This window comes from Rhodococcus sp. BP22, from assembly GCF_014281965.1.
In the GTDB taxonomy this organism is placed as follows: domain Bacteria; phylum Actinomycetota; class Actinomycetes; order Mycobacteriales; family Mycobacteriaceae; genus Rhodococcoides.
On the sequence record NZ_JACFTB010000004.1, the window covers coordinates 115,343 to 229,756 of the forward strand.

116 protein-coding genes, 3 tRNA genes and 1 other RNA gene (2 of these 120 only partly in view) are annotated in these 114,414 nt (G+C 62.5%); 71 read left to right on the forward strand and 49 right to left on the reverse strand.

Features of this window, described 5'->3' with window-relative positions; translation table 11 throughout:
• The 11 genes from H2510_RS10115 to holA all read left to right on the forward strand — a co-directional run.
• Positions 1-316, forward strand: the final stretch of a protein-coding gene (locus H2510_RS10115) for a glutamate-5-semialdehyde dehydrogenase (protein ID WP_088944759.1). Its footprint begins 968 nt before the window's first position; the window shows 316 of its 1,284 coding nt (coding positions 969-1,284); its start codon lies off the left edge, out of view; the stop codon is at positions 314-316.
• A 21-nt stretch (positions 317-337) separates the two neighbouring features.
• On the forward strand, positions 338-1,225 hold the full coding sequence (locus H2510_RS10120; RefSeq protein ID WP_088944760.1) for a MoxR family ATPase: 888 nt from the start codon (positions 338-340) through the stop codon (positions 1,223-1,225).
• A gap of 1 nt (position 1,226) precedes the next feature.
• The gene (locus H2510_RS10125; protein WP_186628223.1) at positions 1,227-2,645 is read left to right on the forward strand and encodes a VWA domain-containing protein; all 1,419 of its coding nucleotides are present in this window, start codon (positions 1,227-1,229) and stop codon (positions 2,643-2,645) included.
• 75 nt (positions 2,646-2,720) lie between these two features.
• Positions 2,721-3,494, forward strand: coding sequence for a nicotinate-nucleotide adenylyltransferase (gene nadD / locus H2510_RS10130; protein WP_315901318.1), 774 nt, complete (start codon positions 2,721-2,723; stop codon positions 3,492-3,494).
• Positions 3,491-3,880 carry a ribosome silencing factor gene (gene rsfS, locus H2510_RS10135; protein ID WP_084344710.1) on the forward strand — a complete coding sequence of 130 codons (390 nt, stop codon included), beginning with the start codon at positions 3,491-3,493 and terminating at the stop codon, positions 3,878-3,880. Before nadD ends, rsfS begins: the two co-directional genes overlap by 4 nt.
• Positions 3,877-4,542, forward strand: a complete 666-nt coding sequence (locus H2510_RS10140) for a histidine phosphatase family protein (RefSeq protein ID WP_186628224.1) — start codon at positions 3,877-3,879, stop codon at positions 4,540-4,542. Before rsfS ends, H2510_RS10140 begins: the two co-directional genes overlap by 4 nt.
• Positions 4,529-5,290 carry a diglucosylglycerate octanoyltransferase gene (gene octT, locus H2510_RS10145; RefSeq protein WP_397517348.1) on the forward strand — a complete coding sequence of 254 codons (762 nt, stop codon included), beginning with the start codon at positions 4,529-4,531 and terminating at the stop codon, positions 5,288-5,290. Before H2510_RS10140 ends, octT begins: the two co-directional genes overlap by 14 nt.
• The gene (locus H2510_RS10150; RefSeq protein ID WP_186628226.1) at positions 5,287-6,120 is read left to right on the forward strand and encodes a DegV family protein; all 834 of its coding nucleotides are present in this window, start codon (positions 5,287-5,289) and stop codon (positions 6,118-6,120) included. Before octT ends, H2510_RS10150 begins: the two co-directional genes overlap by 4 nt.
• Before the next feature lie 132 nt (positions 6,121-6,252).
• Positions 6,253-7,128, forward strand: coding sequence for a ComEA family DNA-binding protein (locus H2510_RS10155; RefSeq protein WP_186628227.1), 876 nt, complete (start codon positions 6,253-6,255; stop codon positions 7,126-7,128).
• A complete protein-coding gene (locus H2510_RS10160) occupies positions 7,125-8,690 on the forward strand; it encodes a ComEC/Rec2 family competence protein (RefSeq protein ID WP_315901320.1) in 1,566 nt (521 codons plus the stop codon). Before H2510_RS10155 ends, H2510_RS10160 begins: the two co-directional genes overlap by 4 nt.
• Positions 8,691-8,741: 51 nt before the next feature.
• Positions 8,742-9,716 (forward strand): DNA polymerase III subunit delta, encoded by a 975-nt coding sequence (holA, locus tag H2510_RS10165; RefSeq protein WP_186628228.1) that lies wholly within the window; start codon positions 8,742-8,744, stop codon positions 9,714-9,716.
• Positions 9,717-9,770: 54 nt separating this feature from the next.
• Here the strand turns inward: holA and rpsT are convergent, their stop codons facing one another.
• Positions 9,771-10,031, reverse strand: coding sequence for a 30S ribosomal protein S20 (gene rpsT, locus H2510_RS10170; RefSeq protein WP_084344722.1), 261 nt, complete (start codon positions 10,029-10,031; stop codon positions 9,771-9,773).
• Between the two features lie 314 nt (positions 10,032-10,345).
• On the opposite strand from rpsT, the gene H2510_RS10175 reads away from it, so the two are divergent.
• The gene (locus H2510_RS10175; RefSeq protein WP_186628229.1) at positions 10,346-11,116 is read left to right on the forward strand and encodes an aquaporin; all 771 of its coding nucleotides are present in this window, start codon (positions 10,346-10,348) and stop codon (positions 11,114-11,116) included.
• Position 11,117: 1 nt separating this feature from the next.
• Here H2510_RS10175 and H2510_RS10180 read toward each other — a convergent pair whose 3' ends face one another.
• Entirely contained in the window at positions 11,118-11,681 is a 564-nt protein-coding gene (locus H2510_RS10180) for a type II toxin-antitoxin system PemK/MazF family toxin (RefSeq protein ID WP_186628230.1), read from the reverse strand.
• A gap of 114 nt (positions 11,682-11,795) precedes the next feature.
• Here H2510_RS10180 and lepA point away from each other — a divergent pair, with 114 nt between their 5' ends.
• On the forward strand, positions 11,796-13,637 hold the full coding sequence (gene lepA, locus H2510_RS10185; RefSeq protein WP_186628231.1) for a translation elongation factor 4: 1,842 nt from the start codon (positions 11,796-11,798) through the stop codon (positions 13,635-13,637).
• Positions 13,634-14,647, forward strand: coding sequence for a nitronate monooxygenase (locus H2510_RS10190; RefSeq protein ID WP_315901321.1), 1,014 nt, complete (start codon positions 13,634-13,636; stop codon positions 14,645-14,647). Before lepA ends, H2510_RS10190 begins: the two co-directional genes overlap by 4 nt.
• A gap of 6 nt (positions 14,648-14,653) precedes the next feature.
• On the opposite strand, the gene H2510_RS10195 is transcribed toward H2510_RS10190, so the two are convergent.
• A complete protein-coding gene (locus H2510_RS10195) occupies positions 14,654-16,696 on the reverse strand; it encodes a glycoside hydrolase family 15 protein (protein ID WP_186628232.1) in 2,043 nt (680 codons plus the stop codon).
• Between the two features lie 79 nt (positions 16,697-16,775).
• Between H2510_RS10195 and H2510_RS10200 the strand changes: the two genes are divergently transcribed.
• The 6 genes from H2510_RS10200 (at position 16,776) to H2510_RS10220 (ending at position 21,232) form a co-directional block, all read left to right on the forward strand.
• Positions 16,776-17,006, forward strand: coding sequence for a hypothetical protein (locus tag H2510_RS10200; RefSeq protein ID WP_186628233.1), 231 nt, complete (start codon positions 16,776-16,778; stop codon positions 17,004-17,006).
• A gap of 146 nt (positions 17,007-17,152) precedes the next feature.
• Positions 17,153-17,245 carry an Ms4533A family Cys-rich leader peptide gene (locus tag H2510_RS21205; RefSeq protein ID WP_354561833.1) on the forward strand — a complete coding sequence of 31 codons (93 nt, stop codon included), beginning with the start codon at positions 17,153-17,155 and terminating at the stop codon, positions 17,243-17,245.
• Between the two features lie 240 nt (positions 17,246-17,485).
• Positions 17,486-18,508 (forward strand): sulfate ABC transporter substrate-binding protein, encoded by a 1,023-nt coding sequence (locus H2510_RS10205; RefSeq protein ID WP_186628234.1) that lies wholly within the window; start codon positions 17,486-17,488, stop codon positions 18,506-18,508.
• Between the two features lie 5 nt (positions 18,509-18,513).
• Positions 18,514-19,377, forward strand: coding sequence for a sulfate ABC transporter permease subunit CysT (gene cysT, locus H2510_RS10210; RefSeq protein WP_186628235.1), 864 nt, complete (start codon positions 18,514-18,516; stop codon positions 19,375-19,377).
• Entirely contained in the window at positions 19,374-20,174 is an 801-nt protein-coding gene (gene cysW, locus H2510_RS10215) for a sulfate ABC transporter permease subunit CysW (protein ID WP_186628236.1), read from the forward strand. The genes cysT and cysW overlap by 4 nt, the downstream gene beginning before the upstream one ends.
• Positions 20,174-21,232: a sulfate/molybdate ABC transporter ATP-binding protein gene (locus tag H2510_RS10220; protein WP_186628237.1), complete on the forward strand. Its 1,059-nt coding sequence runs from the start codon at positions 20,174-20,176 to the stop codon at positions 21,230-21,232. Before cysW ends, H2510_RS10220 begins: the two co-directional genes overlap by 1 nt.
• Here H2510_RS10220 and H2510_RS10225 read toward each other — a convergent pair.
• The 5 genes from H2510_RS10225 to H2510_RS10245 are packed head-to-tail and all read right to left on the reverse strand — an operon-like array spanning position 21,222 to position 26,671.
• Positions 21,222-21,983, reverse strand: coding sequence for a sirohydrochlorin chelatase (locus tag H2510_RS10225; RefSeq protein WP_186628238.1), 762 nt, complete (start codon positions 21,981-21,983; stop codon positions 21,222-21,224). The genes H2510_RS10220 and H2510_RS10225 overlap by 11 nt on opposite strands.
• Positions 21,980-23,290, reverse strand: a complete 1,311-nt coding sequence (locus tag H2510_RS10230; RefSeq protein WP_186628239.1) for a sulfate adenylyltransferase subunit 1 — start codon at positions 23,288-23,290, stop codon at positions 21,980-21,982. Before H2510_RS10230 ends, H2510_RS10225 begins: the two co-directional genes overlap by 4 nt.
• A complete protein-coding gene (gene cysD / locus H2510_RS10235) occupies positions 23,290-24,234 on the reverse strand; it encodes a sulfate adenylyltransferase subunit CysD (protein ID WP_186628240.1) in 945 nt (314 codons plus the stop codon). Before cysD ends, H2510_RS10230 begins: the two co-directional genes overlap by 1 nt.
• A complete protein-coding gene (locus tag H2510_RS10240) occupies positions 24,231-24,929 on the reverse strand; it encodes a phosphoadenylyl-sulfate reductase (protein ID WP_186628241.1) in 699 nt (232 codons plus the stop codon). Before H2510_RS10240 ends, cysD begins: the two co-directional genes overlap by 4 nt.
• An 8-nt stretch (positions 24,930-24,937) precedes the next feature.
• Positions 24,938-26,671: a nitrite/sulfite reductase gene (locus tag H2510_RS10245; RefSeq protein WP_186628242.1), complete on the reverse strand. Its 1,734-nt coding sequence runs from the start codon at positions 26,669-26,671 to the stop codon at positions 24,938-24,940.
• A gap of 406 nt (positions 26,672-27,077) precedes the next feature.
• Between H2510_RS10245 and hemW the strand changes: the two genes are divergently transcribed.
• Positions 27,078-28,286 carry a radical SAM family heme chaperone HemW gene (gene hemW, locus H2510_RS10250; protein ID WP_186628243.1) on the forward strand — a complete coding sequence of 403 codons (1,209 nt, stop codon included), beginning with the start codon at positions 27,078-27,080 and terminating at the stop codon, positions 28,284-28,286.
• A 37-nt stretch (positions 28,287-28,323) separates the two neighbouring features.
• Here the strand turns inward: hemW and H2510_RS10255 are convergent, their stop codons facing one another.
• Positions 28,324-28,629: a type II toxin-antitoxin system VapB family antitoxin gene (locus tag H2510_RS10255; RefSeq protein ID WP_084344746.1), complete on the reverse strand. Its 306-nt coding sequence runs from the start codon at positions 28,627-28,629 to the stop codon at positions 28,324-28,326.
• A gap of 211 nt (positions 28,630-28,840) precedes the next feature.
• On the opposite strand from H2510_RS10255, the gene hrcA reads away from it, so the two are divergent.
• The 8 genes from hrcA (at position 28,841) to era (ending at position 36,681) form a co-directional block, all read left to right on the forward strand.
• Positions 28,841-29,884, forward strand: coding sequence for a heat-inducible transcriptional repressor HrcA (gene hrcA / locus H2510_RS10260; protein WP_186628244.1), 1,044 nt, complete (start codon positions 28,841-28,843; stop codon positions 29,882-29,884).
• Between the two features lie 83 nt (positions 29,885-29,967).
• Positions 29,968-31,122 (forward strand): molecular chaperone DnaJ, encoded by a 1,155-nt coding sequence (dnaJ, locus tag H2510_RS10265; protein ID WP_186628245.1) that lies wholly within the window; start codon positions 29,968-29,970, stop codon positions 31,120-31,122.
• A gap of 2 nt (positions 31,123-31,124) precedes the next feature.
• A complete protein-coding gene (locus H2510_RS10270; protein WP_186628246.1) occupies positions 31,125-31,898 on the forward strand; it encodes a 16S rRNA (uracil(1498)-N(3))-methyltransferase in 774 nt (257 codons plus the stop codon).
• Positions 31,898-32,665 (forward strand): alpha/beta hydrolase, encoded by a 768-nt coding sequence (locus H2510_RS10275; protein ID WP_186628247.1) that lies wholly within the window; start codon positions 31,898-31,900, stop codon positions 32,663-32,665. Before H2510_RS10270 ends, H2510_RS10275 begins: the two co-directional genes overlap by 1 nt.
• 127 nt (positions 32,666-32,792) lie before the next feature.
• Positions 32,793-33,809: a PhoH family protein gene (locus H2510_RS10280; protein ID WP_186628477.1), complete on the forward strand. Its 1,017-nt coding sequence runs from the start codon at positions 32,793-32,795 to the stop codon at positions 33,807-33,809.
• A 39-nt stretch (positions 33,810-33,848) separates the two neighbouring features.
• Complete coding sequence (ybeY, locus tag H2510_RS10285) at positions 33,849-34,391, forward strand: rRNA maturation RNase YbeY (RefSeq protein WP_084344756.1); 543 nt, start codon at positions 33,849-33,851, stop codon at positions 34,389-34,391.
• Positions 34,388-35,698 (forward strand): hemolysin family protein, encoded by a 1,311-nt coding sequence (locus H2510_RS10290; protein ID WP_186628248.1) that lies wholly within the window; start codon positions 34,388-34,390, stop codon positions 35,696-35,698. Before ybeY ends, H2510_RS10290 begins: the two co-directional genes overlap by 4 nt.
• 68 nt (positions 35,699-35,766) lie before the next feature.
• Positions 35,767-36,681 carry a GTPase Era gene (era, locus tag H2510_RS10295; RefSeq protein WP_186628249.1) on the forward strand — a complete coding sequence of 305 codons (915 nt, stop codon included), beginning with the start codon at positions 35,767-35,769 and terminating at the stop codon, positions 36,679-36,681.
• A gap of 28 nt (positions 36,682-36,709) precedes the next feature.
• Here the strand turns inward: era and H2510_RS10300 are convergent, their stop codons facing one another.
• Positions 36,710-38,113 carry an amidase gene (locus tag H2510_RS10300; RefSeq protein ID WP_186628250.1) on the reverse strand — a complete coding sequence of 468 codons (1,404 nt, stop codon included), beginning with the start codon at positions 38,111-38,113 and terminating at the stop codon, positions 36,710-36,712.
• Between the two features lie 68 nt (positions 38,114-38,181).
• On the opposite strand from H2510_RS10300, the gene recO reads away from it, so the two are divergent.
• The 3 genes from recO to H2510_RS10315 are packed head-to-tail and all read left to right on the forward strand — an operon-like array spanning position 38,182 to position 40,169.
• Positions 38,182-39,006 (forward strand): DNA repair protein RecO, encoded by an 825-nt coding sequence (recO, locus tag H2510_RS10305; RefSeq protein WP_186628251.1) that lies wholly within the window; start codon positions 38,182-38,184, stop codon positions 39,004-39,006.
• Positions 38,963-39,781: an isoprenyl transferase gene (locus H2510_RS10310; protein WP_222438574.1), complete on the forward strand. Its 819-nt coding sequence runs from the start codon at positions 38,963-38,965 to the stop codon at positions 39,779-39,781. Before recO ends, H2510_RS10310 begins: the two co-directional genes overlap by 44 nt.
• Positions 39,774-40,169 (forward strand): hypothetical protein, encoded by a 396-nt coding sequence (locus H2510_RS10315; protein WP_186628252.1) that lies wholly within the window; start codon positions 39,774-39,776, stop codon positions 40,167-40,169. The genes H2510_RS10310 and H2510_RS10315 overlap by 8 nt, the downstream gene beginning before the upstream one ends.
• Before the next feature lie 22 nt (positions 40,170-40,191).
• Here the strand turns inward: H2510_RS10315 and H2510_RS10320 are convergent, their stop codons facing one another.
• Together H2510_RS10320 and H2510_RS10325 are read right to left on the reverse strand one after the other, a co-directional pair.
• Entirely contained in the window at positions 40,192-40,632 is a 441-nt protein-coding gene (locus H2510_RS10320) for a Fur family transcriptional regulator (RefSeq protein WP_186628253.1), read from the reverse strand.
• An 8-nt stretch (positions 40,633-40,640) separates the two neighbouring features.
• Positions 40,641-41,036 carry a helix-turn-helix transcriptional regulator gene (locus tag H2510_RS10325; RefSeq protein WP_222438575.1) on the reverse strand — a complete coding sequence of 132 codons (396 nt, stop codon included), beginning with the start codon at positions 41,034-41,036 and terminating at the stop codon, positions 40,641-40,643.
• 218 nt (positions 41,037-41,254) lie between these two features.
• Between H2510_RS10325 and H2510_RS10330 the strand changes: the two genes are divergently transcribed.
• Entirely contained in the window at positions 41,255-42,640 is a 1,386-nt protein-coding gene (locus H2510_RS10330) for a glycine--tRNA ligase (protein ID WP_186628254.1), read from the forward strand.
• A gap of 87 nt (positions 42,641-42,727) precedes the next feature.
• Here H2510_RS10330 and H2510_RS10335 read toward each other — a convergent pair whose 3' ends face one another.
• Positions 42,728-44,755 carry a TPM domain-containing protein gene (locus H2510_RS10335; RefSeq protein WP_186628255.1) on the reverse strand — a complete coding sequence of 676 codons (2,028 nt, stop codon included), beginning with the start codon at positions 44,753-44,755 and terminating at the stop codon, positions 42,728-42,730.
• 102 nt (positions 44,756-44,857) lie between these two features.
• On the opposite strand from H2510_RS10335, the gene H2510_RS10340 reads away from it, so the two are divergent.
• The 7 genes from H2510_RS10340 (at position 44,858) to dnaG (ending at position 52,369) form a co-directional block, all read left to right on the forward strand.
• On the forward strand, positions 44,858-45,769 hold the full coding sequence (locus H2510_RS10340; RefSeq protein WP_186628256.1) for an ABC transporter ATP-binding protein: 912 nt from the start codon (positions 44,858-44,860) through the stop codon (positions 45,767-45,769).
• A complete protein-coding gene (locus H2510_RS10345; protein WP_186628257.1) occupies positions 45,766-46,554 on the forward strand; it encodes an ABC transporter permease in 789 nt (262 codons plus the stop codon). Before H2510_RS10340 ends, H2510_RS10345 begins: the two co-directional genes overlap by 4 nt.
• Positions 46,555-46,597: 43 nt before the next feature.
• A complete protein-coding gene (locus tag H2510_RS10350) occupies positions 46,598-47,719 on the forward strand; it encodes a sensor histidine kinase (RefSeq protein ID WP_186628258.1) in 1,122 nt (373 codons plus the stop codon).
• Positions 47,716-48,324, forward strand: a complete 609-nt coding sequence (locus tag H2510_RS10355; RefSeq protein ID WP_186628259.1) for a response regulator transcription factor — start codon at positions 47,716-47,718, stop codon at positions 48,322-48,324. The genes H2510_RS10350 and H2510_RS10355 overlap by 4 nt, the downstream gene beginning before the upstream one ends.
• A 65-nt stretch (positions 48,325-48,389) precedes the next feature.
• On the forward strand, positions 48,390-49,121 hold the full coding sequence (locus H2510_RS10360) for a YdcF family protein (protein WP_186628260.1): 732 nt from the start codon (positions 48,390-48,392) through the stop codon (positions 49,119-49,121).
• On the forward strand, positions 49,118-50,395 hold the full coding sequence (locus H2510_RS10365; protein WP_186628479.1) for a deoxyguanosinetriphosphate triphosphohydrolase: 1,278 nt from the start codon (positions 49,118-49,120) through the stop codon (positions 50,393-50,395). Before H2510_RS10360 ends, H2510_RS10365 begins: the two co-directional genes overlap by 4 nt.
• 42 nt (positions 50,396-50,437) lie before the next feature.
• A complete protein-coding gene (gene dnaG / locus H2510_RS10370) occupies positions 50,438-52,369 on the forward strand; it encodes a DNA primase (RefSeq protein ID WP_186628261.1) in 1,932 nt (643 codons plus the stop codon).
• Here the strand turns inward: dnaG and H2510_RS10375 are convergent, their stop codons facing one another.
• Positions 52,370-52,618, reverse strand: coding sequence for a hypothetical protein (locus tag H2510_RS10375; RefSeq protein ID WP_084344795.1), 249 nt, complete (start codon positions 52,616-52,618; stop codon positions 52,370-52,372). It abuts the gene before it with no gap.
• Positions 52,619-52,807: 189 nt separating this feature from the next.
• On the opposite strand from H2510_RS10375, the gene H2510_RS10380 reads away from it, so the two are divergent.
• Positions 52,808-52,880, forward strand: a tRNA-Asn gene (locus H2510_RS10380).
• Positions 52,881-52,983: 103 nt separating this feature from the next.
• On the opposite strand, the gene H2510_RS10385 is transcribed toward H2510_RS10380, so the two are convergent.
• The 5 genes from H2510_RS10385 to H2510_RS10405 form a co-directional block, all read right to left on the reverse strand.
• Positions 52,984-54,270, reverse strand: coding sequence for a competence/damage-inducible protein A (locus tag H2510_RS10385; RefSeq protein WP_186628262.1), 1,287 nt, complete (start codon positions 54,268-54,270; stop codon positions 52,984-52,986).
• 423 nt (positions 54,271-54,693) lie between these two features.
• Positions 54,694-55,344 carry a DedA family protein gene (locus H2510_RS10390; RefSeq protein WP_222438576.1) on the reverse strand — a complete coding sequence of 217 codons (651 nt, stop codon included), beginning with the start codon at positions 55,342-55,344 and terminating at the stop codon, positions 54,694-54,696.
• Positions 55,341-56,162: a phosphatase PAP2 family protein gene (locus H2510_RS10395; RefSeq protein ID WP_186628263.1), complete on the reverse strand. Its 822-nt coding sequence runs from the start codon at positions 56,160-56,162 to the stop codon at positions 55,341-55,343. Before H2510_RS10395 ends, H2510_RS10390 begins: the two co-directional genes overlap by 4 nt.
• Positions 56,163-56,558: 396 nt before the next feature.
• Positions 56,559-56,906, reverse strand: a complete 348-nt coding sequence (locus H2510_RS10400) for a hypothetical protein (RefSeq protein ID WP_186628264.1) — start codon at positions 56,904-56,906, stop codon at positions 56,559-56,561.
• 401 nt (positions 56,907-57,307) lie between these two features.
• Entirely contained in the window at positions 57,308-58,105 is a 798-nt protein-coding gene (locus tag H2510_RS10405) for a hypothetical protein (protein WP_186628265.1), read from the reverse strand.
• A gap of 83 nt (positions 58,106-58,188) precedes the next feature.
• Between H2510_RS10405 and H2510_RS10410 the strand changes: the two genes are divergently transcribed.
• Positions 58,189-59,592: an ATP-binding protein gene (locus tag H2510_RS10410; protein ID WP_315901322.1), complete on the forward strand. Its 1,404-nt coding sequence runs from the start codon at positions 58,189-58,191 to the stop codon at positions 59,590-59,592.
• A gap of 203 nt (positions 59,593-59,795) precedes the next feature.
• Here the strand turns inward: H2510_RS10410 and H2510_RS10415 are convergent, their stop codons facing one another.
• The 4 genes from H2510_RS10415 to H2510_RS10430 form a co-directional block, all read right to left on the reverse strand.
• Complete coding sequence (locus H2510_RS10415; protein ID WP_261392848.1) at positions 59,796-60,980, reverse strand: MFS transporter; 1,185 nt, start codon at positions 60,978-60,980, stop codon at positions 59,796-59,798.
• Positions 60,977-61,555, reverse strand: a complete 579-nt coding sequence (locus tag H2510_RS10420; RefSeq protein ID WP_186628266.1) for a Chromate resistance protein ChrB — start codon at positions 61,553-61,555, stop codon at positions 60,977-60,979. Before H2510_RS10420 ends, H2510_RS10415 begins: the two co-directional genes overlap by 4 nt.
• Positions 61,556-61,824: 269 nt before the next feature.
• On the reverse strand, positions 61,825-62,076 hold the full coding sequence (locus H2510_RS10425) for an SHOCT domain-containing protein (RefSeq protein WP_186628267.1): 252 nt from the start codon (positions 62,074-62,076) through the stop codon (positions 61,825-61,827).
• Positions 62,077-62,429: 353 nt separating this feature from the next.
• The gene (locus tag H2510_RS10430) at positions 62,430-63,110 is read right to left on the reverse strand and encodes an SDR family oxidoreductase (protein WP_186628268.1); all 681 of its coding nucleotides are present in this window, start codon (positions 63,108-63,110) and stop codon (positions 62,430-62,432) included.
• Between the two features lie 135 nt (positions 63,111-63,245).
• On the opposite strand from H2510_RS10430, the gene H2510_RS10435 reads away from it, so the two are divergent.
• From H2510_RS10435 to H2510_RS10450, 4 genes are all read left to right on the forward strand, one after another.
• The gene (locus H2510_RS10435; protein ID WP_186628269.1) at positions 63,246-63,905 is read left to right on the forward strand and encodes a response regulator transcription factor; all 660 of its coding nucleotides are present in this window, start codon (positions 63,246-63,248) and stop codon (positions 63,903-63,905) included.
• Position 63,906: 1 nt separating this feature from the next.
• On the forward strand, positions 63,907-65,298 hold the full coding sequence (locus H2510_RS10440) for a HAMP domain-containing sensor histidine kinase (RefSeq protein WP_186628270.1): 1,392 nt from the start codon (positions 63,907-63,909) through the stop codon (positions 65,296-65,298).
• A gap of 114 nt (positions 65,299-65,412) precedes the next feature.
• Positions 65,413-66,777: an MFS transporter gene (locus H2510_RS10445; protein WP_222438577.1), complete on the forward strand. Its 1,365-nt coding sequence runs from the start codon at positions 65,413-65,415 to the stop codon at positions 66,775-66,777.
• 25 nt (positions 66,778-66,802) lie between these two features.
• Positions 66,803-67,744, forward strand: a complete 942-nt coding sequence (locus H2510_RS10450; RefSeq protein WP_186628271.1) for a TAXI family TRAP transporter solute-binding subunit — start codon at positions 66,803-66,805, stop codon at positions 67,742-67,744.
• A gap of 18 nt (positions 67,745-67,762) precedes the next feature.
• On the opposite strand, the gene H2510_RS10455 is transcribed toward H2510_RS10450, so the two are convergent.
• Positions 67,763-68,872 (reverse strand): class I SAM-dependent methyltransferase, encoded by a 1,110-nt coding sequence (locus tag H2510_RS10455; RefSeq protein ID WP_186628484.1) that lies wholly within the window; start codon positions 68,870-68,872, stop codon positions 67,763-67,765.
• Positions 68,873-69,147: 275 nt separating this feature from the next.
• Here H2510_RS10455 and dapA point away from each other — a divergent pair, with 275 nt between their 5' ends.
• Together dapA and H2510_RS10465 are read left to right on the forward strand one after the other, a co-directional pair.
• Entirely contained in the window at positions 69,148-70,026 is an 879-nt protein-coding gene (gene dapA, locus H2510_RS10460) for a 4-hydroxy-tetrahydrodipicolinate synthase (RefSeq protein WP_186628272.1), read from the forward strand.
• Positions 70,027-70,115: 89 nt separating this feature from the next.
• Positions 70,116-70,709 (forward strand): cysteine hydrolase family protein, encoded by a 594-nt coding sequence (locus tag H2510_RS10465; protein WP_186628273.1) that lies wholly within the window; start codon positions 70,116-70,118, stop codon positions 70,707-70,709.
• Positions 70,710-70,726: 17 nt separating this feature from the next.
• On the opposite strand, the gene H2510_RS10470 is transcribed toward H2510_RS10465, so the two are convergent.
• Together H2510_RS10470 and H2510_RS10475 are read right to left on the reverse strand one after the other, a co-directional pair.
• A complete protein-coding gene (locus H2510_RS10470) occupies positions 70,727-71,275 on the reverse strand; it encodes a cysteine hydrolase family protein (RefSeq protein WP_186628274.1) in 549 nt (182 codons plus the stop codon).
• Positions 71,276-71,289: 14 nt separating this feature from the next.
• Positions 71,290-75,423, reverse strand: a complete 4,134-nt coding sequence (locus tag H2510_RS10475; RefSeq protein WP_186628275.1) for a bifunctional nitrate reductase/sulfite reductase flavoprotein subunit alpha — start codon at positions 75,421-75,423, stop codon at positions 71,290-71,292.
• Positions 75,424-75,560: 137 nt separating this feature from the next.
• On the opposite strand from H2510_RS10475, the gene H2510_RS10480 reads away from it, so the two are divergent.
• Positions 75,561-76,160 (forward strand): PadR family transcriptional regulator, encoded by a 600-nt coding sequence (locus H2510_RS10480; RefSeq protein WP_315901323.1) that lies wholly within the window; start codon positions 75,561-75,563, stop codon positions 76,158-76,160.
• Positions 76,157-77,644 (forward strand): MFS transporter, encoded by a 1,488-nt coding sequence (locus H2510_RS10485; protein ID WP_186628276.1) that lies wholly within the window; start codon positions 76,157-76,159, stop codon positions 77,642-77,644. Before H2510_RS10480 ends, H2510_RS10485 begins: the two co-directional genes overlap by 4 nt.
• Positions 77,645-77,703: 59 nt before the next feature.
• Here the strand turns inward: H2510_RS10485 and H2510_RS10490 are convergent, their stop codons facing one another.
• Both H2510_RS10490 and H2510_RS10495 read right to left on the reverse strand, forming a co-directional pair.
• Positions 77,704-78,444, reverse strand: coding sequence for a GAF and ANTAR domain-containing protein (locus H2510_RS10490; RefSeq protein ID WP_186628277.1), 741 nt, complete (start codon positions 78,442-78,444; stop codon positions 77,704-77,706).
• A gap of 122 nt (positions 78,445-78,566) precedes the next feature.
• Complete coding sequence (locus tag H2510_RS10495; protein ID WP_186628278.1) at positions 78,567-79,019, reverse strand: cupin domain-containing protein; 453 nt, start codon at positions 79,017-79,019, stop codon at positions 78,567-78,569.
• 114 nt (positions 79,020-79,133) lie between these two features.
• On the opposite strand from H2510_RS10495, the gene H2510_RS10500 reads away from it, so the two are divergent.
• Complete coding sequence (locus tag H2510_RS10500) at positions 79,134-79,607, forward strand: universal stress protein (RefSeq protein WP_186628279.1); 474 nt, start codon at positions 79,134-79,136, stop codon at positions 79,605-79,607.
• A 31-nt stretch (positions 79,608-79,638) separates the two neighbouring features.
• Here the strand turns inward: H2510_RS10500 and H2510_RS10505 are convergent.
• A tRNA-Ile gene (locus tag H2510_RS10505) sits at positions 79,639-79,715 on the reverse strand.
• 68 nt (positions 79,716-79,783) lie between these two features.
• A complete protein-coding gene (locus H2510_RS10510; RefSeq protein WP_186628280.1) occupies positions 79,784-81,922 on the reverse strand; it encodes a molybdopterin-dependent oxidoreductase in 2,139 nt (712 codons plus the stop codon).
• A gap of 216 nt (positions 81,923-82,138) precedes the next feature.
• Here H2510_RS10510 and H2510_RS10515 point away from each other — a divergent pair, with 216 nt between their 5' ends.
• From H2510_RS10515 to H2510_RS10535, 5 genes are all read left to right on the forward strand, one after another.
• The gene (locus H2510_RS10515) at positions 82,139-82,480 is read left to right on the forward strand and encodes a hemophore-related protein (RefSeq protein ID WP_261392849.1); all 342 of its coding nucleotides are present in this window, start codon (positions 82,139-82,141) and stop codon (positions 82,478-82,480) included.
• Between the two features lie 107 nt (positions 82,481-82,587).
• Entirely contained in the window at positions 82,588-83,715 is a 1,128-nt protein-coding gene (locus H2510_RS10520) for an NDMA-dependent alcohol dehydrogenase (protein ID WP_186628282.1), read from the forward strand.
• Positions 83,716-83,851: 136 nt separating this feature from the next.
• The gene (locus H2510_RS10525; protein ID WP_186628283.1) at positions 83,852-84,664 is read left to right on the forward strand and encodes a serine hydrolase; all 813 of its coding nucleotides are present in this window, start codon (positions 83,852-83,854) and stop codon (positions 84,662-84,664) included.
• Positions 84,665-84,831: 167 nt separating this feature from the next.
• Entirely contained in the window at positions 84,832-85,344 is a 513-nt protein-coding gene (locus tag H2510_RS10530) for a DUF3145 domain-containing protein (protein WP_186628284.1), read from the forward strand.
• Positions 85,345-85,434: 90 nt separating this feature from the next.
• Entirely contained in the window at positions 85,435-85,872 is a 438-nt protein-coding gene (locus H2510_RS10535) for a cold shock domain-containing protein (protein WP_088945693.1), read from the forward strand.
• An 88-nt stretch (positions 85,873-85,960) separates the two neighbouring features.
• Here H2510_RS10535 and H2510_RS10540 read toward each other — a convergent pair whose 3' ends face one another.
• From H2510_RS10540 to aceE, 6 genes are all read right to left on the reverse strand, one after another.
• Positions 85,961-87,394 carry an acyl-CoA carboxylase subunit beta gene (locus tag H2510_RS10540; RefSeq protein ID WP_186628285.1) on the reverse strand — a complete coding sequence of 478 codons (1,434 nt, stop codon included), beginning with the start codon at positions 87,392-87,394 and terminating at the stop codon, positions 85,961-85,963.
• Positions 87,395-87,507: 113 nt separating this feature from the next.
• Positions 87,508-88,758, reverse strand: coding sequence for a KasA/KasB family beta-ketoacyl-ACP synthase (locus H2510_RS10545; RefSeq protein WP_136171953.1), 1,251 nt, complete (start codon positions 88,756-88,758; stop codon positions 87,508-87,510).
• Positions 88,759-88,766: 8 nt separating this feature from the next.
• Positions 88,767-89,069: a meromycolate extension acyl carrier protein AcpM gene (gene acpM / locus H2510_RS10550; RefSeq protein WP_084346702.1), complete on the reverse strand. Its 303-nt coding sequence runs from the start codon at positions 89,067-89,069 to the stop codon at positions 88,767-88,769.
• A 168-nt stretch (positions 89,070-89,237) separates the two neighbouring features.
• Positions 89,238-90,137: an ACP S-malonyltransferase gene (locus H2510_RS10555; protein ID WP_186628286.1), complete on the reverse strand. Its 900-nt coding sequence runs from the start codon at positions 90,135-90,137 to the stop codon at positions 89,238-89,240.
• 127 nt (positions 90,138-90,264) lie between these two features.
• A complete protein-coding gene (locus tag H2510_RS10560; protein WP_261392850.1) occupies positions 90,265-91,647 on the reverse strand; it encodes a CdaR family transcriptional regulator in 1,383 nt (460 codons plus the stop codon).
• A gap of 74 nt (positions 91,648-91,721) precedes the next feature.
• Positions 91,722-94,568, reverse strand: a complete 2,847-nt coding sequence (aceE, locus tag H2510_RS10565) for a pyruvate dehydrogenase (acetyl-transferring), homodimeric type (protein WP_186628287.1) — start codon at positions 94,566-94,568, stop codon at positions 91,722-91,724.
• 257 nt (positions 94,569-94,825) lie between these two features.
• Between aceE and H2510_RS10570 the strand changes: the two genes are divergently transcribed.
• From H2510_RS10570 to H2510_RS10580, 3 genes are all read left to right on the forward strand, one after another.
• Positions 94,826-95,248: a DUF3052 domain-containing protein gene (locus H2510_RS10570; RefSeq protein ID WP_084346699.1), complete on the forward strand. Its 423-nt coding sequence runs from the start codon at positions 94,826-94,828 to the stop codon at positions 95,246-95,248.
• A gap of 25 nt (positions 95,249-95,273) precedes the next feature.
• A complete protein-coding gene (locus tag H2510_RS10575; RefSeq protein ID WP_088945688.1) occupies positions 95,274-95,738 on the forward strand; it encodes a peroxiredoxin in 465 nt (154 codons plus the stop codon).
• A 148-nt stretch (positions 95,739-95,886) separates the two neighbouring features.
• Positions 95,887-95,961: transfer RNA gene (locus H2510_RS10580), tRNA-Val, on the forward strand.
• Between the two features lie 71 nt (positions 95,962-96,032).
• Here H2510_RS10580 and H2510_RS10585 read toward each other — a convergent pair.
• Positions 96,033-96,644, reverse strand: a complete 612-nt coding sequence (locus tag H2510_RS10585) for a TetR/AcrR family transcriptional regulator (protein ID WP_186628288.1) — start codon at positions 96,642-96,644, stop codon at positions 96,033-96,035.
• A 51-nt stretch (positions 96,645-96,695) separates the two neighbouring features.
• On the opposite strand from H2510_RS10585, the gene H2510_RS10590 reads away from it, so the two are divergent.
• Positions 96,696-97,352, forward strand: a complete 657-nt coding sequence (locus tag H2510_RS10590) for a TetR/AcrR family transcriptional regulator (protein ID WP_315901324.1) — start codon at positions 96,696-96,698, stop codon at positions 97,350-97,352.
• Positions 97,353-97,370: 18 nt separating this feature from the next.
• On the opposite strand, the gene H2510_RS10595 is transcribed toward H2510_RS10590, so the two are convergent.
• The 4 genes from H2510_RS10595 to H2510_RS10610 form a co-directional block, all read right to left on the reverse strand.
• Positions 97,371-97,790, reverse strand: coding sequence for a DUF5313 family protein (locus H2510_RS10595; RefSeq protein WP_186628289.1), 420 nt, complete (start codon positions 97,788-97,790; stop codon positions 97,371-97,373).
• Positions 97,787-98,242, reverse strand: a complete 456-nt coding sequence (locus H2510_RS10600) for a MarR family winged helix-turn-helix transcriptional regulator (protein ID WP_186628290.1) — start codon at positions 98,240-98,242, stop codon at positions 97,787-97,789. The genes H2510_RS10595 and H2510_RS10600 overlap by 4 nt, the downstream gene beginning before the upstream one ends.
• A gap of 59 nt (positions 98,243-98,301) precedes the next feature.
• Complete coding sequence (locus H2510_RS10605) at positions 98,302-99,222, reverse strand: NAD(P)-binding protein (protein WP_315901325.1); 921 nt, start codon at positions 99,220-99,222, stop codon at positions 98,302-98,304.
• Positions 99,223-99,327: 105 nt separating this feature from the next.
• The gene (locus H2510_RS10610; protein ID WP_186628291.1) at positions 99,328-100,485 is read right to left on the reverse strand and encodes an iron-containing alcohol dehydrogenase; all 1,158 of its coding nucleotides are present in this window, start codon (positions 100,483-100,485) and stop codon (positions 99,328-99,330) included.
• A gap of 130 nt (positions 100,486-100,615) precedes the next feature.
• Between H2510_RS10610 and H2510_RS10615 the strand changes: the two genes are divergently transcribed.
• Positions 100,616-101,038, forward strand: coding sequence for a hypothetical protein (locus H2510_RS10615; protein WP_315901326.1), 423 nt, complete (start codon positions 100,616-100,618; stop codon positions 101,036-101,038).
• A 31-nt stretch (positions 101,039-101,069) separates the two neighbouring features.
• Entirely contained in the window at positions 101,070-101,318 is a 249-nt protein-coding gene (locus H2510_RS10620) for a hypothetical protein (RefSeq protein ID WP_186628292.1), read from the forward strand.
• Here H2510_RS10620 and H2510_RS10625 read toward each other — a convergent pair.
• Positions 101,285-101,878 (reverse strand): permease, encoded by a 594-nt coding sequence (locus H2510_RS10625; RefSeq protein ID WP_261392852.1) that lies wholly within the window; start codon positions 101,876-101,878, stop codon positions 101,285-101,287. The two genes, H2510_RS10620 and H2510_RS10625, sit on opposite strands and share 34 nt — an antisense overlap.
• Before the next feature lie 14 nt (positions 101,879-101,892).
• On the opposite strand from H2510_RS10625, the gene H2510_RS10630 reads away from it, so the two are divergent.
• Together H2510_RS10630 and H2510_RS10635 are read left to right on the forward strand one after the other, a co-directional pair.
• Entirely contained in the window at positions 101,893-102,036 is a 144-nt protein-coding gene (locus H2510_RS10630; protein ID WP_186628293.1) for a hypothetical protein, read from the forward strand.
• Positions 102,033-103,031 carry a cobalamin biosynthesis protein gene (locus H2510_RS10635; RefSeq protein WP_186628294.1) on the forward strand — a complete coding sequence of 333 codons (999 nt, stop codon included), beginning with the start codon at positions 102,033-102,035 and terminating at the stop codon, positions 103,029-103,031. Before H2510_RS10630 ends, H2510_RS10635 begins: the two co-directional genes overlap by 4 nt.
• Here the strand turns inward: H2510_RS10635 and H2510_RS10640 are convergent.
• From H2510_RS10640 to H2510_RS10650, 3 genes are read right to left on the reverse strand one after another with little or no spacing between them, the layout of a single operon-like run.
• A complete protein-coding gene (locus H2510_RS10640) occupies positions 102,972-103,913 on the reverse strand; it encodes an SURF1 family protein (protein ID WP_186628295.1) in 942 nt (313 codons plus the stop codon). The genes H2510_RS10635 and H2510_RS10640 overlap by 60 nt on opposite strands.
• Before the next feature lie 45 nt (positions 103,914-103,958).
• Positions 103,959-104,450: a low molecular weight protein-tyrosine-phosphatase gene (locus tag H2510_RS10645; RefSeq protein WP_176225000.1), complete on the reverse strand. Its 492-nt coding sequence runs from the start codon at positions 104,448-104,450 to the stop codon at positions 103,959-103,961.
• On the reverse strand, positions 104,434-105,129 hold the full coding sequence (locus tag H2510_RS10650; RefSeq protein WP_186628296.1) for an HAD-IA family hydrolase: 696 nt from the start codon (positions 105,127-105,129) through the stop codon (positions 104,434-104,436). The genes H2510_RS10645 and H2510_RS10650 overlap by 17 nt, the downstream gene beginning before the upstream one ends.
• Before the next feature lie 44 nt (positions 105,130-105,173).
• Here H2510_RS10650 and cobC point away from each other — a divergent pair, with 44 nt between their 5' ends.
• From cobC to H2510_RS10670, 4 genes are all read left to right on the forward strand, one after another.
• Positions 105,174-106,232, forward strand: a complete 1,059-nt coding sequence (cobC, locus tag H2510_RS10655) for an Rv2231c family pyridoxal phosphate-dependent protein CobC (RefSeq protein ID WP_186628297.1) — start codon at positions 105,174-105,176, stop codon at positions 106,230-106,232.
• Positions 106,229-107,383: a Nif3-like dinuclear metal center hexameric protein gene (locus H2510_RS10660; protein ID WP_186628298.1), complete on the forward strand. Its 1,155-nt coding sequence runs from the start codon at positions 106,229-106,231 to the stop codon at positions 107,381-107,383. The genes cobC and H2510_RS10660 overlap by 4 nt, the downstream gene beginning before the upstream one ends.
• An 87-nt stretch (positions 107,384-107,470) precedes the next feature.
• Positions 107,471-108,208 carry a zinc ribbon domain-containing protein gene (locus H2510_RS10665; RefSeq protein ID WP_186628299.1) on the forward strand — a complete coding sequence of 246 codons (738 nt, stop codon included), beginning with the start codon at positions 107,471-107,473 and terminating at the stop codon, positions 108,206-108,208.
• Positions 108,205-109,383 carry a bifunctional RNase H/acid phosphatase gene (locus tag H2510_RS10670; protein ID WP_261392854.1) on the forward strand — a complete coding sequence of 393 codons (1,179 nt, stop codon included), beginning with the start codon at positions 108,205-108,207 and terminating at the stop codon, positions 109,381-109,383. The genes H2510_RS10665 and H2510_RS10670 overlap by 4 nt, the downstream gene beginning before the upstream one ends.
• Here H2510_RS10670 and H2510_RS10675 read toward each other — a convergent pair.
• Entirely contained in the window at positions 109,372-110,604 is a 1,233-nt protein-coding gene (locus H2510_RS10675; RefSeq protein WP_186628301.1) for an SLC13 family permease, read from the reverse strand. The genes H2510_RS10670 and H2510_RS10675 overlap by 12 nt on opposite strands.
• A complete protein-coding gene (locus tag H2510_RS10680) occupies positions 110,601-111,122 on the reverse strand; it encodes a DUF1697 domain-containing protein (protein ID WP_186628302.1) in 522 nt (173 codons plus the stop codon). Before H2510_RS10680 ends, H2510_RS10675 begins: the two co-directional genes overlap by 4 nt.
• Positions 111,123-111,172: 50 nt before the next feature.
• Between H2510_RS10680 and rnpB the strand changes: the two genes are divergently transcribed.
• The 3 genes from rnpB to H2510_RS10695 all read left to right on the forward strand — a co-directional run bounded on the left by rnpB (position 111,173) and on the right by H2510_RS10695 (position 113,374).
• An RNA gene (rnpB, locus tag H2510_RS10685) (RNase P RNA component class A) lies at positions 111,173-111,624 on the forward strand.
• Positions 111,625-111,763: 139 nt separating this feature from the next.
• On the forward strand, positions 111,764-111,949 hold the full coding sequence (locus H2510_RS10690; RefSeq protein WP_186628303.1) for a hypothetical protein: 186 nt from the start codon (positions 111,764-111,766) through the stop codon (positions 111,947-111,949).
• 9 nt (positions 111,950-111,958) lie between these two features.
• Positions 111,959-113,374, forward strand: a complete 1,416-nt coding sequence (locus tag H2510_RS10695; protein ID WP_222438638.1) for an RNB domain-containing ribonuclease — start codon at positions 111,959-111,961, stop codon at positions 113,372-113,374.
• Here H2510_RS10695 and pip read toward each other — a convergent pair.
• On the reverse strand, positions 113,347-114,330 hold the full coding sequence (gene pip, locus H2510_RS10700) for a prolyl aminopeptidase (protein ID WP_186628305.1): 984 nt from the start codon (positions 114,328-114,330) through the stop codon (positions 113,347-113,349). The two genes, H2510_RS10695 and pip, sit on opposite strands and share 28 nt — an antisense overlap.
• Before the next feature lie 3 nt (positions 114,331-114,333).
• On the reverse strand, positions 114,334-114,414 hold the 3' end of the coding sequence (locus H2510_RS10705; RefSeq protein ID WP_186628306.1) for a hypothetical protein. It continues 378 nt past the right edge of the window; the window shows 81 of its 459 coding nt (coding positions 379-459); the start codon falls outside the window, past its right edge; the stop codon is at positions 114,334-114,336.

The window sequence follows — 114,414 nt, forward strand, 5'->3', positions numbered from 1 at the left end:
GTCCCTCGACGTCGCACTCAAGGTCGTCGACGGTATCGACGAGGCCATCGCGCACATCGACGAATACGGCACCGGACACACCGAAGCAATCGTGACCGCAGACCTCAGCGCGGCCCGAGAGTTCACCACCCGGGTCGACGCCGCAGCCGTGATGGTCAACGCGTCGACAGCATTCACCGACGGAGAGCAGTTCGGGTTCGGCGCAGAAATCGGAATCTCGACGCAGAAACTGCACGCTCGCGGGCCCATGGGCCTGCCGGAACTGACCTCCACCAAATGGACCGTCTGGGGCGAAGGACATACCCGCGCGGTCTGAGAAGAAGCAGAAGGAGCAGACGTGGATCGAGCACTACCGACGTCGCCGCCGCTGTTCGCAAGCGTCGACGACGTCGTCACCCGGCTCGGCGAGACCGGCTATCTGGCGAACAAAGCCACAGCAACATCGGTGTTCCTTGCCGATCGGCTGGACAAGCCACTTCTGATCGAAGGCCCGGCAGGAGTCGGGAAAACCGAACTTGCCCGTGCCGTCGCTCAATCGACCGGCGCCGAACTGATTCGACTGCAGTGCTACGAAGGTGTCGACGAGGCACGAGCGCTGTACGAGTGGAATCACGCCAAGCAGATATTGCGCATTCAGTCGAGCTCGGCCGGGCATCAGGATTGGGACGAGACGAAGCTGGACGTCTTTTCCGAAGAGTTCCTGCTGGCTCGGCCATTGTTGCAGGCCATTCGACGCGCGGATCCGACCGTTTTGCTCATCGACGAGACGGACAAGGCGGACGTCGAGATCGAGGGTTTGCTGCTCGAGGTACTCAGCGATTTCGCTGTGACCATTCCCGAATTGGGGACCATCACTGCAACGCGGAAGCCGTTCGTCATCCTGACATCGAACGCAACACGTGAGTTGTCGGAGGCGCTCAAGCGGCGCTGCCTGTACCTGCATCTCGACTTCCCCGACGCCGATCTGGAACTGCGGATCCTCGCCAGTCGAGTGCCGGAACTTCCGGAAGCGATTGCCGAACAGATGGTGCGCACAATCGGAGTGTTGCGTGCGATGCAACTCAAAAAGCTCCCGTCGGTGGCCGAAACAATCGATTGGGGTCGCACTGTCCTCGCACTCGGCATGGACACCCTGGACGACGACGCGGTCCGAGCGACCCTGGGCGTCGTCCTCAAACACCAATCCGACCAGATCAAAGCTGCGGCCGAGCTTCGGCTGAACTGACATGCAGTCACCTCCGCACGGTCTGCCCGGTCACCTCGTGGATTTCGTCACCGCGTTGCGTAAACGCGGGATCTCGGTCGGGCCTTCCGAAACCATCGATGCGGGTCGAGTGCTCTCGGTGCTCGATATGTTGGACCGCGAAGCGCTTCGCGAGGGGCTTGCATGCTCGCTCCTTCGTCGGCCCACGCATCGTGACACGTTCGACGCTCTCTTCGATCTGTGGTTTCCAGCTGCGTCAGGGCAACGGGACTCGGGGAAGATCGACACTGCCCTTCCGCGCACGGCCGACGGCGAAGTCGACATCACTGCGCTACGCGAACTCATCACCGAGCTGCTCGTCGACGGCAGCCCGGAGGCGGTGAGCCTCACCGAAATGCTCGCCGCACAGATGGTCGAGGAGCTCGGGCAGTACACCTCCACGAACGGACCGTCGTTCTCTGCGTATCAAGCGCTACGCGACGTCGCACCCGATACGTTGCTGAGCAAAATTCTCGAGGGTCTTCTCGGTAACGCGGAGACCGGTTCGGACCGGTCCTCGTCGCCGTACGAGGACGAGGTCGCCAAGCGCACCGCCGCAGCGCGTATCGCCGACCTTCGCAAGATGATCGACAACGAGACCCGGCGTCGCGCAGCGGAGCAACTCGGACGCGAGCGAGTGGCAAGTTACGGCGTTCCCAAGCTGGCTGAGGAAGTCGACTTTCTTCGTGCGTCCGACACCGAAATGGTGGCACTCAGACGCAGCGTCACACCGCTTGCCAGGCTTCTGGCCAGCAGGCTCGCTGCGCGACGCAGCCGAAGCCGCGCCGGCTCGATCGACCTGCGTCGCACCCTGCGCAAATCCATGTCCACCGGCGGCGTGCCGATCGATCTCGTGCAGCGCAAGCCCCGTCGGTCCAGGCCCGAGTTGGTGGTGATGTGCGACGTGTCGGGCTCGGTTGCAGGCTTCAGTCATTTCACGTTGCTGTTGGTGCATGCTCTTCGCGAGCAGTTTTCGAAGGTCCGAATCTTCGCTTTCATCGATTCCACCGACGAGGTGACGCAGTTCTTCGATTCCAGCGCTGATCTGGGCGCTGCGATGTCGAGGATCATCCGCGAGTCCGATCTGATCACCTTCGACGGGCACTCGGACTACGGAAATGCGTTCCAGACCTTCGACGACAGATTCGCCCAATCCGTCACCTCCAGGACCTCGGTGCTGATACTCGGTGATGCCCGGACGAACTACCGTGATCCGAAGGTCGCCGCCCTGGCCCACACGGTGTCGGTTGCCAAGCACGCCTATTGGCTCAACCCGGAGCCGATCGGGCAATGGGGGTCCGGCGACTCTGCCGCCGATGTCTATCGCGAGGTCATCAACATGTACGAGTGCCGCTCGGCGCAACAGCTGGCCGACATCGTGTCGAGACTGCTGCCTGTGTGATCTTCGAGCTCACCGGGACCTCCGGACGGTGTCTGGCCGACGACGCATTGCCGGGGCGAAGTAAGCTCGACAATCGTGCAGCAACCATCTCCGGCCGTGGCCACCGAATCGGCAGCGCGCCGAAAGCTGGGCGTGATGGGTGGAACCTTCGATCCGATCCACCACGGGCACCTTGTGGCGGCGAGCGAAGTTGCCAATACGTTCGATCTCGACGAGGTCATCTTCGTTCCGACCGGTGTGCCGTGGCAGAAGGAAGGAAAGCCTGTCAGCCCGGCCGAGGACCGGTATCTGATGACAGTGATCGCTACCGCCTCCAACCCGCGGTTTTCGGTCAGCCGAGTCGATGTCGATCGCGAGAAGCTCACCTACACCGTCGACACCCTGCGGGACCTTCGCGCGCAGCATCCCACCGCGGAGCTGTACTTCATCACCGGAGCCGACGCGCTGGAGAGTATCCTCACCTGGCAGAACTGGGAGGAACTCTTCGAATTGGCGAAATTTGTCGGCGTATCGCGACCGGGGTTCGAATTGGGTGTCGAGCACCTGGCGGATCACCTGCAAGACTTGTCTCCGGACGCGCTTACGCTCATCGAGATCCCTGCACTCGCAATCTCCTCTACCGAATGCAGGCTCCGGGCGAGCGAGAATCGCCCGGTCTGGTACCTCGTACCCGACGGCGTGGTGCAGTACATCTCGAAGAGAAATCTATACCGACCCAGGGGCGCACAGCGTCTCGACGGCTCCGTCACCATGTCGGAGCCTGCGCCACAAAAACAGCAACCGGCCGAGTCCGTCACCAGCGCAGTGACCGAGGACTCGAGCCTGAACAGTGGGAGAGAAGTCAAGTGACTGCAACAAACGAGGCCGTCGCAATGGCGCGAATTGCGGCACTCGCAGCCGACGACAAGCTCGCAACGAACGTGGTTGTGTTGGACGTATCGGATCAATTGTTCATCACCGATTGCTTCGTGATCGCCTCGGCATCGAACGAGCGACAGGTCAACGCGATCGTGGAGAGCATCGAAGACACCCTGCGTGAATCCGGTTTCAAGCCGGTGCGCAAGGAAGGCACGCGCGAGGGTCGATGGGCACTGCTCGACTACGTGGACGTCGTCGTCCATGTCCAGCACGAGGACGAGCGCAACTTCTACGCCCTCGAGCGCCTGTGGAAGGACTGCCCGACCGTGGAGGTTCCGGGGCTCGGCGAGCGCGCGGAACCGGAAACGGAGCAGTGAGCGCTGCCGTCAAGCGGCATTTGATCCTGCTGCGCCACGGTCAGACCGAATACAACGCGACGAGCCGGATGCAGGGCCAGCTCGATACCGATCTGTCCGAGCTGGGGCGTACACAGGCCAAAACTGCGGCGGCGGAACTGTCGACGCGTTCGCCGCTGCGCGTAGTTTCCTCGGACCTTGCTCGCGCGTTCGACACTGCCGTCGCACTCGGGGACGTATCGGGCCTGCCGGTCTCGACCGACGCGCGGTTGCGTGAGACGCACCTGGGTAGGTGGCAGGGGCTCACGCATCTCGATGTCGATGCGGAAGCACCTGGAGCGCGTTCGAAGTGGCGCGCTGACGCCTCGATCGCACCGCCTGGGGGTGAAAGCCGTATCGACGTGGCCCGCCGCAGTGTGCCCGTCGTAGAAGAACTTGTGGCGCAGCTACCCCAGTGGGGGGCCGGCGGGTCCGATCGACCGGTCGTGCTCGTTGCGCACGGCGGACTGATCGCCGCTCTCACCGCGTCGCTGCTCGACCTTCCGGTCGATCGCTGGCCGGTTCTCGGTGGTCTCTCCAACACGAGTTGGGTACAGCTGAGCAGTCACGGTGCGGGCGAAGCCCTCGGTTGGCGCTTGGATGTCTGGAACGCATCGGCGCGAGTGGCCAGTGACATCCTCTGACGACTACGCCCCGCCCGTGGCCGATAAGAATGCTCCGCCGGTACTGCTGGTGCTCGCCGATTCGCTCAGCTATTTCGGCCCCAAAGGTGGTCTGCCGGTAGATGATCCGAGGATTTGGCCGAACCTTGTCGCGGCCGAGCTCGGATGGCGGGTCGAGTTGGTTGCTCGAATCGGCTGGACCAGTCGTGACGTGTGGTGGGCTCTGACACAGGATCCGCGGGTGTGGGCCGCCATCCCGAAAGCAGGTGCAGTCGTTTTCGGCGTCGGCGGAATGGACTCTCTGCCGTCACCGTTGCCGACCGCTCTACGTGAGCAGATTCGTTACGTCCGCCCGCCTGCGTTGCGGAGAGTCGTTCGAGCGGGATATCAGTGGGTACAACCGAGATTCGCGCATCTGCGTTGGCCGGTCGCGCTTCCACCGAAGCTGAGTGTCGATTATCTCGAGCAGGCGCGGGCTGCTCTGGCATACGTTCGGCCGGAGCTTCCGGTCATCGGCACACTGCCTTCCGTGCATCGCAGTGACGCATACGGCAAGGTGCATGCGGGTCGACCGGCCGCCGAGCGCGCACTACGCACGTGGAGTGAGAGCACAGGCGTCCCCTTGGTCGACCTTGCAGAAGCAGTCCGCGAGAACATCTACTCCGACAACGCCAACCCGGACGGGATCCACTGGGGCTGGGACGCGCACGTCGCCGTGGCCGAAGCGATGCTGGTCGAACTTCGCAAAACCCAGGTAACCGCGCCGTGACCATCGCAGTCGTGACCGATTCTTCGGCGTGCCTCGAACCGGGTGTCGCGCGCAGTGCAGGCATCACGATCGCGCCACTGCACGTATTCGTCGGCGGCGTCGATCTCCGCGAAGGTATCGACGACATCCCCGCGGACTTCGCCGCCGATGGACCGGTGACCACCGCGGGCAGCTCGCCGGGCGAGCTGGTCGAGCTCTACGCCGCGGCACTCGAGCGAAGTGGCGGTGCAGGAGTGATAGCCGTCCATATCTCACGCGGACTCTCGAGCACCTGGGATGGGGCGCGGCAAGCCGCCGCCCAGCTCGGTGATCGCGTCCGCGTCGTGGATTCGGCTGCTGTGGCCATGGGACTTGGTTATGCCGCACTTTCGGCAGCGCGTGTTGCTGCCGAAGGCGGCACTCTCGATTCGGTCTTTGCCGAAGCAGCGGCGGTGTCGGCCCGGACGCGATGCTTCATCGTGGTCGATCGACTCGATCATCTACGCCGCGGCGGGCGGATCGGTGCGGCGGCAGCGTTGTTGGGGACGGCGCTTGCCATGAAGCCTGTGCTCCACCTCGCCGACGGAAAGCTCGTGCTGAAAGAGAAAACTCGGACCTCGACGAAGGCACTCGGCAAGCTCGTCGAGGCGGTTGCCGCGGTATCGGGCGAATCGGGGGTTGCGCTCACCGTTCATCACATGCAGTGCGAAGCCCGCGCAGCGACTGTCGCTTCGATGCTCGCCGACCGCATCCCGCATATCGTCACGCTCGAAACGCTGCCGTTCGGTGCTGTAGTCGGGGCCCATGTGGGTCCAGGCGCAGTGGGCGTTGCGGTATGTCCCCAGGCGTGACCACCGTCCTCTCGCACGAGAGTTTCGGTTGTGCGAGGGGTGTTGTCCACAGGCGAGGCCTTGTTCCACAGGGCAATCGGTGACCACGCAATTCTGTGCCGACGTGATGTCGCCATCGTTAGTGTCCGTCGCATGGCGAGACCCGAAGAGCGACTGCGATCACTGACTGGTTCGGGTAGTGATCCCGAGTCCGTTGAAAGTATCGATGATACTTCGGCACAAGATAATTGGCTCGATGTAGAAGAAGGCCGCACGACGGCACTCTCGCCGTATCTTCCGGAGCGTTGGCGAGGTGCTCGACTCGATCCGGGACGAAAAGGCATGTTCGCCTTGTTCGTCGTCGGGCTTCTCGTCGTCCTCGTGGCCGGTTACGGATTTCTCCGTAATTCGGCGGAAGTCGTTCCGGTACCGCCGCTTCCGGTGGTGACACCCGAGTCGGTGGCTGCTGCGACACCGCCGAAGTCCGGTCTTCCCACCGAAGGATCGGAGCCGGTTCCTGCAGTAGACGTCGTAGTCAGTGTGGTCGGCCTCGTGTCGTCTTCGGGTCTGATTCATCTGCCATCCGGCTCACGGGTGGCGGACGCGTTGGCCGCGGCGGGAGGTCCGCTCGACGGTGCGGACGTCTTGGCACTGAACCTGGCAGCGAAGGTCACCGACGGTGATCAAATCGTAGTCGGGGCCATCCCGCCGGATCCGCGGCCTCTGGTGAGCGGAACGGTATCAGCGGCTTCGGGAACCGCAGGCGGCCAAGCGAGTTCGAGTACGGCGGAGCAGTCGGGATCGACCGGAGCACCGGTGTCCGGCAGCTCCAGCGCCAGCGCGGTGAATCTGAACACTGCGACGGTGGCCGAGCTGGATGCCCTCTCGGGAGTAGGCCCGGTAACCGCTGCGAACATCGTCTCGTGGCGTGAGGTGAACGGTTCGTTCACCGATGTCGCTCAACTAGGTGAGGTCGACGGTATCGGCCCCGTTCGTCTCGAGAAGCTCCGGAGCCAGGTGTTCGTGTGACCGAACCGGAAATCCGTCCCTACGATTTTCGGCTGGTCCCGTCGACTCTGCTGTGTTGGGCTGCGATGGTGTTCGGCGTGTTGGCCGGATCCGCAGCGGTGACAATTCTCGCCGTCGCGCTCGGCGTTGCCGCTGCTGTGATCGGTGTTGCCGGCGCTGCAGTGGCTTCGGAACAGTCCGCCTCGGTTCGGCGCGTGGTGCCAGGCGTGGTGGCGATGCTCGTTCTGGGAGCGTGCTTCGCCGCAGCGGCCGCAATACACGTCGGAGTATTCGAGACAAGCCCTGTCGGCCGAGCTGCAGAACGGCAGGCCTGGGTCAGCGCAGCGATGACCGTGCGTGAAGATCCGCGATCGTCACGCTCCGCTGGGCCCGAGACTGTGACGGTCCGAGCCGAGCTGACGCAAATGGATATTGCCGGCACACCACACCGCGTCGGTGGACGTGTACTGGTCATCGCACCTGCCGACGGTTGGGACGACCTGGTACCAGGTCAGGAGGTGACGCTCCGCGGGCAGCTGTCCGTACCGGACCGTGCGGACCTCACCGTGGCCGTGGTGCGAGTCGACGGACCGCCGACTTCGGTCTCGAAACCCGGACTTCTCGCCGCGGCCGCTCGGCATGTCCGATCGAATCTCGCCCTCGTCGCTTCGACGTCGTTGCCGCCGGACCGGGGCGGTCTCTTGCCAGGACTGGTGGTCGGCGACGTGTCCGCGTTACCGGAAGAGATAGCGAACAATTTCCGGGCTGCTGGTCTGACTCATCTGACGGCGGTCTCCGGTGCGAACTTCTCGATTCTGCTCGGTGCCGTCCTGCTGCTCGCCCGAGGAATCGGAACTGGCCCGCGCACAACGGCATCGGTGTGCGCTCTGGTTTTGCTGATCTTCGTGGTTATCGCGCGTCCGTCTCCGAGTGTGCTGCGGGCGGCAGTGATGGGAAGCATCGGACTGCTGGCACTTGTCACCGGACGCAGGCGCCAAGCGGTTCCAGCTCTGTGTACCGCAGTACTCGGACTGATCGCCTGGTGGCCGGAACTTGCCGTGGACTTCGGATTCGCGCTGTCGGTGTCGGCGACGGCAGGTTTGGTCGTCTTGGCGCCGGTGTGGGTGGATTGGCTGCGCAGACATGGATGGGGGAGAGCGAGCGCCGAGATCGTGGCAGTGGCGGCCGCCGCTCACGCGGTGACTGCGCCAGTGGTGGCAGGGATGTCGGGCACCTTCTCAGCGGTCGGTGTGGTGGCGAACGTAGCCGTGGCTCCACTCGTGGCGCCCATCACGGTGATCGGTGCGATCGTTGCCGTCGTAGCGAGCTTCGCCACCGGTGCCGCATCGCTGATCGTCCTGGTGGCATCCGCCCCACTGTGGTGGTTGATCTCCGTCGCACAGTGGGCCGCGTCGGTACCCGGGGCCGGGTTCGAGATCACCAGTGGTGTTCCCGGCGCCGCAGCGGTGGTCGGTGCGCTCACCGTCCTGATACTCGCACTGCGCTTTCAGCTGGCCCGCTGGATCCTCGGCGGTCTCTGCGTAGTCCTCGTGTTGTTCTGGCTCACGGGACTTCGGTCGTGAGAGCTGCATGGAGTTCGGAAAAGGTCGGACCGGCATGGCACGATCGCACATGTGAATGCGAATACCCCACCTGCGGCCCTTCATCTCGTCCTCGGCGACGAGGAGTTGCTGATGGACCGCGCAGTGGCGTCGATCGTCGGGCAGATCAGATCGACTCAACAACCCGGTGAAGATCTTCCCGTGACGAAGCTTCGTGCCGGTGACGCCAGCGCCCCGGAATTGGCCGAGCTGCTGAGCCCGTCACTTTTCGCCGAGGATCGGGTAGTGGTGCTCGAGGCCGCCGCCGAAGCAGGCAAGGACGCAATGGCCATCGTGGTCGACGCGGCTGCAGATCCGCCGGCCGGCGCGGTGCTGATCGTCATGCACTCCGGCGGTGGCCGGGCAAAGGCTCTGGTCGGATCGCTGCAGAAGAGTGGCGCCGTGACCCACGAGTGCGTGAAGCTGACCAAGGCATCCGAGCGAGTGGACTTCGTCAAACGCGAGTTCACCGCCGCACAGGTCCGGGTCAGTGGTGACGTAGTCGATGCGATCGTCGAGTCGGTCGGTTCCGAGCTCCGCGAACTAGCCGCGGCATGTTCGCAGTTGATTGCCGACACCGGTGGCAAGGTCGATGTCGCCGCTGTACGTCGGTATTACTCCGGGAAAGCAGAAGTGTCCGGCTTCGACGTCGCAGACAAGGCAGTAGCGGGGGACCGTCCCGGCGCGTTGGAGGCCTTGCGATGGGCCCAACACCGGGGGGTGCCGCACGTGCTTCTCGCCGATGCGTTGGCAGATGCTGTTCGCACCATTGCGCTGGTGGGATCGGCAGGACGCGGAGATCCGTTCCGGATGGCGGGAGAGCTGGGCATGCCGCCCTGGAAGATCAAGAAGGCACAGGGGCAGGCCCGCACGTGGAACGGTCGCTCGATCGCAGAAGCGTTGCAGATCGTGGCGCAATTGAATGCAGATGTGAAGGGGCAAGCCGCCGACTTCGATTACGCCGTCGAGCGTGCAGTGTCAGTGGTTGCAGAATTGAGTAGCCGGTAGGTCACGAAAAAGACCCGCTCGGCGATCCGAGCGGGTTCTTTCGTTACGTGAAGATCAGAGCTTGTTGACCGCGAGAGCCAGTGCCGACTTCTTGTTGGCTGCCTGGTTCTTGTGGATGACGCCCTTGCTTGCTGCCTTGTCGAGCTGGCGAGCTGCCGTCAGGAGCAATGCCGAGGCCTTGTCCTTGTCGCCGGTCGAAGTGGCATCACGGAAGGAACGGATGACCGTCCGCAGCGAAGACTTCACCGACTGGTTGCGCAGTCGCTGACGCTCGTTGGTGAGAATCCGCTTCTTCTGGGACTTGATGTTTGCCACGCGTAAATCCTTCTGTCTTCGTCGGTATTCCGGTCAGGGCGATCCATGCTGAAATGCCCGAAGTATGCTGCCGAGCTGTTGAGCCCAGCGCCGAAGGTCGAGAATACCAGCACTGGCAGTCATAACCGAAATCGGCGACGCTCGCGGCATGGATGCCGACGGTGGAGGCTTGAAAGTCACCCTCTGGAGTGCTGATCGGAAGTCGCCGTCAGCGCCGGATTCACCACCCGAAGGTGTGGTGAAGGTCACATGACTGGCGTACTCTACTGCTCGACAGAATTTGGTCGGGAATACCTTCTCAGCAAGGTGGGAACATGTCGACAGCACAGGAATATGCGGAACCGGAAGTAATCTCCGACACGAAAAAGTATGTCGCGGAGGCGATGGGCACCTTCGTGCTCGTGTTCACCGCCGTCGGTACGGCAGTGTTCGCGGGGGACAAGGTCGGAAACCTCGGCGTTGCACTCGCTTTCGGTCTCACTCTGCTGTTCCTCGTTTATGCGATAGGCCCGATCTCCGGTTGCCACGTCAATCCCGCTGTCACCATGGGGCAGTTGTTGCTGGGGCGGTTGTCCATCGCCAAAGCGGGCCTCTACGTTCTCTCTCAAGTAATAGGTGGACTCATCGCAGGCGCAACTCTGTTCGCGGTCGCGAACAGTCTCCCGTCGTACGACCGAAAAGTGGATGGACTCGGCGCAAACGGTTGGGGCGCGCACAGCCCCTCTGCCATCAAGGGCCCGCTAGGGGGTGTGCTGGAGAACGGTTACGGCATCGGCGCCGCGATCGTCATCGAGGTGTTGCTGACGGCGCTGCTCGTTTTCGTGGTGTTGGCGTCGACCGATCAGATCTCCGACGTGCCACTGGCAGGGGTATCGATCGGATTCACACTCACCGTCATCCACCTCGTTGCCATTCCCATCGACAACACGTCGGTGAATCCCGCTCGGAGCCTTGCCGTTGCGGCGTGGCAACCCGGTGCGCTTTCTCAGATCTGGCTCTTCATTGTGTTTCCGCTGGTAGGCGGAGCGTTGGGTGGCCTCATCTATCGCGGCGTCTTCGGTCGGTACAACCGTCTCGATTCCTGAATCAGGTCCAGCTGAAGTCACTGCGCAAACGCGACGCCACGATGTCGAACTTCGACTTGTTCAGTACCGCACCTTCGCGTCGGATCCCCGACTCGGGGACGTCGAGCACCCGATCGAGTCGAATCCAACTAGGACGTCCCTCGCTGTCCCAGGAACCCGAACCGATGGCAACCCAGTCTCGTTCACCATCGCGCTTGCTCTGACTCGAGAGCATCAAACCGAGGAGGGTGTCGCCGTCGCGTCCGACCACGAGGACGGGCCTGTCCTTTCCCTGGTTCACGTCTTCTTCGTAGGTGACCCAGGTCCACACGATTTCACCGGGATCGGCTTTCCCATCGAGATCGGGGGAGTATTCGACCCGTCGTGCGCGATGGGCGGTCGGGACCGTGTGTGAGGCAACCGGACGTCCTGGATCGACGGTCGGGCCGGAGGAGCCTCTGCTCGAGAGGGCATCCATGCCCTTCTGGAGTGCGCCCGAACTTTGAAGTTGACGGAACAGTCTCGGGCCCTCGCGCCGCGCGATCCTGCTCAATTCCTTACCGAACTTGCTCCAGTTCCCAGCCATGCGACGACAGTCTAGTCATTCCGCGCGAACGGCCAGCCGGGGAAGTCTTCGGGCGCGAGGCGTGGGAAGATGGACTCTGTCCGTTCGCTCTTCTCCCCGGCCAAAGGATCGTAAGTGCCCAGCTTCGCCGACACGACGTTCACCGATCCGTCCAGGATCAGGAACTTCTGCATCATCGCCCACATCGACCATGGCAAGTCGACGCTGGCAGATCGGATGTTGCAGCTCACGGGCGTCGTCGATGACCGGTCGATGCGGGCTCAATACCTCGATCGTATGGACATCGAGCGTGAACGCGGCATCACGATCAAGGCTCAGAACGTTCGCCTTCCGTGGTTGGTCGACGGCGAAGAGTTCGTACTCCACCTCATCGACACACCCGGCCACGTCGACTTCACCTATGAGGTTTCTCGTGCACTCGAGGCCTGTGAGGGTGCAGTGTTGCTGGTCGACGCCGCGCAGGGGATCGAAGCGCAGACGCTCGCGAACCTGTACCTCGCGCTCGAAAAAGAGCTGACGATCATTCCGGTCCTGAACAAGATCGACCTCCCCGCAGCGGACCCCGACCGCTATGCCGCCGAGATCGCGCACATCATCGGTTGCGAAGCGGACGACGTACTTCGTGTCTCGGGCAAGACGGGTGTCGGCGTCGAGGAATTGCTCAACGAGGTCGTGAAGCTTGTTCCCGCACCAGTCGGGAATCCGGACGGGCCCGCGCGGGCAATGATTTTCGATTCCGTATACGACACCTACCGCGGCGTCGTCACCTACGTCCGAGTGGTCGACGGGGCTCTCAATCCCCGCGAGAAGGTCACGATGATGTCGACCGGCTCGACACACGAACTACTCGAAGTCGGGATCGTTTCACCCGATCCGAAACCGACAAAGGGACTCGGCGTCGGCGAGGTCGGGTACCTGATCACCGGCGTCAAGGACGTTCGACAGTCGAAGGTCGGCGATACCGTGACCACGGCACGCAAGGGCGCGACGGAACCCCTCACCGGGTATCGGGAACCCCGCCCGATGGTGTACTCCGGCCTGTACCCACTCGACGGTTCCGACTACCCGGATCTGCGTGACGCACTCGAGAAGTTGCAACTCAACGACGCTGCACTCACCTACGAGCCCGAGACCTCGGTCGCGCTCGGATTCGGCTTCCGCTGCGGTTTCCTCGGGTTGCTGCACATGGAGATCACCCGTGAGCGCCTCGAACGAGAATTCAACCTCGATTTGATTTCCACCTCCCCGAACGTGGTGTATCGCGTCGAGATGGAAGACAACGCCGAGCATGTGGTGACCAACCCGTCGTACTGGCCCGAGGGCAAGGTGCGCGACGTCTTCGAGCCGATGGTGAAGTGCACCATCATCACCCCGAGCGAGTTCATCGGTTCGATCATGGAGCTCTGCCAGGGCAGGCGCGGAGAGCTCGGCGGAATGGACTATCTGTCGGAGACGCGTGTCGAACTGCGCTACACGATTCCTATGGCCGAGATCATCTTCGACTTCTTCGACATCTTGAAGTCGCGCACCCGTGGCTACGCGAGCCTCGACTACGAGGAGATCGGCGAGCAGAGCGCCGCTCTGGTCAAGGTGGACATCCTCCTCCAAGGTGAGGCAGTCGACGCCTTCTCCGCGATCGTGCACAAGGATGCCGCGGCCGCATACGGAAACAAGATGACCACCAAGCTCAAAGAGTTGATTCCGCGCCAGCAGTTCGAGGTACCCATTCAGGCTGCTATCGGGTCCCGGATCATCGCTCGCGAGAACATCCGCGCGATCCGTAAGGACGTGCTCGCCAAATGCTATGGCGGTGACATCAGCCGTAAGCGCAAACTCCTCGAGAAGCAGAAAGAGGGCAAGAAGCGGATGAAAACCATCGGTCGGGTCGAGGTTCCGCAAGAAGCCTTCGTTGCCGCATTGTCTTCGGAGTCGTCGACGGACAAGCCGAAGAAGTGATTCGCTCCACGGTCATTCTCGACGGGCTTCGCGTCCCGGTGATCAGTGCGCCGATGGCCGGTGGGCCCTCGACCGTGGAACTCGCGTCAGCGGTGTCGAACGCGGGCGGACTGGGAATGCTCGGCGGTGCCCTGCTCGACGTCGATAAGCTTGCCGCGCAGGTGAATTCGATGCGAGGCATCGTTTTTGGTGTCAACTTGTTCATCCCGGACGACCCGACAGGCGCCGATGTCGCTGCGTACGCACGGCATCTCGAGCCATGGTTCGCGCGGTACGACGTCGAACCGGGGGAGTTGCCGCGGCGCGACGACTACTATGCCGACAAATTCAGCTGGCTCGTCGAGCACCCCGTTCCCGTCGTGACGAGCACGTTCGGCACGTTCAGTGCTGCGGAAGTCGTTGCGCTGCACGAAATCGGGTCCGAGGTTTGGTGCACCGTGACGAGCGGGTCGGAAGCACACGAGGCTCAGGCGAACGGGGTGGACGCGCTCGTGGTGCAAGGCCCCGAAAGTGGCGGCCATCGAGGAAGTTTCGATGGTTCGGCCCCGGAAATTCCGTTGACGGGTGTACTCGAGGCCGTGCGGGCGGCATCGATTCTTCCCCGTATCGCAGCGGGCGGTTTGATGGATGGACACGACATCGCACCGCTGCTCTCGTCAGGATTGGCGCATGCCGCGCAGCTGGGCACGGCTTTTCTCGATACTCCGGAGGCCGGTACCAGGGCGGTCCACCGCGAGCAGCTGAGGCAGGCGTCCGGCACCGCGGTGACCCGCGCGTTTTCCGGCCGTCCAGCACGTGGACTCGTCAACGAGTTCATCTCGGAGAACTCCGACGTGGCACCGCTGGCCTACCCGGACGTGCACTACCTCACCGGCCCTATGCGGGCCAAGGCTGCCGCTGCGGGAGATCCGTCGGGGCTGTCGATGTGGGCAGGCACGGGCCACCTCAGAGCCAGGGCGGTCCCCGCAGCCGAGCTGCTGGCCGAATGGGCGCAGCAGCTACGGCGCTGAGGGAACTCAGTTGACGTGCGCGGGCTTGAAGTGTCCGGTGGCCTGAGCTTCCTCCGCTCGTATGACGTGAACAACGGCATTGATGAGCGCGAGGTGAGTGAATGCTTGCGGGAAGTTGCCGAGGTGCCGACCGGTCTTCGCATCGAGTTCTTCGGCGTAGAGCTTCAAGGGGCTCGCGTATCCCAGCAAACGTTGGCACAGGTGCTTGGCACGTTGTAGATGGCCGATCTCCACGAGCGCAGACACCAGCCAGAAAGAACAAATGGTGAAGGTGCCTTCCTCGCCCGCCAGACCGTCGTCGGTCGTGTCGACGCGGTACCGAAGCACCAACCCGTCCTCGGTGAGCTCGTCGGCAATGGCCAGCACTGTCGCCTTGATGCGTTCGTCGTCGGGTGGGAGGAATCTGAGCAACGGTGCCAGCAGCAGTGACGCGTCCAGAGAAGGGTGTCCGTATCGCTGGGTCAGTACCCCGCGAGAGTCGACGCCGTGCTCGAGGATATCGGCCTTGATTTCGTCAGCGATCTCGTTCCATTGTGCGGCATAGCTGCTCTCGCCGTGGATTTCGGCAAGCTTCGAGCCGCGGTCGAGCGCTACCCAGCACATCATTTTGGACGAGGTGAAATGCTGCGGTTCGCCGCGCACCTCCCAGATTCCGCGGTCGGGTTTGCGCCAGTTCGCGATCGCTTCCTCGACCTGTCGCTTGAGCAGCGGCCACAAGAACTCCGGCACATGTTCGCGTGACTTCACGTGCAGGTACACCGAGTCGAGCATCGTTCCCCAGATATCGTGCTGCTCCTGGTTGTACGCGCCGTTTCCGACGCGGACGGGTCGGGCGCCGTCGTAACCGGACAGGTGAGGTAGCTCGCTCTCTTCGAGAATCTTCTCACCGCCGACGCCGTACATCACCTGGAGCGGGTTGGCGTCGCCGTTCTCGGCCCTGGACACATCGGCCATGAACGAGAAGAAATCGTTGGCTTCGCGGTCGAGACCGAGTGTGTAGAGGCCCCACAGTGCGAAGGTCGAGTCGCGTACCCAGGTGTATCGATAATCCCAATTACGCTCTCCACCGGGCGTTTCCGGCAGTGACGTAGTCGATGCTGCCAACAGGGCGCCGGTGGGTGCATAGGTGAGACCTTTGAGGGTCAGCGCACTGCGCTGCAGGTAACCGCGCCACGGATGGTCGGGGAATCGTCCGATGGTGATCCACTGACGCCAACACTCGGCGGTTCGCCACATCTTCTCCGCTGCCTCGTCGAATGTCGTAGGGGCGGCCAGATGGGACCACGAGAGCGCCACGAATATGTTGTCACCCTCGGCCATACGGGTACGAGCACGAGCTTCTCGGCCCTCGATGCCGATACGAAGATTGGTCGTCAGAGTCAGCGTCGGCTGGTCTCCGTCGGTACTGGCTTGGCAGGTTGCTGTTGCCTGCTCGTAGACCTTGCCGGTGTACTCCCACTGCGCAGCAGCACGGTGATAATCGAATGCCGGCTCGCAGCTCATCTCCAATTCGACGGTGCCGCTGACACATTTGACCGTGCGGAGAAGGATGTGCTCGGCGTCCCAATCGGACGGCGCCCGCTTGTGTGACCGGGAACGCTGATCGGTGTTGTGCCACGGACCCATTACCAATGCATCGCGTACGACGAGCCAACCGGTTTCGGTCTGCCACGTCGTCTCGACGATCAAGCCGCCGGGCAGATAGCGTCGGGCAGCTGGGACGGACTGGCCGTACGGCCCGACCCGAAAATGGCCGGCGCTACGGTCCAGTACCGCACCGAACACGCTCGGGGAGTCGGGGCGTGGAATACACATCCACTCCACCGAACCGTTCCTGGCCATGAGGCACGTCGTCTCGCAATCGGAGAGAAACGCATAATCATCGATCGGAGGGAAGGCGCTTCGATAGGAGGTGAGGCCGGAAACCGGGGCCTCGGTGCTGGCCAGAGCGCCCTGTGAAGGGTGCACGCCGCCGTCGGGTGCCCCCGCTGCCAGGACGGAATCGTCGGTTACGGGGACCACTGTCGACTCGTTCTCGAATGCCGTCATGATCCCATCATCATCCGTGTGTGTGGCCATCGTCTACCGCCGGGTTTTCTCGGCGTGGCGGACCGATAGAGTAAACGGCGTGGATGCAATAGCGACCTGGTGGGACGGGATCGAACTGTGGATCACCGCTCTCCCGTTCATTCCACAGTCGCTCGTAGTGATGCTGGTGGTGGTACCCGTTGCATTCGGGCTCGCGGTCCTGTTGGACCGAGTCCTTGCAGTCCTGCTGCGAGTGCTGGGTCGAGATGCTCACTCCCAGGCAGAGCTGGAAGCTCCATTTCAAGAAACGTCGAAAACGGAAGGCCACTGATGCCGCGGTCGAGGGTCTCGCTAGCACTGTTCGCTCTACTCGTTCTCGTCGTGATCGCCTGGTTCCTGACCAGATAGTCGACGCATATCCGCGGCGACCGATCGAGGAATTAGAGTCCACCAGGATCCTCTGCTAGATTTCTGTCCGTGTCTGCCGCTGCCGAGTACCGAGTCCGCCATGAATTGGCGTTGATTGCGGTCGGCATGCTCGCAGTAGCCGATATCGACTGTTGTCGATAGACCTCGTGGCGCTCCGGCGGGGTGACGGTCAGGCGTCGTAGCCTGCTTGCTCGCTGCGATTTGTCGTTACCTGCACCGCTTGTTCTACGTGGACGCCCGATGTCGTTCTACTCGACCGGCCATCCCACTTCCTTTCGCTGCGCTGGTCTCTTGTTCCGCGCATGCGTGCCCGCATACCGTCCTCTCGCACAGCCGCGAATCGGCTTCGAACGGACTGAACAGATGAAAGGCTCATTTCCGATGAGACACAGCTCTCGTTACCTGCTCACCACCTTCGCTGCGGTGGGAGCGGTCGTTCTTGCCGCCTGCGGAGGTGGCTCCAGCGATGTCGTGGGTGACTCGGGCGGATCCTCGGGCGGCACCGCGTTGACCCTCGTCGGTTACGCAGTGCCGAAGAACGGCTGGGATGCGATCGGGCTGGCATTCACGGGAAGCGAAGCGGGTGACGACAGTTCGATCAACGCCGACTACGGTGCCTCGGGCAACCAATCACGCAAAGTGGTCGACGGTGCCCCGGCGGACATCGTGAATTTTTCGGTCGAACCGGATGTGACGCGGTTGGTCAAGGCGGGCAAGGTCGATGAGGATTGGAACCAGAACGCTTACGGCGGTGTACCTTTCGGATCTGTCGTCACCTTGGTCGTCCGCGAGGGCAACCCGAAAAACATTCGAACGTGGGATGACCTGCTCGCCCCTGATGTACAGGTCATCAGTCCGAGCCCGCTCAGCTCGGGTTCGGCCAAGTGGAATCTGCTGGCGCCGTACGCGGCAAAGAGCAACGGCGGTCAGGATCGGCAGGCAGGTCTCGATTACGTTCAGAAGCTCGTGTCGGGACACTTTCCGGTACAACCGGAGTCGGGTCGCGCGGCGACCGAGGCGTTCCTGCAAGGGCAGGGCGACGTGCTGATCAGCTACGAGAACGAGGCACTCCTCATCGAAGAGCAGGGCGAGAAGGTCGAGCACATCGATGTGGCCGACACCTTTCGAATCGAAAATCCTGTTGCTGTGGTGAACACCAGCGGCCAGCTGGAATTGGCCAATGCGCTCAACGACTACATCTATACCGACGAGGGACAGAAGATCTGGGCGGAGGCAGGATTCCGACCCGTCAACCCGGACGTTGCAGCCGAGTACTCGGACAAGTTCTTCACCCCGGAGAAACTGCGCACTATCGACGATCTCGGTGGGTGGAGTCAGGTCGACGCCGATCTGTTCGGTGACAGCGGCGCAATCACGACCATCTACAGCGAAAACACCAAGTAGGAACCATGTCGACCACTATCGAGGCCGAGTCACGGTCATGGCGCGCGAGTTCGCGTAAGGGGCGCAAGTTCCGCGGTCCCGGCTCCGTCGGTCCGCTCGGCCTCGGAGTGGCGGTGTTGTGGTTGAGCATCATCGTGCTGCTGCCGCTCGCAGCGTTGTTGGTCAAGTCGTTCGACAACGGGCTTGCCGGCTTTTGGGATGCGGTAACCCAGCCGCGTGCAATCGCGACATTCAAGGTGACGCTGGAAGTGTCGGTGGCCACCGCGATCATCAACCTCTTCCTTGGCACGCTCATCGCGTGGGTGCTCGTTCGCGACGAGTTTCCGGGCAAACGATTTGTCAATGCGGTGATCGACCTGCCGTTCGCGTTGCCGACGATCGTGGCGAGCCTCGTGCTGCTCTCGCTCTACGGCCCGACCAGCCCCATCGGCCTGGTCTTCAACGCTACGAAGCCTGCCGTGGTCGTCGCGTTGCTGTTCGTCACATTGCCGTTCGTGGTCCGAGCCGTGCAGCCCGTGCTCATCGAGATCGACAAGGAAGTGGAAGAAGCGGCCGCATCCCTGGGAGCAGGTAACTGGACCATCTTCCGGCGCATCGTGCTTCCGGTGCTGATGCCCGCAGTTCTGAGCGGCGCCGGATTGGCATTCGCCAGGGCTATCGGCGAATTCGGATCGGTTGTCCTCATCGGCGGCAACATCCCGGGGCAAACGCAGATCGCATCCCAATACATCCGTGAACTGATCGAGTACGACCATCAGGTCGACGCAGCGGCGATCTCGGTCGTCTTGCTCGCGTTGGCGTTCGTCGTCCTGTTCGTTCTTCGCATCGTGGGAAGTCGACTCGCTCGAAGAGAGGAACAGATCCGATGAAGCTCGGACTCCCGGTCAAGCTCTCTCTGCGGGTCGTTGCGTTGTTCTATCTCGCTGCGCTGGTGTTGTTTCCGCTCGGCGCCATCCTCTATCGGACGTTCGAAAATGGGATCGCCGAGTTCTGGGGACTGATAACGACGCCGGCCGCTCAGTCGGCACTGCAACTGTCGTTACTGATCGTCGCGATCGTCGTTCCGATCAACGTCGTCTTCGGTGTCATCACTGCCCTTGCACTCGTGCGTGGACGATTCCGTGGAAGGGGTGTCCTCGAGGCCATCGTGGACCTTCCATTCGCGGTGTCGCCCATCGTCACCGGCGTCGCGCTCATCCTGCTGTGGGGCGCGAACGGTTGGTTCGGCGGCATCGAGAGTCTCGGCTTCAAAATCATCTTCGCTTTGCCAGGCATGGTGATAGCGACGATCTTCGTGACACTGCCCTTCGTAGTGCGCGAAGTGGAGCCGGTGCTCTACGAAATCGGAGAAGAGCAGGAAGAAGCTGCGTCGACGTTGGGGGCTTCCTCGATGCAGACCTTCTGGAGGATCACACTTCCTGCTATTCGCTGGGGTCTGACGTACGGAATCGTCCTGACCGTTGCGCGTTCGCTCGGCGAGTTCGGCGCCGTGATCATGGTTTCGACCAACTTGCCAGGCGTCTCGCAGACACTGACCCTGTTGGTGAATTCTCGATACGAAGACTTCAACCAAGCGGGTGCATACGCCGCATCCACCTTGCTCATGGCAATTGCCGTCATCGTATTGCTGCTGATGACTGCCCTCGACAAAAAGAGGACGAAGTAATGACTGCATCGAAGAACAACGAGATCGAGATCTCCGTTGTCGGCGCCAACAAGAAATACGGCGACTTCGCCGCACTCGATAATGTCAGCATCGACATCCCCAAGGGCTCGCTGACGGCGTTGCTCGGACCGAGCGGCTCCGGTAAGTCGACCTTGCTGAGGTCGATTGCAGGCCTCGAGCAACTCGACTCCGGTCAGGTGGTCCTGGCCGGCCAGGACGTAACGTGGGTGAGCCCGCAGCGTCGTGAAATTGGATTCGTCTTCCAACACTATGCAGCCTTCAAACACCTCAGTGTTCGCGACAACGTTGCATTCGGTCTGACGATCAGGAAGCGACCGAAACCCGAGATCAAGCGGAAGGTGGACGAACTCCTCGAGATCGTCGGCCTCGCTGGATTTCAAAGCAGATTTCCGGCGCAGCTTTCGGGCGGCCAACGGCAGCGCATGGCACTGGCACGCGCGCTCGCGGTCGATCCGCAAGTGCTGTTGCTCGACGAGCCCTTCGGCGCACTCGATGCAAAGGTCCGTGAGGATCTTCGAACGTGGCTGCGTCGATTGCACGACGAGGTACATGTCACGACGGTATTGGTGACGCACGATCAGGAAGAGGCACTCGACGTCGCCGACCGGATCGCGGTGCTCAACAAGGGGCGGATCGAGCAGGTCGGTACCCCCGAGGACCTCTACGATCGTCCCGAGAACGACTTCGTGATGTCCTTCCTCGGGCAGGTCGCAAAGCTCAACGGACTACTGGTCCGACCGCACGACATTCGCGTCGGTCGGGATCCGAGCATGTCGCTGGCGCAGGAGAACGGGACAGCCGAATCTGCGGGCGTGACTCGCGCCATCGTCGAACGCGTCGTACGTCTCGGATTCGAGGTGAAGGTCGAAATGAAGAATGCTGCAACCGGAGAACCCTTCACCGCGCAGATCACTCGTGGCGACAGTGAAGCGCTCCAGCTCAACGCCGGAGAGACGGTGTACGTCCGCGCCACACGGATCCCGGAAATCCTCAACTCCAAAGGCAAGACCGCACAAGCCGCAGAGTCTATCTATTGAGGTGATCGTTGTCTGCGGTGACGATCTGCGTCAGAGCACAGTCGTAACGATGGGACACCACCTCGGCCACCGACGAGTGCGCACCGATGACGTCCGCTCGGACGACCTCGAAACCTGATGCGTCCACAACTGCGGATACGCGGTCGGTCAGCAACCCCGGTGCAAGAAACCACTGCGCGAGCACAATCTTTCTCGCACCGGCGCTGTGCAAGAGCCGGAGAGCTTCGGCAGGACCCGAATTCGGCACGGTGGCAAAACATGTCACGGCCTCGCGCCAACGAGTTTCGGTGAGAACCTGTCGAGCAATGGCACGGGTGCGTTCGTTGGCGGCACCGTCCGAGGATCCGACGGCGGCGAGAAGGACACCGACATCCGGATCGTCGACCTCCACGCCTGCGTCGAATATGCGTGAACGAACGGCATCGACCAACAGCTGATCCTCGCCCAGTACGTCGGCCTGCACCAGCGACAATCCTGGATTGCGCAGCCGTGCCGCACCGAGCATTGTCGGCAAGTCGACCCTTGCGTGAAACGCGCTGCCGAGCAGCAGCGGAACGACGACTGCCGAGTCGGCACCCTCGAGAGCGACATCGTCGATAACTCGATCGACGTGCGGCTCCGTCAGGTCCAGAAACGCCACTCTCACATCCACATCCGGGCGCCGAAGCCGGATTCGATCGACAACCGCGTGCACCGTACGAGCCGAGCGCGGATCGCGGCTACCGTGAGCGGTGGCAATCAGCACACTCACACCGGTGTCGGCGTCCCGAGTTCGACGGCGGACAACGCGTCGCCGACCAGACCGGCAGCGAGGGTATTTCCGCCGTTCGGATCGATCAGCAGAAAGCTTCCAGTGTGCCGGTTGACCCGGTAGTCGTCCGCCACGATCGGCTCAGCAACACGAACCGAGATTCGACCGATGTCGTTGAGCTCCAACGATTCCGGTGACGGCTCGGAAGTCAATTTCTGTTCGTCGAACCGCTCCACCAGCGAGCCGACGATGGCTTGCGTGGTACGCGTTCCGTGCTTGAGTAGCAGGCGTGCACCGGGCCGCAGAGGCTTCTCGGCGAGCCAGCACACAGTGGCGTCGAATTCCCCGAGGGGCTCCGGCGCATCCTGCGGGGACGCGATGGTGTCACCTCGAGACACGTCGACGTCGTCGGCGAGAATTAACGTGACGCTACGGCCGGCATGGGCCGATCCGAGTTCGCCATCGGCTGTGTCGATGCGCTCGACGGTCGTGCGTACTCCCGAGGGCAACACGACGACTTCGTCACCGGGGGACACCGTTCCCGCTGCAACTTGGCCGGCGTAACCGCGGTAGTCCGGGAATTCGGCTGTGCGCGGACGGATTACGTACTGCACGGGGAACCGCAGTCCCACTCGATGAGGTTCGGCGTCCACCGGGACGGATTCGAGATGCTCGATCAGCGTCGGGCCGTCGTAGTACGGGGTCTTGGTCGAGCGCACCGCCACGTTGTCACCATGAAGGGCGGACACCGGTATCTCGGTGACATCCTCTGTAGCCCAGCCGAGTGAACTCGTCAAAGAGTTGAATTCTTCCGAGATATCCGCGAATACCTGCGCCGGATTCTCGACGAGGTCGATCTTGTTGACTGCCAATACCAGCTTGGGTACCCCGAGTAGCGCGAGAACCGCTGCATGCCTACGAGTCTGCGTGATGACGCCCTTGCGCGCGTCGACGAGAAGTATGACGAGCTGAGCCGTGGACGCGCCGGAGACGGTGTTACGGGTGTACTGAACGTGTCCGGGTGTGTCGGCGAGAACGAAGGAACGCGCGGGCGTCGCAAAGTACCGGTAGGCAACGTCGATCGTGATGCCCTGTTCGCGCTCGGCACGCAGGCCGTCCACCAGCAGTGACAGGTCCGGCGTGCTCAGTCCGCGGTCGACCGATGCCCGAGTGACGGCATCGATCTGGTCGGCGAGAACAGATTTCGTGTCGTAGAGCAGGCGTCCGACCAGGGTGGACTTGCCGTCGTCGACGCTGCCTGCGGTGGCAAGGCGTAGAAGCTGTGTACCGGAACGAGAGTTGCTCATCAGAAGTATCCTTCGCGCTTGCGGTCTTCCATGGCAGCCTCGGAAACACGATCGTCTCCGCGAGTGGCACCACGTTCGGTGAGCCGAGATGCCGCGACCTCGGCAAGAATCGCGTCGTTGTCTGCGGCGTCGGAGAGAACTGCGCCGGTCGTGGATCCATCGCCCACGGTCCGGTAACGAACCGAGAGAGTCTTCAGCTCCTCGGATTCGTTCGGGCCGCCCCACACACCGGGAGTCATCCACATTCCGTCGCGCTGGTACACCGGGCGCTGGTGGGCGTAGTAGATCGACGCCAATTCGACGTCCTCACGGGCAATGTAGCGCCAGATGTCGAGTTCGGTGAAGTTGCTCAACGGGAACACTCGAACTTGTTCACCCGGCGAATGCTTACCGTTGTAGAGGTTCCACAGTTCCGGACGCTGCTTCTTCGGATCCCACTGGCCGAAGGCGTTGCGAAGGGAGAAGATGCGCTCCTTCGCGCGAGCTCGCTCCTCGTCGCGGCGTGCGCCACCGAAGATGGCATCGAAACGGTTCTCCGCGATCGAGTCCAGTAGTGGAACGGTCTGAAGTGGGTTGCGAATGCCGTCAGGACGCTCGGTGAGTCGGCCGTCGGCAATGTAGTCCTCGACGCTGGCGATGTGCAGGCGGAGGTTGTACTTGGCGACTATGTAGTCGCGAAAGTCCAGCACTTCCTGCAAGTTGTGGCCGGTGTCGACGTGCAGCAGCGAGAACGGAAGTGGCGCAGGCCAGAAAGCCTTGATCGCCAAGTGCAGCAGAACGGTGGAGTCCTTGCCGCCGGAGAAGAGTATGACCGGGCGCTCGAACTCGCCTGCCACCTCACGGAAGATGTGGATCGCCTCGGACTCGAGTGCATCGAGTGTGTCGAATCGATCGCTGTCGAGCAGTGTGCGCGTAGCTTCTACAGCTGTCGTGTCCAGTGTCATGATGCGTGCAACCCACATTCGGTTTTGGCCTTACCGGCCCACCGTCCGCTACGCGGATCGGCGCCGGGGGCGGGCTTGACGGTGCAAGGTGCGCACCCGATCGATGGATAGCCTTCGTCAACAAGCGGATTGACGAGTATGGAGTGCTCGTCGATGTAGTTCTGCATGTCCTCGTCCGACCAGGCTGCGATCGGATTGATCTTCACCAGGCCGAAGCCGTCGTCGAAGGAGATGAGAGGCGCATTCGCGCGCGTGGGCGATTCGACGCGACGGATGCCGGTAACCCAGGCGCTGTAGTTGGCAAGCTCCTTCTTCAGTGGAGCGACCTTGCGCATGGCGCAGCATCGATTCGGTTCACGCGCGAAGAGGTCTTTGCCTTCCAGCGCATCTTGCTGCGGCACAGTCAGTTCGGCGCGAGCATTGACGATCTTGACGCCGTACACGGCCTCTACCGCATCGCGAGTGCCGATGGTTTCCGCGAAGTGATAGCCGGTTTCGAGGAACAGGACCTCGATACCCGGATGTACCTGGGCTGCAAGGTGTACCAGGACTGCGTCCTGCATGTTCGACGCCACGATGTAGTCGGTGCCGAATTCGCGTTCGGTCCAGGCCAGCAGCTCGGCGGCGTCGGCTCCGTCGAGTTCGCGAGCGCCGCGTTCAGCGACCGCCTTCAACTCCTCGACCGAAAGATTCATTCGAGTTCTCATCGCATATCCGCCTCGTCTGCTCGCACTGCCCATTCGGCAAAACGTTCGCCCTCGTTACGGTTCTTCACGAACTGCCGTACGACGCGATCGATGTAGTCACCCATCTCGAGGCTCGTGACCTTGTGTTGGCGTAGCTTTCGGCCAAAAGTAGTGTCGAAGCCGAGGCTGCCGCCCAGATGAACCTGGAAGCCTTCGACCTGATTGCCTTCACCGTCGTCGACCAGTTGGCCCTTGAATCCGATGTCCGCGACCTGCGATCGGGCGCAGGAGTTGGGGCAACCGTTGATGTTGATCGTGATCGGTACGTCGAGCTGGGCGTTGATGTCTGCCAGACGCTCTTCGAGTTCTGGCACGAGAACCTGTGAGCGCTTGCGTGTTTCGGCGAACGACAGCTTGCAGAACTCGATGCCGGAGCAGGCCATCAGGTTCTTGCGCCAGTGCGACGGCCGAGCCGGCAGGCCCAGAGCGTCGAGGTCGGCGATCAGTGGCTCGAGAGTTTCTTCGGCCACGTCGAGGATGATCAGCTTCTGGAAGGGCGTGAAGCGGACTCGGTCACTGCCGGCCTTCTCGGCGGCGTCGGCAACCCGAGCGAGAATGGTTCCCGAAACGCGGCCCGCGATCGGCGCGAAACCGACTGCGTTGAGTCCGTTCTGGGTCTTCTGGACACCGACGTGGTCGATAGGCCGCGTCGGCTTCTCGGGCGCCGGGCCGTCGATGAGGGGACGCTTCAAGTATTCGGTTTCGAGGACTTCGCGGAACTTTTCGATTCCCCAGTCCTTGATGAGGAACTTGAGCCTGGCCTTGGCGCGCAGACGGCGGTAGCCGTAATCACGGAAGATCGAGACAACACCTTCCCAGACATCGGGAACCTCGTCGAGCGGAATCCAAGCGCCGACCCGCTGAGCGAGCATCGGGTTGGTGGACAGGCCGCCGCCGACCCAGAGATCAAGTCCAGGACCGTGTTCCGGGTGGTTCACGCCGATGAACGCGACGTCGTTGATCTCGTGGACTACGTCCTGCTGGCCGGAGATCGCAGTCTTGAATTTGCGGGGCAGGTTGGAGTAAAGGGGGTTCCCGATGTAGCGGCGCACGATCTCGTCGATAGCGGGGGTGGGATCGAGTACCTCGTCGAGGGATTCGCCGGCCAGGGGAGAGCCGAGAACGACTCGGGGGCAGTCGCCGCAGGCTTCGGTTGTCTTCAGACCGACGGCCTCGAGGCGCTTCCAGATCTCCGGTACGTTCTCGACCTCGATCCAGTGGAATTGGACGTTCTCGCGGTCGGACAGGTCGGCGGTGTTGCGGCCGAATTCCTGCGAGATGCCGGCGATGGTCCGCAACTGCTCGAGGTTGAGAGAGCCTCCGTCGCATCGCACTCGCATCATGAAGTACTTGGCTTCGAGGAGGTCGACGTTCTCGTCACCGGTGAAGGTGGCGTCGTATCCCTGCTCCCGCTGGGTGTAGAGGCCCCACCAACGGAAGCGTCCACGCAGGTCGCTCTTGTCGATGCTGTCGAACCCCTGCTTGGAGTAGATGTTCTCGATGCGCGCCCGCACGTTCAGCGGGTTGTCGTCCTTCTTCGCCTGCTCGTTGGCGTTGAGGGGTTCGCGGTATCCGAGGGCCCACTGGCCTTCGGCGCGGCGCTTGGTCGGCCGTGCGGTGCGCTCTCTGGGCGCAACATCAGGCGATTTCGCGCCCGTTGCATCGGTAGTCGCGTCGGTTGTCGACGACATCAAAGGCTCCTGCATCTTTTCTCTGCCGGACGGTGAAAGGGTGGTGGGTGAAACTCACCGCTTGCACACGCGTTCGGTTGGATCGGGGCTTGTGAGAAGAAACGTGCTCAGTTCGAATTACGAGCGGGATGAGCATGCGTATCCAACGAGACGCAGAACTCAGCTACACACTCTTACGGCATCGACACGAAGAACTGCAGACACGCTTGAGATCGACGTGGCGCCGTGCCACCAATCGGATCCCAGAGTCGTTCACGGAGCCTATTGTGCCACGTCATCTGGCAAGTGCCGACCGCGGTGAGGTATTTACCTCGATTTTGGGGTAAATAGGCTGGCAGAGCGCCTGGATCTCGGAACGCTGTCTGTGTGGTGCGTCGACTCTTCAGGTTCTGGGACACTGAAGAGCGTGAACCTTCCCGCCTCGCCCGCAGTCTCACTCGAACTGCCAGATGCGGCCTTCGACGGCGTCGGTTCGCGGCCATTCGGGATTTACGTGCACGTGCCCTTCTGTGCGACACGATGCGGTTACTGCGATTTCAACACCTACACCGCCGGGGAGCTCGGAACATCCGCGTCGCCGCAGTCGTGGCTGACCGGATTGCGTCGTGAACTCGATGCCGCTGCCGCGCTCATGAACGATCGCGCAGGATCGGTACCAACCGCTGACACGGTATTCGTCGGCGGGGGTACGCCCTCGCTGCTGGGTGGGGACGGCCTCACCGATGTGCTGAACGCCGTTCGTGGCAGCTTCGGGCTGAAGACGGGCGCCGAGGTGACGACGGAGTCCAATCCGGAATCGACTTCGCCGGCATTCTTCGAAAAACTGCGCGCGGCCGGCTTCACCCGGATTTCGCTCGGCATGCAATCGGCCGCCCCACACGTTCTCGCGGTTCTCGATCGAACGCATACACCCGGACGTGCTGTTGCTGCGGCGAAAGAGGCCCGGGCAGCGGGCTTCGACCACGTCAACCTCGACCTCATCTACGGGACCCCCGGTGAACGCGCGGAGGATCTCGACGCCTCCCTTGCTGCTGTTCTCGAGGCGGGCGTCGATCACGTGTCGGCCTATGCGTTGATCGTCGAAGATGGAACGGCCATGGCGCGCAAGGTTCGACGCGGCGAGCTACCCGCCCCCGACGATGACGTGCTGGCCAGCCGGTACGAGCGGATCGACGCGGTGTTGTCCGGTGCCGGATTGCACTGGTACGAAGTGTCCAACTGGGCCACCGACGACGGCGCCGAATGCAAACATAATGTCGGCTACTGGGATGGCGGAGATTGGTGGGGAGCCGGTCCTGGCGCGCACAGCCACATCGGTGGAACCAGGTTCTGGAACATCAAGCACCCCGCTCGCTACGCGGACCGGTTGGAAGCAGGTGAGTTCCCCGTCGCCGGTAGTGAACTGCTCACGAGTGCGGACGTTCACCTGGAAGAGCTGATGTTGAAGATCCGTCTACGAACGGGACTGCCGGCCGGTGTGCTCGCGGATTCCGAGCGCGCGGCGGCCGAGCAATTGGTGGTCGACGGCCTGATGGTGGTCGAGCACGATCGTTATGTCCTCACCGATCACGGCCGTCTGCTGGCCGACGCGGTCGTCCGCACTATCGCTGCGTGATCGGGCGTTCGTTCACCGATGAGATGAGCGCTGGAACTCACGCACTCAGTGCGTCGTAGTCGAACACGCGGGCGTGTAGGACCGTCCTGTTGCGCAGGGCCGCACGCACGGCTCTGTGCAGGCCATCTTCGAGGTAGACGACCCCGCGATAGTGGACCGCGTGGGGAAACAGATCGCCGTAGAAGGTCGAGTCCTCGGACAGAAGGCGGTCGAGTTCGAGAACCTTCGTGGTGGTGACTATGTCGTCGAGGCGGAGTTGGCGGGGAGGGATTTTGGACCAGTCCCGCAGTGACAGGCCGTGCTCGGGGTACGGCTTTCCATCGCGAACACCTTTGAAGATCACGGTGTGACCCTCGATTCGGTGTAGTTCGTCACAGCTATGTCCGTTGTCGCAGTCGAGTAACCCACTTGTCCACACTAAGGCCTAGCGGTGGGTACTGCTCTACGGACACTAGACTCGACAGGCGGGTCGGCCGGGGGAGCGCAGTCAGCAGGCTGTTCGCGTACCGACCCGGTGTATGTCATGAACAGAGCAGATGTGGAGGTGGATACCGATGTCGGGCACTGATGACCGTCGGTTCGAAATTCTTCGGGCCATAGTCGCTGATTACGTCTCCACCCAGGAGCCCGTCGGTTCACGCGCATTGGTGGAACGTCACAACCTCGGTGTGTCCAGCGCGACAGTGCGAAACGATATGGCGGCACTGGAGTCCGAGGGCTACATTACGCAGCCACACACCAGCTCCGGCCGGGTACCGACCGACAAGGGGTACCGACAGTTCGTCGACCGCATCGCCGACGTCAAACCACTCTCGCCCGCCGAGCGGCGTGCCATTCTCGAGTTCCTGGAGAACGGCGTAGACCTCGATGATGTTCTTCGCCGCGGGGTTCGACTTCTTGCACAGCTCACCCGCCAGGTGGCCGTCGTTCAGTATCCGACGTTGTCGGTGTCGTCGGTTCGCCACCTCGAAGTGGTTGCGCTCACGCCTGCCCGGCTGCTCCTGGTGCTCATCACGGACTCCGGACGCGTCGATCAGCGCATCGTCGAACTGGGCGATGTGATCGACGACGAGAACTTGGCCAAACTGCGCAGATTGCTCGGTGGAGCGCTGGAAGGAAAGCGTCTCGCCGCCGCATCGGCGGCCGTGGCCGAACTCGCCGAGAATGCACCCGAACCCCTGCGCGACGCAATGATCAGATCGGCGACTGTGTTGGTCGAGTCCCTGGTAGAGCACTCGGAGGAACGTTTGGTGCTCGGCGGAACCGCCAACCTGACGCGAAATGCTGCCGATTTTGCAGGTGACGCTGGCTTCCCCGGTTCGTTGCGTGCTGTCCTCGAAGCCTTGGAAGAGCAGGTCATCGTGCTCAAGCTGCTCGCTGTGACACAGGACACGCGGACTGTGACGGTGCGAATCGGTGAAGAGACCCAGGTCGAGGAGATGCGCGGAACTTCGGTGATTTCCACTGGGTACGGTTCGGCTGGCATGGTTCTGGGGGGTATGGGAGTGCTGGGCCCCACACGCATGGACTATCCGGGAACAATTGCATCGGTTGCCGCCGTTGCGAGGTATATCGGCGAGGTTCTCGCCGAGCGCTGATCACCGGACAACAGACATTGCTTGCCGCACCGCGATAGCGGAGGCAAGCGCAGACCGGATCGACAAAAACGAAAGAGACTTACGTGGCACGGGATTATTACGGGACGCTCGGTGTGAGCCAGAAGGCATCGGACCAAGAGATCAAGCGCGCCTACCGCAAACTTGCGCGCGAACTCCACCCCGATGTGAATCCGGACGAGAGCGCGCAAGCCCGATTCAAGGACATCTCCACTGCCTACGAGGTCCTCTCCGATCCCGAGAAGCGACGCGTCGTCGACCTCGGAGGAGATCCACTTCAGCAAGGCGGTGGCGGCGGAGCAGGCTTCGGTGGTGGCGGCTTCGGCGGCGGACTCGGAGATGTCTTCGAAGCGTTCTTCGGCGGACAGGGCGGCGGCAGTGGCCGCGGACCTCGTGGTCGCGTCCAGCCGGGTGCCGACTCGCTGTTGCGAACGAAACTCACGCTCGACGAGTGCGCGACAGGCGTCACCAAGCACATCACCGTCGATACGGCGATCCTGTGCGACCTGTGTACCGGTGCGGGCACCAACGGTGACTCCAAGCCCGTGACCTGCGAAACCTGTGGTGGCGCGGGCGAAGTTCAGTCTGTTCAGCGTTCTTTCCTCGGTCAGGTCATGACCTCGCGTCCGTGCCCGACGTGCCGCGGAGCCGGGGAGACCATTCCCGACCCGTGCCGCAAGTGCGGTGGCGACGGTCGCGTTCGGTCGCGTCGGGACATTTCGGTCAAGGTCCCGGTCGGTGTCAGCAACGGCATGAGGATTCGACTCGCTTCGCAGGGTGAAGTCGGCCCCGGCGGCGGACCCGCAGGTGACCTCTACGTGGAAATCGTCGAGCAGCAGCACGACGTGTTCGTCCGCGACGGCGAAGATCTGCATTGCACGATTCGTGTCCCGATGGTCGACGCAGCGCTCGGCACCTCGGTGTCGGTCGACGCGATCATCGACGGACCGACGGACATCGTCGTCGATCAAGGCACGCAACCCGGAGCTGTCGCGGTACTGCGTGGTCACGGCATGCCGAAGCTCCGGTCCGGAATTCGAGGTGACCTACACGCGCACCTCGAGGTCGTGGTGCCGTCGCGCCTGGACAACAAGCAGACTCAGCTCCTCGAGGACCTGAAAGCCCTGCGAGACCGCGATGCAGCCGAGGTCGTCACCATCGGTTCCCAGCACAGCGGTGGGCTGTTCTCGAGGCTCCGGGAAGCGTTCAGCGGTCGCTGACGATGGCGGCCACCGTTTTCTACCTCGATCCTTTACCTCAGGTCGGTAGCACCGCTGTCCTGGACGGGAAAGAAGGCCACCATGCCGCTACGGTGCGGCGGATTCGAGTAGGAGAGCGAATCTTGCTGTCCGACGGGCACGGCGGGGTCGCCGACACCGTCGTGATCTCCGCCGAGCGTGATCGCCTCGAAATGACGGTCGATGCTCGATTCGACATGCCGCGGCCGACACCATCGGTGGGGCTCGTCCAGGCGCTGCCCAAAGCAGATCGTTCGGAGTTGGCCGTAGAACTGGCGACCGAAGCGGGCGTCGACTCCATCGTGCCGTGGCAATCCTCCCGATGCGTCGCGCGTTGGGAAGGTGCGAAAACAGCCAAGGGCGTCGCTCGGTGGCGCAGTACGGTTGCCGCCGCGGCCAAGCAGTCCCGAAGGCCGTTCGTTCCGGACGTCGCCGAACTCCATGACACGACGGCGGTACTCGAACTCGTCCGTGGGGTCGTCGCCCGCGGGGGAATCGTTGCCGTGCTCCATGAATCGGCAACCGACAGATTCTCGGAGTTGCCGCTGCGTTCGGTGAGCGAGGTGCTGTTGGTGGTAGGTCCTGAAGGTGGTTTGGACGACAGTGAAGTAGGCAAATTGACTGCGGCCGGAGCCCGAACGGTCGTGTTGGGTCCGACGGTTCTGCGGACCTCGACCGCTGCGGCCGTTGCACTGGGCGCGATCGGTGTCTCGACGGACCGCTGGGCGCAGCAGCCTCTCGACTTTCGTGAGCCGTAGTGGAGCGAACCAAAATCGGTTACGGCGAGCACGAAGAGCAGTACGGGCACCTCTATCTTCCGGAGCGCTTCGCGGCTGAATCAGGCACTCCCGTACCTGTCGTCATGATCGTGCACGGCGGATCCTGGAGTGGCCAGTACAGCTCCAGCCTCGGCACCCGGTACGCCGTCGAGTTTGCGCGAGCAGGTTTCGCAGCCTGGAACATCGAGTATCGCCGGGTCGGCGCAGGCGGTCTGTGGCCCGAAGTGAGCAACGATGTCGGCGCGGCGCTCGACGCACTCATCGGCATAGCTGCCGAACTCGATTCGATCTCACTCGATCTGGCGGACGTGCGAGTGCTCGGTCATTCGTCCGGGGGACACCTGGCCGCATGGCTGGCAGGTCGACGCGGCGGCGCGCTGACGCCGTCGCTGGTCGTGACGCAGGCAGGTGTTCTGGACTTGGTGACTGGTCCGGCGTCGGGAATCGTCAATCCTGCTGTCCGCGCCTTGCTCGACGCCGACTACGAGGACGCGCCCGAGCTGTATCGATCGGCGTCGCCGATACACCGCGTTCCCACCGCGATCCCGATGCACTGCATTCATGGATCGCTCGACACGCTGGTGCCGGTGTCGCAGAGCGAACTCTATGTAGCAGCGGCACGCGCCGGCGGTGATCACGCCGAACTGACGATCGTTCCTGGTGAGGACCACGCCGCGTTTCTCGAGACCGGGTCGCAGAGCTGGCAGCGCTCGGTGGCTGCGGTGCTCGCCGGTACCGGCAGGTAAATGGGAATGCTGTTATTCGCATGCGCGTTAAACTCGAATCAGGCCCCGTCCATTTCATGCTCGTCGACATCGGAAAGCAGGCCATAGCCACCACGTGAGTGAACACAGCGAACTTCCCACCGAACGCATGGTTCGGTCCAGCATGGAGCTTGCGCCTGAGGCCGTTCTCCCGCTGCTGGGACCCGCCGACGAGAACCTGCGGACCCTCGAGCAGCTTCTGAGCGCTGACATCCATGTCCGAGGAAACGTAGTCACTTTGAGTGGCAAGGTCACCGACGTGGCGCTCGCCGAGCGCGTCATTTCCGAGTTGGCAGCCGTCGCCAAGCGCGCGCAGCCGCTGACCGTCGATGCGGTACGCAGGGCTGTCGGCATGATGACCGAAGGTGTCGCGGAGTCACCGGCCGAAGTGCTGAGCCTGGACATCCTTTCTCGTCGAGGCAAGACCATCCGGCCGAAGACACTCAATCAGAAGCGCTACGTCGACGCGATCGACACCAACACCATCGTCTTCGGTGTCGGCCCTGCTGGTACCGGCAAGACCTACTTGGCGATGGCCAAGGCGGTCCAGTCGTTGCAGGCCAAGCAGGTCAGCCGCATCATTTTGACGCGGCCGGCGGTGGAAGCAGGGGAGCGTCTCGGCTTTCTGCCCGGCACGTTGCACGACAAGATCGATCCGTACCTGCGCCCGCTGCACGACGCACTGCACGACATGATGGATGTCGAGGCGATTCCGAAGCTCATGCAGGCAGGTGTCATCGAGGTCGCTCCGCTGGCGTACATGCGCGGTCGGACCCTCAACGACGCGTTCATCATTCTCGACGAGGCGCAGAACACCACCGCCGAGCAGATGAAGATGTTCCTCACCAGGCTGGGATTCGGGTCGAAGATCGTCGTGACCGGCGATATCACTCAGGTTGACCTCCCCGGTGGCGCACGTTCGGGGCTACGGGCCGCGTCGGAGATACTCACCGACGTCGATGATATCCACTTTGCTCAGTTGACCAGTAGCGACGTGGTTCGACATCGCCTGGTGTCGGAAATCGTCGACGCTTACGAGAGGTTCGAGTCCACGAACAACCAGGATCTCTCGCTGAGCAATCGGGGACAGCGACGCTCTGGAGGGCCGCGCTCTGCTCGCCGATAGAATCTGCTCGAAAGTCCCTTGTCGAAAGAGTGAGCAGCAATGAGTATCGAGGTGTCCAACGAATCGGGGATGGAAGTCTCCGAAACGGATCTCGTAAGTGTGGCCCGGTTCGCTATCGCCAGTATGGACGTGCATTCAGCGGCCGAATTGTCGATGGTTCTCGTCGATTCGTCGACCATGGCGGACCTGCACATGCGGTGGATGAATTTGCCGGGCCCGACGGATGTGATGTCGTTCCCGATGGACGAACTCGAGCCCGGCGGTCGTCCGGATTCTCCTGAGCCTGGACCGTCGATGCTCGGCGATATCGTGCTGTGCCCGTCCTTCGCCGCAGACCAGGCAGCAGCAGCCGGCCATCCTCTCGAACACGAGTTGGCACTGCTGACTGTCCACGGCGTTCTGCATCTACTCGGCTACGACCACGCCGAACCGGATGAAGAAAAGGAAATGTTCGCTCTTCAGAATCGCATTCTGGCGGAGTGGTACGAGGATCTCCGTCGCGCAGAAGAAGCCGAAGTACAGGCGGCCCGGGACAGTCGACTGCTCGGCAAAACCGGCTTCGTCGGCGGCGACAACCTGTGAGCGATGCGCCTGCGCTGATAGTGGCAGCAGTCGTCCTCGTACCGGTCGCCGGTTTGTTCGCTGCGGTGGATTCGGCATTGAACACGGTCTCGCGGGCCCGCGTCGAGGACATGGTCAAAGATGGGCGCCCGGGCGCTATCGGTCTACTCACCATCGTCGCGGACCGCCCTCGATACGTGAATCTGACGGTTCTTCTTCGCATCCTGTGCGAAATCGTTGCCACAGTTCTACTCGCGGGCGGGCTGATAGGTGTTCTCGACGAAACGATCGCGCTTCTCGTGACTGCCGTCGTGATGGTGTTGGTCAGTTACATTGTCATCGGTGTCGGTCCCAGAACGCTTGGGCGCCAACACGCGTACTCGATTGCACTGTTCGCGGCACTTCCGTTGAGAGGCCTCGGCTGGATTCTCGGTCCGGTGAGCCGCGTGCTGATCTTCATCGGCAACGCGATCACGCCGGGGCGCGGATTCCACAACGGCCCGTTCGCATCCGAGATCGAACTGCGTGAACTGGTCGACATGGCTCGTGAGCGTGGAGTGGTTGCTGACGACGAGCGCCGAATGATCCAGTCCGTCTTCGAACTCGGTGATACCTCGGCGCGCGAGGTGATGGTTCCGAGGCCGGAAATGGTGTGGATCGAGTCCGACAAGTCAGCGGGACAGGCGACTTCGCTCGCCGTGCGCAGTGGGCATTCCCGGATTCCGGTGATCGGTGAGAACGTCGACGACATCATCGGCGTCGTGTACCTGAAAGATCTTGTGCAGCAGACGTACTACTCCACCGATGGCGGACGCGGTGTGAAGGTTACCGACGTCATGAGGCCGGCAGTATTCGTACCGGACTCCAAGCCGTTGGATAGTTTGCTCGCCGAAATGCAGCGTGACCGTAAGCACATGGCCGTGCTCATCGACGAATACGGTGGAACTGCAGGGCTGGTCACCATCGAGGATGTGTTGGAGGAAATCGTCGGAGAGATCGCCGATGAGTACGACGCCGGTGAAGTTGCCCCCATCGAAGACTTGGGTGACGGACGCTATCGGGTATCTGCGCGTGTGCCACTCGATGACGTCGGCGAGTTGTTCGACATCGAGATCGAATCCGAGGATGTCGACACCGTCGGTGGTCTCCTGGGCTACGAGCTCGGACGAGTACCGCTTCCAGGCTCGCGTGTGCAGTCGCACGGCTTGGCATTCACCGGCGAAGGCGGCGCCGATCAGAAGGGTCGAGTGCGAGTCACGACCGTACTGGTGGAGAGGTTCGAGAACGATCACGATGAGGAATCGTCGACAGAAGCGTCCGATGCCTGAGCTGTGCGGCAGAACGAATACAACCATCCCGGCCGCATCGCGCGGCGGGAAGAGCTGGGAGGTGCTCGATGTCTGATTCGAGCGAAGAAGATTTTCGGTCCGGATTCATTTGTTTCGTCGGTCGGCCGAACACCGGAAAGTCGACGCTGACCAACGCGCTCGTCGGTTCCAAGATCGCCATCACTTCATCGCGTCCGCAGACCACGCGCCACACCATTCGTGGCATCGTTCACCGCGAGAATGCGCAGTTGATTCTCGTCGACACCCCTGGATTGCACCGCCCGAGAACACTTCTCGGGCAGCGACTCAATGATCTGGTGCAGGACACGTATTCCGAGGTCGACGTCATCGGACTGTGCATCCCCGCGGACGAAAAGATCGGGCCGGGTGATCGCTGGATTCTCGAGCAGGTTCGCCACATCTCGCCGAAGACGACGCTGATCGGCATCGTGACCAAGATCGACAAGGTCAAGAAAGAACGCGTCGTACAGCAGCTCATGGCTCTGTCGAAGTTGCTGGGGGAGAGCAGCCACGTGATTCCGGTGTCTGCCGAATCGGGTGAGCAGGTGGAGAAGCTGGTCGCCCTGCTCGCCTCCGAATTGCCACCCGGCCCTGCCTTCTACCCGGACGGGGAACTGACGGACGAGCCAGAAGAAATCCTGATGGCGGAGTTGATCAGAGAGGCCGCGCTCGAAGGTATTCGCGACGAACTTCCCCACTCGCTAGCCGTCGTCATCGATGAGATCACTCCTCGCGAGGGCCACGACAACATGCTCGACGTCCACGCAATCCTTTACATCGAACGCTCGAGCCAGAAGGCGATCATCATCGGCAAGGGTGGTGCTCGGTTGAAAGAGGTCGGTACCAACTCGCGCTTGCAGATCGAGAAGTTGCTCGGTACTCGCATCTACCTCGACCTGCACGTCAAGATCGCCAAGGACTGGCAGACCGATCCCAAGCAGATGGGCAAGCTCGGGTTTTGATTCGATCGGGCCGTGTCGACGGTGTTCCTCACCACCACGGTTCCGGTCGCTGGAGATGCCATTGCAGCACGTTCTCCAGTTGTGCGGCAACGGAGACCAGCAGCGGTTCCGAGGATTCGTGGCCCATCAGCTGCATACCGATCGGCAGGCCGTTCATGGTGAAGCCGGCCGGGATGTTCACACTCGGCCATCCGAGAACGTTCCACGGCCAGGTGTAGGGACAGTGCTCGGTGATGATGCGGTCGGTCTCGCTGTTGGTCTTGTCGTCGATTGCTTCGATCAGCGGCGGTGGAGTAGCCGTCGTCGGAGCCAACACGATGTCGTATTCGTCGAATATTCGGCCGATACGACGCCGGATCCGCGGTTCCGCGGCGCGGGCTGCGCGCAGCGGCGCGCCGGCAAGGGCGCGCCCGTATTTGGCGTTGGCACGGGTACGCGGATCGGCCAGCGACGCATCCGGGAGTCGATCGAGCCAGGCTGCTACACCGGCCAGTGAACGGGGAAGGAAATTGAGACCTAATGTGATTCCGTAATTCGGATCGTCTACGACCACGTGATGGCCCAGTGATCGCAGTACCGCTGCCATCTCGTAAGCCGCGGCCGAGATCTCGGGGTCCAATTTCGAGGGTGTCGGAATGAAGGGCTTGCGCAGGCTCAGCGCGATCCTGAGCGAACCCGGATTGCGACCGACCGCGTCCGAGACCAGCAACGGTGCAGGCTTGTGCAGATCGCCGTCGTGACTGCCCGAGACGATATCGAGCAGGAGTGCCGCGTCGGCGACGGTCCGCGCCAGCGGGCCGATGACGGTGATGCCGTTGAAGGCCTCGGGCTCCGGCCATGTCGAGATGCGTCCGCGCTGTGGTTTGATTCCGACGAGATTTGTCCACGACGCCGGAATGCGCACCGAGCCCGCACCGTCGGAACCCATTGCTGCCGAGACCAATTCGGCGGCCACCGCCGCTGAGCTCCCGCCCGATGAACCGCCGGGCGTGTGCGCACGACTCCAGGGATTTCGAGTGTGACCGAACGCGCTTCCACCGGTGAGCGGCCATTGTCCGAGTTCTGGACTGTTCGTTTTACCGACGATGACGGCACCGGCGTCGCGAAGTCTGCGCACTACCTCCGAATCGGCGGTTGCCCGCGGGAACTCCCCGGCACATCCGAATGCCGTCGGTTCACCAGTGACATCGACGTCGTCCTTCACCGCGATCGGCACACCTAGAAGGGGAGCAGTGTGCCCCGTTGCGCGTAAACGATCGGTCTCCGCGGCCTCCCTCAGTGCGGCGTCACTTCGCACGATGCGGAACGCATTCAGAGTTGGCTGACTCTTCTCGATTCGGTCCAGCGACTCGGTGACGGCCGCAGTCGAGGTGATGCGGCCTGCTGCGAGTGCTGCGGCTTGTTCGACGAGGGTCGCACGAGAAAAATCCACGCCTGCACAGTATCGAACCTGTGCGAGGGAGATGGGAACCGTCGGACCAGCGTGGGAGTATTGAACACGTGAGGCTCTATCGGGACAACGCAGTCGTGCTGCGCCAGCACAAGCTGGGCGAGGCCGATCGGATTGTCACGCTCCTGACCCGAGACAACGGAATCGTCCGGGCCGTCGCGAAGGGCGTCCGCCGCACGAAGTCGAAGTTCGGCGCGAGGCTGGAGCCGTTCGCTCACGTCGATGTTCTTCTCTACCCCGGACGCAACCTCGACATCGTCACGCAGGTCCACACCATCGACGCCTTCGGCGGCGATATCGTGACCGACTACGGCTGCTACACCACCGGATGCGCGATTCTCGAAACGGCGGAGCGGCTCGCGGGCGAAGAACATGCACCCGCCAGACGTCTGCACCAACTGACTGTCGGGGCGCTGCGAGCACTGGGCGACCGCGCTCGTCCACCAGAGCTGGTCCTCGACGCCTTCCTGCTTCGCGCAATGGGGTACGCCGGGTGGGCACCGTCGTTGACCGAGTGCGCCCGGTGCGCCGCTCCCGGCCCACATCGGGCGTTCCATGTCGCAGCCGGCGGCTCCGTCTGCGTTCACTGCAGGCCGCCCGGGGCGGCGACCCCGATGGCCGGTGTACTCGATCTGATGGTTGCCCTCGAGCGTGGTGAGTGGATCTACACCGAGACGACGTCGACTGCGGTGCGTAGTCAGACGAGTGGCCTTGTCGCCGCGCATCTGCAATGGCATCTCGAGCGTCAGTTGCGGACGTTGCCCCTGATCGAACGATCGAAACCGCATCAGGTCGAGGCTGAGTCGGTCCGAATATCCACCGTCGGGCAGGATGAAGACCGTGATTCGACGACGCGAACCGCGTACACGGCCTGACGAGGAGATCGCTGTACGCCCACCGGACCCGCATCCGTCGGGTGCCCGGCCGCCGATCCTGCAACCTGAGCTGATTCCGCGGCATGTCGCGTTGGTCATGGACGGCAACGGGCGGTGGGCGCAGGACCGAGGCCTGCCGCGTACCGCGGGACACGAGCGCGGCGAGGCCGTGCTCATGGATACGGTCAGTGGCTGCATCGACATCGGTGTGAAATGGCTCTCGGCCTATGCGTTCTCGACTGAGAACTGGAAGCGTAGTCCCGACGAGGTGAAATTCCTGATGGGATTCAACCGCGATGTCATTCGGCGTCGGCGCGACGAAATGAACGAGATGGGCGTTCGCGTTCGGTGGGCCGGCCGTCGACCTCGCCTGTGGCGCAGTGTGATCAAGGAGCTCGAGGTCGCCGAGGAGTTGACGAAGCATAATACCGTCATGACGCTGACGATGTGTGTCAACTATGGCGGCCGGGCCGAAATCGCTGACGCGACAAAGGAAATAGCGCGGCTGGTTGCGCAGGGAAAACTCGACCCGGAGAAGATCACCGAAGCGACCGTCGCGAAGTATCTCGACGAGCCCGACATGCCCGACGTCGATCTGTTTCTGCGTCCGTCCGGTGAGCAGCGCACGTCCAACTTCCTGCTGTGGCAATCGGCCTACGCGGAGTTCGTATTTCAAAAGAAGCTGTTCCCGGACTTCGACCGCCGGGATCTGTGGGCGGCATGTGTCGAATTCGCTTCCAGAGACCGCAGATTCGGTGGAGTCAAGTATGAGTGAACAGTTGTCCCTGCAATCCCGCGCCCAGATTGCGCTGGCCCAGTTCGCGACCGTCACAGTGGCAGACGAGGGGTCGCTGGGGTTCGATTATGCGGGGGCCTTGTGCTCGTTGCGTTCGCTAGTGCTGTCGCCGGGTCTCGAAGTGCTTTCTCTGACAGCGGTTCTGGCGTGGGATCGCCCGGTGAAGGCCTCGCTGCACAAGAAGGTCGCAGACCGAAACGCCGAGTCGCAGTTCGGCTCGATCTCGGTCAATGTCAACGGAAAGATGGCCGACGTACTGCTGCGGTACACATTTCCGGCCAGCGGACTCGACGACGAACCGCTGATGACGATGTTGGTCCTCGTGCTCGCAGGCGTCGAGAAGGCACGTGTAGGACTTTTGCCCTGACGCCTGCTCGCGGAGGGTCGGGCTAGGAGCCTGCTCGGCACTCGCTACAGGTGCCGAAGATTTCGACCGTGTGGCTGACGTCGCTGAAGCCGTTGTCCTCGGCGACGTCCTGCGACCATTTCTCCACGTCTGCGCCCTCGACCTCGACGGTGTAGCCACAGAGGCGGCACACCAGATGGTGGTGATGCCCCGACGAGCATCGCCGATATACCGATTCGCCGGTGTCGATGCGAAGAACGTCCACGGTGCCTGCGTCGGCGAGGGTCTGCAACGTGCGGTAGACGGTGGTGAGGCCGATGCCTTCTCCACGCTTGCGGAGTTCGTCGTGCAGATCCTGCGCGGATCGGAACTCCTCGATGCTGTCCAAGAGGTCGGAGATCGCGCTCCGCTGTTTGGTGGCCCGCACCCCTGCTACGACGGGCTTTCGGGGACGGGCAGTATCGGTCGACGAACTGTCGGTCATGGGTAACTTCAGCCTTCCTCGGCATGTGCGACGGCGTCGACGACGATGTGTGACAGATGGTCGTCGACGAGACGGTAGAGAACTTCGCGGCCGTTGCGCTCACCGCGGACGACCCCGGCAGCCTTGAGAACCCGCAGGTGTTGGCTGATCAACGGCTGTGTGACGCCGAGGGCGCCGACCAGCTCGTGTACGCAGCGCTCCGATTCGCGTAGTTGAAGCACGATCGCGATACGTACCGGTGCAGCGAGAGCGCGCAGGATGTCGCCTGCGGCTGCGAGTGTTTCTTTGGGTGGGATCGGTGCCGGGGGAGCAGATGCGAACGGGTCGTGGGAATGGTCGTCGAGAGCCTGAGATGGGGGATCGTCGGCAGCATCATCGTTCCGGTGTGAGGGGTTCGTCTCCATCGTTGCCAAGAGGATCTCCCTACTTTCAGAACGTCTTTCGCCGGTGTCAGGCCCGCGTACTTGGTGTTAATGCAAATCACTTCCATTTTGATATGCAGGAGTATGCATGTCAAACCAAATGGGGACCGTTCGGATATACGCCGCCCGACCGATAGGCTGGCGCGAGGCCAAGCGCCTGCAACTACCCCCTCGAACACCGAAGATGGAGAGCTCCGCCAGTGGCACCCAAGTCCAAAGTCGACACCGTCGCCAACCTCGCCAAGCGCCGAGGTCTCGTATACCCCTGCGGCGAGATCTACGGAGGCACCAAGTCTGCCTGGGACTATGGCCCGCTGGGCGTCGAGCTCAAAGAGAACATCAAGAAGCAGTGGTGGCGGAACATGGTCACCAGCCGCGAAGACACCGTCGGCCTCGACTCGTCGGTCATTCTGCCGCGTCAGGTCTGGGAAGCGTCGGGTCACGTCGAAACCTTCAGTGATCCGCTCGTCGAATCTCTGATCACCCACAAGCGTTACCGCGCCGATCATCTGCTCGAAGCGTACGAGGAGAAGCACGGGCATCCGCCGGAGAACGGCCTCGCCGATATCCGCGATCCCGAGACCGGCGACCCGGGCCAGTGGACCGAACCACGCGCGTTCTCGGGCCTTCTCAAGACGTTCCTCGGACCGGTCGACAACGAGGAAGGGCTGCACTACCTGCGGCCCGAGACTGCTCAGGGCATTTTCGTGAACTTCGCCAACGTGCTGACGACCTCACGCAAGAAGCCGCCGTTCGGCATCGGCCAGATCGGCAAGAGCTTCCGCAACGAAATCACCCCCGGAAACTTCATCTTCCGCACTCGCGAGTTCGAGCAGATGGAGATGGAATTCTTCGTCAAGCCCGGCGAGGACGAGGAGTGGCACGAGTACTGGATCGACTACCGCATGAAGTGGTACACCGACCTCGGTATCGACCCGGAGAACCTGCGCCTGTACGAGCATGCCAAGGAGAAGCTCTCGCACTACTCCAAGCGGACCGTCGACATCGAGTACCGGTTCGGCTTCCAGGGAAGCGCCTGGGGTGAACTCGAGGGCGTCGCCAACCGCACCGATTACGACCTCTCGGTGCACTCGAAGGCATCCGGCCAGGACCTGAGCTACTACGAGCAGGCCACCGACACCCGCTACACGCCGTACGTCATCGAGCCGGCGGCCGGTCTGACTCGTTCGCTGATGGCATTCCTCGTCGACGCGTACTCAGAGGACGAGGCACCCAACGCCAAGGGTGGCGTCGACAAGCGCGTCGTACTCAAGCTCGACCGCCGCCTCGCGCCGGTCAAGGTTGCCGTTCTGCCGCTCTCACGTAATGCCGATCTGACGCCGAAAGCGAAGGACCTGGCACAGCAATTGCGTCAGTACTGGAACGTGGAATTCGACGACGCCGGAGCCATCGGCCGTCGATACCGTCGCCAGGACGAGATCGGTACGCCGTTCTGCATCACCGTCGACTTCGACACGCTCGACGACCATGCCGTCACCATCCGCGAGCGCGACACGATGGCGCAGGAGCGGGTTGCTCTCGATCAGGTCGAGGGCTACCTCGCGCAGCGGTTGCTCGGAGCCTAGAACGCCGAAGTCGAGGTGACCGAACGTCGTGTTCGGTCACCTCGACTCAGGTTCGCACAACCTCGGCGACCGGACGCGACCAGTCGTCTAGAACCGGCCGCCACCGCCACCGAAACCGCCGCCGCCACCGCCTCCTCCGCCGAAGCCGCCCCCGCCGCCGAAGCCGCCTCCACCGAAGCCGCCGCCCCCGCCGCGTAGGACGCTGTTGATGAGGATTCCGCCGAGGACCGCGCCGGCCATATTCCCACCGCCACCGCCTCCGCGTGGGCGATTGCGATCTTCCCAGTCTCGGACGTCGGCCTGCGCGCTCTGAGATGCCTGCGTGGCCAATTGTGCTGCGGCCTGAGCATGCTGGAGCGCCTTCGCCGGGTCCGAGGACTCCAGCTGGCGGGCGGCTTCGAAATGCCGCTCCGATTCTGCGAGGCGGGTTCGCGCTTCGGCTCCGACGCCGCCGCGTCGGGTCGATATGTAGTCCTTGGCAGCGGTGATCTGCGACTGAGCCGCGCCGATGTCACGCGCGAGTCGTGCGCGCAGAAGCTCCTCCTGCTCTTTCACCTCGGTTGCGTCTTCGATCGTTGCGTCCAGTTGTTGATCGGCAGCAACGAGTTGGTTGTAACTTCCGAGCGGATCCGATGCCTGGGACGCCTCGGCATTGCGTAGTGCCTGTTCGGCCGCTGCGCGCGCCTTGTCCAAATCGGGCCCACCGTGCCGACTGAGAGTTGCAGCGGCGGCGATGTCTTTGCGCACCTCTTCGATGGCGGCCGGAAGTGTCGCTATCGCATTACGGATATCGCTCTGCGCGTGGTCGACTGCGTCGAGCAATGCCCGTGCGTGTTCGGCTGCTTTTTCTGCGGTTCGGACGGCAGAGACCAGTTCGCCCTGTTTGCCTGCGGGTCGTGCAGCTGCCTCTCGGCCGACGGCGATGTTCGACTCGGCGAGTTCGATTGCCTCGCGAGCCATATCGACGTTGGCTTCGATAGATGCGAGCGCAGCCGGCGCAAATTCGGTGCGCAATTGTTCTAGAATCTGCTGCGATTCGGGGATTCGGACGGTCAAGCCGACGACGGTCTGCGTCAGCGAATCCAACTTCGAACCGGCGTTGATGAGCAGATCTCGCATCGATTCGAATTCCGCTACGCGAGAGTCGAGTTCGTGATCGGCTCGGCCGCACGAGGAAATGATGTGAATGAGCATGGAGCGTCGTTGATCCGGCGTTTCCGGAATGGCGTCGTCGAGACGCTGACGCATTTCGAACGCGGAAGCGAGTGCTTTCTTTGCTTCCTCGTATGCACTGATGAAGGGCGCTGCAGTTCGATCTCCGAACTCCGATCGCGCGATGGTCAACTCTTCCTCGCTGGCGCGCACGGCGTTGTCCGTCTCGACGAGCATCGAATGGGCGCGAGCATCGAGTACATCGAGCGGAAGCGCACTGAGTGCGGCAGTGTCGGTCGGATCGATGGTGTGCGCTGCTTCGATGCTCGCCTTGCGTAGCTTCTTTTTTCGCCGAGAGGAGTAGGCGACAGCTCCGCCACCGGCGACGAGTACCGCGCCCGCACCGATCAACCACGGTGTACCGGACCCGTCCGAGCCGGAGGAGGTGTAGGCCTCGTCGAGGCTTCCTGCGGTGGAGATGGCCGCGCCGGACCAATCTCGCTGTGCCAACGCCGGCTCGATCTGATCTACACGGATCGACTCTTGCTCCGCCGCGGTGATCTCCGTCAAGGACTTGTCGACGCCGAGGTAGTACGCCCGGCCGTCCGTCGCCACCGCAAGGAGTACGTCCCGCTGCCCGAAATCGCTCGCGGTGTACGTCTGTTGCGCCCAACTCTCGGAGGACAAGTTGTCGAAATCGGAGACGAAAGTAACCCAGAGCCGGATACGGCTGTTGTTGTAAAGATCGTCGATCGCGGCCTGAATATCTCCGGTGCTCTGCTCGTCGAGCACCTGCACTTCGTCGGTGATCTGCGTGTCGAGGCGCGACGGCGGTTCGGCCGAGGCGGTCCCGGCGGCGCCGAGTAAAGCGGTGAATCCCAGGACGGTGGTGAGTGCGCTGTATGCGAGAACTCTCCGGACCGCAACGAACGCGGGCCGGTGCTCTGCCTGATCGACTGCCATAGGTACCGAACTTACCGGGAGGACAACCCATGACACATGTCATGCCGAGAACATGACGCACGGAAGGGGTTCGACGCCCTCGACGCGAGCAGTGTTGATCTCATGACAACGACACCTTCGGTGCATCTGGACCACCTGAGCAAATCTTTCGGAAATGTCCGAGCCGTCGCGGACGTGAGTCTGCGTATCGAGCCGGGGGAAGTGGTGGCTTTCCTCGGCCCCAATGGCGCGGGGAAGACGACCACCATCGACATGATGCTCGGTCTGGCGCGACCGGACTCCGGGACGGTGAGCATCTTCGGTGAGACACCCGCAGACGCGATCAGCGCGGGGCGGGTCTCGGCCGTGATGCAGTCGGGTGGTCTGCTCAGAGACCTCACGGTGCGCGAAACGGTCCGGCTCACCGCTGCATTGTTTCCGCGGACACAACCGGTCGACGAGGTCATCGAACGCGCCGGAATCACCGCCATCGCCGACCGACGTGTCGCGAAGTGCTCGGGCGGTGAGCAGCAACGCCTGCGGTTCGCGTTGGCACTTCTGCCCGAGCCCGATCTGCTCGTCCTCGACGAGCCGACGACCGGGATGGATGTGAAGGGGCGACGTGATTTCTGGAACGCCATTCGCACCGACGCGCGAAGCGGGCGCACCGTTCTCTTCGCTACCCACTATCTAGACGAGGCAGATGCCTACGCAGATCGCATCGTGCTGCTTCGCCACGGGCGGATCGTCGCCGACGGCAGTGCCGCGGAGGTCAAGAACCTGGCATCCGGTCGCACCGTGACTGCCACGGCCATCGATGTCGATCAGCGGGCACTCCTGGCAATTCCGGGGGTCGACCGGGTGGAAACGCGGGGAGATCGAGTGATCGTCCACGGACAGGACTCGGACGCCGTTGCGCGCTACCTGCTCGGCATCGACGCCGTCGACCTCGAAATTGTCTCTCGGGGACTCGAAGACGCATTTCTCGCACTGACCACCGACTATCCAGCAGATCTCGCAGGGAGTTCGATATGACTGCAACACAGATGACTTCGCGTCCGACCCTGAATCTCGGCGGATTCAGCCCCACATTCCTCGGCCTGGAGATCAAGAGATTGATTCGCAACCGTCGGACGGTGCTGTTCACCCTCGTCATGCCGCCGGTGTTCTTCGTCATCTTCGGGACCGCGTCGGACTACTCGTCGAACTACGCGTTCGCACACGGCAACGTCACCGCGTTCATCGCCATCAGCATGGCGGTCTACGGGGCGATGCTCGCCGCTACCAGCGGGGGCGCAATGGTCTCCGTGGAACGTGCACAGGGATGGAGTCGACAACTGCGTTTGACCCCGTTGAAGCCGGTCGCCTACATCGTCACCAAGATGGCAGTGGCGATGACCATGGGACTGGCATCCATCGTCGTCGTGTTCGCGGTAGCTTCCGTCTTCGGCGCTGATATGCCGATCTGGGTGTGGATCTCGACGGGCGTCATCGCATGGCTCGGTAGTTCGGTCTTCGCGGCCTTCGGATTGTTCATGGGATATCTCCTCCCATCCGAGAACGTCATGCAGGTACTCGGCCCAGTTCTCGCCGTTCTCGCGTTCGCAGGCGGGCTCTTCGTGCCGCTGGCAGACGGCGGCTGGTTCCCTTTTGTCTCCAAGTTCACCCCGCTTTACGGGCTGGCCACGGTGGCACGCGCTCCCTTCACCGATCCCAGCGCCGCTACCCTCGCGGTGGCCGTGCTCAATCTCGCGGTGTGGGCAGGCGTATTCATCTTCGGTGCCGCTGTGCTGTTCCGTCGCGATACCCAACGTGTCTGATTCTTCGCTCACTCGTGCTGCCGACACCGATAACGTAGGCAACATGAGTGAGCGGATCGATCCACAGGCGCAGGAGGGTGGCGACCGCTTCTGGCGGTTCGGGCCGATCTTCGCTGCGGCATGGTTGATCTACCTGGCCTATCCCATCGGTGAGGTACTCGCCAAGCCCTCGTGGTTCGCGCGAGTAGCTGGGCTGACACTTGTGGTCGGGTTCGCGTTGCTCTTTCTCGGTACGTTCTGGGCATTTCGGCACGGACACCGCCACGATCGGCCGATGTCCTCGGCGCTGGCTTGGAGTTCACTCGCCTCGATGCTGGCGATCACGGCCCTGCTCTCGCTGATGCTGGGGACGACCGCATTCGGTCTGACCATCTACATCGCAGTTCTTGCCGTGATGATCCTGCCTTCGGTTCAGTCGGTCACGCTCGTTGCTGCGATGCTCGCAGCTGTCGAACTACTGCCGCGATTCGTGCCGGACTGGGAACCCGACAGCTTCTTCGGGTTCCAACTCATCGTGAGTGCCCTTGCTGCCTGGGGCATTACGCAGGTCTTTCGCCGAAACCACGAACTCGCCGAAGCCCGACAACAATTGGCGGACCTCGCCGTCGTTGCTGAACGTGAACGAATGGGGCGCGATGTCCACGACATCCTCGGACACTCACTCACCGTGATCACGGTCAAAGCCGAACTGGCCGGACGTCTGATCGACCTCGACCCTGCGCGAGCCGCCGTCGAGATCGCACAAGTCGAAGCACTCGCACGGGAAGCGCTCGGCGATGTGCGCAGCACGGTCAGTGGTGCTCGCCGCGTGGACATCGCGGTGGAGCTCGGCAATGCACGATCGGCGCTCGACGCTGCGGGGATCGGAGCTGACCTGCCTGCCGACGCCGACGATGTCCCTCTGCGAAACCGTGAACTGTTCGGTTGGGCATTGCGTGAGGGCGTCACCAACGTCATCAGGCACAGCGGTGCGCAACAATGTTCGGTCGCGCTCGATCCGACGTCGATCGTCGTGTCCGACGACGGCCGCGGGATGGCTACGGATGCGACCTCCGGGGGCAATGGTCTTCGTGGACTCGGTGAACGAGTGAAAGCTGCCAACGGCACACTCGTGCTCGGCAGCGGAGAATCCGGTGGTTTTCGCGTGGAAGTGATGTCGCAATGACAATTCGACTGTTGCTCGCCGACGATCAAGCGTTGGTGCGCGGTGCTCTGGCGGCCCTACTCGAGCTTGAATCCGATCTCGAGGTGGTGGCCGAAGTCGGCCGCGGCGATCAGGTCGTTGCCGCGGCGCTGGAACACACACCCGACGTCGCGCTTCTCGATGTGGAAATGCCGGGTATCGACGGGATCGCTGCCACCAAAGAACTACGCACCCACGTGCCCTCGTGTCGAGTGTTGATCGTCACAACTTTCGGCCGCCCCGGTTATCTGCGGCGCGCCCTCGACGCAGGCGCCGACGGATTCGTGGTCAAGGACACCCCGGCCCGGCAGCTCGCCGACGCGGTCCGGCGCGTGAACATGGGCCTCCGCGTCGTCGATCCGACGCTGGCCACGGAGACACTGACCGCCGGAGTATCGCCGTTGACTTCGCGTGAGCAGCAGGTTCTCCGTGCAGCAGTAGCAGGTGGCACGGCTGGGCGGATGGCGGCGACGCTTCATCTGTCAGAGGGGACGGTACGCAATCATCTCTCCGCGGCCATCGGTAAGACCGGCACCACCACACGTGCCGAAGCGATTCGGATTGCCCTGGATCGCGGTTGGCTCTGACCGCCGACGCCGAGTTCCCGCGCGCCCATACGACCGCGATCGCGCGCGACTGGCAAACTCGGGGAGTGAACTCGACTCTCGACCGCAATCCGTACGGCGAACCCGATGGGGATTCGTACGGTCGACCGTTGGATCAGCGCCCATCCGGCCATGATCGGCTCGGTTTCGTCGGCACGCTCGGCCGGTGGACGACGCGACTCATCCTGGGCGTCGTGCTGATGGGTCTCCTCGTCGTCGGCGGCACGGCTGTTCGAGTCTGGCAAGTGGCGCGGATCGACGACAACTCTCCGGCAGAGGCGATCGTGGTTCTCGGTGCGGCCCAGTATTCGGGTACACCGTCGACTGTGTTCGAGGCACGCCTCGATCAGGCCGCCACCCTGTACGAACAGGGCGTGGCACCGGAGATCGTCACCGTCGGCGGCAAGCAGGAAGGTGACCTGTTCACCGAAGCAGCGTCCGGGCGCAACTATCTGATCGAGCAAGGCGTGCCCGCAGACAAGATCACCGCTGTCGAGGAGGGCTCGGACACTCTCGAAAGCATCGAGGCGGTCAGCGACACCTTGCGCGAGCAGGGAAAATCGTCCGTGGTGTTGGTCAGCGACCCGTGGCATTCGTTGCGCACTCGCACAATGGCCAGGGATGCAGGCCTCGACGCATGGACCTCGCCGACGAGGACGGGCCCAGCGGTCTACACCAGGGAATCGCAGGCTCATGGAATTGCTCGCGAAACCGGGGCGCTGCTGTGGTATCAGCTCACCCACTTCACCGCCGACTTCTCTTACACGGCAGGGCAATAGCGGTGAGTGGCTACACCGATCACGACCTCGAACGGTTCGTCGCGGAACCGCGTAAGACGGCAGGGCTCGATGGCGGGCAAGAGAATGCATCTCACCGCAGCGCGTTCGCGCGGGACCGAGCACGCGTACTGCACAGTGCGGCACTGCGGAGGTTGGCCGACAAGACTCAGGTCACCGGACCGCGTGACGGAGATACCCCGCGCACGCGATTGACACATTCGCTCGAGGTGGCGCAGATCGGGCGCAGCATTGCCGAAGGACTCGGCGCCGATCCGGACCTGGTGGACCTGGCAGGCCTCGCACACGACATCGGTCACCCGCCGTACGGGCACAACGGGGAGAGGGCACTCGACGAGGTCGCCGAGAATTGCGGCGGATTCGAGGGCAATGCGCAGAACCTACGAATCCTCACCGGTCTGGAACCGAAGACTCTCGACGCCGACGGCATCAGCGTCGGCCTCAATCTCACCCGCGCATCCCTCGATGCCGCGATCAAATATCCGTGGCTGCGGCCGTCGCCGGGAGCAAAGTTCGGCGCGTACGAGGACGACGGTCGGATCCTCGATTGGGTTCGCGATGGGGCGCCGAACCGGCGCAAGTGCCTGGAGGCACAGTCCATGGACTGGGCCGACGACGTCGCGTACTCGGTCCACGACGTCGAAGACGGTGTGATCGGCGCCAGAATCGACCTCAGAGCACTCGGCGATCGTTCCGAGCAGCGCGCATTGGCCGAACTCGGAATCAGGGAATTCCGTGGTCTCGACGTAGACGAGCTGATCGAGGCTGCAGAGCGACTCTCACGCATGCCGGTTGTCGTGACGGCAGGTCGGTTCGACGGGACACTCGAAGCGTCGGTGAAGCTCAAGCACCTCACGAGCGAACTGGTCGGGCGATTCGCGACCGCTGCGATCAACGGCACCCGCGACAAGTGGGGCACCGGTTCACTGTCGAGATACGACGCCGATCTGGTCATCCCGGCGGTCGTCGCCTCTGAGGTGGCACTCCTGAAGACGATGGCGTTGCGGTACGTGATGTCCGATGCCGGACACAAGCTCCGTCAGGAACGGCAGCGGGAACGAATCCACCGCGTCGCGCAATGGTTGTTGCGCTCGGCGCCGGGGGAGTTGGACCCGATTTTCGTGCCGGCATGGAACCGCGCCCAAGACGACGCGCAGCGCACTCGCGTGGTCGTCGATCAAATTGCGTCGTACACCGAAAGTCGGCTCGAGCGGATCGACAAGCGCAGCCTGGGCGCTCAGGCCAGTTGGGGCTGATCTGATTCTTCGCAGCCGGTGCGCGGTACTAGACTGCCCGGTGTGGCCGGCCGAATTCCTGAACGAGACATAGCCGCCATCCGCGAACGCACTCGAATCGAGGACGTGGTCGGTGACTACGTCTCGCTCAAGCGCGCGGGCGGCGATTCCATGAAGGGGCTGTGCCCGTTCCACGACGAGAAGTCACCGTCGTTCCACGTGCGCCCCAACCATGGGCACTATCACTGCTTCGGCTGCGGCGAGGGCGGTGACGCCTACTCGTTCCTGCAGAAGATCGAGCACATTTCGTTCGTTGAAGCCGTCGAGCAGCTCGCAGACCGGCTGAACTACTCCATCACCTACGAAGGTGGCGGGCCGTCGGTTCAGCGGGATCGCGGCACACGCGCACGGCTGATCGCGGCCAACGCTGCCGCGCAGGAGTTCTACGCTGCACGGCTCCGCGAGCCCGACGCGCAGGCGGCGCAGGACTACCTCACCGAACGCGACTTCGACGGGCAAGCCGCACTCACCTATGGGTGTGGATACGCCCCCGACGGCTGGGACACCCTCACCAAGCATCTGCTGAGCAAAGGTTTCGAGGCCAAAGAAATCATCGACGCCGGCCTGGCCACGCCAGGCAAGCGCGGCACCCCGATCGACCGATTCCGCCGTCGCCTGGTTTGGCCGATCCGCAGTCAAAGCGGCGACGTCATCGGCTTCGGCGCACGAAAGCTCTTCGACGACGACACCATGCCCGGCAAGTACATCAACACCCCGGAAACCATGCTGTACAAGAAGTCTCAGGTGCTGTTCGGTCTGGACATGGCACGCAAGGACATCGCCAAGTCGCACCAGGCCGTCATCGTCGAGGGCTACACCGACGTCATGGCAATGCACCTGGCCGGCGTCAAGACCGCCGTCGCGTCGTGCGGTACTGCCTTCGGTGAAGACCACCTGGCAATGCTGCGTCGACTCATGATGGACGACAGCTACTTTCGCGGCGAGGTCATCTACACCTTCGACGGTGACGCGGCAGGAAAAGCAGCCGCGATGAAAGCATTCGAAGGCGATCAGAAGATCGCCGGGCAAACGTTCGTCGCCATCGCCCCCGACGGGATGGATCCCTGCGAGTTACGCCAGAAGTCCGGCGATCCTGCCGTGCGCGATTTGGTGGCGCGTCGGACACCGATGTTTGCGTTCGTCGTCAAATCGCTGCTGAGCGAACATGATCTGGACACCCCCGAGGGCCGCGTCGAAGCTCTGAAGCGGACGGTCCCCGTCGTTGCCCGCATCAAGGACGGCTCGTTGCGTGACGAGTACGCCCGCCAGCTCGCCGGGTGGACCGGCTGGGACGACACCGCGATGGTGCTCGCCAGAGTGCGGGACGAAGCCAAGAGGATCGCTCGGGGCGGCGGAGACGCCAACAACAAGCGCGTGCCGTTCGAGAAGCGTCAGGAGCCGAAGCCGGAAACACCGGCCGGCCCTCCGCGACCGCAACCGCGAGATCCGGCGCTGTGGCCGCAGCGCGAAGCCCTCAAGGCCGCGCTGCAGAACCCCTCGATCGCCGGCTCCGTGTTCGATTCGTTGCCCCCGGAGACATTCACACATCCCGCCTACGCGGCCGTCAGTGCGGCTGTCACAGCTGCCGGCGGCACCGCTGCGGGGCTCGGCGGAGGCGAATGGGTCGATGCCGTCGCCAAACGCGCCGAGGGACCTGTCATTCAGTCACTCGTCATGGAGTTGGCCGTCGAACACATACCGGTCGCCGACATCGCGCTGACTCGCTACATCAACGGCGTGATGGCCCGCTTGCAGGAAGTGTGGGTCGGTGAGCAGGTCGCCGAACTCAAATCCAAGATGCAGCGCATGTCACCGCAGGAGAACCCGGACGAGTACTACGCACTGCTCGGCGACGTCATCGCCCTCGAACAGTACCGGCGAAGCCTGCTCGAGCAGGCCATCGGCAACGTGGAGGACGATTCAGCCGCCGGCTAGCTACTTCCTGCGGAGCTGATCCTGCGGGATGTACAGCTGCGACTCGTCGTCGATCGTCTTCATGGGCTCGAGCTTCGGCTGCGTGTTCAACGAGTCCGACAGCTTCTGCCTGCTCACATCGAGAACCTTCCTCGTAGCTGGACTCCCGGCGACGGCTGCAGCTGTCTTACGGATCTGCTCGTAGCGACCACGACCAGCCTTGGCTCCGAGTACGTACGCCGCTCCAGCAGCCAGAACCAAACGAATCATCAAAGTCCTCCCACAGTGTTTGCCGGTCATCAGTGTTGCCGGTCATTGACGTAGGCGCCACTTCACCTACCTCTACGCGCGTCCCACCATCCTGCCTGACTCGGCTCCACCAGGGCGATTTGGTACTCCCATGGGGGTGTGCGCTATGGTTTCTCTCGGCGCACACGAGAGTGTGACGCCGTGAAGTAATCCCCTGTAGCTCAATTGGCAGAGCTTCCGACTGTTAATCGGACGGTTGCTGGTTCGAGTCCAGCCGGGGGAGCAGTGATAGACCCTCTGACCAGCGATTCGATCGCTTGGTCAGAGGGTCTTTCTGCGTTTCGGGACCAACTGATCACGACCACCGCGCCCGAGAACGATGTCGATCAATTCACAGGCCCCAACGCGTCGGCGAGCATGTGCATCGCCGCTGTAGTGGACAGCGCACGCACGCTTGCGCGGTCGCCGGGGAGCCGGAGTGTGCGCGTCATGGTCGGTCGGTCGGCAGAGGCAATCGCGAAGCAGACAGTGCCGACCGGTTTGAGGTCGGTGCCGCCCCCCGGTCCCGCGACGCCACTGGTGGATACCGCGATGTCGACGCCGAGTCTGCTCCGTGCGCCCTCCGCCATCTGGGCGGCCACTTCTTCACTGACAGCGCCGTGTTCTTCGATCATCTCGGCGGGGACGTCGAGGAGCCCGGTTTTCGCCTCGTTGGCGTAGGACACGACCGCGCCGATGACGTACGCCGACGATCCCGCGCGATCGGTGAGACGTGCGGCGATCATGCCACCTGTGCACGATTCTGCGGTGGCAATCCGATGGCCGGCCAACAGGTTCGCGACGATGTCGTCGATGGTGGATCCGTCGATCGAAAAGACCTGCGCGCCATGTTGTTCGTCGATGAGACTTGCGAGGTCCGTGTATGCGGTTGCGGCAGGCTCTGCATAGCGGGTCACCATCTCGAGCTCGCCGAGTTGCAGGCAAGTGGTGATTTCGAGATCGCCGAATCCCGTGATCTGGCGCTCCGCTGTCCGTAGCGTTGCAGCGAGGTCAGCTTCGGACAGCCCGTACGCACGAATGGTGTTCTGACGGATTTGAGTGCTTCGGGCCAGTACCTCGGCGACCGGTGCGCTGTCGAGTGCCTCCGGCCACATCGCCTGCAGTTCGCGAGGCGGGCCGGGCAATATCAGGACAGCGGGCAGTGTTCCGGAGTCTCCGGCAGGTATCGCTACACCGGGGGCGGTTCCGGTCGGTGGAATGGAATACGCACCGTGCGGAACCATTGCCTGCTTGCGAATACCTGCCAACAACGGCTCTGAGTCGGTTGCAGAACTCAACCGGCTTCGCCATCGCTGCACGATTGCGTGGATGCGTTGTTCGAGTTCCTCGTCGAGGTGCAATTCACGGCCGTACAGAGCGGCAACGGTCTCCACGGTGAGATCGTCAGCGGTCGGGCCCAAGCCTCCGGTGGTGACGATCAAGTCGACGCGCTGATCCGCGAGAAATTGTAGTTGCGCCGTCAGGTCCTCGGGCCGGTCACCGCAGATCGTGATGTGGGCAACGTCCACTCCCATCTCCAGTAGTCGCTGGGCCACCCACGGGCCGTTCCTGTCGGTGACCCGACCGGCCAGAACTTCGTTTCCCGTAACCACAACACCCGCACGCACAGTCATTGTTCGACCATACTGGCGACCGCCTTATCGCCTCGGACAGTCGCACCGTTGTCCGGCACTGTGATTTCTGCTCGACCATGCAGAGCGGACCACCATCTCCGGTGTAGCAACGACTGATGTCCTCGGTTTTACACCACCGTCATCGGTAGCGGCGGATCTGCTCCGACGCTTGCCACAGGTTCGGCCGGAACGAGCAAACGGAGAGACCTGTCGGACTGCATTGCTGATCGGACGGTTGCCGGTTCGAGTCCCCCTCTGGGTTGGTAGTGCGGCACACCTTGCCGGCAACGTGCATTGGTCTCGGGCCGGATGTTCAAGAGGCACAGGGTGCCTACGAACTCGGAACAACGACCTTCGAACAGACCGAAGCCCCGACACCTGTATTCGGTGTGGGCGGCCGCGGCCGTGTTACGCGAGTGCGCGTCAGGCCGATACTTCGGTCGTTTTCTTGGTCCGGGATCGGAGGTAGTTGACGGCGATCGGGAGTATCGAGAGCACGACAACTCCGATGAGTATGATCTCGATGTGATGGCGCACGAATGGAATTCCGCCGAGTAGATACCCTAGCGTCGGTACACCAATACCCCACGCCGCTGCGCCGATGATGTTGTAGACGAGGAATGTTCGGTATTTCATGCCCGATGCTCCCGCCATGACAGGCGCGAGCGTCCGGACGACGGGTACGAATCGGGCGAGAACGACTGTGCGAGCGCCGTATTTGTCGAAGAAGGCTCGAGCCCGTGCGAGTTGGGCGGGGCCGAGTCGTTTGGCATCGGGGCGATCGAAGACAGCGGGGCCGGCGGCACGTCCGATCAAGTACCCGCATTGATCACCGAGGGCTGCTGCAATCGGTGCGGACACGAGGATCACCCATAACGGAACGAATGGATCGGCTTGCGCGACCAGTACTCCGGCAGTGAAGAGCAGGGAGTCGCCGGGGAGGAAGAATCCGATCAACAGACCCGTCTCGACGAAGATCACGGCGAGCAGTCCGATCAACCCGAATGTGGCGAGGAGGGTGCTCGGGTCCATTAAACCTCCGGTCAGTGCCGATGCCACAGCGTTCGATGTCATAAGGAGATCCTGTTCATGATGGTCAGTCGCGATGGAGTGGGTTCGTCCGCGGTCGCAGTGTCGAGTCGGTGTAGCGCGTAGCCGCCGAGGGTGACCATGGCTGCGGCGATGAGTGCGCCGGCGCAGACGTCGGTGAGCCAGTGGACTCCGAGATACATGCGTGTGCAGGCAACAACGACGGTGAGGGCGAGTGCGATAGCGAGGAGCAGGGCGCGCACAGCCGTCGGGCGTCGCGCGCTGGCGATGAGCGCGATCATCATCAGTAGGGCTCCGCTGCCGGTGACGTGTCCTGATGGGAATGAGTGATCGGTTTCGAGTATCAGTTGCATCGACAGTGGTGGGCGGTCGCGGCCGACGATCAGTTTCAGTGCGGTGCACAGGATCGATGCTGTGGCGACGGTCGCAAGCAATATCACCGCTGGGCCGTATCGCTTGGTTCGCCAGATCAGCGCTACTGCGATGAGGATGCCCAATGCTGCTGTTTCGGGTGGGCCGCCTGCGGTGGTGATGGCTATTGCGAGGTGATCGAGGGTGGAATTGCGGTGGTCGACGAACCATTGGGCGGTGGGTGCATCGGCGCCGGTGAGAGCGCCGTTGCTGTGTACCGCGATGGCTAGGACCAGTACAGCGAAGGCGTAGCCGAGTGCGGAGAGGATCGCCGCGCGGGCTCCGTTCTCGCGTGTCCTGAGCATGATTCCGAGTACGACGAGGCCGAGGGCTATCGCGAGGCCGGCGGCTTCGACGTCGGCGGAGGCGGCTTCGGTGACTACTTCGGTGACCGTTGCGTGCACGGCGGACGTCGATGAGGAGAGGAGCACGGTTTCAGTGTGCAGAAGTGCTCCTGAAGAACCGCTGAAAGCGTATCGCCGGTCACAGCAGGGGCGTTCCATGCTGCGTAGCCCGGGGTTGTCAGCGACCGTACATACGACACCGACGCAAGCGAGAGGAGAACTAGCGCGGCGATTGCGGGCATCTTCCAGATCTTCACCTCGCGGTGCGAGATCTGCGAGTCCGCGCTGTGATCCGGCAGTGTCGGAAGGGTCGGTGCGAGCATGAGCGGCTCCTGACAGAAGTGAGCCGATCTATGCCGATCATGCACGGGAGGTGCTGAAGAAACGCTGAAAGATGCTGCTGTACAAGAGGATAGTGAGTTCGATATGCGGGCAGCGCCCGAAGGCTATCAACCTTCGGGCGCTACGGATTGGTTGGCGGAGTTACTGTCCCGGTGCGTCCGCGACGTCGCCGGGCTCGGGCAGGTCAACTGAGGCGGGTGCGTCCGGGGTGTCGCCTGCTTCGGGTACGTCGGCGGCGCCCGGCGCATCCGGGGTGTCGCCTGCTTCCGGAACATCTACAGTCCCTGGTGCGTCCGGAGTGTCGCCTGCATCCGGAACATCCGCTGCGCCAGGTGCGTCGGGTGTGTCTCCGGCTTCCGGTGTGTCGACGACACTGCTGTCTGGTGCTGCACTGTGATCGAGAGTTTGTGCGGCAGCGATGCCGCCACCGATGGATGCTCCGGCCAGCAGGACGGCGGCTACTGCAACGATCTTGTTTTTGGTGTTCACGAGGTTCCTTCGGTTGTCGGGGTGCACATTTCATGCGTGCGGTACATGTTCGACTATGCCCACCGGCTCCTGAAAGATCCCTGTGGAGAGCTGAGAGAGCACGAATGTGTGTTCCCATCGCGCAACTTCGGATCCGCTACGCGCCATGTAGGGATCTGCTTGCATTGCGGTGCGATCAGCGGACCCGGCTACCTGCGACATTCAGGTACGGGAGTTTTGATCGATTCCGCCGACAGTATCTGTTCGGGCCTGGCGGGGCAGGGCCATGGTGTTCGCCGTCTATCCGCCTCGTGAGATGTCAAGCCCCGGCAGCAACGGAGGAACCTTGCGTCGCTACAGCGGGGAAATGATTCTGCAGCGAAGCGAGCTATCGGTGCAGCTCGTAGAGAATTCGCGTGGTGTCAGGCCCTCGCCGCATCTTTCGCATCTGGGTTGTCCACCGTGGTGTCGATGACGTCGGCTTTGGTGATGCTCAGGTACGCCACGGAACCAACGATGGCAATCACGAACACGGCGGTGACGAGGGTCGGTCCGAGTCCGAGGCCGCCGGCAGTCTTGTCCTGGGTCAGGTAGTCACCGATGGAGGCGCCGAGTGGGCGTGTGACGATGTAGGCGATCCAGAATGCAAGGACTGCATTGAGCCGTAGGGCGTAGTGCGCGGCGGCGACCAGGGCGATGATGGCGGCGAAGATGAGCGCCGAGGTGAGGTATCCCAGTTCGATCTGCTCTGCGACGAGGTCGCCTGCAGCGGTGCCGAGTGCGAAGGTGAACAGGATTGCGAGCCAGTAGAATCCTTCGCGACGGCGGGTCCGGATGCTGTGAATCGAGAGTGTTCCCTCGGAGATGTACCAGGCTGCGAAGGTGAGGATCAGTCCGGCGGTGAAGAATCCGGTACTTGTTGCCAGTGGTACACCGAAGTTGTCGGTGAGGTTGTCGGTGATCAGCGTGCCGGCGACGCTGATCAGGATGACCACGAGCCAATAGATCCATGGCACGTACCGCCGGAGGGTGAACTGGTAGATCAGCGCTGCGGCCAACATGATGCCGACGACGAGGGTGGTCCTGGTGAGACCGAAGCCGAGATCGACGTTGAGTGCGTCGGCGGCTGTCTCGCCGACGGTGGTTCCCAGGATTTTGATGATCCAGAAGTAGAGCGTCACCTCGGGGACTTTGCTCGCCAACATGCGTGTGGTGGTCATGGACAACGACTCTGACAGGGTGTTCCTGAAGGGATGCTGAAGATGGTCGTTGTCTTCGGCGCTGAAGGTAGGACACTGGGGGCGTGAGTTCCTACATCGATGTGTTGCGGCCACGACGTTGGACTGTGCGGGTGCGTTCGGCGGTTGCTACGACCCTGGTACTTGCTGTGTGCCTAATCGTCGCCGGTGGCGCGTTGCTGAGTGTTCTCTACAGCTCTCTCGAATCCTCTGCCCGTACTGCTGCGGTGGCTCGCGCGGTGCAGGTCTCCGAGCAACTCCAGACCGATTCACCGTCGCAGATCGACGACTCGTTGCTGGCTACCGATGGTCAAATCGGGATTCTGCAGGTCGTCGATGCGTCCGGGGCGGTACTGGCTTCCTCGAGTGGAGATGGTGATGCGCCGCTGTCGACTTTTCAGGTTCCGTCGTCGACCACGCAGGATCTCGGGCGTGTGGAACGCGGCAAGAGTGGCGATTTCTGGGTGACGGGCCGCGGCGCGATGAGTGCAGAGGGGCCGGTGACGGTATTGGTGGGTGCCGACCGGGAGCCGGTCGAAGACGTCGTCACCACGGTCGCGGTTCTACTGACGATCGTCGGCCCTATCGTGATCGCGCTCGTCGCGTTAGCGACGTACCGACTCGTCGGTGCGGCGTTGAGCCCCGTCGAACGTATCCGGACCCGGGTGGCATCGATCTCCAATGGCCAACTTGGGGAGCGTATTCCGGTTCCGGAAGCACATGACGAGATCGCTCGACTTGCGGTGACGATGAACGAGATGTTGGAGCGCCTCCACGCTGGGCAGCGTGCGCAGCAGCGATTCGTCAGTGATGCCTCCCATGAACTCCGGAGCCCGCTCGCCACCATCACTGCCGCTCTCGAGCTTGCCGCAGCACGGCCGGAGTTGATCGATGCGACATTGATAGACGATTCGCTGCTTCCTGAGGCGCGCCGGATGCGGGGGTTGATCGAAGATCTCTTGTTGCTTGCTCGTTCGGACGAGCAGCAGAGCGCTGCCAGTGCGGTCGATGTCGATCTCGATGACCTTTTGTATGAGGAGGGTAAACGTGTCGGATCGATGTCGGAATTGAGTGTTCGGACGTCGATTGTTGCGGTTCGGGTGGGCGGTGATCAGCAGGCGTTGGCGCGGATGGTGCGTAATCTCGTCGACAATGCGGTTCGGCATGCGCACAGTCGAGTGGAACTGTCCTGCGCAGAGTCGGGTGGGTCTGCTCTGATCACGGTCGATGATGATGGGCCGGGTATTGCGGAGTCGGAGCGGGTGCGAGTGTTCGATCGGTTTGTGCGCCTGGATGCGTCGCGAACGCGTGGTGAAGGCGGTGCGGGGTTGGGTTTGGCTATTGTTGCCGGTACGGTCGCTGCGCATGGTGGGTCGGTGACTGTTCTTCGGTCGCCACTGGGTGGAGCCCGTTTCGAGGTCAGACTCCCCGTACGCCCATCTCACGCATCCAACGATCCGCAGCCGTGAATGAGTTGGACAGCCCTACCGTCTTCAATCACGGGCCTGTCGATGGAATTGTCGTCACGGGGCGGCAGCAAGGGTGGTGGCCGTAGGACTCGTGCAGATAACGGGCTGGTCCGTATGGACATGGTTTCGCAGAGAGATGTTGATAATGCCGAGGCCGTGCTGGTTCCGTTCAGATGTGCGCGGTGCTCTGCGGAGTTCCGTTGCTAATGTTGCGGGTCACGATCGGACTCAGATTTTCGCCGTCGAGTGGCCGAAGCTCCGACGAGCAGGACCAGGGCTGCGAGTGCGCCGAAACCTGCGGTCAGTGTTGTCGCGGCCGCGACCCCGGCGACGAGGAGTGGGCCACCGGCGTCGCCGAGTTCACGGCCGAGTTCAGCGGCACCCATGGTCTGACCCATGCGTTCTTCGGGGGTGGAGGCAGCGAGCGATGCAAATGCGATGGGAGTGATGATCCCGGTACCGATTCCAATGGCGACGCCGGCACCTAGGAGACCGGCCAGTCCGGGAAGCATCGCGGCGGCAAGGCCGAGAGCAGTCAAGCCCAGCCCGGCGGCCATACCAGCCGTAGCGGAGATCGTGCGGCTATCGAGGGCGCGCCCGGCGCGTGGTTGCGTCAATGCAGCGCATAACGCCAGTACTGACACTGCTGCTCCTGTTTCGATGGACCCCAGGCCGGCGGCGGCGCCGGAGACCGGGAGGAATCCGACTCCGACTGACAGTGCTGCGGTTGCAGCAGCGAGCGCAATGGTGGGCCGTAGGAAGTGAGAGTCGCTCAGACGGCGGGCGAGATCGATCACTGTTTGGCGTTGACGAGGAAGTGCGGGCACTGCCGGCACGACTGCTCGAGCCCAGATCGCGACAGCGCCTGCGAGGACGGTCGTCACGGCGAACAGTAGTGCGAGATCGCCTAACCACACTATTGCGCCGCCCAGTAGTGGGCCGGCGGTGTAGCCGAGGCTCTTGTAGAAACCGTATGTGCCGAAACCTTTTCCGCGCTTGGCCTTCGGGTTCAGGCGCGCTACCAGCGAGCTTGCTGCGGGGGAGAATGCCGACGCTGCGGCACCTTGCCCCAGGCGCGCGAGCCATAACCAGTTCGTGTCAGCGACGAGGACGAACAGGAGTGAGGCTGCGGCGAACCCGATCAAACCGCCGAGGAGGACCGGTTTGGCCCCGATCTTGTCGGCGAGTGTCCCGAAAACCGGCTTGAGGAGTACTTCGGCACCGTCGTAGAGGGCCAGGAGTAGGCCGAGGTATAGGAGTGAGTCGGCGAGATTGTCGAGGTCGAATACGAGATTCGCTGCGACGGCATGGGCGCCGAATGCCGTGGTGAAACCTGCCGCGTACAGGGGCCACATGCGCCACCGTTCCACGGCGGTTTCATTGTTCATGCGTGGTGGTTGTTGTCGATGGATTCGGGATCGTGCAGGGCGGATATCACGCGTTCGGAGTAGTCCTCGAATCGCTGCCCACATTCTTGCAATTCTTCTGTGGCACGTTCGGAGTTGTTTGTGCCGAACACATCCCGTGCTTTCAGATCACGATGCCAGCGGCGTAGTCGGTCGAGGCTCTGATCCTCTTCTTCGAGTTCGGCCAAGGTGAACTTGCGAATCCTGATCTCCTTGTCGAGTTCAGCCTTGTATTTGGCGCAGTCGGAAAGGAATTCGTTCCAGTCATCCTCGCGTGCAGCGGTGAACATCGCCTCGAACCGGGCACCGTCCTCGGTGGTGGCACCGGTCGCGTGAAGGAAGATGATCTCACCTCCGGCCCGTTCGACCAGGGCGGTGGCGCGGTCGATTCCGGCGGAGAATGCCGGCACATTGGGTACGGCCCAGGTGCCCTGGCCGATCGACAATGCGCCCATTTTGCGAAGTTCGCGCCATACCGCAACACGGTGTCGTGATGGTTCGGCCGGGATCTGGGTCAAGATTATTCGCCAGTGGGTAGAGGCTTCTTTATCGCGCACCAGGTAAATGTATCAGCCGTTACATTTGTTCAACGTGTTCTGGTTACTTGTTGCTCCTCAGTCGACGTATCCCGGCTGGTCAGTCGGAGGTTGGATGGTAGTCACCGGCCTCGTCGAGCGCGTCTGCAACTTGGCTTCGGCTGAGAAGCGAATCGGAGTCGATCGACGCCGTCGAAAAACCACTGGCGACCCATGGGTATGCCGGTGTCAATGTTGCGAGCAGCCACAACTGGCAGGGTCAGCACCAATTTCGGGTGCGTTGGATTTGTCTACTGTTGGCGCAGGGTCGTGAGCCGTGCGCGGTAGTCGTCCGCGTCGATCTCACCGCGGGCGTACCGCTCAGCCAGCAACTGCTCAGCGGTGTACAGCACGGGGGGATGCGTCGGCTGGGATCCATGCGCCCCCTGTGATCGGAGTAGCAGAAGTACTCCGGTTATCAGTACACCCCAGAACACCACCATCCCGATGATCATCAATGCATAACTCCACCCACTGGGATCGTTGCCATGCCAGTACATCATTTTGTCTACTCCTCGGGCTGTCGGTGGATCGACCAACGACTGAACTGAATGCCACCGTGTGCCAAGTCGGAAGTCGGTAGTTTCAGTATCGGTGCACGTCAGGGCGCAAAGATAGGGCCCTTCGTCCTATTCCCCAGAACAATTTGTCACCGGTCGAGCTATCTGTTGGACCGACCGCGTTCGTGGTTGAGTCCGAACTTTAGGCGTTAGCGCGATGCGCCCGCGTTTGTTGGAGAATTCGATTTCTGATTGTGCAGCTCGGTTGGTAGTCGAGGCCGAGCGCGCGGGCCTCATCCCGCAGAGATCTGCACTGCACTCGACACTCCGAACCCGGCGGTTCCCCCGGCGCCGACTCAGTTGAAATCGGTGCTGGCCACTTCGCGGTCGGTACCGACGATCGCCGCGAGGACACGGTCGGCGACCACCTCGGGGCTCAGGCCCTCGGGCATCTTCGGCGCACTACCTGCAATCGCGCGACCGGCCAGGCCGGTCTCAGTGTGCGGTGGCCGGACGTCGACCACGCGAATCTTGCTACGTCGCGCCTCTTTCGCTGCCGCGACAAATAGCGTTGATACCGCAGCCTTTACAGCGGAATACGTCGCCATACCGGCGACCGGTTGCTCGGCCAGCACCGCGCTGATCCCGACGATCACCCCGCCCTCTTCCACGACGTGCAACGCCGCCCGTAGCAGCCGCAGCGGGGCAAGGAAGTCGACGAGCACAAGGTCGTCCACGGTGTCGTCGTCAATTTCGGCAACCGGACCGAATGCAGCGACGCCCGCCGCGATGACCACACCGTCGATGCGACCATGGTGGTCTTTCGCCTCCGCGATCACTGACCGCGCCGCATCGGGTTCACGCAAGTCTGCCGTGACTTTATGCGCGCCCTCGATCCCGAGAGCGTCGAGTCCCTCGCCGGACCGCCCGCTGATGGTGAGCGACGCACCCTGTTGGGCGAGCAGTTTCGCGATGCGAGAACCCAGTGCGCCGGTGGCACCGACGACGACGAACACTTTGCCGGACAGATCAGTCATCACCCCATAGTGCACTTCGTTGGCATGTCCACGCCGAAGAATTCCCTGCTTCGAACGTGATCTCGCGGTTGCATCTTCACCACGTCGGGGGAGGTGCAGGGGGGCGGGATGCCGCGCTGGCCTATGTTGGCGTCAATGCGCATTGCGGTGGTGGAGGACGACGACGGAGTCGGTGACGCGTTGTTCGACGCGCTGACCGAGGTCGGGCATGCGCCTGTACGCATGCGCCGCGGTGCCGATTTGTTGCTGGGATACCACGACATGGATGTCGTACTGCTCGATCTCGGTCTGCCGGATATGGACGGCCTGGAGGTTCTCCGCAAGCTTCGGACGTTGAGTTCGGTCCCGGTGGTGGTGCTGACTGCGCGCGACGACGAACGCTCGGTGGTTCGGGCCCTTCGCGGCGGGGCGGACGATTACGTCGTCAAACCAGCTCGGTTGGGGGAGCTGCACGCGCGACTCGAGGTGGCGGCGCGTCGTCGAAGCGCGTCGAGCGAACCTGCCACCGACGGTCTGGTTCTCGGCGACATCGTCGTCGATCTCGTCGGCCGCACTGCGGAAGTCGACGGACGCGACATTGCGCTGACGACCAAGGAGTTCGAACTCCTCGCTCATCTCGTGACGCGACGCGGTGAAGCGGTCAGCCGGGAACAGCTGATGGACGCAATCTGGGGTGACGCGTACGTCGCGATTTCACGGACACTCGACGTGCACATGACCGCGTTGCGTTCCAAGCTCGCGCGACCCGGCACCATCGTCACCATCCGCGGCTTCGGCTACCGCTGGGACACGTGAGATGCGTCGCCGTGTTCTGGTGGTGCTGATGATCTACTCCACCGTCGTCGTCCTCGCACTGGCGGTGCCCCTGGGGTTGCTGGTCGGCCGCGAACGAGCCCAACGATTCGGCGAGAACCGGGCCGCAGCAGCAACCTTTTTCGCTGAACTCAGTTCACGAGAAGGCGAGTCCGGTGTACCTCGCCTCCGAGAGTCCCTGCAGCGCTACAACAGTCTGTACGACGAGGGGATCGTCATCGTCGACCGTACCGGATCGCCTCGTGCGCTGGCGGGCCTGGACATCGAGCGAGCCGACGTGCAGCAGGCGATAGCAGGAGCGTTGCGGAACCAACGTGGGTACCTCCCGTCGAGTGTGACGCCATGGTCGCAGTCCTCGGTGTTGGTCGCCGCCCCGGTCGGCGGGGGCACACAGGTCGACGGCGCCGTGGTGATCGCAGCGTCCACCGATGTCGTGCGTAGGGACGTCGCCGTGGCGTGGGTAGTCATCGCCGTCGGTGCACTGCTGATTCTTGCTACCGTCGCGGTGATCGCTGCTGCCCTGTCGCGCTGGGTCGTTCGTCCACTGACCGCATTGTCCTCGCGTGTCCATTCGTTCGGCGACAAGTTCCACGATCGACTTCCGATCGCAGGTTCCCGCATGCCGAAGCCCGCGGAGTACGTGGGGCCGCCGGAAGTTCGAGAACTGTCCAGTGCGTTCGACGCCATGGCAGACGACGTCGAGGCAGCGACGGCTGCGCAGCGCCGACTGGTTGCGGACACCGCCCACGCTCTTCGTAACCCTTTGGCGGCACTGAGAATCCGACTGGATGTGCTGGGGATGAAGGTGCCCGATTCGGCAACCGACGCACACCTCAAGACCACACTCGAAGTCGACCGTCTGACTACCGTCGTCGAAGATCTACTCGTTCTCGCCGCCGCCGAGACGCCCTTCACGAAGCAGGCAACCGGGTGCGACGTAGGTGCGGCGATCGCCGCTCGTGTCGAATTCTGGTCGAGCACAATGACGGTGGCGGGGATCGGTGTGCACGTGGAAAGCCCCGAGGAGAAGACCCGTGCCGCGATATCGGAGGACGACCTGATTCGAATTCTCGACGCCTTACTCAGCAACGCGACGAAATACGCAGGCGCCGGTGCAGACGTCGAAATCGGCCACCTAACAAGCGAAGGCCACGTCACCGTGTGGGTGTCCGATAGCGGGCCGGGTGTGCCCACCGACGAACTCCCGAAAATCGTCGATCGGTTCTATCGGGCGTCGAGCGCCCACGGTGAAGGCACCGGTCTCGGCTTGTCGATCGTCCACGCGCTGACCGAGCGGGCAGGCGGAACTATCGAGGTGAGTGCGCGTCGACCCTCGGGTTTGAAAATTGAGCTCACTTTCCTAAGGGAGTGTTAGGAAAGTCGGAACAGCTTGGTTTTGGTCTGTGCCTGCGGTCACAGTATGGGGACTCCGGTTGCCGCATCGCTCCATGGCAATCCGCCCAACAGCACTCTGTGGAAGGACCAGCCCATGGCCAACGAGGCCACCTCGATCGCCGATCCGTCGCGCCCGACCCCGCCTGTCTCCTCTCCCGCTGCCACCCGTCGCGCCGTTTACAACACGTTGCGGGGGTCGTCGGGCAATCTCGTCGAGTGGTACGACGTGTACGTCTACACCGTCTTCGCGACGTACTTCGAGAATCAGTTCTTCGATTCGGCGGACAAGAACTCGACCCTTTACGTGTACGCGATCTTCGCGGTCACCTTCCTGATGCGACCGGTCGGCTCGTGGTTCTTCGGCCGCTACGCGGACAGGAACGGTCGACGCGCTGCACTCACGTTCAGTGTCTCGTTGATGGCCGCGTGCTCGCTGGTCATCTCGCTCACCCCGGGACGGGAGAGCATCGGAGTATGGGCGGCGATCATCCTCATTCTGAGCCGTCTGGTCCAGGGCTTCGCCACCGGAGGTGAGTACGGTGCGTCGGCGACCTACATGTCCGAGGCAGCCACCCGTGAGCGTCGTGGCTTCTTCTCTTCGTTCCAGTACGTGACGCTGGTCGGCGGGCATGTTCTCGCGCAGGTGACCCTGTTGATCATGCAGGTGTTCCTCGATCGCGGGCAGATGGAGGAATTCGGCTGGCGCATCGCATTTTTCATCGGCGGTGTCGCCGCCGTGGTCGTCTTCTGGCTGCGGCGCAGCATGGACGAATCGCTGACGAAGGATCAGCTCGCCGCCGTTCGCAGCGGAGTCGATCGAGCGTCCGGTTCGATGAGGGAACTTCTCAGCAACTATTGGCGTGCACTTCTCGTCTGCTTCTTGGTGACGGCCGGTGGCACCATCGCGTTCTACACCTACAGCGTCAACGCGCCCTCGATGATCAGGACCGCGTACGAGGACCGGGGGATGACCGGAACGTGGATCAACCTCTTCGGCCTGGTCTTCCTCATGCTTCTGCAGCCGATAGGCGGGATGATCAGCGACAAGGTGGGTCGCAAACCGCTCCTCGTTTTCTTCGGAATCGGCGGCGTGCTGTACACCTACTTCCTCATCACGTATCTGCCGACGGCGACGTCCGTCTTCGCGTCGGTGACCCTGGTGTGCGTGGGTTACGTCATCTTGACCGGCTACACCTCGATCAACGCGATCGTCAAAGCCGAGTTGTTCCCCTCTCACGTGCGTGCACTCGGCGTCGGACTCGGCTACGCGCTCGCCAACTCTGCATTCGGCGGCACTGCCCCGCTGATCTACCAGGCAGCGAAGAACAGCGGGCAGGTCACCTGGTTCATCGTCTACGTGACGGTGGTGATCGCAGTATCGCTGCTGGTCTACATCTTCGTTCTGCGGAACAAGTCCGAGACCGTCCTCGACCGGGAGCAGGGTCGAGCGTTCGAGTGATCTGCCACGCCTTACAGTGACGAACATGGTCCCGCCCGCAGCGTTGCTCTCCCGCAGAGCAGCGCTGCGGGCGGGACTGCTGGCTGTGAGCGCCGCCGCGGTGGGCACTGCCTGCGCGTCGGATCCTCCACCGCAACTCCGTCTCGCATCAGGTGAGGTCGGCGGCTTCTTCTGGGAGTTCTCGGGCCTGCTCGCCGACGCGGCCGCCGCGACGGCTACGGCGGAGGTCGTTCCGCTGACGACGGCGGGCTCCCTCGACAACCTGGAAGCCTTGGACTCCCGACGTGCCGAGTTGGCACTTACGTTGGCCGACGCCGCATACAGCCATCCGAGTCGAGATTTGGCGGCGGTGGGATGCGTGTACGAGAACTACTTCCAGGTCGCCGTGCGAGCCGACTCGGGCATCGAGACGGTAAGTGATCTGCGCGGGCGGCCGGTGAGCGTCGGCGCCCCGGGATCCGGTGCCACCCTGGTGTCCCAGCGCATTTTCGACGCTACGGGTCTGTCCGGTCCCGGTGCGGTCCGCGAAGTCCAGATGTCGATGAGTTCCGCGTCACATGCCTTGTCAGACAACGAGATCGACGCCGTGATGTGGGCTGGGGGATTGCCGACGCCGGCGTTCGCCGACCCGCCGATGGCAATCCGGTTACTCGATCTGGGCGCCGTGGTCGCGGACTTGAGGCGCGAGTTCGGGACCGCGTACGAATCGGTCCTGGTGCCGGCGAACGTCTACGGCGAACATCCGGAAGTGACGACCGTCGGAATCCCGAACCTGCTGCTGGCCCACCCGGACGTGCCGGACCGGACTGTGGCGGAATTGGTGGGCCTGCTGCTCGATCAGTCGTCCTCGCTCGTTCCCCGACAGGCGATCGGTAGCCAATTCCTCGACGCCCGGTCGCTCGTCATGACCGGCGCCATCCCTCTTCATCCCGGGGCCGAAGCGGAGTACCGCAGGCGGCACGGGTGAGATGACCAGGTCGGTCGGTCAGCGCGCAGCCAATCGCCACAGCGACGTCGTCTCGCGTGACCGCGCGGCGTGAAAGAGATCGTCGGTGTCACGCGCACGGGAATGCGTCGGCGCGGTGTCTGTTCTGCCGAGTACTTCCAGGCCGGCGCGGTCGATTGCCGCGAGGAGGTCCTCGCGTGTCGCGAGCCCGAGGAGTTCCGCCAGATCTGAGATCACCAGCCAGGCCTCGCCGCCGGGTTCGAGATGCTTGGGAAGCCGATCCAGGAAAGCACGCAGCATGCGGCTTCCCGGGTCGTAGATCGCGTGTTCTATCCCCGAGGTCGGCTTCGTGGGAATCCACGGCGGATTGCACACCACCAGGGATGCGCGTCCGGCAGGAAAGATGTCGGTGAGCTGCACGTCGACGCTGTCGGCGAAACCCAGTCGTTCGAGATTGGAGGTGGCGCATGCAACCGCCCGTGGGTCCCGATCCGTCGCGACGATGTCGGTGACACCGCGCCGCGCCAGGACAGCAGCCAAAACTCCTGTGCCGGTACCGATATCGAAGGCCGTGGTCGTTCCGTCGGGAAGGGAAGTGTTCGCCACGAGCTGCACGTATTCGCCACGCAGTGGCGAGAAGACGCCGAAGTGTGGCTCGATGGTGGCGTCCAGTGCGGGAATGTGAACACCCTTGCGTCGCCATTCGTGTGCGCCGATGAGACTGAGCAGTTCTCGAAGAGACAACAGCGACGGCGTCGAGGCCTCGCCGTAGACCTCACGGGCCGCGAGCGCGACGTCGGGTGCTCTGCCGTAGTCGAGAACAAAATTCGAATCGAGTTCGACGAGCAGCATTCCGAGAGTGCGCGCACGCCGCGCCTGATCCTGGCGGTGGAGATGAAAGTCTTCTGCCGGAGTGGACGACGGCCGTCGGGCCCGTGGCTCGGCTCGCCGGGTGATCGCCTTCAGCAATTGGCGTGCATTGTTGAAATCGCCACGCCAGAGTAAGGACTCACCGATCGACGCCCGCTTGTATGCGACATCGGCGGTAATGTCGTCGCCGATGATGTGGATGGCCTTCGGCGGTGGGGCGTTGTTCTCCGAACGCCACCGCGCCGAGCGCTCCTGCCCGTTCTCCGTCCACACGACCATCGGGCCCTCCGGTTCGGAGAGTTCGCGATCTTTCGAGACGAGGGTGGTCGGGTCGACGATCATGCTTTCGCGCTTTCGAGCGGCCGCGTTGTGGCTGCGACGTTGAGCTGGTTCACAGGGCCCCTTCGGTTGAAATTCAAGTCAACCACAACGACCGGATTCGGACCGCCCAGCGACGCCGCGATCCACTGGCCGCGGTGGCCGAAGCCCGGACATCGCTGCGTTCGTCTACCATTCCCGACGTAGATCGAACTCTGGACGGAAGGCGTCACGCTGTGATCACCGGAAGCATCGTTGCAATTGTCACGCCTATGACCGATAACGGCGAGATCGACCATGCATCGTTCGCTGAACTAGTCGAGCGCCAGGTCAGCGGCGGAACATCGGCGATTGTTGCAGCTGGAACAACCGGCGAATCGTCGACGCTCTCGGTGGCCGAGCACACCGAAATCATTCGAGAAACCATCAACGTGGTTGCCGGACGTATTCCGGTCATTGCGGGTACCGGCGCGAATTCGACGTCCGAGGCGATTCATCTCACCAGGGCTGCCAAGGCCGCCGGAGCCGATGGTGCGCTGCTGGTCACTCCGTACTACAACAAGCCCCCGCAAGAGGGGCTGTACCGACACTTCCGTGCGGTCGCCGAGGCCGTCGACATACCCCAATACCTCTACAACGTGCCCTCGCGTACAGGCTGCGACATGCTCCCGTCGACCGTCGCCAGGCTCGCGGAGATTCCGAACATCGTCGGCTTGAAAGAAGCTGCGGGCGACCTGGACCGCGTCCGCGAATTGGTTGCTCTCGAACTCGGAGACTTCGCGTTGTATTCGGGTGACGACGGTACGGCGAGGGCCAGCATGTTGGCCGGATTCCATGGCAACATCTCAGTGACCGCAAATGTTGCCCCGGAGGCGATGGCTCGGATGTGCGCTGCCGCCCTGGCAGGTGACTCCGAAGGTGCGTCGGAAATCGATGCGAAGCTCGTCGGCCTGCACACAGCCTTGTTCGCCGAACCGAACCCCATTCCGGTGAAGTGGGCGCTGGCGGAGATGGGATTGATGCCCGGGGGCATCAGGCTGCCACTGGTTCCGCTCGACGAATGGCATTACGAGGACGTTAGGGCAGCGCTTCGTACTGCAGGTTTGCTGGGCTGACGCTCGATCGGCACGGGTTGCAACGTGGAAGCAACCTGCGCGGATTTAGGTTCGGTGTCCGAGTTCCGAGCATCCAGGAGGATGTAAGAATGACCGACAACGTGACGCTTCGCCAACTGACCGGAATGCCCGACGCGCCGTCTGCGCTCGCCAATTCGGCTTTGATCATGATCGATCTTCAAAACACTTACACCCAGGGTGTCTTGGAACTCGTCGGGGTTCAACCTGCACTGGATGCTGCTGCCGACCTGCTCGAGCGGGCTCGTAGTGCCGGTACGCCGATCTTCCACATCATGCACGACGCCGGGGTAGGAAGTCCGTACGACATCAGCGCCGATATCGGTCAGATCGTCGAGCGAGTCGCTCCCCGCGGCGATGAATCGGTGATCGTGAAGAACTACCCGAACTCATTCGTGAGCACCGACCTCGACGAGAGGTTGCGTGCACTCGGAGTGGAAAATCTGTTGCTCGCCGGATTCATGACACACATGTGCGTCAACTCCACCGCCCGGGGAGCGTTCAGTCTGGGCTACAGTCCGACGGTCGTCGCCAGCACCACAGCCACCCGATCGTTGCCCGGTGCAGGCGGCGTCGACGCCGGCGCACTCCAGGCCGCGAGCCTGGCGTCGATCGCAGATCTGTTCGGCGTCGTCGCCCCGGACGTGGCTGCAATCCCGGACTGACGTTCAGCCGGTTCTGGTCAAAACACGACGGATTCGGTGTCGATAGTTCCTGCTTCTCGTCCCGGTGCGGTCTGGAAACTCCAGTACAGGTTGGTGTGCGAGACGACCTCTGCCGGGGCAGGTGCACCCCACTCGGTGAGGTCTTCCGTCGTGTGCGCGTCGCTGACGAGAATGGTGTCGTAGCCGCGTGCAAGGGCGCCATGCAGGGTGCTTCGAATGCACTGGTCCGTTTGCGCGCCTGCCACGATCAATCGTCCGACCGCCGCCTCGGCCAGAATGGACTCGAGCTCGGTGTCTTCGAACGCGTCGCCGTAGGTCTTGTGGACCAGCGGTTCCGACGCATGCCGCACGAGTTCGGGGACGTACTCCCATCCAGCACTGCCCCGGGGAAGCTGATCGGAGGAGTGTTGCACCCAGACGACCCGAACGTCCTGCGCGCGTGCCTTGTCCACCAACCTGACGATATTGGCGATAATCGCCTCGGACCCGATCGAACTGGCCATGACATCGATCTGCACGTCGACGACGAGCAGTGCGGTATTGGGACGGCCGGGCAGGGTGGTCACGGGATCGAGGATAGTCAGTACACGTCCCGCACGTAACGCTTTTCTGCCGCCAATGCTTTGACGTAGGCCTCCGCGCTGGCGGGCGCGAGTCGACCATGTTGAGCAACAACGCCTTTCAGGGCATTGTCGACGTCTTTTGCCATTCGTGAAGCATCGCCGCATACGTAGAAGTGTGCACCGCGCTGGAGCCACTCCCACAGCTGCGCACCATGTTCGCTCATTCGATCCTGCACGTAGACCTTCGCGCTCTGATCACGCGAGAAAGCCAGATCCAGCCGGGTCAGCGACCCGTCGTCGAGCATCGTGGTCAGTTCCTCGCGATAGTAGAAGTCCGTGGAGGCATGCTGTTCGCCGAAGAACAACCAGTTCGGTCCGGTGTGTCCGCGTGCTCGGCGCTCGTGCAGGAATGCGCGGAACGGGGCGACGCCGGTGCCGGGCCCGACCATGATCATCGGCGCGGCCGGGTCCTCCGGTGGTTTGAAGTGCGCCGACTTCTGCACGAAAATGCTGACGTCTTCACCTTCGGCGTGATCGGCCAGATACGTCGAACAGACACCACGTCGAGGGACACCATGGATGTTGTAGCGCACCGTGGACACTGTCAGCTGTACTTCACGCGGATTCTCCTTAGGACTCGAAGAAATCGAATACAGCCGCGGCTGAAGCGGTTTGAGGACACCGAGCCATTCATCGATCCCCGCACGCACCGGAAGATGCGTGAGGACGTCGACCGCCTGACGGCCCCAGATCCAATCCTGCAGGTCCTTCTTGCTCTCCGGCATCAACAAGCGTTCCAGATCGTCGTCGTGCGTGCGGGAATGGACGAACTTCAACAGATCCGGGGAGATTTTCGCGATCTCCAACCGGTCGCGTAGGGCGTTGCGAAGCGGCATCGCATTGTGCCCGGCAATGTCTACGACGCTGTCGCCGTCGAGCTCGGTCAGTTCGAGCCACTCGTCCACCAGTGCGATGCTGTTGCGCGGCCACACACCGAGTGCATCGCCTGCCTCGTAGCTCAACGTGCCGTCGGGAAGGTGGAATCCGAATTGGCGGACATCCTTTCTCGACCCGGTCGCCGTCAGAACAGTGTTGCGCACCAGAGCCGTTGCCAGCGGAGCTTTCTTGCCGTAGGTCGGGACCATCTCGACCGTGGTTCCAGCGGAGGCGACAGGTTGTGCTGGCGGCGGCGTGCCCAATTTGGACACCACGCGATCCAGCCACACCGACGCCGCTTCCTCGAATTCCGGCTCGCAATCGACGCGTCCCACCAGACGCTGCGCACCCAGTTCGGCGAATCGACTGTCGAGACGTCGACCGTTCCCGCAGAAATCTTCGTAGCTCGAATCACCCAGGGCGAGAACAGCGAATCTGTTTCCGGACAGATCAGGAGCGGAGTCGCCGGACAGTCCGTCGAGGAAGGACGTGCCGTTGTCCGGGGCGTCACCGTCGCCCGTAGTGCTGCTGATCAGGAGCACATCGCGGTATCGCACCAGCTCGGTTGGTGCGAAGTTCTCCATGACGTGCTCTTCGACGAGAAGACCCGTCGACCGGAGATGCTCGACGCAGCTGGACGCGAATTCTTCTGCCGTCCCCGTCTGGGAAGCCCACAGTACGAGTACCGGTGGTTCGCCATCGCTGGCCGATTCGAGGGGAACGGGTGTCTGCGGCGCCGCAGTCGTGGCGCTGCGTGAGAACAATCCGGCGAGCATGCCGCCGAGCCAGGCGTGAGTTTCTGCGGACAACGGCGTCGTCGTCGGCAGAATGGGAACTCCTGCGGCACTACGGCCGGCGTCCGTCCGTAATCCGGCCAACAGGCCCGCCACATAACGCTGCTCGATCAGCGGAAGGGGCAGCGACGGCCCGGAAACTTCGCCCACGAGGTCGGCAAAGGAGTCGATCGGTGACATGGCGTCTCCTCCATGTTCTGGACCGGAATGTGACTGAGATTCCGCTGCAGGAACCTTGGTCAAAGTGACCGCACAGATCTTGAATTCCGGCTGCTGTGAGTACGGATCGACCGCGTCGTTGGTCACCGCATTGATCGAAAGGTATTCACCGAACGAATCGTTCCAGTGGAACGGTGCGAAGCAGTCGCCGGGCCTGACCCGGTCGCTGACGAGCGCGGGCAGTACCGCTCGCCCGCGGCGCGACGCGACCTCGACCCGGTCACCTGACTCGCAGCCGAGGCGCTCGGCGTCGCGCGGATGGATCTCGACGAAAGGACCCGGGTTGAGCTTGTTGAGCTTCGCTACTTTCCCGGTCTTGGTCATCGTGTGCCACTGATGTTGCAGGCGGCCGGTATTGAGAAGGAAGGGATAGTCGTCGTCGGGCATCTCAGCCGGTGACATCGAGGGTCGGGCGAAGAACTGGGCCCGACCGGATGGCGTGGGAAAGGACAGGCGCGGTGTACTGCCATCGTCGAGCATGCGCAGAGTGTGACTGACGCCGTCGTTGAGATATCTGATCGGGTGGCGGTCTTCGCCGTCGTCCGGCGGGCACGGCCACTGCAGCGGCGTCGTACGGAGTCGCTCGTAGGTGACACCGCGTAAGTCGTATCCGGTCTTGGGGTTGGAGAACTCCTTGATCTCCTCGAATATCTCCTCCGCGCACGAATAGGTGAACGCCTCGGAGTAGCCGAGCTCGCACGCCATCAGCGCGATGATCTGCCAATCCGGTAGTGCTTGGCCGGGAGCGCCGACGGCCTTCTGGAACAGAGTGAGATTCCGTTCGGAATTGATCATGACGCCCTCGGACTCGGTCCACAGGGCCGCCGGAAGGATGACGTCGGCATAGCCGTTGGTTTCCGTGTCGGCGAATGCGTCCTGGGTGATCACCAATTCGGCCCGCTCGAGACCGGCGATGACCGTCTTTCGATTAGCTACCGACGCAACAGGATTGGTACAGATGATCCAACATGCCTTGATTTCCCCGTCGGCCATCCGGGAGAACATGTCGATGGTGCCCGCACCGACATCGGTACGCAGCGTGCCTGGTGGGAGGTTCCACTTGTTCTCGACGAAGGCGCGATCCTCGTCGACCAACACTGTCCGCTGGCCGGGAAGCCCCGGTCCCATGTAACCCATTTCACGGCCGCCCATGGCGTTCGGTTGGCCGGTGAGCGAGAACGGTCCGCTTCCACGCTTACAGATCGCACCGGTCGCCAAGTGCAAATTGACCAGGGCATTGGTGTTCCACGTCCCGTGCGTCGACTGATTGAGTCCCATTGTCCAGCAGCTCATCCAGTTCTCGGCCTCGCCGATCCACCGTGCGACCGTGTACAGATCGGCTTCCGGGATACCAGTCTTGGCACTCACGCGAGACGGTGTGTAGTCGGCAAGGAAGTCCTCCATGACGTCCCAGCCGTCGGTGAACTCGGCGATGAACCGGTTGTCGGTCAGCCCCTCCGCGAGCAGGATGTGCAGCACTCCGTTGAGCAAATCCAAGTCCGTCCCCGGAGCGAGCTGGAGGTGAAGGTCGGCTTTGTCGGCAGTCGCGTTCCGCCGAGGGTCGACGACGATCAACTTCGCGCCGCGCTTGACGCGGTCCATCATCCGCAGAAACAGAATCGGGTGACAGTCGGCCATATTCGCCCCGGTCACCAAAAAGACATCGGCATGATCGAAATCCTCGTACGACCCGGGCGGCCCGTCCGCACCAAGCGAGAGCTTGTATCCGGTGCCCGCGCTCGCCATGCAGAGGCGAGAGTTCGATTCGATCTGATTGGTTCCGATGAAACCCTTGGCCAACTTGTTGGACAGATACTGCGCCTCGATGGACATCTGCCCCGAGACATACAGGGCAAAAGCGTCGGGACCGTGCTCGTCGATCAGCGCGCGCAGCTTCCGAGCCGTTCGCTCGATCGTTTTTCTCGTGTCCGCCGGTTGCGGATCATCGCCGCGATTGGCCCGTACACGCGCGGCGTCGAGCCGTCCGGGCGCAGCGAGCATGTCCGACGTCGTCGAGCCCTTGGTGCATAGTCGACCGAAATTGGCAGGGTGGGACTTGTCGCCGACCGATGTGGTGACTATCGAGGGTAGATCCGGGCGTTGTTCGATCTGGAGTTTCATGCCGCAACCCACACCGCAGTACGCGCACACCGTCTTGACGGAATGCGCGAATACGGAGGTATCGATGGGCTTCGCTGACATGACTCCAACGATGCGCACCGGACGATTCACGTCGATGACGCATCAGTTAGCCCGACGTGACGTTGTCCTCACAGAGCATTTCCAGTGATGGTGAAGCGGATTTTGACACGAATAAGTACTCGTGCAAGAGTACTCGCGTGTCTTCGATCCGATTGTTCATTCTCGGCTCGTTCGCGCAGCGAGGCGAGATGCATGGTCACCAACTTCGTCTCTTGGCCGAAGAAGAACATGTGCAGATGTGGACGGATATTTCGGTGGGAGGCCTCTACGGTGCGCTGAAGAGACTTCATGCCGAGGGTCTGATCGCGGATGTGCGGACCGAGCAGGACGGGAACTTCCCGGCCCGGCAGGTGTATGCGATCACCGATCGTGGGCGCGAGCAGCTGCAAGCCTTGCAAAGCGAGGGCCTGTCCAATTTCGTGCTTCGCCCCGACCCGTTCGACTTGGCTCTGACCAGGCTCGACCCCGACCGGCTCGACCACTTACCCGAGGTGATTGCGGAACGGGTCCGACTGTTGAACGAACTCCTTCGGACCACCGTCGATGAGAACGAACAAGCGCATCCGTATCTGACGTTGGCCGAAACCTACGCGCTCGAGCATCGCGAACATCGTCTGCGGGCAGAGATCGAATGGCACGAAGGGTTCGTTGCTGCATTACCGGGCATTCTCGCCGACGAACGACACAGAATTCACCCCCCACTTCCCACCTGTACACAGAACAGCGAGACAAGATGACCGACAACAGCTCACGGGTATCGGCGCCTCCCGTCGAAGTGCCACGTCGCGCCTGGCAGGCACTGGTTGTACTGCTGCTCGGGATGTTCATGGCCTTGCTGGACACAACCATCGTCAACGTTGCGCTTCCGACGATCAGCACTAGCCTCAACGCCTCCGAGGCAACTCTTTCGTGGATCATCTCCGGATACGCCCTTGCTTTCGGGTTGGCGCTGATCCCTGCAGGAAAGATCGGCGACCGGATCGGCCACAAGTGGGTCTTCTTCACCGGATTGGCACTGTTCACCGTCGCCAGCTTTGCCTGCGGCCTCGCGCAGAACGATCTTCAATTGGTCATCGCGCGAATTGTGCAAGGACTCGCAGGCGGAATCTTCGTCCCCGCCGTGACGGCCTTCATTCAACTCCTCTTCCCAGGCCAGGTGCGTGGCAAAGCCTTCGCGATCATGGGTGCAGTCATCGGTGTCTCGACAGCATTGGGACCGATTGCAGGCGGTCTCATCATCGAAGCCTTCGGGGACGAAAACGGTTGGCGTGGCGTGTTCTGGGTGAACTTGCCGATCGGAATCATCGGACTCGTTGCAGCCGCACTGCTGCTTCCCGGACGCCCGGAGAACCGAACGGTCGCGGCGAAGACCGGAATCGACTGGATCGGACTCGTCCTCATCACCGCAGGTCTGGTCGCACTGTTGGTCCCTCTCATCGAAGGGCAGGACCAGGGTTGGCCGGTATGGACCTATGTCTCGATCGTGGCGGGTGTCGTTCTCATCGCAGTATTCGCCGTATGGGAAGTGTTCTACACCAAGCGTCGTGACAACCCATTGGTGCCGCCGAAGCTGTTCGCTCACCCCGCTTTCACCGGCGGCACAATTCTTGCGCTCGTCTATTTCGCGTCGTTCACCAGTATCTTCTTCACCATCTCGCTGCTGTGGCAGAGCGGGCTCGGAAACTCCGCACTGTCTTCCGGCATCGTGATGCTGCCGTTCGCAATCGGCAGCATCATTGCCTCGTCCCAGAGCAACCGGCTCACACAGCGGCTCGGTCGGACGGTTCTGTTGATAGGCACCTCGTTCGTTGCGATCAGCCTGATCTGGATGTGGCTCATCCTGGCCACCACCGATGCCGCAGACCTCACCAACTGGAAATTGTTGCTGCCCATGCTGATCGGTGGTCTGGGCAACGGCGCATTCATCGCTCCGAATGCTCAGTTCATCGTGGCAACCGTCGACCGCGCAGATGCAGGCGCAGCCAGCGGTGTCATCGCTACGATGCAGCGGATCGGCAGCGCGGTCGGTATCGCGGTCATCGGCAGCGTGCTGTTCGGTAATCTGACGATCACCGGACCCGATACGGTGGCCAGCGGATTCATGCACGGGGCGTCTATTGCGATGTCAGTCAGCGCGGCCTTCGGAGTCGTGGCACTGCTGCTGGTATTCGCACTGCCCAAACGCGTCGACGCCCCGAGGCCCATGGTGCCGAGCGAGTAGTACGCCGGGGTTGTGTGCAGTCCGTTCTCTGGCTGCACACAACCCGAGCGGTCAGGCCCTCAGGGCTGCAGGCTCCGGGTGTGCAGGCTTTGGGTGTGCGACTCGATTACCGATCGCGCCAGCGCTGCGATCTTGACGTTCATATCCTGAGAGGTCTTGCGCAGCATCTGGAAAGCCTGATCGTCGGTGACCTCGTGCATGACCATCAACAAGCCGATAGCCTTCCCGATCTCCCTGTTACTTTCTAGACCGAGACGCAGAGTGTCGGCCTGTTCGCCTTTGATGATGGCGGCAACTGTGACGGCCGCGAACGCTGCGACCACGATTGCACGGTCAGCCGTATCGCTGTCGAATCGGCCGGCGCTATCGCTGAACAGATTGAGTGCGCCTACCTTTTTGCTATCGAGCATCAAACGAAAACCCATTGCGCCACGCACGGGCGTCCGCGCAAGGACACCACGGGCAAGGGCCGGCCACTTCCCGGGAGTGTTGAAGTCTGGTTCGATCTGGGCGGCTTCACTCGTGATCGCGTCGAGACAGGGTCCTTCGCCGGTAGCGCGCTCGATGTCGTCGACGACCCGTGCGATCTGATCCGACGCTGCAACCGTCACCGGCTTGCCCCGTCCGGTCAGCATCAGGCTGGCATGATCGCACCCGGGGATCAGCAGAGTCGCCGCCACACAGATGGCTGAGTAGACCTCGTCCGCTGCCCGACCGCGATACACGATGTCCGCAAGTGCGGCGAAGACCGTAGCCGGGTCGGCCGAGGCCGATTTGTCGAGAATCGAGTCGTCGTTCATCAAGACTCCGTTCGAAAAAAGGAATGCTCGAGGATGCTTTCCGTGCGCTGCCCGCTTCTCGAGGAGCCACATCCGACCTACGAGGATACCGACCGCATCGCTCCGATCCACCGTCAGGGCGCTCAGGCACACGGTGGAGCAGGCGCATCCTCCGCGAAAGGCTTGCCGGGAGGCTCGATGTAAGCGGCGTACAGAACGACCGGAACCGTCCCGGCATTGATGCCCTCGTGTACGTGGTTGCCCCCGACATCCTCGACCACAACATTGCCTGCTGGGGTCGACACCTCACTGCAATCCGTCAGGGTCCTGGTCAGGACACCAGACTCGACATACGCGTACACCGGGCCGTCGTGAAAATGCCATCCAGTAGAGCCACCGGGCGCGATCGTGATCTTGCGCGCAGTGAAGTCGGTTCCGGAAAGGTCGGCACTGCCGGGGATGAGCGGAAAAGATACGTGTGCCAGTGTCTCGGCCGTCACGCCCGACGGCGGAGTGGCATCGGCGAGCGCAGGAGACAGTGTCGCAACAGCGATGCAGCAGAACCCGACAGTGGCCGAGCGGACGATCTTGGACATCAAAATGAACCTCTCGTCGGTGGGCCGGTAGCGGGAAGTCCAGACTAGAACCCGGCAATGGAGTCTGGGGTGGGTATCAGCGAGTTACGTTCCGGGCCTGGGTAACCTGCAGACGTGGATGAGTCGGCGGAAACTCGCGGTAACCAAGCGCACACCTTCGAATACGGTGTCGACGGGCCGAAAGCAATTCTCGTCGGCATCGACGGGTCGGATTCCGCATGGAGAGCTGCGGCATACGCCGCTGGGCTGGCGCGACGCCAGGACTCGTTGCTGGTTCTCGCCTACGTTCAGCAGTTGTTCACAACCGGATGGGGTCAGGCTGGCATCCCGCTCGTCGAGACGGGGAAACAGATCGCCGAAGAACTGCTCGCCTACATCAAAGAATCGACCTCGCGGATGGAATCGATCCGATGGGAGTTCCGTACCGCACAGGGGGATCCCTACAGCGGCCTCGTCGGAATCGCGGATGAACTACGGGTCGACGCCATTGTCGTCGGGGCATCCGAACATGCAGGCCACCGAATGTTCGGGTCCGTCGCAGTGCGGTTGGTGAAAACCGGACGCTGGCCCGTCACAGTGGTTCCGTAGATCGCCGTGAGTGAGGGCTGGACTGAGAAAATGGTGGGGCGGGCGGGGCTCGAACCCGCGACCAATGGATTATGAGTCCACGGCTCTAACCGACTGAGCTACCGCCCCATCTCGCACCGAGCGAGCCGTGACGAATGCTACTTCAAAGCATCGCCGACGTGTGCCCGCGGGGTCGGTCATGTCGGCGAGATCGTGACGGGCACTCCGTTGAGGATCGCGTTGGCCGAGACCGCGTCGACCCGGTGTGGGTCGGTGACGTCGTTGATGCTCGCTCCCAGGACCGTGGTCGCTACGGATAGTTCGACGCCGGGACGCTGGTGTCCGAACCCGTGCGGCATGCTCACTACGCCCGGCATCATTCGGTCGGTCGCGAGTACCTCTATCTGCACCGATCCGGCAGCCGAGGTCACCGACACGACCGAACCGTCTTCGATGTTGCGCTCGAGCAGATCATCGGGGTGCGCGAAAAGTTGATGACGCGGTTTGCCCTTCGTCAGTCTCGCCGAGTTGTGCATCCAGGAATTGTTGCTGCGCAGATGCCGTCGACCGATCATGAGAAGTTGGTCTCCGCTGGGCACCCCTGCGGTTCTCATCAGATCGCGCAGAGCTGGCAATTCCGCGATGATGATGTCCTGCAACAGGTTTATTCGTTTGTTCCGAGTCTGCAGCTTTCCGGGAAACCCGGGGCGGAGCGGTCCGAGATCGGTGCCGTGTGGAGTTTTTTTCAGCTTCGCCACCGACAGGCCGGCGCGATGACTGCGGAGCAGCAGATCGATCGTTCGTCGTGGCGACAGACGTAAACGAGCTTCCGCGACAGCCGATTTCGGTGTCAGGCGCGTACGAAGACGGTCGAACATGGACGACCCTGCGAGGCGTGCCTGATAGCGAATACCGAGATCACGGAAAATCTCCCAATCCGATTTAGAACCAGGCTTTTTCGTCAGGATTGCCGGCATGAATTTCGCCGTGTTGCGGACAGCGAAGGACTGAAAGATGAGGTCGTAGTGGTCACGCTCGAGCGACATCGTGGGCGGAAGAATAAGGTTCGCGTGCCGTGATGTCTCGTTGATGTAGAAGTCGAAGGACACCATAAAATCCAAGTCTGCGAAGGCCTGGTTCAACCTGGTGCCGCCCGGCATGGACAACACCGGATTGCCGGAAAACACCGCCATGGCCCTGATCTGACCGTCGCCGGGGGTGGTCATCTCGTCGACCAAGGTCGAGCACGGAAATTCCCCCGCGAACTCGGGCAGATCTCGAACACGACTGCGCCACTTGTCGAAATGCCCTCGGCCGACGATCTTCTTCCGGATGAGATCCACCGCAGGGTCGGTGAGCAGTGCACCACCGACCCGGTCGAGATTGCCTGTCAGGATGTTGAGTACTTGAATCGCCCACTGACAGAGACTGCCGAATTGCTGTGTCGAGACACCCATTCGGCCGTAGGCGACCGCGGATCGCGCATTGGAGAACTGTGTTGCCAGCGAGACGATGTCGGCAGCCTCGATGCCCACAACGGCTGCGACCGCGTCGGGAGTGAAATCCCGGACCAGATTCGCCACCTCCTCGGCGCCGTCGACATAGTCCGCGACCCGGGTGGTCCCTTCCGCTATGACGACGTTGATCAACGCGAGGAGCAGTAGCCCATCGGTACCGGGCCGAATGAAGTGGTGGACGTCTGCAATGTCCGCAGTTTCGGTCTTGCGGGGGTCGACCACCACGAGAGTGCCGCCGCGCGCCTGCAGATCGTGGGCGCGACGTGCAAAGTCCGGCACCGTCATCATGCTGCCGTTCGAGGCCATCGGATTGCCACCGAGGATGAGAAAGAAGTCGGTGTTGTCGATATCGGGAATCGGTAGAGCCAGTTGGTGGCCGTACAGCAGGTGATTCACGAGCTGATGGGGGAGTTGGTCGAGTGAGGTAGCCGAGTATCGATTGCGGGTGCGCAGCATCGACGTGAACGGAATCCCATGAGTCATCGAACCGAGGCTGTGGACGTTCGGATTCCCCTGATAGACACCGACAGCGTTGGACCCGTACTGCTCACGCGTGGCAACCAGGCCCTCGACCACCAAGTCGTACGCTTCGCTCCATTCGATCTCCACCCAGTCGGCGCCCTCGCGTCGAACAGGCTTGATCAAGCGGTCGGGATCGGCGTGTAGATCGATCAAGGACAGTGCCTTCGGACAGATGTGCCCGCGAGAGAGCGGGTCTTCCTTGTCGCCTCGAATCGACGTGACCGTATTCTCCTCGACCGTGAATTCGAGTCCGCACATCGCTTCACACAGATTGCACGAGCCGTAAGCGATCGTCATCGAGTCTCCTGTCCCTAGTGGCTCGACCTTATCGACGAGTGTCGTCCCTCTCACGCCGAACCGGCCGATAACCCGCCGAGGTAGGTGTTTTCGGGCGTTCTACCAGTATGTCCTTCAGTGTGACAGGAAGCCTGGCCTGCCGATATCGTTGCTGGCGAACGCTTCTCGATCCCACCACAACGCTCACCTCGATTGGGGAAATTCATGATCTCTCGCTTGTCCACAACCAAGGTTGCAACCGTGCTCGGCGCTACTGCTGTCGGAGCTCTGCTCTTCGGCGGCGTCGCCACTGCCACACCCGCCGAGACCGTGGTCAACACACCGTGCTCGTTCTCGCAGATCGTTGCCGCCACGTACGCACAGGACGACGAAGAGGGGGCAGCACTCGCCGCATCACCGATGGCGGGAAGTTTCGCGGCGTTCCTGGCCGCACCAGCGTGGCAGCGTCAAGCGATTCTTGCCTCGCAGCCGGCAATCGTCGACAGGGTCAACGCATTCTTCGGAGGGCCCGGTTCCGGTCTCGCTCGTACGGTCTTTGCTTCCTGCATCGATTACTGACCAAAAATCTAGAACGTGTTCCAATTTGCCGTTCGTATGACTATCGTCGAACTCAACATCAAGTGGCCCGAACAACGGGTCTATCGGCGTGTGAAAGGCGAATCGCGATGAAAACCAAAGGCGCTGTGCTGTGGGGCCTCAACGAGCCATGGTCGGTAGAAGAAATCGAGATCGGAGACCCGAGGGCCGGCGAGGTGCAGATCCGCATGGAAGCTGCGGGGATGTGCCATTCCGATCACCACATCGTGACCGGTGCGACGCCGATGCCGTCGTTCCCGGTGATGGGTGGACACGAGGGGTCCGGTGTCGTCATCAAGACCGGCCCCGAGGTGAAGACACTGAAAGAGGGAGACCACGTCGTGCTCTCTTTCATCCCCTCATGTGGACATTGTCCGGCGTGCGCCAACGGGCACCAGAACCTCTGTGACCTCGGAATGGGCCTGCTCAGCGGAATGGCCATCAGCGACGGCACTTACCGCATTCAGGCTCGCGGGCAGAACGTCATCCCGATGTGCTTGCTGGGGACCTTCTCTCCGTACATGACCGTGCACGAGACCCAGGCCATCAAAATCGACGAACACATCCCGTTCGAGGTCGCATCGTTGGTTGGTTGCGGGGTACCGACGGGTTGGGGGTCGGCGGTCAATGTCGCGAAGGTAGCCCCAGGAGACACCGTCGCGATCATCGGTGTCGGTGGCGTGGGTATGAGCGCCCTCCAGGGTGCCGTGCAATCCGGTGCATCCAAGATCATTGCGATCGATCCTGTCCAGTACAAACGAGATCAGGCACTCAAATTCGGCGCCACCCATGTATTTTCCACGGCAGCAGAAGCTTTGATGCCGATGATGGAGCTGACCTGGGGGCTGATGGCCGACAAGACCATCATCACCGTCGGTGAGATCACTGGCGAAGATGTCGAGGCTGCACTGTTACTGACGGCCAAGGCGGGCCGCTGTGTCGTCACTGCAATGGGACGCATGGAGGACATGGATGTCAAGCTGAACTTGTTCTTGTTCACGATGCTCCAGAAGGACCTGCAGGGCGCGATCTTCGGCGGTGGCAATCCTCGTCACGACATCCCGTTGTTGCTGAAGATGTACAGGGGTGGCCAGCTCAACCTCGACGACATGGTCACCAAAACCTACGCGCTGGACGACATCAACACCGGCTACCAGGACATGCTCGACGGGAAGAACATTCGCGGCGTCATCAAGTTCACCGACGCCGACCGGTAGTTACCGGATCGCTTGAATGACACATCCATACGATCAGATGGATTGACGGGACCATTCAAGCGCTTGTCCTCGGCAGACGAGTCGGTGCGGGCAGACGCCCGCGTCGACTCGCCTGTCTACAACTAGGCTCATCCGCGTGCACTCCTTGGATTTGATCGCTGGTTGGCCCGTCGACAATGCATCCGCAGCGGTGGTGTCGACGGAAGGTGTGAGCGAGCAGTACGGCGATCTCGATCGCGTGTACGAGCTGGCGTCCGTCACCAAACTGCTGGTGGCCTACGCGGCACTCGTCGCAGTCGAAGAAGAAGCAATCGATCTCGATCAGCAAGCGGGCCCCGAGGGCTCGACCGTCCGTCATCTTCTCGCGCACAGTTCGGGCCTCGCCTTCGGGGAGAACAAGGTACAAGCAGCCCCCGGGACCAAGCGCATCTACTCGAGCGTCGGTTTCGAGTTGCTCGCCGCACTGATCGAGTCCGAATCCGGAATCGCGTTCGACGACTATCTCGCCGAGGCCGTGTTCGCGCCACTCGGCATGACCGCCTCGACCCTCGATGGACCCGCCGGTCACGGTGCGCGCTCGACAGTGCGCGATCTATCGGCATTCGCATCCGAACTCTTGTCGCCGACCCTACTGTCGGAGTCGACTTTCACATCCGCGGTCAGCGTGCAATTCGACGGCCTCAACGGCATTCTCCCCGGCTACGGATCTCAACGGCCGAACGATTGGGGCCTGGGATTCGAACTCCGCGACGGCAAAGAACCTCATTGGACCGGACGACGGAATTCGACTCGGACGTTCGGCCATTTCGGACAGTCCGGAACGTTCCTCTGGGTGGACCCCGACGCCGGACTGGCCACTGTCGTTCTCACGGATCTCGCCTTCGGCGAGTGGGCCAAACCACTGTGGACCGAGTTGTCTGATGAAGTTCTCGACAATAATCCCAGGTAGAGGCCCCGGCGACGGTCCAGATCATCATTGGAATCACTAGTTCACTGGCGCAACAGGGGTAACTCGGGGCACACTAGTGCATGTACGCATAAGAGAGCTTCACATACCAGTTCGTGTAAGAGGTCGTTGGGGAAGACGTCCCTCGTCGAAGCTGGAGGAGTAATCGAATGCGTGCATTGAATCAGTTCGCAGATGCCACGTCGGGTGTGGTGTATATACACGCCTCGCCTGCCGCGTTGTGCCCGCACGTCGAATGGGCACTATCCGACGCGCTGAACTGCCGTGCGAACCTCAAGTGGTCCGCGCAGCCGGCCAGCAGCGGGCAGCTTCGTGCTGCCACTGACTGGGTCGGTCCCGTGGGTACGGGAGCTGCGCTAGCAGGCATTCTTCGGACGTGGCAGATGCTGAGGTTCGAGGTCACCGAGGACGCCAGCGAGGGCGTCGACGGCGAACGCTTTGCCCACGTGCCAGGTCTCGGACTCTGGCGTGGCTCGACGAGCGCGAACGGCGATGTGATCCTTGGCGAGATGCGACTCAAGTCGATGATCGAGGGAAATTCGGGAAACCTTACGGCCGAGATCGAACACGCCCTGGGCAGCGCCTGGGATCACGCGCTCGAACCGTACCGGACCGGGGGAGCCGGGGCCGAGGTCACCTGGCTCAGCCGTAATGCGGGATGACCGGATCTCCCAGTGAATTCACCCTTCGGTAGGGTCGGAACTGTGCCAGGCTAGGCATGCGGGTTCGACGGTTTCTCGAGGGGTGGTTCTATGTTGTCGACAGGTAAAGTAATTCGCTTCGATGAGTTCAAGGGTTATGGGTTCGTTGCGCCAGACGAGGGCGGCGAGGATGTCTTCATCCATGTCAACGACCTCGACTTCGACAAAAGACTTCTCGCCCCTGGGGTTCGGGTCGAGTATGTCGCCGAGCACGGCGATCGAGGCCTCAAAGCAGGCCAGGTCCAGATTGTCGACTCCGCGGCGCCGGTGCAACATCGACCAGCGCACCCAGTTGCTCACGTAGCGACAGCATCGACCGGGCACGAGTACGACGACGTCGTATGCGACGTCCTCGCGCGCGGCGACTTCTCGACCGAATTGACCGAAGCTCTCCTTCAGGCGAACCGCGGTCTCACCGCCGAGCAAGTACTCGACGTGCGTGAGGCCGTCATTCGGATCGCCGCGTCACACAAGTGGCTCGAAGGCTGACTCTGTAGCCCGAAGTACTCTGCCGCTCGAAGTACAGTGCCCCGGTGTCCAAGACACCGGGGCACTGCTGTGCTTCCGCTCGAAGCGGTTACAGCGGGATGTTCTTGTGGTTTCCACGTCCTGCAGGCGCACCGGCCAACGCCTTTGCAATGGTCGAACGCGTGAGGGCGGGCTCGATGACCGCATCGACGACGCCGATAGCCACGGCACGATCGACCCCACCGGCAATTGTTTCGTGCTCCACGGTCAGTCGATCGTGTAACGCCTCGCGCTCTTCTTCCGGCGCAGCTGCCAATGCCTTCTTGTGCAGAATCCCGACCGCAGCCTTGGCGCCCATGACAGCGACCTCGGAACCAGGCCAGGCGTAGACCGCGGTAGCGCCGAGGGCTCGCGCGTTCATCGCGATGTACGCTCCGCCGTAGATCTTGCGAGTCACCAGGGTGACTCGCGGAACCTTGGCTTCGGCGAATGCATGCAGGAGCTTTGCGCCACGACGGACGACGCCCTCCCACTCCATGCTGACGCCCGGCAAGTAGCCGGGAACGTCGACGACAACCACGAGCGGGATGCCGAACGCGTCGCACAGGCGGACGAATCGTGCTGCTTTCTCGGCGCTTTCAGAGTTGAGGCACCCGCCGAGGCGAATCGGATTGTTGGCAATCACGCCGACGGTCCGGCCACTGAGGCGACCGAGACCGATGACGATACTACGAGCCCAGCCGCCCTGGAATTCCTCGAACGTCGACTCGCCTTCGACGTTGTCGAGAAGCTCGTCGATGACAGGATGTACGTCGTAGGCGCGCCGATTCGACTCGGGCAGTAGTGCTTTGAGGTCGGTGTCACCGCGTTCAGCGGCGGCGATGTCGAATGTGCCTTGCTCGCTGAACATGGATACCAGTCGACGGGCGCGCGTGAGGGCGTCGAGCTCGTCGTCCGCGACGATGTGGCAGACGCCGGACTTCTTGTGGTGCGTATCCGGTCCGCCGAGAGACACCATGTCCACCTGTTCGCCCGTCACACTGCGCACGACATCGGGACCGGTGACGAATACACGTCCCTCGGGAGCCATGATGACGACGTCGGTAAGGGCTGGGCCGTAGGCGGCGCCGCCGGCAGCGAAGCCGAGGACGACGGAGATCTGAGGGACAACCCCGGAGGCGCGAACCATGGCCTCGAACACAAGGCCGACCGCATGCAGAGCTTCGACGCCCTCAGCGAGTCGGGCTCCGCCGGAATGCCAGATTCCCACGATGGGAGCATTTCGTTCGAGTGCGATGTCGATGGCCGAGACAATGTGCTTGCACCCATCGACACCCATTGCGCCACCCATGACCGTGGCGTCGGAGCAGTACGCGACGCTGTGAACGCCGTCGATGTCACCGGAAGCTGCGAGCAGACCGGATTTGTCACGGTCGTGGAGAGAAACCATCGTCCCCGCGTCGAAGAGCTTCTCGAGTCGAGCGACCGGATCGCGGGGATCGGTCGCGTGGTGGGACCGAGTGGCGGGGGACAAGATGGTCATCGCGTTCTCCTTCTTGATGCCCGGGGCGGGCGATCCCCGGGAGAGGTCTGATAGGACCCCTCCCGGGGTTCGAGTGTGAGCTCGATCGTCACGAGTGAACTACTCGGACAGGATCAAGCTCGACCGAAGGCGAGCGCGACGTTGTGCCCACCGAATCCGAACGAGTTGTTGATCGCGTAGTCGATCTGTCCGACGCGGGGCTCGCCCTTGACGACATCGAGATCGATCTTCGGATCCTGATTATCCAAATTCAGTGTGGGAGGAATGATTCCCTCGCGCACTGCCAGCACCGTCAACACCGATTCGAGGGCGCCGACAGCGCCGATCGAATGTCCAAGAGCTGACTTCGGTGCGTAGATTGCTGCATGGTTTCCGACAGCCTTGTTGATCGCGATCGCCTCGGCAGCGTCTCCGACGGGAGTTGCCGTTGCGTGTGCGTTCACATGGGTGATGTCGGACTTCTGCAGTCCTGCGGTCTGCATCGCCCGGGACATCGCCCGAGCAGCTCCGGTTCCTTCGGGATCGGGTGCCACGAGGTGGAATCCGTCCGAGGTGATACCGGCACCGAGAAGACGTGCATGGATCGTTGCTCCACGTGCTTTGGCGTGCTCTTCGGTCTCGATGACCATGAGCGCACCGGCCTCGCCGAACACGAACCCGTCCCGGTCCTTGTCGAACGGCCGCGACGCACCCTTCGGATTGTCGTTGTTGGTGCTCATCGCGCGCATCATGGAGAAACTCGCGATCGGCACCGCGTCGATGAATCCCTCGACGCCACCGGTGACAACCATGTCGGCGTCGCCCATCACGATCATTCGCCACGCGTGAGCGATGGCTTCCGATCCCGAAGAGCACGCAGATACCGGAGTGATGACTCCAGCCTGTGCCTTGAGTTCCAAACCGACCACCGCTGCGGGGCCGTTCGGCATGACCATCTGAACTGCGAGTGGAGAGACCTTGCGGTACCCACCGGTCTTGAGCTTGTCGACGGCATCGATGAGCGAGTCACCACCGCCGAGACCGGTGCCGATGGAAACGGCGAGGCGGAGCGGATCCACCTCGGGGCTGCCAGCGTTCTTCCATACCTCTCGGCCGAGCACAGTGGAAAGCTGCTCCACATAGCTCAGTCGCCGCATCTCCACTCGGGTGAGCAGGCTCGACGGACTGACCGCGAGGTGTCCGCCGATTCGAACGGGAAGGTCGTACTCGGCGATGAAATCATCTTCGAGTACGCCAATGCCGCTCTCACCGTTCAGCAGACCCTTCCACGTCGCGTCGACATCGCCCGCGATGGACGTGGTCGCAGCAAGGCTGGTGACGACGACATTCGGGAAGCGTCCGTTGGCTGTGGATGGGTTGGTCATGGATTCTCTCACTCGCTCGCGGAGTCGTCGAGCTTGGCCTTGATTGCTTCGGCAGCGTCGGGGTTCTCTGCTTCGAGCTTCTGGATGTACGCAACTGCGTCACCGACGGTGCGCAGGCTTGCGAGGTCTTCGTCGGGGATCTTCACGCCGTACTTGTCTTCGGTCTGAACGGCAATCTCGACCATCGACAGCGAGTCGATATCGAGGTCGTCCACGAAGGACTTGTCGATGGTCACCTCGGAGGGTTCGATACCCGTGACCTCCTCGATGATCTCTGCAAGTCCGGCGATGAGGTCTTCCTGGCTGGCCACTGCGTGGCTCCCTTCATTGTGTCGGTGCACCGTGAATCGATGCGCCGAAGTTCGATGGTGATCCTGCGTAGTCTGCGGCGTGCTGTGCATCCACACGCCACGCGCGCATCTCGTACGAGATCGCACCCTGAACCCGTAACGAATCAGCTACGGGAGGTTCTTGTCGAGCTAGGCCAGGGCCGCAATATCCTCGGGCTTTTTCAATCCGAGGTTCGGAGTGCCGCGCATTTCGCGCTTGGCAATTCCGACGAGGGCGCCTGACGGTGGTAATTCGACGACGGAAGACACCGCGAGATCTTTCAACGTCGCCGTGCACAGATCCCATCGAACAGGTTTGGTGACCTGGGCGGCGAGCTTGGTCAGCGCGTCCGCGCCCGAGGTGACCGCTTTCCCGTCGGAGTTCGAAAGCAGAGTCCGCGTTGGTTGCGACGGCGTGATCGCCGCTGCCGCTGTTGCGACCGCGTCCTGTGCGGGTGCCATGAAGCGGGTGTGGAAAGCGCCGGCGACAGGCAATGCGCGAATGCGGGCCTTCTCCGGTGGGTTGGCGGCGAGTTCGGCCAATGCTGTCAGCAACCCGGCGGCCACGATCTGTCCGGCGGCGTTGACATTGGCCGGTTCGAGACCGAGTTCTTCGAGACGAGCCAGAACCTCGGACTCGGCGCCGCCGAGCACGGCAGACATCCCAGTCGGTTCGAGTGCACAGGCTTTGGCCATCTCAGCGCCGCGCACGGCCGCCAGTGTGACGGCCTCGTCGGCCGAAATCACCCCGGCTATCGCTGCGCCCGCGAGTTCGCCGACCGAATGGCCGGCGATGATCGCGTCATCTTGCAGCAATCCCTGGCTGGCTATCTCCTCGAAGGCGAGGAGCGCGGCAGCGACGACGAGTGGCTGTGTCACCGACGTGTCGGTGATTTCCTCCGCTGTAGCTGTGGTGCCCAGCCGAGCAAGGTCGAGTCCGGATGCCTTGGACCATAAAGCAACACGGTCCGCGGCACCGGGTAGTTCGAGCCACGGCACGAGCATGCCGGGTGTCTGGGAGCCCTGTCCGGGCGCAAGCAACGCAATCACTCGTTAAGAGAACACTGTGAAGGCCTGTTTGGGAGATGTCGCTCTCGATGAACTCTCGGCACTCAATTTGTGGGGATCCAACAAATTGCCTTGTGGAGTGCTCGCATCGCCCGCACGTACTACTACGTTACGTAACTACTTCACCGAATGTTACGTGTGTGGTTTGTGGGACAGGATATTGCGGTTCGTGATGAGTTCGAGCCAGTCGACCTACCGTTGCCGCAACACGAAGCACGTACGCATCACGCGATTGCGTCGGGTCTCGTCCCGTAACTTCGGCTATCCGCTTCAGCCGATACCGGACAGTATTTGGATGAACAAACAGCTGTCGCGCGCAGGTCTCGACAGCGCCACCACAATCGAGGTATGCGTCGAGGGTGTCCGCCAAGCCGGAACCGGCCGCCGCCAAAGGCGCAACCAAATGCTCGTTGAGCGTCGCGATGGCCGCCGAGTCGCCGAGCAACGCACGCTCTGGCAGCAGCTCTCCCGCGTGAACGGGTCGAGGTGCACCGCGCCATCCCGCAACCGCCTGCATGCCTGCGAACGCTTCCACCGCGCTCGAGTGGGCAGCGCCCAACGTGCGAGTCGTCGGACCGATGACGACAGGGCCCTCGGAGAAATTCTGCAACATATCAGTCAGGAAAGCCGTGTTCGCGGCGCTGTCGATCAGTTGACCGCTGACAACCATGACGAGCCGCGTCCCCTGTACGACCGCGAGAGCTGCGCGATTGTGCTTCTGCGCAACCATGTGCACCGTACTGACCACGGACACACCCTGATCCTCCGGTGGAGTGCCGACCAGAACTGTCGCAGGCGCAGTGGCATCCCAGTTCAACGTGGCAGCTCGCGAAAGCATGTCGGACCCCGTATCCCCGCGAACGACGGCGTCGACGACGAGAGCCTCCAGGCGGGTATCCCACGCACCTCTGGATTCCGCGGCACTGGCATACACCGAAGCCGCCGCGAAACCCAGCTCACGGCCGTACCGCAGCACAGCCTCCGTCAGTGCAACCAACTGCTGATCATTTCGCGCAAGAGCCGGAAGCCACTGCTCGAAGAACTCCATGGCGACCCGCACCATGTCCACCGTCTGACGCAGGGTCAACCGCCGCGCCAAATCCTGAGGAATGACCTGGAAAGCATCGAGGCTGAAACGAATATCGCTCTGCGGATTCTTCAACCACTCCAGGAAGTTGTCCACCGCCGTCTGAATCAGCAACTGCACGCTCGCCCGCTGCGCCGCATCGAGGCCGCTGAAGAACGGCAACTGATCCTGCATCGTCGTCACAGCCTCAGTGGACAGGCGACCCGAGAACTGCTTCACGCGCCGAAGAAGAGCGTCGGGAAGGGGGTCGCGCTTCTGCCGCGAGGGCGTGAGTGCCTTGACTGGTGGTTGAACCTCGTTGTCGGTGATGTGGCCGTCCTGGTCGTCCTTGTGATGCGTACCGGTCTTCGGCGCGCTCTCGTATCCTTCGGTCACACCGGAGTCTGCGCTCTTGTCGTGGACCATAGGCAAAACCTACGCCCGCCTGCTCGCGTCCGAGGACATGGACACGAGCAGGCGGGCGTAGGGAATTCTGCGAGCTATGCGGAGCCGGTATCGGCGTACGACGTGGGAGCCGCGAGGACATCATCGATGCGGTACTTCTCGGCCGCCTCGACCGCCTTGGACTTGTCGATCTCGCCGGACGTTGCGAGTGCAGACAACACCGCGACGACGATGGACTCGGCGTCGACGTTGAACACCCGTCGTGCTGCGGGACGGGTATCGGAGAACCCGAACCCATCGGTCCCGAGCGTGACGTAGTCGCCTGGAACCCACTGACGGATCTGGTCCGGGACCGCACGCATCCAATCCGACGCGGCAACAACGGGCCCAGCAGCGTTCGAGAGTGCCTGCGTGATGTACGGAACCCGCTTCTCGGCCCCTGGATCGCGCAGCGCATCCTTTTCCGACTCGACGCCGTCGCGGCGCAGTTCACCCCACGAGGTGACCGACCAAACACCCGAGCGGACGTGCCATTCGGATTCGAGTAGTTCGCGGGCCTTGCGCGCCGCGACGATTCCGACGCCCGACGCGAGGATCTGCGCTTCCGGCCCGTCACCTTCCTGCGGCTTCTCGAACAGGTAGATGCCCTTGAGCAACCCGTCGACATCGAGGTCCTCGGGCTGGGCCGGCTGCTGGTACGGCTCGTTGTACAGGGTGATGTAGTAGAAGATGTTCTCGCCGCCGAAGCCCGGCAGCAACTCACCGTCCGGCCCCTTTGTCCCGCCGTACATCCGGCGTAAGCCGTCTTTGATGATGTAAGCGATCTCGTATGCGAACGCTGGATCGTAGGAGACCGCTGCCGGGTTGGTCGACGCCAGCAGCAGGGAGTGGCCGTCTGCGTGCTGCAGCCCCTCACCGGTCAACGTAGTGCGTCCTGCGGTAGCACCCAGAACGAAACCGCGGGCCATCTGATCTGCTGCTGCCCACAGGCCGTCTCCGGTGCGCTGGAACCCGAACATGGAGTAGAAGATGTACAGCGGGATCATCACCTCGCCGTGCGTCGCGTACGACGTTCCGACGGCGGTGAACGACGCCGTCGAACCGGCCTCGTTGATTCCTTCGTGCAGGATCTGTCCGATCGAGCTCTCCTTGTAGGCGAGCATGAGTTCGGAATCCACCGATGTGTAGAGCTGACCGTTCCGGTTGTAGATCTTCAGCGACGGGAACCACGAATCCATGCCGAAGGTGCGGGCCTCGTCAGGGATGATCGGCACGATTCGGTGGCCGATTTCCTTGTCGCGTAGAAGTTCCTTCATCACGCGCACGAGCGCCATGGTGGTCGCAATTTCCTGCTTGCCGGAGCCCTTGAGCAGCGTTGCATACGTCTTGTCCGCAGGCTGCGGCAGTGGAGCTGGACTCACCCGACGTTCCGGAACGAATCCACCGAGTGCCTTGCGCCGATCGAGCATGTACGCGATCTCCGGTGAATCTTTGCCGGGGTGGTAGTACGGCGGCATGTACGGATCCTTCTCGAGCTCCTCGTCGGAGATCGGGATACGTTGCAGGTCGCGGAAAGTCTTGAGATCGTCGAGGGTGAGCTTCTTCATCTGGTGCGTCGCGTTGCGACCCTCGAAGAGCTTGCCGAGCGTGTAGCCCTTGATGGTGTGCGCCAGGATGACCGTCGGCTGGCCTTTGTGCGCCATGGCAGCGGCATACGCTGCGTGGACCTTGCGGTAATCGTGGCCACCGCGCTTGAGGTTCCAGATCTCGGCGTCGGTCAGATCCTTGACCAGTTCCTTGGTGCGAGGGTCGCGGCCGAAGAAATGGTCGCGAACATAGCCACCGTCGTTGGCCTTGTACGTCTGAAAATCACCGTCGGGTGTGGTGTTCATCAAATTGACCAACGCGCCGTCGCGATCAGCATGCAGCAACGCATCCCACTCGCGGCCCCAGACGACCTTGATGACATTCCAGCCCGCGCCGCGGAAGAAGGACTCCAGTTCCTGGATGATCTTCCCGTTTCCGCGGACCGGGCCGTCGAGGCGTTGCAGGTTGCAGTTCACTACGAACGTCAGATTGTCGAGCCCCTCCGTCGCGGCTACGTGCGCCAGACCACGCGACTCGGGCTCGTCCATCTCGCCGTCGCCAAGGAATGCCCAAACATGCTGGTCGGAGGTGTCCTTGATCTTGCGATCTTCCAAGTAGTGATTGAAGCGTGCCTGGTAGATGGCGTTCATGGGCCCGAGGCCCATCGATACCGTCGGGAATTCCCAGAAGTCCTGCATCAAGCGCGGATGCGGGTACGACGGCAAGCCGCCCCCGGAATCGCTGTGGCTGTATTCCTGACGAAAGCCGTCCATGCGCTCGGCAGGGATGCGTCCTTCGAGAAATGCGCGGGCATAGATGCCGGGGGAGGCGTGGCCCTGAATGAAAATGTGGTCGCCACCGCCCGGGTGATCCTTGCCACGGAAGAAGTGGTTGAACCCGACCTCGTACAACGCTGCCGACGATGCATACGTCGAGATGTGTCCACCCACGCCGACGCCGGGGCGCTGCGCGCGATGCACCATGATCGCGGCATTCCAGCGGATGTAGGCGCGGTAGCGGCGTTCGACCTCTTCGTCGCCGGGGAACCAGGGCTCGTTCTCGGTAGGAATGGTGTTGACGTAGTCCGTCGAAGTCAGCGACGGCAGCGCGACCCGCCGTTCACCAGCCCGCTCCAGCAGACGCAGCATCAAGTACCGGGCGCGGGACGGGCCCGACCGCTCCAGCAGACCGTCGAAGGATTCGATCCATTCGTTGGTCTCGTCACTGTCGATGTCGGGTAGATAAGACGCGACACCCTCGCGGATGACGCGTACTCGACCGTCCGAGCCTGTAGGCGCGGGTGTCTTGCCGGCAGCATGTGTGTTCTGCCGGTCGTCCTGATTCAACTCGGACAACGTGTGTACTCCTCAATGTGGCGGTCGCTCGGTGTGGCAACCGTTCCAGGCCTTTCGCCTTCTGTGACGGCGATCGACATTCCTCATTCCGGTGATTCTCATCAATCCTCCTACACATCTCCGAGGCAGGTAAAGGAGAGTCCCAATACCCACCAGTAGAAATTTATCTACGCAATTTCGGCGCGGTCAGCTTGCGGATACGGCGCAAACCCTGTTCGCTTGCACTACTTCACCCACTATGCAAGGAGGTCACCACCGTGGTCGCCGCGGCGGACGCTCAGAACTACGCTCAGAAACTTGGTATCACTCGCGACTTGGTCGTTCAGGAACTGGGCTGGGACGAGGACACTTACGACGATCTGCGTGCGGATGTCGAGGACACCATTGGTGGTGAGACCCTCGACGAGGACTCCGACGAGGTGATCGACGTAGTGCTGCTGTGGTGGCGCGACGGCGACGGTGACCTTGTCGACGCCCTCATGGACGCGATCGGACCTCTCTCGGACGATGGTTTCGTCTGGGTACTCAGTCCTAAAACCGGACTCCCGGGACACGTCGAACCGAGTGAAATCGCCGAATCGGCACCGACCGCGGGGTTGACGCAGACTTCGGCGGCCAACCTCGGAGACTGGATCGGTAGCCGACTGGTTCAGCCTAAGACGCGGGCAACCAAGCGGTAGTGCCCGAGAACAGGAATCCGATTCGATGCCACTCGAGGTAGGCGCACAGGCGCCGGACTTCACACTCAAAGACCAGAACAATCAGGAAGTGAGCTTGTCGTCGTATCGCGGCGTCAAGAACGTCCTTCTGGTCTTCTATCCGCTAGCTTTCACCGGCACCTGCCAGGGTGAGCTGTGCAAGGTGCGCGACGAACTGCCCAAGTTCGAAAACGATGACACCGCAATCCTTGCAATATCGGTTGGGCCGCCTCCGACGCACAAGATCTGGGCAGCAGAACAGGGCTACACCTTCCCTCTTCTGTCCGATTTCTGGCCACATGGTGCCGTGGCACAGGCGTACGGCGTCTTCAACGAGAAAGCCGGCTTCGCCAACCGGGGAACATTCGTCGTCGACAAATCGGGCACTGTCCGGTTCGCCGAGATGAATCAACCCGGCGAAGCTCGTGATCCGTCTGCGTGGAACGAAGCATTGTCCGTTCTGGACACGTAGACGAACTTCGCCTCTTGTGAGTGGAAGTGCGCCCCACCGGACGCATTTTCACTCACAAGCAGGGCGTTGACATGCGGAATTGGAGAAATCGCTCAGACACGATAAATTTCTCCAAGCGTCACAAACGGCCTCGGCCCAAATGTGACTCGGGCGTATAGCTCAGCGGTAGAGCTCTGGTTTTACACACCAGCGGTCGGGGGTTCGAACCCCTCTGCGCCCACCACCCACTCGGCTTGTGTCAAGCCTCGCACCCACGCCACGTTCGCAGGTGCGACGAACACGCCCGAGTATCGATCAGACTGTCGTCGTACCTGCGATGTGATCTGCCAGTTTCGCCCCGGATTCGATAAATGCGCGCCGGCCCAGTGTCGAGAACGAAGCATCGTGGGACAGGAACGCCGAAGCGAACGTTTCGATCTGGGCGATCAGCGCAACTGCAATGATGCTGGCTTCCGCTGCGGGTAGCTTCTCGCGTGTTTTCTTGGCCGCTCGCGCGAAGATTGGAATCAGCGCGCTGCTGTTGTCGCGTCGGATCGCCTCCACCTGCTGACTCGCGCCCCTGGACTGTACGAAGTAGACGAGTGCGCGCGTTCGATTCTGATCCAGCCACGTCATGAACGGTTCGACGAAGGCACCCATACTGGGCGCCGGTAGGACGTCCTCGGTTGCGATGCGTTCGATTTCGGCGACGTAGCCGGTGGAGAACTCGCGAAGCCCCTCGAGCAGGATCTCCTCGCGGGAGGGGTAGTGGTAGTAGATCGCAGCCGAGGTCATATCGGCGGCAGCCGCGATGTCGACAACGGTCACGTCGTCGACCGGACCCGATGCGAAGAGTTCGAACGCCGCCTCGACGATCACTCCACGACGGGAAGGACGATGAGCAGGACGCCTCACTGTTGCTGACATTCACTCTCCTGGGACTCGGGTCATGCAAGACTAGTGCTTCGACTTACGGGGGTGAGGGAAGCGTTGATCGAGCAGGGGGCGAAGCAACACGTGGAGAAGAAGTCACCGCACCGGCCATCTCGCAGAGAAGATATCGTCGATGCTGCCATTCGCGTCTTCGCTGCGAAGAGTTTTGCGGACGCCAGTGTTCAGGATGTTGCCGACGAGGCGGATGTAGTGCCCTCGGCCGTGTACTACCACTTCGCGGGCAAGGACGAATTGTTCGAACTGGCGATGCGTCGAGTGCTGGACATGGTCGACGAAGTTGTGGCAGGTGTTCGGGCAGAGGAGGATCCCAACTCTGACCCGTCACTCGAAGCGATGATCGTCGCAGTCTGGCACTGGGTGGAGGCTCATCCGAACGAGTCGCGATTGGTGCATTGTCAGATGCCGGGCGCGACGTCGGGGGCGGCAGCTGTCCGTCGAGAGTTCGAGGACCAGCACATTCAGCAGGCCTTCAAGTACCTGTCGCCGAGTCCGGTACCCGCCAGCAAACGCGCTGCAGCGATCGAGCATGCATCGCACTCGTTGTCGACGAGATCGCTCATCGAACTACTGATGACGGTTCACACATTGCGCATGGACGGCGGTCCGCTGAGTAAGCACCCATCGAAGAGTCTTCTGCGCGCACTGGTTGCGGTGTCGACGCGGATCGTGTTCGCCGGCTGAGGGTTCGGTCGATTGCCCTCAACGATCTCGAAGATGCAACTTCTCGTAACGCGCCCGCTCGTCGTCGAGGGCAGCCCGCTTGCGGTCGCTCTTCAGATCCGCAGGTAGACCGTGCACCTGAAGTCTTCTGCCGCGGTTGAGATCCATGAACGCAACTGTGTAGAACATTGCGAGCAGAACGGAAAGCAACACCATCGACCCGCGGAGCCACAGTGCGCCAGGAAACAGCACGAGGAATCCGACAAAGATCGGCAGGAACGGAATCATCGAACGAAAGAGGTGGCGCGACACAGCGCCTTTGCCGACCAAGTCGTTCTTCACCCAGTCCTGCATCGACAGCGGCAGACGCTTGCCCGCGACGTAGCCGAGCCACTGCACGAAATTCGGCTTGGTGGCGGCTGGTCGATTCTCGTTGGTTCGAAAAGCCGGTGATGTCACGACAATGCTCCTGCTGTGATGGCAGCCCGGTTGATTCGTCCGAGCACTCGGTGAAGTTCTTCCAGTTCCGCGATGTCGACCCCCAGCTTCGCCACTACGGCGGGTGGAATTGCGACCGCTTCATCTCGCAGGGCGAGACCGGATTCGGTAAGGCGGATCTCTAATTGGCGCTCATCGCTGCTGCTGCGGGTTCTGGAGACGAGGCCGTTGGCTTCGAGCCTTTTGAGCAGTGGTGAGAGCGTGGGTGAATCGAGTGAGAGTGCGGCGCCGATGGATTTCACGGACATCGGTGACTCACCCCAGAGGGCAAGCATCACCAGGTACTGCGGATGGGTGAGACCCATCGGTTCGAGAAGTGGGCGATACACCGACAGCACCGCGCGGTTTGCCACAGCCAATGCGAAACACACTTGGCGGTCGAGCGCGAGGGGATCGTCGTCGGTGGCGGGCATGAATTCGAGTGTACGCGAATAGTTCGTACACTAAGCAATCGGTAGTGATAAGACGTGCGTCATAGGCGTAGCGCGGCCAGTGCTCTACCCAGATCGGTTCCAGACCTCCACGCGCTCTCGACGCGAGGCGGGCCGGCTGGGCTCCATTGATCACCGGCGAAACTGATTGTGCGGCCACCGGATTCGATGATGGAGAAGGTGCTCGGATGGTGGTCGGCAGGTTTGCCGAAGGACCACCGATGTGCGTGAGTCCATATCGGTGCAGGAGCGTCGAGCACTTCCCGTAGGGCATTCACCACCGGTTCGACAGCACTGTCGGGGTTCTGCAGATGCGCTCGCGCACACCCGGGCGTCGTGTGGGCGACGAGCACCGGTGCGCCGTCGCCACGTCGAGCACCGTCATCGGCGACGAATTGGATGTCAGGATGTTCGTTGACGAACGCCGCGTCTCGAAAAGGCAATGTCAACGATTCGAAACCGAGGACGACCGCGATAACGGGGTCGTAGTCGACGGCGTCGGGAACAGGAGTGAGCCGTCCGGCCTGCGGATCGGGCATCGCGAGCACGACGTCGCCCTCGGGAAGTTCGGTGATGTCTTCGTGGTCCACGTCGATGCCGTCGAGAAGTGCACGGACCAGGGACCTGAGCCCGTTCGGTGTCGCCCACCGTGTGGGCCCGGCACTGGTGCCGGGGTCTTCACCGGGGACGAGCACGCCGAAGGTGTCGGTCCACGGTCGGGCCGAACCGGCAATGTCCCAGCGGTCTACGACGGCGGCGAACTCCGGGTCACGAACCGTGAAGTAGCCGGCCCCGACGTCGACCCGACGGCCGTGCAGTAGCGGGGAAGCCATTCGTCCACCGACAGCGCGACCGCGCTCGACGAGACGAAACGGCACCTCGGCGGCTCGAAGAACTGCGGCACACGCAGCGCCTGCCATACCGGCTCCGACAATGGTGACAACGTCCGATGAAGGGCTCACGCCCTCAGCGTAGGCGTCGAATACGAGCACTCGACGCGTGTGCGTTCTTCCATCATGGGGCAGGGTGTGAGATTTCCTCGACGCCAACCTCTTTCACGTGGAACTTCAGTACGCGCTGCGGTACAGCTCGGCGATGTCGTCGGCCGTGGGCACCACCGGATTGTTCGACGGGGAGCCCGAAGCCAGTGCCTGCTCCGCCATGAGCGGGATGAGCTCCTCCCAGCGTGAGATGTCGATTCCGTAGGTGCTGGGTGTGGGTACCTCGACGGTTGCGCAGAGGGTATCGATGAAGTCGATGAGCTTCGCCGATGCGACCTCGTCGGAGTCGGAACGTTCTGCGGTACCGAGCTGGCGCGCACAATCGGCGTATCGATCACGCGCGCCAGGGATGGAGAACTTGGTGACAGCAGGCAGAAGCATGGCGTTGGAAAGACCGTGTGCCACATGGAAATGTGCACCGATAGGCCTGCTCATACCGTGCACCAGGCAGACGCTTGCATTCGAGAACGCCATACCTGCCTGTGTCGAGGCGTGCATCATCGCATCTCGGGCCTCGCGGTCGGACCCGTCACGATAAGCCCTCAAAAGGAACAGGCCGATCGACTTCATCGCGGACAGTGCGAGTCCGTCGGAGATCGGGTTTGCCTTCTTGCTGACGTAGGCCTCGATGGCATGTGTCAATGCATCGATACCCGTATCCGCCGTCAGGCGTGGAGGCATCGACATCGTGAGTTCCGAATCCACGATCGACGCGATCGGCAGAAACGACAAGCCCGGACACAGCATCTTCTCGTCGGTTGCGAGATCGGTAATGATGGTGAATTGCGTTGCTTCCGAACCGCTTCCTGCGGTCGTGGGGATGGCGACGATGGGAAGTGCTGGGCCTGCGTAGGTGCGCGGCGCCTTGTACTCGCGCATCGCACCGCCCTGCCCGGCCAGCACCGCCAGCGCTTTGGCTGTGTCCATCGGACTGCCGCCACCGAACCCGATGACGACGTCGGCGTCGTGTGCCTTCACCGCGTCGACGCCGGCCTGCAACGAGTCGGTCGTGGGATCGGGGACCGTGTCGGAGAACAGTGCCACCTTTTTGCCCGCCGCCTCGATGATGCGAATCAGTCGATCGGCAGAACCGTTGCCGACCATGAATGCGTCGGTGACGAGTAGCGGACGTTCGACGTTCAGGTCCACTAGAACCGACCCGAGTTCCTCGACTGCGCCTGGGCCGAGCTTCAGAAACCTCGGAAACGAGATGTGGGCAACCATGGTTCGACTCCTCTTATCGGCACAAGAGCGCAACTGACTGCACACTACTGGCCGTTTTCGACGTGATCCCGCCGTTTCGGCCCTGTTGTGTGCAGTGAGATGCAGGATCCGGAACCGTACAGTGGGGCGGGTGGATATCGGTCGGTGGCGCAGCAGGCTCCCGGTGACACGTCCGTCCGACGGCGAGCTCGTGGGATGGACGTTGTCGGAGAACTACGACGAATACTCCGTCGACGCCGTCAATCCGGTCGGTCATCTCGTCGCGACCGGGCTGCATGTGCTCGATGCTGCCGAGGTCCTCGTCACGGCGGGGCTCTCGTCACTATCGGTGCCCTGTTGGGCGTTTGCGCCGATACCGATTTCACGTGAGACCGACCTGCGTAGCCCCGAACCGTCCTGGCAGTGGCGCCGGATGGTGCTGGTCCAGCTGGATGACACTCGCGTGTGGATTCGGCCGGGATACCCAAGCTGGGAAGAGCGTCGCGTCGAACTCCCGATCGTGATTCCAGCAGATGATGTGCTGGTGACCGATCCGCCCGACGGGCACGAATGACGCACGGCGATTCCTCGCCTACGGTGAGGGAATGACTGTGGAAGATTTCGGTGGCCGTCGGACTGTCTCGGCAGAAGAGCTGCTCGTCCAGGTAGGCGACTATTCGCTCGTGGATGAAGCGGGGGATTCGCGAGGGCGCATCGAGTCGGTCGGTCAGGAAGGCTTGTCGGTCGTCGTGACCGTCTCCGACGGTGGTGAACCGGTGACCTTGACGTTCGAACCGGAGGCGCTGGTGACGATCGAGCCTTACGACGGTGGGAAGGCCCCTGTCGTTCCCTGAGTTGGGCCGGATGCCGCCGGGTTCGTCGTTGCTGCGTTCAGACGCTTCTGCGCTCGCCGACGCTGCCCCCGGACAACCACGAACGTCAAGAGCGCGAACAGCACGATCGCGATGACTGCGCCGACCAGGCTCGCACCCCGAAATCCGGGAGCTTCGGTGTCGAGAGTTCGTTCACCCGCGTGGGAAGCATTGTTGCCGCCGAGAACGATCGAGAGCGTCAGCAGGTTCGGAATAGCAGTCGCGACGGCCAAGACGAGGGCGATGATGGCGATGACTTTGCCGCCCCGGCGCTTGCGGACGGCCCATGCCACCGTGAACAACAGTAATGGCACCAATGTGCAGAGAGTGCCGAACGTCAAGCCCCAGGAAATTCCTTTGCTGAACGCCTGATCGGAAAGATTTCCGACACGGATGCTCCACCATCTCGGTAGGAACGCGGCGAGGATGAAGTACGCAATCACCAACGCCAGCACGCCTACCACTATGAGGATGCTTTTCTTTGCCCAACTCGGCATGCCGGTCGTCGTCGTGGTGGTGGGGGTCGTGCCTTCGGCAGTCATACGGTCGATTCTAAGTGAGCACATGCTGGGCGAGTGGCTGGATGCTCTTCTCGATCACGGTTCTGAAGTGGACTCCGATAGAGGCACGCGATGTGCCGCTCGCGCCGACCTGCCCACTGCAGCTGCTCGGCTTCCGGCTCGCTACCGTCGACGCATGAACTTTCGAGTCGTGAAGGATGGCGCGAGGGACCCCCGATCACGTGCCGCGGGGCTGGTACTCGGGCTCGCCCTCGACCGGGTGCTGGGGGATCCACGACGGTTGCACCCTGTTGCAGGCTTCGGTCGGATCGCGGGACTGCTCGAATCCAGCAGCTATCGGGATTCGAAGTCGGCAGGTGTCGTTCACACGGCGACGCTGGTGGGAGGCACCATCGGATTGGGCGTGCTGGCAGCGTCGTTCGCGCGTCGACGCGGCCCGCTCGCCGACACCGCGATGACGGCGGCCGCCGCCTGGGTAGCGCTCGGCGGGACATCACTGTCGCGCACGGGTTCACAGATGGCGCGTCACCTCGAGGCAGGCGATCTCGACTCTGCACGTGCGTTGCTTCCATCGCTCTGTGGTCGAGATCCGAGTGTGCTCGATACTGACGGACTGGCACGGGCATCGTTGGAATCGATCGCCGAGAACACTTCCGACGCCACGGTCGGTGTCATGTTCTGGGGTGCTGCGGCAGGTGTGCCCGGCATTCTCGGGTACCGGGCGATCAATACGTTGGACGCGATGATCGGGTACCGCTCTTCGAGGTACCTGCGCTTCGGTTGGTTCGCCGCACGCCTCGATGACGCAGTGAACCTGATCCCGGCTCGACTGACCGGTATCTCGACTGTGATCGCAGCACCCTTGGTTGGCGGTCGATCGACGGAGTCGCTGCGTGCCTGGCGCCGTGACGCCTCGCGGCACCCGAGCCCCAATGCCGGTGTGGCCGAAGCAACTGCTGCGGGTGCACTCGGAATAAGCCTCGGGGGCCGCACCGAGTACGCGCACGGCGTGGAGATACGGCCAACCCTCGGTCACGGACGTGCTCCGACGCCGAGCGATCTGGATAGGGCGGCAACGCTGTCCTTCATCGTGCAGATCGGGACGACCGTGGTGTCAGCTGTTCTTGCCGTAGCGATCGGCCAAGCGAACATCGTTGGCCGATCGATTCGTTGACTCCGTCTTCGCCTTCGACTTCGAACGTCGTTCTTTACGAGTGGGCAACGTGAATTCGGGTTCCTCGTCCTGCCTGCTCGCCGATGGTGTGTCCGTGGGGAGATCGGTCGAGTCGACTGAAGACGATGCTGTGTCGAGGATGTCCTGCTCCTTGGACTTGCGTCGTTCACGCCACTCGGCGCGGGCGAAGTAAGCGAGCCCGAGTGGTGCCATGATGCCGAACGCGAGCCATTGCAGTCCGTAGGACAAGTACGGCCCGGACTCGGTCTGCGGGAGCTCGATGAGCCCTAGACCACCGGGTTGGTTGTCGTCGAGTTGCAAATATCCGTCGACGGCATCGACGCCGACGGCCGTTCCGATCTGTTCCGGATTGATGTTGTAGACCTGCAGACGCCCGGCTTCCTCGATCGGCTCACGTGAGGTGCCCTCGGCCTGACGAAGTCGAGCGTCGAGGGTCAGCTCCCCGGTGGGCGGGGGATCGATGGGTGGAGGCTGCGTTCCCTGCACAGGTAGGACGTATCCGCGATTGACGAGGACGACCGGCCCATCCTGGAGTTGAAACGGTGTGATGACTTCGTATGCAGGCTGCTCGCGGATGCTGCGTAGACGAACCAGCGCTTCCTTGTCCTGAAGATACGAACCCGTGGCGACCACTCGCCGCCACTCATCGTCCGAGGAGAATCCGGTCGAGCCCAGAACTTCGGAAATGTCGACGGGCTCGGCATTCACCGACTGGTCGATCAGCTCGTTTCGTTGTGTCGTCGCGGTGTTCTTGCCCAGCTGCCATGGGGCGAGGACCGAAAAGCAGAAGTAGGCGAACATGGCAACTACAGCTGCCAGCGCCAACCAACCTGGACGGAGCAGAAATCTGAACCTTCGCACGCCTCTAGGTTAGCCTCAGCGACCAACCATGCCACTCACACCGGCTCAGAGGCGTCCGGTCACCCAACGCACGAGTCCGGGCATAGCCGCCTCGATCTGCTCGCGAATCTCGACGAAAGCATCGTCGGAGGAGTAATAGGGGTCTGCGACGGACTTCGACTTCGCATCCTCGTCGAACGATCGCAACAGGGAGATTCGGTCTGCGGGAGCGCCGAGTTGCAGCAGCGCCTCGGCGTGGCCGGTGTCCAAGGCGACGATGAGATCGGCCGTCAGATGGTCGTCTCCGACCTGAGCGGCCTCATGATCGCTCTCGTAGCCATGCGCTTGTAGTTCGGCGACGGTTCGCCGATCAGCCCCTTCGCCCTCGTGCCAGCCGTCGATCCCAGCACTGGACACCCGGACGGATTCTTCGAGCCCCGCCTCCCGGAGATGCCCGGCGAACACCTTCTCGGCCATCGGAGATCGGCAGATGTTGCCGGTGCAGACGAATGTCACGTGGAGCGTGCGTCGATCGACCGCGCTATTCGGTGTTGTCATCGAGCACCTTTGCGAGCTCGTCCATCGTTGTCACGATGAATGACGCGTCATCGTCCTCGCCTTCGATGCCGTAACCCCACTCGACGTAGACCGTCGGAATGCCGAACCGAGCCGCACCGTGAACATCGTGGTCCCGATCGCCGACCATCAGAACGCCGGAGGTTCCGCCGTCGGCTATTTCCTTGGGAATGAGACCGAGATTGCGCAGCGAATGTGCGATCACATCGGGCTTCGATCTGCGTGCACCGTCGTTACTCGCTCCACCGATGAACTCGAAGTACTCCGACAGGCCGAAGTGGTCCAGAATGCGGTGCGCGAACCGTTCCGACTTCGATGTGGCGACACCCAACCGGACGCCGCGAGCCTTCAAATCTGCCAAAACTGGCTCGATACCGTCGAAGACCGAGTTCTCGGCCCAGCCCTGCGCGTCGTAACGCTCGAAGTAGGCGGCGAGCGCCCGCTGTGCCACGTCCTCGGCAAGCCCCATCGTTCGGAACGAATCGAGCAGCGGCGGACCGATGACCAGAGCCAGCTGCTTCTCCGTCGGTTCGGGCGCTCCGACGGTGGCCAACGAGTGCCGGAATCCGGCCAGAATCCCGGGCGCAGAATCGGTGAGGGTTCCATCGAGATCGAAGAGCACGACCTGGGCGCGGGTAGTCGGTTGGTCGAGCTTTGTCATGACGAAAACCATATCGGTGAGGCCGCCGACTACGCTCACCGGCAATGAACGAACTCCCCGAACCGGCGGCACTGTCACCTCTGCGTCACCACGGTGACGCAGAGGTCGATGACGGGATGGTCGACTTCGCAGTCAACGTTCAAGGCACCGCTCCGCCGGAGTGGCTACGGACGCGCCTCGCTGCGAGTCTCACGAAGCTGGGTGCCTATCCGACCGAGAAAGCCGATCGTGCGGCCCGCGAGATGGTGGCACGACGCCACCGTCGGTCACCGGAAGAGGTCCTTCTGCTCGCCGGGGGCGCCGAAGGATTCGCCATGTTGCCGAGACTGAAGCCACGTCTCGCTGCCGTCGTGCACCCATCGTTCACCGAGCCCGAGTGGGCGTTGCGAGAAGCCGATGTCGATACCGTGCAGGTTCTCCTGCAGGAGCCGTATCGGCTCGATCCCGCAGCCGTTCCCGACGAAGCGGACATGGTGGTGGTCGGCAATCCCACCAATCCGACCTCGGTTCTCCACGAACGCGAAGCACTGTTGGCCCTGCGAAGGCCCGGGCGTGTGCTGGTCGTGGACGAGGCATTCGCCGACGCGATAACGGGGGAGGATCACTCGCTGGCGTCGGTGAGTCTTCCCGACGTCCTCGTGCTGAGAAGTCTGACCAAGACCTGGGCGCTGGCGGGATTGCGATGCGGTTACGCACTGGGCCACCCCGACCTGCTGGCCAGGTTGACCCGCGGCCGAGCGCACTGGCCGCTGGGCACTCTCCAGATAGAGGCGATCACCGCATGCAGCGAACCCGCAGCGGTGGACGCGGCTGCGGCGAAAGCCGAGACGATCGCCGCAGACCGGGCCTCGATGACCGAGCGACTGCGAAGCCTCGGTATCGACGTCGCCCCCGACGCCCGCGCCCCGTTCCTGCTGCTGCGAATGCCCGGTGCCGCAGACCTCAGGATTCGACTACGCGCTCGAGGTGTGGCAGTGCGGCGAGGCGACACCTTTCCAGGATTGACCACCGACCACCTGCGGGTGGCGGTCCGCGGGCGCGAACAGGTCGACATACTCGTCGAAGCTCTGGCCAGAGCACGTGCAGAGGGAGAATCAGCATGAGCGATCAGACAGTGAAGTTGGCCGACGTGGTGGCGGTGCTCGACGCCGCATACCCCCCTCGGCTCGCCGAGAGTTGGGACTCGGTCGGCCTGGTGTGCGGAGACCCAACCGACCGGGTGCGCAAGGTGATGTACACCGTCGATGCGACCGCGGACGTCGTCGAGGAGGCACTCGAGTGGGGCGCCGATCTATTGGTCGCACACCACCCGCTGCTCCTGCGTGGAGTCGACACCGTCGCAGCCGATACCCCGAAAGGCGCCTTGATCCACCGCCTCGTCAAGGCGGGATGTGCGTTGTTCACCGCCCACACCAACGCGGACTCCGCCGATCCCGGCGTGTCCGACGCGTTGGCCGCGGTCCTCGGGGTCGCCGTCTCGCGTCCCATCGAGCCGATCGACGCACCCGCGGTCGACAAGTGGGTCGTTCTCGTTCCGAAGACTCACAGTTCCGCCGTTCGCTCGGCATTGTTCGGCGCGGGCGCCGGTGCGATCGGCAACTACCGCGAATGCAGTTGGACCGTCGAAGGCATCGGCCAGTTTCGTCCGGAGGTCGGGGCCGAGCCGGCGATCGGTGCGGTGGGAAGCCTCGAGCAGGTGAGCGAGGACCGTATCGAAGTGGTTGCCCCGGCGTCGGCGCGGCAGACCGTTCTCGGTGCACTCACCGCCGTGCACCCTTACGAAGAGCCCGCATTCGACATCTTCGAGGAGGCCCGCCTGCCGACCTCGACCGGCCTCGGACGGATCGGCACGCTCGCGTCGCCGACCACGCTTCGCGAATTCAGCGAACGGGTGCGTCGTGCACTGCCGGACACAGCGTGGGGTGTGCGCACAGCCGGTGATCCCGACACAGTCGTGCGGACTGTTGCGCTGTGCGGTGGCGCGGGGGATTCGTTTCTCGACGCCGTTCGGGCATTGGGAGTCGACGTTTACCTCACATCGGATCTGCGGCACCATCCCGTCGACGAACATCTCCGCAGCGGTGGCCCTGCGGTGATCGACGTAGCGCATTGGGCGTCGGAGTACCCATGGTGTGAGCAGGCCCGGAGCATCGTCGACGCAGAATTTGCCGAGACCGCAGGATGGGGGAGCCGCGTCAGTAGAACGAGAACCGACCCCTGGACCCTCGGCGCGGCGACGACCGCGTCGGAATAGTCCACGGACCAACTCTTGTCCGCCGTCGGCGCGCGAGCCGGTAAGGTTCGACCGAATCAACTTCCATAGTCGCAGGAGTCATCACGCGTGAATGTCGACCCCCGAGTGCAGGCCTCACTTCTCGAACTGGCCTCAGTGGATACCGAACTGTCGCAGATCGCTCATCGGCGTAGAACGCTTCCGGAGCAGACCGAGTTCGAGAAGCTCGAGGCCGAGCGAGTCTCACGTCGAGACGCTGCCGTTGCAGTCCAGATGTCGATGGACGATCTCGACCGCGATATCAAGAAACTCGAAAACGAAGTCGACGCTGTCCGTCAGCGCGAAGACCGCGACCGCAAGATGCTCGACAGCGGAACGATCGCACCCAAGCAAATGTCGGAATTGCAGCACGAGCTCGCCAGCCTCGAACGTCGTCAGGGCCTGTTGGAAGAGGAGCTTCTCGAGGTCATGGAACGTCGTGAGGCGTCCCAGACCGACTACAACCATGCCGGTGCACAGGTGACGCAGATCGAGGACGAACTCATCGATTCGGGTCGGCGCCGCGATGACGCAGTAGCGGACATCGATGCCGCCGAGCAACGCGCGACAGCCCGCCGAACAGAACTCGCGTCAGGCCTCCCCGAAGATCTGCTGGCGATCTACGAGAAGCAACGCGCACTGTCCGGCCGCGGTGCCGCTCTACTTCAGGCTCGCCGTTGCGGCGCGTGCCGAATCGAGTTGGACCGCGGGGAGATCTCTCGAATCGCCGCCGCGCCGGCCGACAAACTCGTCCGATGCTCGGAGTGCAACGCCATTCTCGTGCGGACGAAGGAGTCCGGAATTTGAGTTCCGCCGCCCACACCCGCGTGATCGTCGAAGCTGACGGTGGCTCTCGGGGAAATCCAGGACCAGCTGGATATGGTGCGGTCGTGCTGTCCCCGGATCGCTCCGAGGTTCTCGCCGAACGTCGCCTTGCGCTCGGCATCGCGACCAACAATGTGGCCGAGTATCGCGGCCTCATCGCCGGTCTGACTGCAGCCGCTGACGTCGGCGCCCGTGAGGTCGACGTCCGGATGGACTCCAAGCTGGTCGTAGAACAAATGGCGGGTCGGTGGAAGGTCAAGCATCCGGACATGATTCCGCTCAATCGCGAGGCGGCCGCTCTGGTCCGCGGCTTCGATCGAGTGTCGTACCAGTGGATTCCGCGGGCCGAGAACTCCCATGCGGATCGACTTGCGAACGAGGCGATGGATGCGGCCGCGGGTAAGAATCGCGAGCCTGCCGTGCACGTGGCCGACAGGCCGACAGCGCCGGTGGTCGAAAAGTCGGCTGCTCCGGTGGCCGAGAAGTCGGCTGCTCCGGTGGCCGAGAAGTCGGCTGGACCGGGATGGACCGGTGCCGTCGGTGCACCGACGCGTTTGCTGCTGCTGCGTCATGGTCAGACACCGTTGTCCGTCGAACGCCGATATTCCGGGCGCGGAAATCCGGTTCTCACCGAACTTGGTGCGCAGCAGGCATCGGCCGCCGCGGGGTATCTCGCGCAGCGTGACGACATTGCCGCGATCGTCGCCTCGCCGCTGGCGAGAGCGCAGCAGACGGCAGGCGCCCTCGCCGCCAAGATGGGGCTTCGCGTCTCGACTCTGGATGAGCTGACCGAGACAGATTTCGGAGCTTGGGAGGGCCTGACCTTCAAGGAGGCAGGCGAGAATCATCCGGATGTGCATCGGAAATGGCTTGGAGATACATCGGTAGCACCGCCGGGCGGAGAGAGCTTCGACGTCGTTCGCGCCAGGGTCCAGTCGGCACGGGAGAAACTGATTTCCGCGCATGCGGGATCCACCGTAGTTGTGGTCACACACGTGACACCGATCAAGTTGTTGCTGCAGCTGGCGCTCGATGTCGGTCCGTCGATCCTCTACCGGCTGCACCTCGATCTGGCCTCCCTGAGCATCGCGGAGTTCTACCCGGACGGTGGGGCCTCGGTACGCCTGGTGAACGAGACGTCCTACCTACACAAGTAGCACCAACCAGAGCGCGGCCGTCGAACCGAGAATGGTCAGCGGAGTCGTGACGAGGCCGAGCGCGGTGAAGGTCCGCAGGTCTGCGGGCTCGTGGTTGGCGGCCCCCACTCGACGCCACAACATGATGGCCAGCGATCCGACGTAAGTGAGGTTGGGTCCGAGGTTCACCCCGATGATCATGGCGAGCAGTAGACCGGGCGACGCCGATGGGCCGAACGCTGCCAACAACATCAGCGTCGCGGGCAGGTTGTTGACGACGTTGGCCGCGACGGCAGCGATAGCGGCCGCCGAGAGCAGGCCCAGGAACGTGGTCTCGGTCGGGAGGATGTCTCCGAGCCACCGGCCGATGGGGCCCGAAGTGACGCCTTCGACGACGATGCCCAGCAACAGCACGAATCCGCAGAACTTCAAATCCGCTGCCCGCAGGATTCGCCGCGGAACAGTGAACCCATTGCGTAAAGCCGGAACGGCGAGGACCACCGATCCGGCTGCCGCTACCCAGAACGGTTCGATACCGACAACTCCGGACACGCCGAAACCCACGAGAGTGATCCCCAGGACGACGAGCGTGCCGATCGGCGCAGCCACCTCGGGCGTCGGGTCCACTGCCTCTGTGCGTACCAAGTCCTTGCGGAAGAACATCCAGAACACGGCACCCTCGATGACGATCGCCACAATCCACGGCAGTGCCATCAGCGCAGCGAAATGTGCGAACGTCAATCCCGTCGCCGAGAACACCAATAGATTTGTCAGATTGGACACCGGCAGAAGCGTCGACGCCGAATTGGACAGGTGCGCAGTGGCATAACTGTGCGGACGTGCAGGCATCCGCAGCGCCCGTGCCGCACCGATGACCGCAGGTGTGAGAAGTACCACCGTCGCGTCGAGGCTCAATACTGCGGTGGTGATTGCAGCAGCGAGGAATACCGACAGGAGGAGCCGGTGCGGGCTTCCCTTCGCGGATCGCGCCATGATCGATGCGACCCAGGCGAACAATCCGAGTGCGTCTGCCAGATGAGCCAATACGAGAATGAAGACCAGGAACACGACCGTCGGCAGTAGCTCGAGAATCTGTTTGCGTGCGTCGTCTACGGTCACCAGTCCCAGCAGGAGTGTCAGAACGGCGGCAGGGATCGCGACCGTGATCTCCGGTAGAGAACGTGGTGCGAAGATCGCGAAAATCAGTACTGCGGCAACAAGTGCTGCGGCGACAACGCTCACGCCAGCATCTTGACGAGCGTCCGCAGATTCCGAGTAGTGGTGGTCGGCTTGTACTTCGCCTTGGCCAAAAATTTCCCGACGCGGCTGTCCGTGGTGTGACCCCGCACCACTTCCCAGTACACGACGCGGTGGCCCGGGGCGAGTGATTCCAGCTCGGGGTCGAGAGTGTCTGCTATACCGGTTACTTCGCGCAGATGGTCGGCATCGTTGCCGAAGATGACGTATGGATGCCAGCCGTCACGTTCGGCGTCGAACGGGTAGCTCTCGATGATCGACTTCAGCGCCGTCTCGTCCAGGACGATCACCCACGCCTCGTATCCGAAGGTCGCCGACAGAACCTTCTCTACAGATTTCTTCACTTCGGGTGCACGTAGCGTGCTTTCGAGCACAACGTTGCCTGTCGCGAGGATTGTTCGAACGTCGTCGAATCCCGCGGAGGTCAAGGCTGCGCGCAGGTCGACCATCTTGATATTGATGCCACCTACGTTGATTCCGCGAAGAAGGACGACGTGCTTCATACGTGAAACTGTAGTTCGGAGCGAGGACACAGTAGAGTTCATCTCGCGAACGAGTCGGTTGGACGGCTGCGGCTCGGAGAACTGGCAGAGCGATTCTGTCAAGCTCCAGGCCGAGGAAAGTCCGGACTCCACAGAGCAGGGCGGTTGCTAACGGCAACCCGAGGTGACTCGCGGGAAAGTGCCACAGAAAATAGACCGCCCGCGTCGAAGAAATCTCCTTCGGGAGATCTCGACACGGGTCAGGGTGAAACGGTGCGGTAAGAGCGCACCAGCACCCCAGGTGACTGGGGTGGCTAGGTAAACCCCGCCCGGAGCAAGGTCGAAGGCCGTACCTTCTAGCGAAGGTTCGGCTGCGCAGGTGCTCGAGGGCTGCTCGCCCGAGCCTGCGGGTGGACTGCTCGAGGTACCCGGCGACGGTGTGCCCAGATGGATGGTCGTCGGTCCTTTCCTCGCCTCGGCGAGGTAAGGATCACAGGATCCGGCTTATATACCGACTCGTTCGCACTCGTCGGGAGTGAAGCCTGCGGAATGATCCCCTGGATTCGGGAGTGGAGCCTGCGGAATGACCCCCGGGGTTCGGGAGTGGAGCCTGCGGAGTGACCCCCTGGATTCGGGAGTGGACCTTCGGGCAGACTGTGGACATGAGCAATGACGATGACGCCTGGTTCTACGACATCCGCACCAAGACCGTGGCTCAGGGCAAGGAATCCGGTGCACTGGACCGGATGGGGCCCTACCCCGACCGCGAGACCGCCGAGCGCGCTTTGACGATCGCGGCCGAGCGAAACAAGGCTGCGGACAAGGCTGACGACGACTGGAAAAACTGACCGGTGTTTCTGACCCGTCTGACAGCACCGGCGTTCGATTTTCGTGCGATCAGATCCGAGTTCCACCTTCGCGACGAGTTTTCCGTAGGCGCTCTCGCGGAGGCTCGGTCGGCTACGGATCGTTTCGTCGGTGACCGCGTCGATCGCACCGACATCCCGTTGGTGACCATCGACCCGCCCGGGTCGATGGATCTCGATCAGGCTGTACATATCGAGAAGTTGCCGACCGGTTTCGTGCTTCACTATGCGATCGCCGATGTCGGAGCACTTGTCGTCCCCGGCGGAGCGCTGGATGTTCAGACGCGTGAACGTGGACAGACGTTCTATCTCCCGGACGGTTCGGTTCCGCTTCATCCGCGGGTCCTGTCGGAGGGTTCGGCGAGCTTGTTGCCGAACGAGACTCGCCCGGCAGCGCTGTGGAGAATCGAGCTGGACGAATTAGGTGAGCCGACGTCGTGGACGGTAACCAGAGCATCGGTCCGGTCGATTGCGCGACTGGACTACGCCGGAGTGCAGTCCGGATTCGATGCCGGGAGTCCGCATCCGTCGATTGCATGTCTGGACGAGTTCGGGCGGCTGCGAGCGGAATCCTCGATTCGGCGGGGTGCTGTGGACATCACGCTGCCCGAACAGGAAGTGGTTCCCGACGGAGACTCGTGGCGAATCGAGCTTCAGGCCAGAACTTCGGTCGACGGCTGGAACGCCGAAGTGTCCTTGTTGACCGGAATGTGTGCCGCGCGGATCATGCTCGACGCTGGCATCGGATTGCTACGCACACTTCCTCCTGCAACCGACACGGCGTTGGCAACATTGCGTAATACCGCCTCGATGCTCGGAATCGATTGGCCGGACGGTGTATCGGCCGGGGCTGTGCTCTCTGCTCTCCCGGCCGATGAGCCCGAAACGTTGGCAATGATGACCCAGGCGACTGGGCTTCTTCGCGGCGCCGACTACGCGGCGTTCGACGGCGCGGCGCCGAAACTCAGCGAGCACTCCGGCATTGCAGCACCGTATGCCCATGTGACGGCACCGCTTCGTCGCCTGTCGGACAGGTTCGCCACCGAGGTGTGTTTGGCTGCGGTTGCGGGAACGGAGGTACCGGAGTGGGCCGCAAGCGCCCTCCCCGAACTTCCGGCGACCATGCGAAAGTCCGATTCCGTTGCGTCCAAGGTGGATCGGGCGTGCATCGATCTCGCCGAAGCGGCCATCCTCGCGGGCCGCGTCGGTGAACGGTTCGGTGCGTTGGTGCTTCGCGGGGCCGAGGACGAGCGCGAGGCCGAAGTCTTCGTTCACGACCCGATCGTCATCAGCAGATGCGCAGGCAATCCACCCGAAGGGGAGAAGGTGACGGTGCGGCTCACCGTCGCCGACACCGACTCCCGTCGAATCGGCTTCGCCTACGAATCGGGTAGCGACGCGAACTGATCGGTGGCCTCGATCAGATGGTGGACTATGCCAGGCTCGGCGGCCGAGTGGCCTGCGTCGTCGACCATCACGAGTTCGGCACCGGGCCAGGCCTTGTGGAGTTCCCATGCGCTTGTCGCGGGGCACACGACGTCATACCGTCCCTGGACGATGATTCCGTCGATGCCCTTCAACTTGTGCGCGTCGTCGAGCAATTGGTTGTCCCGAAGGAACCCAGCATTGCGGAAGTAGTGATTTTCGATACCCGCAAACGCGAGTGCGAATCGTGGATCCTCGTTCTGCGCAATCTGATCCGGCCGAGGAATGAGATAGCTGGTGGAGGCTTCCCACGCCGACCAAGCGACCGCGGCCGAGGTCGCGATGTCACGATCCTCGGAGGTGAGCAGACGGTGGTACGCCTCGACCAGGTCCCCGTCGCGTTCGTTCTTCGGGATCGGTGCGAGGAATTTGTCCCACTGCTCCGGAAAGATATGGCCCGCACCGCCGTTGTAGTACCAGTCGATCTCACTGCGTCGAAGAAGAAAGATTCCGCGGAGGATCAAACCGGTGACGCGTTCGGTGTGCGTCTGCGCGTACACGAGCGAGAGAGTCGAACCCCAGGAACCACCGAACACGAGCCACCGTTCGATGGCGAGATGTGTTCGCAACTTTTCCATGTCGGCGACGAGCCGATCGGTCGTGTTCACCGCCAGATCTCCGCCGTCGGCGATATGCGGCGTGGAACGCCCGCAGCCCCGCTGATCGAAGAGGACGATGCGATACACCGCGGGGTCGAAGTAACGGCGCTGCGTCGGGCCAGTTCCGCCGCCCGGCCCACCATGCACGAACACAACCGGCTTGCCCGACGGGTTACCGCTGACCTCCCAGTAGATGTGCTGGGCGTCGCCTACGTCGAGGAGGCCGCCGTCGAACGGTTCGATCGGCGGATACAGCTCTCGCAGTGGTGTCGATGTCATGCGTCAGAACCCGACGAGACCGGATGCGAGATCAGGAATCTCGAGCGACCGCATGGCTTCTGCACGGGTATCGGGGCATGTACC

What these genes read in the sequence shown, in the direction of transcription:
- H2510_RS10335 (WP_186628255.1), bottom strand. Translation starts at nt 44,755, where the DNA reads ATGGCAGTCGATCAGGCAGAGCACCGGCCCGCGTTCGTTGCGGTCCGG.
- H2510_RS10435 (WP_186628269.1), top strand. Translation starts at nt 63,246, where the DNA reads ATGCGCATTGCGGTGGTGGAGGACGACGACGGAGTCGGTGACGCGTTG.
- pip (WP_186628305.1), bottom strand. Translation starts at nt 114,330, where the DNA reads ATGACATCGACACCACTGCGAGAGCTGTATCCGCCGATCGAACCGTTC.
- H2510_RS10430 (WP_186628268.1), bottom strand. Translation starts at nt 63,110, where the DNA reads ATGACTGATCTGTCCGGCAAAGTGTTCGTCGTCGTCGGTGCCACCGGC.
- H2510_RS10180 (WP_186628230.1), bottom strand. Translation starts at nt 11,681, where the DNA reads ATGGCTGGGAACTGGAGCAAGTTCGGTAAGGAATTGAGCAGGATCGCG.
- H2510_RS10280 (WP_186628477.1), top strand. Translation starts at nt 32,793, where the DNA reads ATGGTTCGGTCCAGCATGGAGCTTGCGCCTGAGGCCGTTCTCCCGCTG.
- H2510_RS10390 (WP_222438576.1), bottom strand. Translation starts at nt 55,344, where the DNA reads ATGACATCGAACGCTGTGGCATCGGCACTGACCGGAGGTTTAATGGAC.
- H2510_RS10445 (WP_222438577.1), top strand. Translation starts at nt 65,413, where the DNA reads ATGGCCAACGAGGCCACCTCGATCGCCGATCCGTCGCGCCCGACCCCG.
- H2510_RS10405 (WP_186628265.1), bottom strand. Translation starts at nt 58,105, where the DNA reads ATGACCACCACACGCATGTTGGCGAGCAAAGTCCCCGAGGTGACGCTC.
- H2510_RS10375 (WP_084344795.1), bottom strand. Translation starts at nt 52,618, where the DNA reads ATGATTCGTTTGGTTCTGGCTGCTGGAGCGGCGTACGTACTCGGAGCC.
- H2510_RS10385 (WP_186628262.1), bottom strand. Translation starts at nt 54,270, where the DNA reads ATGACTGTGCGTGCGGGTGTTGTGGTTACGGGAAACGAAGTTCTGGCC.
- H2510_RS10680 (WP_186628302.1), bottom strand. Translation starts at nt 111,122, where the DNA reads ATGAAGCACGTCGTCCTTCTTCGCGGAATCAACGTAGGTGGCATCAAT.
- H2510_RS10625 (WP_261392852.1), bottom strand. Translation starts at nt 101,878, where the DNA reads ATGACTGCCGAAGGCACGACCCCCACCACCACGACGACGACCGGCATG.
- H2510_RS10660 (WP_186628298.1), top strand. Translation starts at nt 106,229, where the DNA reads ATGAGCGATCAGACAGTGAAGTTGGCCGACGTGGTGGCGGTGCTCGAC.
- H2510_RS10325 (WP_222438575.1), bottom strand. Translation starts at nt 41,036, where the DNA reads ATGGAGACGAACCCCTCACACCGGAACGATGATGCTGCCGACGATCCC.
- H2510_RS10690 (WP_186628303.1), top strand. Translation starts at nt 111,764, where the DNA reads ATGAGCAATGACGATGACGCCTGGTTCTACGACATCCGCACCAAGACC.
- H2510_RS10560 (WP_261392850.1), bottom strand. Translation starts at nt 91,647, where the DNA reads ATGGTCCACGACAAGAGCGCAGACTCCGGTGTGACCGAAGGATACGAG.
- H2510_RS10320 (WP_186628253.1), bottom strand. Translation starts at nt 40,632, where the DNA reads ATGACCGACAGTTCGTCGACCGATACTGCCCGTCCCCGAAAGCCCGTC.
- H2510_RS10600 (WP_186628290.1), bottom strand. Translation starts at nt 98,242, where the DNA reads ATGCCCGCCACCGACGACGATCCCCTCGCGCTCGACCGCCAAGTGTGT.
- H2510_RS10155 (WP_186628227.1), top strand. Translation starts at nt 6,253, where the DNA reads ATGGCGAGACCCGAAGAGCGACTGCGATCACTGACTGGTTCGGGTAGT.
- H2510_RS10535 (WP_088945693.1), top strand. Translation starts at nt 85,435, where the DNA reads ATGTTGTCGACAGGTAAAGTAATTCGCTTCGATGAGTTCAAGGGTTAT.
- H2510_RS10645 (WP_176225000.1), bottom strand. Translation starts at nt 104,450, where the DNA reads ATGACAACACCGAATAGCGCGGTCGATCGACGCACGCTCCACGTGACA.
- H2510_RS10635 (WP_186628294.1), top strand. Translation starts at nt 102,033, where the DNA reads ATGAACTTTCGAGTCGTGAAGGATGGCGCGAGGGACCCCCGATCACGT.
- H2510_RS10350 (WP_186628258.1), top strand. Translation starts at nt 46,598, where the DNA reads ATGAGTGAGCGGATCGATCCACAGGCGCAGGAGGGTGGCGACCGCTTC.
- H2510_RS10450 (WP_186628271.1), top strand. Translation starts at nt 66,803, where the DNA reads ATGGTCCCGCCCGCAGCGTTGCTCTCCCGCAGAGCAGCGCTGCGGGCG.
- H2510_RS10620 (WP_186628292.1), top strand. Translation starts at nt 101,070, where the DNA reads ATGACTGTGGAAGATTTCGGTGGCCGTCGGACTGTCTCGGCAGAAGAG.
- H2510_RS10495 (WP_186628278.1), bottom strand. Translation starts at nt 79,019, where the DNA reads ATGTCCAAGATCGTCCGCTCGGCCACTGTCGGGTTCTGCTGCATCGCT.
- H2510_RS10520 (WP_186628282.1), top strand. Translation starts at nt 82,588, where the DNA reads ATGAAAACCAAAGGCGCTGTGCTGTGGGGCCTCAACGAGCCATGGTCG.
- H2510_RS10125 (WP_186628223.1), top strand. Translation starts at nt 1,227, where the DNA reads ATGCAGTCACCTCCGCACGGTCTGCCCGGTCACCTCGTGGATTTCGTC.
- cysT (WP_186628235.1), top strand. Translation starts at nt 18,514, where the DNA reads ATGTCGACCACTATCGAGGCCGAGTCACGGTCATGGCGCGCGAGTTCG.
- H2510_RS10455 (WP_186628484.1), bottom strand. Translation starts at nt 68,872, where the DNA reads ATGGTCGTGTGGACGGAGAACGGGCAGGAGCGCTCGGCGCGGTGGCGT.
- H2510_RS10475 (WP_186628275.1), bottom strand. Translation starts at nt 75,423, where the DNA reads ATGTCAGCGAAGCCCATCGATACCTCCGTATTCGCGCATTCCGTCAAG.
- cobC (WP_186628297.1), top strand. Translation starts at nt 105,174, where the DNA reads ATGAACGAACTCCCCGAACCGGCGGCACTGTCACCTCTGCGTCACCAC.
- H2510_RS10425 (WP_186628267.1), bottom strand. Translation starts at nt 62,076, where the DNA reads ATGATGTACTGGCATGGCAACGATCCCAGTGGGTGGAGTTATGCATTG.
- H2510_RS10205 (WP_186628234.1), top strand. Translation starts at nt 17,486, where the DNA reads ATGAGACACAGCTCTCGTTACCTGCTCACCACCTTCGCTGCGGTGGGA.
- H2510_RS10175 (WP_186628229.1), top strand. Translation starts at nt 10,346, where the DNA reads ATGTCGACAGCACAGGAATATGCGGAACCGGAAGTAATCTCCGACACG.
- H2510_RS10195 (WP_186628232.1), bottom strand. Translation starts at nt 16,696, where the DNA reads ATGACGGCATTCGAGAACGAGTCGACAGTGGTCCCCGTAACCGACGAT.
- H2510_RS10510 (WP_186628280.1), bottom strand. Translation starts at nt 81,922, where the DNA reads ATGACGATCGCTTACGGCTCGTGCAATCTGTGTGAAGCGATGTGCGGA.
- H2510_RS10230 (WP_186628239.1), bottom strand. Translation starts at nt 23,290, where the DNA reads ATGAGCAACTCTCGTTCCGGTACACAGCTTCTACGCCTTGCCACCGCA.
- H2510_RS10540 (WP_186628285.1), bottom strand. Translation starts at nt 87,394, where the DNA reads ATGACCATCTTGTCCCCCGCCACTCGGTCCCACCACGCGACCGATCCC.
- H2510_RS10340 (WP_186628256.1), top strand. Translation starts at nt 44,858, where the DNA reads ATGACAACGACACCTTCGGTGCATCTGGACCACCTGAGCAAATCTTTC.
- H2510_RS10415 (WP_261392848.1), bottom strand. Translation starts at nt 60,980, where the DNA reads ATGAACAATGAAACCGCCGTGGAACGGTGGCGCATGTGGCCCCTGTAC.
- H2510_RS10440 (WP_186628270.1), top strand. Translation starts at nt 63,907, where the DNA reads ATGCGTCGCCGTGTTCTGGTGGTGCTGATGATCTACTCCACCGTCGTC.
- H2510_RS10575 (WP_088945688.1), top strand. Translation starts at nt 95,274, where the DNA reads ATGCCACTCGAGGTAGGCGCACAGGCGCCGGACTTCACACTCAAAGAC.
- H2510_RS10315 (WP_186628252.1), top strand. Translation starts at nt 39,774, where the DNA reads ATGAGTGAACAGTTGTCCCTGCAATCCCGCGCCCAGATTGCGCTGGCC.
- era (WP_186628249.1), top strand. Translation starts at nt 35,767, where the DNA reads ATGTCTGATTCGAGCGAAGAAGATTTTCGGTCCGGATTCATTTGTTTC.
- ybeY (WP_084344756.1), top strand. Translation starts at nt 33,849, where the DNA reads ATGAGTATCGAGGTGTCCAACGAATCGGGGATGGAAGTCTCCGAAACG.
- H2510_RS10465 (WP_186628273.1), top strand. Translation starts at nt 70,116, where the DNA reads ATGACCGACAACGTGACGCTTCGCCAACTGACCGGAATGCCCGACGCG.
- H2510_RS10240 (WP_186628241.1), bottom strand. Translation starts at nt 24,929, where the DNA reads ATGAATCTTTCGGTCGAGGAGTTGAAGGCGGTCGCTGAACGCGGCGCT.
- H2510_RS10270 (WP_186628246.1), top strand. Translation starts at nt 31,125, where the DNA reads ATGGCGGCCACCGTTTTCTACCTCGATCCTTTACCTCAGGTCGGTAGC.
- hrcA (WP_186628244.1), top strand. Translation starts at nt 28,841, where the DNA reads ATGTCGGGCACTGATGACCGTCGGTTCGAAATTCTTCGGGCCATAGTC.
- cysD (WP_186628240.1), bottom strand. Translation starts at nt 24,234, where the DNA reads ATGACACTGGACACGACAGCTGTAGAAGCTACGCGCACACTGCTCGAC.
- H2510_RS10220 (WP_186628237.1), top strand. Translation starts at nt 20,174, where the DNA reads ATGACTGCATCGAAGAACAACGAGATCGAGATCTCCGTTGTCGGCGCC.
- H2510_RS10485 (WP_186628276.1), top strand. Translation starts at nt 76,157, where the DNA reads ATGACCGACAACAGCTCACGGGTATCGGCGCCTCCCGTCGAAGTGCCA.
- H2510_RS10610 (WP_186628291.1), bottom strand. Translation starts at nt 100,485, where the DNA reads ATGGTTGCCCACATCTCGTTTCCGAGGTTTCTGAAGCTCGGCCCAGGC.
- cysW (WP_186628236.1), top strand. Translation starts at nt 19,374, where the DNA reads ATGAAGCTCGGACTCCCGGTCAAGCTCTCTCTGCGGGTCGTTGCGTTG.
- H2510_RS10310 (WP_222438574.1), top strand. Translation starts at nt 38,963, where the DNA reads ATGAAGACCGTGATTCGACGACGCGAACCGCGTACACGGCCTGACGAG.
- H2510_RS10545 (WP_136171953.1), bottom strand. Translation starts at nt 88,758, where the DNA reads ATGACCAACCCATCCACAGCCAACGGACGCTTCCCGAATGTCGTCGTC.
- H2510_RS10355 (WP_186628259.1), top strand. Translation starts at nt 47,716, where the DNA reads ATGACAATTCGACTGTTGCTCGCCGACGATCAAGCGTTGGTGCGCGGT.
- H2510_RS10245 (WP_186628242.1), bottom strand. Translation starts at nt 26,671, where the DNA reads ATGTCGTCGACAACCGACGCGACTACCGATGCAACGGGCGCGAAATCG.
- H2510_RS10345 (WP_186628257.1), top strand. Translation starts at nt 45,766, where the DNA reads ATGACTGCAACACAGATGACTTCGCGTCCGACCCTGAATCTCGGCGGA.
- H2510_RS10530 (WP_186628284.1), top strand. Translation starts at nt 84,832, where the DNA reads ATGCGTGCATTGAATCAGTTCGCAGATGCCACGTCGGGTGTGGTGTAT.
- H2510_RS10585 (WP_186628288.1), bottom strand. Translation starts at nt 96,644, where the DNA reads ATGTCAGCAACAGTGAGGCGTCCTGCTCATCGTCCTTCCCGTCGTGGA.
- H2510_RS10490 (WP_186628277.1), bottom strand. Translation starts at nt 78,444, where the DNA reads ATGAACGACGACTCGATTCTCGACAAATCGGCCTCGGCCGACCCGGCT.
- H2510_RS10650 (WP_186628296.1), bottom strand. Translation starts at nt 105,129, where the DNA reads ATGACAAAGCTCGACCAACCGACTACCCGCGCCCAGGTCGTGCTCTTC.